At 71.0% G+C, this 90,091-nt stretch carries 85 protein-coding genes, 2 tRNA genes and 1 pseudogene; 49 read left to right on the top strand and 39 right to left on the bottom strand.

Annotated elements, in window-relative coordinates; translation table 11 throughout:
• Positions 1-624 precede the first annotated feature (624 nt).
• From ACFZDK_RS37585 to ACFZDK_RS37560, 6 genes are all read right to left on the bottom strand, one after another.
• Positions 625-2,019: a hypothetical protein gene (locus ACFZDK_RS37585; protein ID WP_390979144.1), complete on the bottom strand. Its 1,395-nt coding sequence runs from the start codon at positions 2,017-2,019 to the stop codon at positions 625-627.
• Positions 2,020-2,454: 435 nt separating this feature from the next.
• The gene (locus ACFZDK_RS37580) at positions 2,455-3,606 is read right to left on the bottom strand and encodes a pentapeptide repeat-containing protein (protein WP_390979142.1); all 1,152 of its coding nucleotides are present in this window, start codon (positions 3,604-3,606) and stop codon (positions 2,455-2,457) included.
• Positions 3,607-3,634: 28 nt separating this feature from the next.
• Positions 3,635-3,985, bottom strand: coding sequence for a hypothetical protein (locus ACFZDK_RS37575; RefSeq protein WP_390979140.1), 351 nt, complete (start codon positions 3,983-3,985; stop codon positions 3,635-3,637).
• 184 nt (positions 3,986-4,169) lie between these two features.
• Positions 4,170-4,553, bottom strand: coding sequence for a hypothetical protein (locus ACFZDK_RS37570; RefSeq protein WP_390979184.1), 384 nt, complete (start codon positions 4,551-4,553; stop codon positions 4,170-4,172).
• On the bottom strand, positions 4,553-4,978 hold the full coding sequence (locus ACFZDK_RS37565; RefSeq protein WP_390979138.1) for an ATP-binding protein: 426 nt from the start codon (positions 4,976-4,978) through the stop codon (positions 4,553-4,555). Before ACFZDK_RS37565 ends, ACFZDK_RS37570 begins: the two co-directional genes overlap by 1 nt.
• A gap of 46 nt (positions 4,979-5,024) precedes the next feature.
• Positions 5,025-5,432 (bottom strand): NUDIX domain-containing protein, encoded by a 408-nt coding sequence (locus tag ACFZDK_RS37560; RefSeq protein WP_390979181.1) that lies wholly within the window; start codon positions 5,430-5,432, stop codon positions 5,025-5,027.
• A 110-nt stretch (positions 5,433-5,542) separates the two neighbouring features.
• Between ACFZDK_RS37560 and ACFZDK_RS37555 the strand changes: the two genes are divergently transcribed.
• Positions 5,543-6,310, top strand: a complete 768-nt coding sequence (locus tag ACFZDK_RS37555) for a UTRA domain-containing protein (protein ID WP_390979136.1) — start codon at positions 5,543-5,545, stop codon at positions 6,308-6,310.
• 25 nt (positions 6,311-6,335) lie between these two features.
• Here the strand turns inward: ACFZDK_RS37555 and ACFZDK_RS37550 are convergent, their stop codons facing one another.
• Positions 6,336-6,701 carry a hypothetical protein gene (locus ACFZDK_RS37550; RefSeq protein ID WP_390979134.1) on the bottom strand — a complete coding sequence of 122 codons (366 nt, stop codon included), beginning with the start codon at positions 6,699-6,701 and terminating at the stop codon, positions 6,336-6,338.
• 219 nt (positions 6,702-6,920) lie between these two features.
• Between ACFZDK_RS37550 and ACFZDK_RS37545 the strand changes: the two genes are divergently transcribed.
• The 9 genes from ACFZDK_RS37545 (at position 6,921) to ACFZDK_RS37505 (ending at position 12,807) form a co-directional block, all read left to right on the top strand.
• The gene (locus ACFZDK_RS37545) at positions 6,921-7,277 is read left to right on the top strand and encodes a hypothetical protein (protein WP_390979132.1); all 357 of its coding nucleotides are present in this window, start codon (positions 6,921-6,923) and stop codon (positions 7,275-7,277) included.
• Positions 7,277-8,656 (top strand): FtsK/SpoIIIE domain-containing protein, encoded by a 1,380-nt coding sequence (locus ACFZDK_RS37540; RefSeq protein ID WP_390979130.1) that lies wholly within the window; start codon positions 7,277-7,279, stop codon positions 8,654-8,656. The genes ACFZDK_RS37545 and ACFZDK_RS37540 overlap by 1 nt, the downstream gene beginning before the upstream one ends.
• A 67-nt stretch (positions 8,657-8,723) precedes the next feature.
• Positions 8,724-9,332: a DUF2637 domain-containing protein gene (locus tag ACFZDK_RS37535; RefSeq protein WP_390979129.1), complete on the top strand. Its 609-nt coding sequence runs from the start codon at positions 8,724-8,726 to the stop codon at positions 9,330-9,332.
• Between the two features lie 17 nt (positions 9,333-9,349).
• Positions 9,350-9,541, top strand: a complete 192-nt coding sequence (locus ACFZDK_RS37530; protein WP_390979127.1) for a mobile element transfer protein — start codon at positions 9,350-9,352, stop codon at positions 9,539-9,541.
• Between the two features lie 16 nt (positions 9,542-9,557).
• Positions 9,558-9,752, top strand: coding sequence for a hypothetical protein (locus ACFZDK_RS37525; protein ID WP_390979125.1), 195 nt, complete (start codon positions 9,558-9,560; stop codon positions 9,750-9,752).
• Between the two features lie 25 nt (positions 9,753-9,777).
• A complete protein-coding gene (locus ACFZDK_RS37520) occupies positions 9,778-10,026 on the top strand; it encodes a SpdD protein (protein WP_390979123.1) in 249 nt (82 codons plus the stop codon).
• A 159-nt stretch (positions 10,027-10,185) separates the two neighbouring features.
• On the top strand, positions 10,186-11,472 hold the full coding sequence (locus ACFZDK_RS37515) for a replication initiator (RefSeq protein WP_390979179.1): 1,287 nt from the start codon (positions 10,186-10,188) through the stop codon (positions 11,470-11,472).
• On the top strand, positions 11,465-11,647 hold the full coding sequence (locus ACFZDK_RS37510) for a helix-turn-helix domain-containing protein (RefSeq protein ID WP_289933434.1): 183 nt from the start codon (positions 11,465-11,467) through the stop codon (positions 11,645-11,647). Before ACFZDK_RS37515 ends, ACFZDK_RS37510 begins: the two co-directional genes overlap by 8 nt.
• Positions 11,647-12,807: a tyrosine-type recombinase/integrase gene (locus tag ACFZDK_RS37505; RefSeq protein WP_390979120.1), complete on the top strand. Its 1,161-nt coding sequence runs from the start codon at positions 11,647-11,649 to the stop codon at positions 12,805-12,807. Before ACFZDK_RS37510 ends, ACFZDK_RS37505 begins: the two co-directional genes overlap by 1 nt.
• Positions 12,808-12,875: 68 nt before the next feature.
• On the opposite strand, the gene ACFZDK_RS37500 is transcribed toward ACFZDK_RS37505, so the two are convergent.
• From ACFZDK_RS37500 to ACFZDK_RS37490, 3 genes are all read right to left on the bottom strand, one after another.
• Positions 12,876-12,951 (bottom strand) — tRNA-Arg (locus ACFZDK_RS37500).
• A 64-nt stretch (positions 12,952-13,015) separates the two neighbouring features.
• A complete protein-coding gene (locus tag ACFZDK_RS37495) occupies positions 13,016-14,596 on the bottom strand; it encodes an IclR family transcriptional regulator C-terminal domain-containing protein (RefSeq protein ID WP_390979118.1) in 1,581 nt (526 codons plus the stop codon).
• Positions 14,597-14,731: 135 nt separating this feature from the next.
• Positions 14,732-16,018 carry a M6 family metalloprotease domain-containing protein gene (locus ACFZDK_RS37490; RefSeq protein ID WP_390979177.1) on the bottom strand — a complete coding sequence of 429 codons (1,287 nt, stop codon included), beginning with the start codon at positions 16,016-16,018 and terminating at the stop codon, positions 14,732-14,734.
• Between the two features lie 594 nt (positions 16,019-16,612).
• Between ACFZDK_RS37490 and ACFZDK_RS37485 the strand changes: the two genes are divergently transcribed.
• Positions 16,613-17,263: a TetR family transcriptional regulator gene (locus ACFZDK_RS37485; protein WP_390979116.1), complete on the top strand. Its 651-nt coding sequence runs from the start codon at positions 16,613-16,615 to the stop codon at positions 17,261-17,263.
• Between the two features lie 230 nt (positions 17,264-17,493).
• Complete coding sequence (locus ACFZDK_RS37480; protein WP_390979114.1) at positions 17,494-19,035, top strand: DHA2 family efflux MFS transporter permease subunit; 1,542 nt, start codon at positions 17,494-17,496, stop codon at positions 19,033-19,035.
• Positions 19,036-19,136: 101 nt separating this feature from the next.
• Here the strand turns inward: ACFZDK_RS37480 and ACFZDK_RS37475 are convergent, their stop codons facing one another.
• A complete protein-coding gene (locus ACFZDK_RS37475; protein ID WP_390979112.1) occupies positions 19,137-19,652 on the bottom strand; it encodes a MarR family transcriptional regulator in 516 nt (171 codons plus the stop codon).
• A gap of 127 nt (positions 19,653-19,779) precedes the next feature.
• On the opposite strand from ACFZDK_RS37475, the gene ACFZDK_RS37470 reads away from it, so the two are divergent.
• Positions 19,780-20,571 carry a dioxygenase gene (locus ACFZDK_RS37470; RefSeq protein WP_390979110.1) on the top strand — a complete coding sequence of 264 codons (792 nt, stop codon included), beginning with the start codon at positions 19,780-19,782 and terminating at the stop codon, positions 20,569-20,571.
• A 27-nt stretch (positions 20,572-20,598) separates the two neighbouring features.
• On the opposite strand, the gene ACFZDK_RS37465 is transcribed toward ACFZDK_RS37470, so the two are convergent.
• Entirely contained in the window at positions 20,599-21,117 is a 519-nt protein-coding gene (locus tag ACFZDK_RS37465) for a GNAT family N-acetyltransferase (protein ID WP_390979108.1), read from the bottom strand.
• Positions 21,118-21,365: 248 nt separating this feature from the next.
• Between ACFZDK_RS37465 and ACFZDK_RS37460 the strand changes: the two genes are divergently transcribed.
• Both ACFZDK_RS37460 and ACFZDK_RS37455 read left to right on the top strand, forming a co-directional pair.
• Positions 21,366-22,379, top strand: a complete 1,014-nt coding sequence (locus tag ACFZDK_RS37460; RefSeq protein ID WP_390979106.1) for a sigma-70 family RNA polymerase sigma factor — start codon at positions 21,366-21,368, stop codon at positions 22,377-22,379.
• Between the two features lie 519 nt (positions 22,380-22,898).
• On the top strand, positions 22,899-23,501 hold the full coding sequence (locus tag ACFZDK_RS37455; protein WP_390979174.1) for a TetR family transcriptional regulator: 603 nt from the start codon (positions 22,899-22,901) through the stop codon (positions 23,499-23,501).
• Positions 23,502-23,514: 13 nt separating this feature from the next.
• On the opposite strand, the gene ACFZDK_RS37450 is transcribed toward ACFZDK_RS37455, so the two are convergent.
• Entirely contained in the window at positions 23,515-24,513 is a 999-nt protein-coding gene (locus ACFZDK_RS37450; protein WP_390979104.1) for a WYL domain-containing protein, read from the bottom strand.
• A 62-nt stretch (positions 24,514-24,575) separates the two neighbouring features.
• Here ACFZDK_RS37450 and ACFZDK_RS37445 point away from each other — a divergent pair, with 62 nt between their 5' ends.
• The 5 genes from ACFZDK_RS37445 to ACFZDK_RS37425 all read left to right on the top strand — a co-directional run bounded on the left by ACFZDK_RS37445 (position 24,576) and on the right by ACFZDK_RS37425 (position 30,805).
• A complete protein-coding gene (locus tag ACFZDK_RS37445) occupies positions 24,576-26,123 on the top strand; it encodes a DHA2 family efflux MFS transporter permease subunit (protein ID WP_390979102.1) in 1,548 nt (515 codons plus the stop codon).
• Between the two features lie 219 nt (positions 26,124-26,342).
• The gene (locus ACFZDK_RS37440; RefSeq protein ID WP_390979100.1) at positions 26,343-27,104 is read left to right on the top strand and encodes a DeoR family transcriptional regulator; all 762 of its coding nucleotides are present in this window, start codon (positions 26,343-26,345) and stop codon (positions 27,102-27,104) included.
• Positions 27,105-27,133: 29 nt separating this feature from the next.
• Positions 27,134-28,081, top strand: coding sequence for a 1-phosphofructokinase (pfkB, locus tag ACFZDK_RS37435; protein ID WP_390979172.1), 948 nt, complete (start codon positions 27,134-27,136; stop codon positions 28,079-28,081).
• A 256-nt stretch (positions 28,082-28,337) separates the two neighbouring features.
• Positions 28,338-30,446, top strand: coding sequence for a fructose-specific PTS transporter subunit EIIC (locus ACFZDK_RS37430; protein ID WP_390979098.1), 2,109 nt, complete (start codon positions 28,338-28,340; stop codon positions 30,444-30,446).
• 107 nt (positions 30,447-30,553) lie between these two features.
• Positions 30,554-30,805, top strand: a complete 252-nt coding sequence (locus tag ACFZDK_RS37425; RefSeq protein WP_390979096.1) for a hypothetical protein — start codon at positions 30,554-30,556, stop codon at positions 30,803-30,805.
• A gap of 33 nt (positions 30,806-30,838) precedes the next feature.
• Here ACFZDK_RS37425 and ACFZDK_RS37420 read toward each other — a convergent pair whose 3' ends face one another.
• The 4 genes from ACFZDK_RS37420 to ACFZDK_RS37405 form a co-directional block, all read right to left on the bottom strand.
• Positions 30,839-31,582, bottom strand: a complete 744-nt coding sequence (locus ACFZDK_RS37420) for a DUF6227 family protein (RefSeq protein ID WP_390979094.1) — start codon at positions 31,580-31,582, stop codon at positions 30,839-30,841.
• A gap of 157 nt (positions 31,583-31,739) precedes the next feature.
• Entirely contained in the window at positions 31,740-32,966 is a 1,227-nt protein-coding gene (locus ACFZDK_RS37415) for an Ig-like domain-containing protein (RefSeq protein WP_390979092.1), read from the bottom strand.
• A 164-nt stretch (positions 32,967-33,130) separates the two neighbouring features.
• Positions 33,131-34,180: a P1 family peptidase gene (locus tag ACFZDK_RS37410; protein WP_390979090.1), complete on the bottom strand. Its 1,050-nt coding sequence runs from the start codon at positions 34,178-34,180 to the stop codon at positions 33,131-33,133.
• 50 nt (positions 34,181-34,230) lie between these two features.
• On the bottom strand, positions 34,231-35,469 hold the full coding sequence (locus tag ACFZDK_RS37405; protein ID WP_390979088.1) for a low temperature requirement protein A: 1,239 nt from the start codon (positions 35,467-35,469) through the stop codon (positions 34,231-34,233).
• A gap of 155 nt (positions 35,470-35,624) precedes the next feature.
• On the opposite strand from ACFZDK_RS37405, the gene ACFZDK_RS37400 reads away from it, so the two are divergent.
• Positions 35,625-35,813, top strand: coding sequence for a hypothetical protein (locus ACFZDK_RS37400; protein ID WP_390979086.1), 189 nt, complete (start codon positions 35,625-35,627; stop codon positions 35,811-35,813).
• Positions 35,814-35,829: 16 nt separating this feature from the next.
• Here the strand turns inward: ACFZDK_RS37400 and mscL are convergent, their stop codons facing one another.
• The 6 genes from mscL to ACFZDK_RS37370 all read right to left on the bottom strand — a co-directional run bounded on the left by mscL (position 35,830) and on the right by ACFZDK_RS37370 (position 41,662).
• Positions 35,830-36,306 carry a large conductance mechanosensitive channel protein MscL gene (gene mscL / locus ACFZDK_RS37395; RefSeq protein ID WP_390979084.1) on the bottom strand — a complete coding sequence of 159 codons (477 nt, stop codon included), beginning with the start codon at positions 36,304-36,306 and terminating at the stop codon, positions 35,830-35,832.
• Positions 36,307-36,444: 138 nt separating this feature from the next.
• Positions 36,445-37,080, bottom strand: a complete 636-nt coding sequence (locus ACFZDK_RS37390) for a hypothetical protein (protein ID WP_390979082.1) — start codon at positions 37,078-37,080, stop codon at positions 36,445-36,447.
• 141 nt (positions 37,081-37,221) lie between these two features.
• On the bottom strand, positions 37,222-38,055 hold the full coding sequence (locus ACFZDK_RS37385; protein WP_390979080.1) for an S-methyl-5'-thioadenosine phosphorylase: 834 nt from the start codon (positions 38,053-38,055) through the stop codon (positions 37,222-37,224).
• A gap of 110 nt (positions 38,056-38,165) precedes the next feature.
• Entirely contained in the window at positions 38,166-38,501 is a 336-nt protein-coding gene (locus ACFZDK_RS37380) for an FmdB family zinc ribbon protein (protein ID WP_390979077.1), read from the bottom strand.
• 67 nt (positions 38,502-38,568) lie between these two features.
• A complete protein-coding gene (locus ACFZDK_RS37375; protein WP_390979075.1) occupies positions 38,569-39,864 on the bottom strand; it encodes an MFS transporter in 1,296 nt (431 codons plus the stop codon).
• Between the two features lie 268 nt (positions 39,865-40,132).
• A complete protein-coding gene (locus tag ACFZDK_RS37370) occupies positions 40,133-41,662 on the bottom strand; it encodes a potassium/proton antiporter (protein ID WP_390979073.1) in 1,530 nt (509 codons plus the stop codon).
• Between the two features lie 245 nt (positions 41,663-41,907).
• On the opposite strand from ACFZDK_RS37370, the gene ACFZDK_RS37365 reads away from it, so the two are divergent.
• Entirely contained in the window at positions 41,908-44,670 is a 2,763-nt protein-coding gene (locus tag ACFZDK_RS37365; protein WP_390979071.1) for a penicillin acylase family protein, read from the top strand.
• A gap of 70 nt (positions 44,671-44,740) precedes the next feature.
• Here ACFZDK_RS37365 and ACFZDK_RS37360 read toward each other — a convergent pair whose 3' ends face one another.
• Positions 44,741-45,376, bottom strand: a complete 636-nt coding sequence (locus tag ACFZDK_RS37360) for a 5-formyltetrahydrofolate cyclo-ligase (protein ID WP_390979069.1) — start codon at positions 45,374-45,376, stop codon at positions 44,741-44,743.
• A 79-nt stretch (positions 45,377-45,455) separates the two neighbouring features.
• Here ACFZDK_RS37360 and galU point away from each other — a divergent pair, with 79 nt between their 5' ends.
• The 11 genes from galU to ACFZDK_RS37305 all read left to right on the top strand — a co-directional run bounded on the left by galU (position 45,456) and on the right by ACFZDK_RS37305 (position 55,914).
• Positions 45,456-46,367 carry a UTP--glucose-1-phosphate uridylyltransferase GalU gene (gene galU, locus ACFZDK_RS37355; RefSeq protein ID WP_390979067.1) on the top strand — a complete coding sequence of 304 codons (912 nt, stop codon included), beginning with the start codon at positions 45,456-45,458 and terminating at the stop codon, positions 46,365-46,367.
• On the top strand, positions 46,364-47,686 hold the full coding sequence (gene glp / locus ACFZDK_RS37350) for a gephyrin-like molybdotransferase Glp (RefSeq protein ID WP_390979065.1): 1,323 nt from the start codon (positions 46,364-46,366) through the stop codon (positions 47,684-47,686). The genes galU and glp overlap by 4 nt, the downstream gene beginning before the upstream one ends.
• Before the next feature lie 128 nt (positions 47,687-47,814).
• Positions 47,815-48,327 (top strand): cyclic pyranopterin monophosphate synthase MoaC, encoded by a 513-nt coding sequence (gene moaC, locus ACFZDK_RS37345; protein WP_390979063.1) that lies wholly within the window; start codon positions 47,815-47,817, stop codon positions 48,325-48,327.
• Positions 48,324-48,860 (top strand): molybdenum cofactor synthesis domain-containing protein, encoded by a 537-nt coding sequence (locus ACFZDK_RS37340; RefSeq protein WP_390979061.1) that lies wholly within the window; start codon positions 48,324-48,326, stop codon positions 48,858-48,860. The genes moaC and ACFZDK_RS37340 overlap by 4 nt, the downstream gene beginning before the upstream one ends.
• A gap of 20 nt (positions 48,861-48,880) precedes the next feature.
• The gene (locus ACFZDK_RS37335) at positions 48,881-49,504 is read left to right on the top strand and encodes a GNAT family N-acetyltransferase (RefSeq protein ID WP_390979059.1); all 624 of its coding nucleotides are present in this window, start codon (positions 48,881-48,883) and stop codon (positions 49,502-49,504) included.
• Between the two features lie 196 nt (positions 49,505-49,700).
• On the top strand, positions 49,701-50,987 hold the full coding sequence (gene glpR / locus ACFZDK_RS37330) for a gephyrin-like molybdotransferase receptor GlpR (RefSeq protein WP_390979057.1): 1,287 nt from the start codon (positions 49,701-49,703) through the stop codon (positions 50,985-50,987).
• Positions 50,988-51,089: 102 nt separating this feature from the next.
• Positions 51,090-51,163, top strand: a tRNA-Ala gene (locus tag ACFZDK_RS37325).
• A 163-nt stretch (positions 51,164-51,326) separates the two neighbouring features.
• Positions 51,327-52,934, top strand: a complete 1,608-nt coding sequence (locus ACFZDK_RS37320; protein WP_390979055.1) for a hypothetical protein — start codon at positions 51,327-51,329, stop codon at positions 52,932-52,934.
• Positions 52,935-52,988: 54 nt separating this feature from the next.
• Positions 52,989-55,022: a WD40 repeat domain-containing protein gene (locus tag ACFZDK_RS37315; RefSeq protein ID WP_390979053.1), complete on the top strand. Its 2,034-nt coding sequence runs from the start codon at positions 52,989-52,991 to the stop codon at positions 55,020-55,022.
• A gap of 164 nt (positions 55,023-55,186) precedes the next feature.
• The gene (locus tag ACFZDK_RS37310; RefSeq protein WP_390979051.1) at positions 55,187-55,531 is read left to right on the top strand and encodes a PQQ-binding-like beta-propeller repeat protein; all 345 of its coding nucleotides are present in this window, start codon (positions 55,187-55,189) and stop codon (positions 55,529-55,531) included.
• Entirely contained in the window at positions 55,489-55,914 is a 426-nt protein-coding gene (locus tag ACFZDK_RS37305; protein ID WP_390979049.1) for a PQQ-binding-like beta-propeller repeat protein, read from the top strand. The genes ACFZDK_RS37310 and ACFZDK_RS37305 overlap by 43 nt, the downstream gene beginning before the upstream one ends.
• On the opposite strand, the gene ACFZDK_RS37300 is transcribed toward ACFZDK_RS37305, so the two are convergent.
• Positions 55,884-56,372, bottom strand: a complete 489-nt coding sequence (locus ACFZDK_RS37300) for a GNAT family N-acetyltransferase (RefSeq protein ID WP_390979047.1) — start codon at positions 56,370-56,372, stop codon at positions 55,884-55,886. The two genes, ACFZDK_RS37305 and ACFZDK_RS37300, sit on opposite strands and share 31 nt — an antisense overlap.
• 79 nt (positions 56,373-56,451) lie before the next feature.
• On the opposite strand from ACFZDK_RS37300, the gene ACFZDK_RS37295 reads away from it, so the two are divergent.
• Entirely contained in the window at positions 56,452-57,255 is an 804-nt protein-coding gene (locus tag ACFZDK_RS37295; protein ID WP_390979044.1) for an exodeoxyribonuclease III, read from the top strand.
• A gap of 37 nt (positions 57,256-57,292) precedes the next feature.
• On the opposite strand, the gene ACFZDK_RS37290 is transcribed toward ACFZDK_RS37295, so the two are convergent.
• Positions 57,293-57,910: a MerR family transcriptional regulator gene (locus ACFZDK_RS37290; RefSeq protein ID WP_390979170.1), complete on the bottom strand. Its 618-nt coding sequence runs from the start codon at positions 57,908-57,910 to the stop codon at positions 57,293-57,295.
• 210 nt (positions 57,911-58,120) lie between these two features.
• On the opposite strand from ACFZDK_RS37290, the gene ACFZDK_RS37285 reads away from it, so the two are divergent.
• The 4 genes from ACFZDK_RS37285 to ACFZDK_RS37270 all read left to right on the top strand — a co-directional run bounded on the left by ACFZDK_RS37285 (position 58,121) and on the right by ACFZDK_RS37270 (position 61,854).
• Positions 58,121-59,641 carry an NAD(P)-binding domain-containing protein gene (locus ACFZDK_RS37285; RefSeq protein ID WP_390979042.1) on the top strand — a complete coding sequence of 507 codons (1,521 nt, stop codon included), beginning with the start codon at positions 58,121-58,123 and terminating at the stop codon, positions 59,639-59,641.
• Positions 59,638-60,615, top strand: a complete 978-nt coding sequence (locus ACFZDK_RS37280; RefSeq protein ID WP_390979040.1) for an alpha/beta fold hydrolase — start codon at positions 59,638-59,640, stop codon at positions 60,613-60,615. Before ACFZDK_RS37285 ends, ACFZDK_RS37280 begins: the two co-directional genes overlap by 4 nt.
• Complete coding sequence (locus tag ACFZDK_RS37275) at positions 60,612-61,496, top strand: short-chain dehydrogenase/reductase (protein ID WP_390979038.1); 885 nt, start codon at positions 60,612-60,614, stop codon at positions 61,494-61,496. The genes ACFZDK_RS37280 and ACFZDK_RS37275 overlap by 4 nt, the downstream gene beginning before the upstream one ends.
• A gap of 88 nt (positions 61,497-61,584) precedes the next feature.
• Complete coding sequence (locus tag ACFZDK_RS37270) at positions 61,585-61,854, top strand: hypothetical protein (protein ID WP_390979037.1); 270 nt, start codon at positions 61,585-61,587, stop codon at positions 61,852-61,854.
• Positions 61,855-61,977: 123 nt separating this feature from the next.
• Here the strand turns inward: ACFZDK_RS37270 and ACFZDK_RS37265 are convergent, their stop codons facing one another.
• Positions 61,978-62,169, bottom strand: coding sequence for a WD40 repeat domain-containing protein (locus tag ACFZDK_RS37265; protein ID WP_390979035.1), 192 nt, complete (start codon positions 62,167-62,169; stop codon positions 61,978-61,980).
• Between the two features lie 62 nt (positions 62,170-62,231).
• On the bottom strand, positions 62,232-65,531 hold the full coding sequence (locus ACFZDK_RS37260; RefSeq protein ID WP_390979032.1) for a S41 family peptidase: 3,300 nt from the start codon (positions 65,529-65,531) through the stop codon (positions 62,232-62,234).
• Positions 65,532-65,698: 167 nt separating this feature from the next.
• On the opposite strand from ACFZDK_RS37260, the gene ACFZDK_RS37255 reads away from it, so the two are divergent.
• The 9 genes from ACFZDK_RS37255 (at position 65,699) to ACFZDK_RS37215 (ending at position 76,766) form a co-directional block, all read left to right on the top strand.
• Positions 65,699-66,298, top strand: a complete 600-nt coding sequence (locus tag ACFZDK_RS37255; protein ID WP_390979030.1) for a TetR/AcrR family transcriptional regulator C-terminal ligand-binding domain-containing protein — start codon at positions 65,699-65,701, stop codon at positions 66,296-66,298.
• A 124-nt stretch (positions 66,299-66,422) separates the two neighbouring features.
• Positions 66,423-68,642, top strand: coding sequence for an MMPL family transporter (locus ACFZDK_RS37250; RefSeq protein ID WP_390979027.1), 2,220 nt, complete (start codon positions 66,423-66,425; stop codon positions 68,640-68,642).
• A 138-nt stretch (positions 68,643-68,780) separates the two neighbouring features.
• The gene (locus tag ACFZDK_RS37245) at positions 68,781-69,302 is read left to right on the top strand and encodes a YbaK/EbsC family protein (protein ID WP_390979025.1); all 522 of its coding nucleotides are present in this window, start codon (positions 68,781-68,783) and stop codon (positions 69,300-69,302) included.
• Positions 69,299-70,144, top strand: a complete 846-nt coding sequence (locus ACFZDK_RS37240; RefSeq protein ID WP_390979023.1) for an EamA family transporter — start codon at positions 69,299-69,301, stop codon at positions 70,142-70,144. Before ACFZDK_RS37245 ends, ACFZDK_RS37240 begins: the two co-directional genes overlap by 4 nt.
• A gap of 197 nt (positions 70,145-70,341) precedes the next feature.
• A complete protein-coding gene (locus tag ACFZDK_RS37235) occupies positions 70,342-71,283 on the top strand; it encodes an ATP-binding cassette domain-containing protein (RefSeq protein WP_390979168.1) in 942 nt (313 codons plus the stop codon).
• Positions 71,280-72,638, top strand: a complete 1,359-nt coding sequence (locus ACFZDK_RS37230) for an ABC transporter permease (RefSeq protein WP_390979021.1) — start codon at positions 71,280-71,282, stop codon at positions 72,636-72,638. Before ACFZDK_RS37235 ends, ACFZDK_RS37230 begins: the two co-directional genes overlap by 4 nt.
• 13 nt (positions 72,639-72,651) lie before the next feature.
• Positions 72,652-75,405 carry an alkaline phosphatase family protein gene (locus ACFZDK_RS37225; protein ID WP_390979019.1) on the top strand — a complete coding sequence of 918 codons (2,754 nt, stop codon included), beginning with the start codon at positions 72,652-72,654 and terminating at the stop codon, positions 75,403-75,405.
• Between the two features lie 131 nt (positions 75,406-75,536).
• Positions 75,537-76,418, top strand: coding sequence for an NAD(P)-binding domain-containing protein (locus ACFZDK_RS37220; RefSeq protein ID WP_390979017.1), 882 nt, complete (start codon positions 75,537-75,539; stop codon positions 76,416-76,418).
• 72 nt (positions 76,419-76,490) lie between these two features.
• The gene (locus tag ACFZDK_RS37215; protein ID WP_089102439.1) at positions 76,491-76,766 is read left to right on the top strand and encodes a DUF1876 domain-containing protein; all 276 of its coding nucleotides are present in this window, start codon (positions 76,491-76,493) and stop codon (positions 76,764-76,766) included.
• 42 nt (positions 76,767-76,808) lie between these two features.
• Here the strand turns inward: ACFZDK_RS37215 and ACFZDK_RS37210 are convergent, their stop codons facing one another.
• The 6 genes from ACFZDK_RS37210 to ACFZDK_RS37185 form a co-directional block, all read right to left on the bottom strand.
• Entirely contained in the window at positions 76,809-77,978 is a 1,170-nt protein-coding gene (locus ACFZDK_RS37210) for a serine hydrolase (protein WP_390979166.1), read from the bottom strand.
• A gap of 103 nt (positions 77,979-78,081) precedes the next feature.
• A complete protein-coding gene (locus ACFZDK_RS37205; RefSeq protein WP_390979165.1) occupies positions 78,082-78,486 on the bottom strand; it encodes an Ohr family peroxiredoxin in 405 nt (134 codons plus the stop codon).
• 174 nt (positions 78,487-78,660) lie between these two features.
• A complete protein-coding gene (locus ACFZDK_RS37200) occupies positions 78,661-79,137 on the bottom strand; it encodes a MarR family transcriptional regulator (protein WP_390979015.1) in 477 nt (158 codons plus the stop codon).
• 53 nt (positions 79,138-79,190) lie between these two features.
• Positions 79,191-79,958, bottom strand: a complete 768-nt coding sequence (locus ACFZDK_RS37195) for an ATP-binding cassette domain-containing protein (RefSeq protein ID WP_390979013.1) — start codon at positions 79,956-79,958, stop codon at positions 79,191-79,193.
• Positions 79,946-80,707 carry a cobalt ECF transporter T component CbiQ gene (gene cbiQ, locus ACFZDK_RS37190; protein WP_390979011.1) on the bottom strand — a complete coding sequence of 254 codons (762 nt, stop codon included), beginning with the start codon at positions 80,705-80,707 and terminating at the stop codon, positions 79,946-79,948. Before cbiQ ends, ACFZDK_RS37195 begins: the two co-directional genes overlap by 13 nt.
• Position 80,708: 1 nt before the next feature.
• A complete protein-coding gene (locus tag ACFZDK_RS37185; RefSeq protein WP_390979008.1) occupies positions 80,709-81,737 on the bottom strand; it encodes an energy-coupling factor ABC transporter permease in 1,029 nt (342 codons plus the stop codon).
• 173 nt (positions 81,738-81,910) lie between these two features.
• Between ACFZDK_RS37185 and ACFZDK_RS37180 the strand changes: the two genes are divergently transcribed.
• Positions 81,911-82,258 (top strand): SsgA family sporulation/cell division regulator, encoded by a 348-nt coding sequence (locus ACFZDK_RS37180; protein WP_355708643.1) that lies wholly within the window; start codon positions 81,911-81,913, stop codon positions 82,256-82,258.
• Between the two features lie 22 nt (positions 82,259-82,280).
• Here ACFZDK_RS37180 and ACFZDK_RS37175 read toward each other — a convergent pair whose 3' ends face one another.
• From ACFZDK_RS37175 to ACFZDK_RS37155, 5 genes and pseudogenes are all read right to left on the bottom strand, one after another.
• Positions 82,281-83,957: a penicillin-binding transpeptidase domain-containing protein gene (locus tag ACFZDK_RS37175; protein ID WP_390979006.1), complete on the bottom strand. Its 1,677-nt coding sequence runs from the start codon at positions 83,955-83,957 to the stop codon at positions 82,281-82,283.
• Between the two features lie 103 nt (positions 83,958-84,060).
• On the bottom strand, positions 84,061-85,674 hold the full coding sequence (locus tag ACFZDK_RS37170) for a penicillin-binding transpeptidase domain-containing protein (RefSeq protein WP_390979004.1): 1,614 nt from the start codon (positions 85,672-85,674) through the stop codon (positions 84,061-84,063).
• A gap of 291 nt (positions 85,675-85,965) precedes the next feature.
• Positions 85,966-86,220: pseudogene (locus ACFZDK_RS37165) on the bottom strand (tyrosine-type recombinase/integrase); the annotation flags it as partial.
• A 345-nt stretch (positions 86,221-86,565) separates the two neighbouring features.
• Entirely contained in the window at positions 86,566-86,859 is a 294-nt protein-coding gene (locus ACFZDK_RS37160) for a hypothetical protein (protein WP_390979002.1), read from the bottom strand.
• Between the two features lie 292 nt (positions 86,860-87,151).
• Entirely contained in the window at positions 87,152-88,942 is a 1,791-nt protein-coding gene (locus tag ACFZDK_RS37155; RefSeq protein WP_390979000.1) for a phospholipid carrier-dependent glycosyltransferase, read from the bottom strand.
• Positions 88,943-89,066: 124 nt separating this feature from the next.
• Between ACFZDK_RS37155 and rsmI the strand changes: the two genes are divergently transcribed.
• A complete protein-coding gene (rsmI, locus tag ACFZDK_RS37150; protein ID WP_390978998.1) occupies positions 89,067-89,915 on the top strand; it encodes a 16S rRNA (cytidine(1402)-2'-O)-methyltransferase in 849 nt (282 codons plus the stop codon).
• Positions 89,916-90,091: the final 176 nt, after the last annotated feature.

Raw genomic sequence — 90,091 nt, 5'->3', positions numbered from 1 at the left:
TCGGGCGGGTTCCGACCGCCAACACCGGGGAATGACCAACATCAACTGACGCAGCGGGGGTCACTTTTCACCCGTCGGAACTGGGTCACGATTCACGCGTCGCCGACACCCTCGTTTGGCGGAGCCGCTTTCCCCGTGATTCCCCGCTGTTCGCCGCTGCATCTGGTGCGCTTGTGGTGCACGGCCGTTGTCAGTGTCTGCCCGTTCGCTGCCCAGTGTTGGGTCGGTCTACTGTCTCGGCAAAGAGAGCGCGCGACCAAGGGGGGCTCAAAAGAGATCCCTGAGCCACGTCGGTCCGGGAGCTCGTGAAGCTTCGACACCAAACGCAGATGAACGCCCCCGAACGACGCCCATCACCCCACCACCACAGATTGCGCGGAGCACGTCTGAATCTGAGCCGACGAAAGTCAGCCAGGACGGCGGGTGCGCCGACAGATCAGGCGCGCGTGTGTCTCGCTGCACCCCCACCAGCCTCAGCCACGCTGCTGGTGCCTTTAAGAGGCAAGGGGAACAGAGGTCGTTACGCAGTCAATCGCAGACCGATTTTCCACGCACTTATTTGCCATCGACCATCAACTAGTTCATTCACGCCGCTCAGTTTGAATTCCCACAAGAACATGGGATCTACGACTTCTTGGCGCCTGAGGACTCTGGTGACGCGCTAGAGGCCGATCCCCCTGACCATGCAGACAAGAGGGAAAAGGGCCTGGGATTTGCGAACGCGAGAGCGCTGCGCAATGAAGGCGCAAGCGCCGACTTGGCTATTTCAGATACGACAGATTCAAGTCCGGCAGTCAAATTATCGAGACCTTCAATGAACATGACGCTCTCGCCGTCTAGCGAATCCCCGTACGGCCTCCGCCTGTTCCTGCTTGAGCCAGCTGAGCGCGCCACAAAGTGATCACGGGCGTCACCGCCAACTTTTTCCGTGGTTACTACCACGGGGATGTCTGGCTGGAAGATTCCAATCTTGGCGCCGAATGAGTACGCGTTCCCCCTGTTGAATTCTTTATCTTTGAGCTCAAAGAGTGCAATCCTGCCATAAATTTCGGCGATGCAGTCGACCTCTTCACCAGAATAGATCTGCTCCATTCTGATGTTTGAAATCGGCACTCCGAGGTTAATGAGCTTCTGAAGCACCAGGACGGACAGCCATCGATTACCATCCAGCATCAGGCGACCAAAATCAGTAACACTGAGGGCCTTCTCCTGCCTTTCGGCTGAGAGGCGTCTGCCGCATGCGCATTTCAGGCCCGCGCCATCCAACTGTTCGAAGAACTCCGCGGAGGGGAGGCGATTGATCTGGGCTGATGTTTCTCGGCAAATTACAACTATCTCGGTATCTACCAAGCCTCTGTCAATTAGCTTCTGTACGAGGTCGTCAATTCTATTGCGTTCTTTGGGTGGAATTTGCTTCGCCGCGTGACCAAGGAGTAGGCCACTTGCAGACTTGATGGCGATTGCAAGCATCCTTGCTGGTTTCTCGGACAGAGCCTCTGCCGCCTTCAAGTCCTCGACGGTAGGGGCTTCGGTGTTGTTGGGTTTCCCGTTTTCAATTTCGCGAAGACGCCGAATTCTGTCTCGCTGCTCAGTCAAATCAATGCCTGGCCAAACCTCGGCGAGGTGCCCTTCGAACTCGGATGTATCCTGATTTTCGGCAGAAGGGATGGCGTATGTGACTGTGACGTAACTATTTTTCTCTTCGGTAGTTACGAGCTCCCCATTTTCGTTGCGGCTGCGTCGAGGGCGAGTTGACTCGTGAATGTTTACGATGATCAAAATGCTTCCGAAAGTGAACACTTCGGAGTCGATGGGTTCATCTTCGAACTGATAACTGGGTGCCGTGCCTGGATCGCGATTCTTGAAGGTCGATTCGGGCACGCCAAAGAGCTCTGATTGACGCTTGATTAGCGGCCTGATCGTTGCTTGATAGGTTGCCGGAAGCCTCTCGGTGAGCAATCCGATGGCATCGGTGGGGTGCTGGTCAACGCTGGCACTCTTGAAGACTCTGCGAAGCATTTGACTGACGATGCCATGGCCTTGCGAGCGCTGCCATAGGGTTGGCAAATTTTGTTGCAGACGTGGTAGTCGGCTTACCGCCTATGGCCCGCGTGATTGACAGCGGAGGTCCAGCCTTAACCGTGTTTGGTGCGCGGCACGGGTGCTGGCCGGGCTGGAGCGGGACGGAGGCAGGAGCGCAGGCCCGGCCAGGGGCCGGGCCGCGCGCGGGGAGCGGAGCGAGCCGCCTTGAACTAGTAGAGAAAGTTGTAACTCAGTCTGAGGCGACGGGCTTGTCTTGTCTCGGGCGATGCTTGACGTTGTGGCCTCACCTGATGCTTGCCACCGCTTGCCTCGGCTTGGCTGTGCGCGCCCATCAGCACGGCCGAGACCCGCAAAAAGGGGCCCGGTCGGCGAATCGCACGACCAAGCCAAGAGCCCTTCAAGCGCGGCGAGTTACCGCCTCAGTGCATCGGTGCGGTCGTGACTCGGGTCCGCCCGCACCTGGAAGAGACCTGGGGCGATTTCTTCGGACACACGGCGTGCGACAGACGCCAGATCCGCCGGCCATTCTGTCTGGTGATCCCAAGTCGCAGAGATCGGCGGCTGGTTGAGGCCACCAGTGGTCCCGAGGCGAGCTCCGGCTAGTTTCGCACTGGTCAGGTTCGCCATGGTCAGATCCGCCTCGGTGAGATCTGCACGGGTGAGGTCGGCATTGGAAAGGTCTGTTTCATGCAGGTTTGCGCCAATCAGGATGGCCTCTGCCAGATTCGCGGCCGTCAGATGCGCGCCGCTCAGATCCGACTCCGTCAGACGCGCGCGCACCAACCGGACCTCTTGCATGTGGGCTCGGGAGAGGCGGGCGCGATAGAGATTTGTGCCGTACATGACCGCGGCGGGAAGTTCCGCGTCGGTGAGGTCGGCTTTGCTTAGATTCGCGTGGCTGAAATTGGCGCGGTGCAGGTCGGCGCCGGTCAGATCCGCGCCGGATGCCCACGCTCCGATCAGACGAGCGCTTACCAAGCGGGCACCGATGAGACGGGTGTTTGACAGAGACGAGTCGCCCAAATTGGCGTTCATCAGGTCGGCGTCGGTCAGGTCGACATCGGCCAGTTCCGCGCCAACCAGGCGGCTGCGTACCAAGCGCGCGCCTGCCAGGTTCGTGCCGGTCAGCTGCGCGCCGGTCAGGTCCGCGCCAGTCAGGTCCGCGCCGTTCAGCATCGCACCGTTCAGGATGGCGCGGGTCAGGTCCGCGCGGTTCAGGATCGCACCGGTCAGGATCGCACCGGTCAGGTCCGCGCCAGTCAGGTCCGCGCCAGTCAGGTCCGCGCCGGCCAAGTTCGTGCCGTTCAGCATCGCGCCAGTCAGGTCCGCGCTGGTCAGACTGACATGGCTCAGGCGGGCGCTGTTCAGGTCCGCACCGGCCAGGTCCGCGTCGGTCAAGTCCGTCCCGGACAGGTCGTAACCCCTTGCGTTCGCGCGCACATCGTCGGCCATGGAATGGCGAAAGGCCAGATTGGAGCGGGTGATAACGGACCAGAGAGACCGATTCTCGCGGTGGCTGATCCGCGTCGATGGCGCGCCGAAGACATCGTGCTTGCGGGTCATGACAGACCAGAGGACAGCGAGCGTGCTATCAACCATCGTCGCCTCCCTCTCCCCCGTCAGGGCTCAACCCGGGCGTGTCCGATGTTCGTGCTGCCACGGCCGTTTGCCGCCGCAGCCCCTCAATGATCTTGGGTGCCGTCATGCCTGCAAGCACGGCACCGAACCCGCCCGACACCTGTCCGAAGACCACCAGGACCGCTGCAACGCCCACCCCCATGCCCGTTCGCAACAGGGAGGCCAGGAGATAGATGTCCCGGGGCGGGCCCCCTCTGACCTTCCAGGGCAGCTTGTTCTTCACCTGGAGGACCTGCGCCAGGTCGGCCGCCTCGACCAGGAGGGCCCCTGCCGCGCCCCAGAGAGACGCCTGCCACCACTGCATCCGTCCCCCTCGCGTCTGCCTAGCAGTGTCCGGTCGCTGGAGGCATGCTCTCAGGACCGCATCGGCTATGGCGGATGTTCGGGCGATCTCGCGATCTCGCGATACTTCCTCGGCGTCCCAAGCATGCCTGTGCTGTCATCGGAAAGGCTTCCGGCTCGCGGCGTACCTTCCTCCCGCAGCACAACTAGGTGCCCCGTGCATGAGGCTTGAAGGCATATGTACAAGCTGGGAGTTCGGTGTCTTGACGGTGGGCCAGCGATAGGAAGATGACCGGCCGAATCGTCCACGTGATGCGGGTGCTGGCCTGGGTGACTGACACGGTGCAGGGTTCTAAGCGCAGCAGTGCTCGTCGTGTTTCGGCGCGGCCGTCGTGGAGCCAGGCCCATACCTCGTCTGAGGCGTCCGGGTCGAGTGCCGGTGAGATCGTGCGGAGCGCGATGGCGACCCACCTGTCCGCCTGAGGTGCGGAGTAGGCGTCGAAGGATGCCCTGAGTGCCGGCCACTGCATCCCGTCGGTGAGGTCCTCGGTCCAGCACTCGCACCAGAAGCCCCGGCGGGGCTTGTCCATCAGCACGGGTGGCCTCCCCTCTGGGCGTTCACGAAGAGTTCCGCGGTGACCGTGTAGCCGCCATCGGCGCCTTGGACGACAACCCTGTGGGCGAGGGCGCTGACCATGCCCAGGCCTCGGCCGTGCTCGGCGTCCTGGTCCTGGTGCTCGGCCTTCGGGGCGCCGCCGCCTCCGTCGTCGGTGACCGACAGCGCGATGACCTGTGGTGCCACCGCCAGGGCCAGGTGGAAGCTCCCGCGTTCCCCGCCGCTGCTCGTGTGGAGGAGCGCGTTCGTGCTCAGCTCGCTCACGATCAGGACCGCGTCGTCCGCCAGGGGCGATCCGCGCAGGATGTCTCTCGTCCAGCGGCGGGCCCGGCTGACCTCTTCCGGAAAACCTGGGCAAGTCAGTCCCCAGACTCGGACTCGGCTCGTATACTCGTGCATACAAGTTCCTTCGTGCTGGTAGGCCGCCATGTGCAGCGGGTTCGGGCTAGACGAGTTTCACGCCGTCGTGGGCGCGGACGGCCGGCGGGGTCATTGCGTCGAGCGCGTCGGTGACGCGGATCGCGTAGGCCTCGTCGGCAAGCTCAGAGACTTCTTCGCGGGTGACCCAGCGAAGGGCGCGGGTCTCGTCGCCGGTCGTGGGCGTGCCGTCGGCGGCCTCGCAGCGGAAGACCAGGGAGACGATCAGGCCCGTCATGTTCTTGTAGACGCCGGTCAGGGTCGCCGGAAGGGCGATCTTGATGCCGGTCTCTTCGAGGACTTCGCGTTGCAGGGCCTCGGGGATGGTCTCCTCGCGTTCGAGGACACCGCCCGGCGGCTCCCACTTGCCGTTGTCACGGCGCTGGATCAGGAGGGCACGGCCCTGGGCGTCGACGACGACCCCGGCGACGCTCACGGAGTGCGGGCGTTCTGTGCTCACGTTCCTCGGCCCTCCCGGATGACTAGGCTCTCCACCGTAGCAACTTCACTCGCCCACTCGTCTAGATACCTAAAGGAGTACACACAGTGAGTCCTCTTTCTTCGGGCCTCCTCGGAGATCTCGACCCCACGAGCGATCGTGCGGTCTTCCGGCAGATCGCCGACCAGCTGCGTGAGGCGATCGACCGTGGGCGATTCAGGGAGGGCGAGAAACTGCCTTCCGAGGCGGAGCTGGTCGAGCATTACGGTGTCTCCCGGATGACCGTCCGCAACTCCTTCTCCGTCCTCACCGGTGAGGGCCTGGTCCACGCCGAGCACGGCAAGGGCGTCTTCGTCCGGCCCCGCCCGCCGGTGCGGCGCCTGGCCTCCGACCGGTTCGCCCGCCGCCACCGCGAGCAGGGGAAGTCCGCGTTCATCGTGGAGGCGGATGCGGCCGGCAGTCACCCGCAGGTCGACAGTCTTGAGGTCAAGGAAGAAAAGGCCAGCCAGGACGTCTCCACCCGCCTCGGCTCCGTCCGCCGCGTGCTCGCCCGGCGTCGCCGGTATCTGCTGGACGGGCGGCCGGTGGAGTTCGCCACCTCCTATCTGCCCCTCGACATCGCCCGCGGCACTCAGATCGCCGAACCCAACCCCGGTCCCGGTGGCATCTACGCCCGCCTCGACCACTTCGAAGAGGAGATCCGCGCGCGGATGCCCTCGCCCTCCGAGGTCAAGACGCTCCACCTCGCGGCCGGCGTGCCCGTGATCCACCTGGTCCGGACCGCCTTCGATACCGAGGGGCGGGCTGTGGAGGTGTGCGACACGGTCATGGCGGCGGACGCCTACGTGCTGTCGTACCAGCTCCCCGCGACCTGATCGCGTGATGGGCGGGAGTGCGGTGCTAGGGGGTGGGCTGATCCGTGGCCTCAGCAGTCGGGGCGCCGAACATGGCGCCGATGTTGTTCCACGTGAAGCCGTCCTGCCAGTCCGGCGTCTCGGCCGCCCAGTCGAGGAGGGCCTGACGGGCCTTGTCCTGGGAGGCGGTCAGGGTTTGGTAGTGCTCTGCGGGGACGCCGTCTCGGTACTCCAGTTGGTAGGTGTTGTTGTCGCGGAACAGCACCTGGATGTACCAGTCGCCCTCGCGGTCCTCGTCCTGCCGCTCAAGGATCAGGTGGTCGCCCTGTCCCAGGTTCGCGAGCATCGTGCCTATCGCCGGCTGGGAGGGGTGCTTCACCGCGTGCCCCTGAACGTTCGTCGCAATCAGCATGGGCAGAGCATGGCGCAAGGGTCTGACAGTGGGGGTCCTCGGGAAGCCTCCGCGGCCGTCCTGCTTGGGCCGTGTGGTCGTTCTTCTGAACTCGTACACCCCAACACGCTTACTCGTATAGACGAGTGGGCAAGTTGTGTGGCAGGGTGATCGTCGTGAGCCCGGGAGACCGGGTTCGCGGATCGCTACATGTATAGACGAGTAGATAGGAAGTGTCCTGTGCGCACCATCCGTGTGGAGACCACCGCCGCCACGATCCTGCTGACCGAGGCCCCCGAGCCGAAGGTCCGCGACCGCCAGACCGGCGAGATCGCCAAGGACGCGGTGAGCGGTGAGGCGCTGATGACCATCGGTGTCGTCTACATCGAGGACGGGGAGTCCGCTCTGATCAAGGTCACCGTTCCCGAGGGAGGTGTGTCCGAGGGGCTCGTGCTCGGCTCGCCCGTCTCGCTGCCGGGGCTCGTCGCCCGGCCGTGGGAGTCCGTGTTCAACGGCCAGCAGCGTCACGGCATCGCCTACCGTGCCGCCGCCGTCACCCCGGCCGCCTTCCCGGCCAGCGCCGGGGCTGCCGCCTGATGTCCGACCTGACGACACTCCTGGAGGTGGGTGGTCCCCTCGCCGCACTCGGCGGCGGGGCCGCCTACACCCGGGCCAAGCACCCGGCGGTCTACTGGTCCGCGGTTGGCGGCCCGATATCCACGGTCCGCCTGCTCAGCTCGTACGGCTCCGTCATGGAAGCCTGCGGCCTGACCGTGGCGCCCTCCCGGCTCCGGGTCCTCGCCGTCAAGGCCACCACCCGTAGGGAGATCCGGCCGGTCCCGCCCCGCCGGGGCATCCTCCGTCCCACCTCGACCGGGTTACGACTCCGGTTGCGGCTCGCTCCCGGGCAGGAACCCGCCGACGTCGCCGCCTCGGCCGAACGCCTGCGGCACGCCTGGGGCGTCCACGCCGTCTACGTCACCACCGTCAAACCGGGCGTCGTCGAACTGCGGCTCGTCGGCTACGACGTCCTGCGCCGCGTCCGCATGCCCCGCAAGACCGGCGGCGGCTTCCTCAAGGTGCCGGTGGCGCTGCGCGAGGACGCCATGCCCTTCGTCCGCGACTACCGCGCCGTTCCCCACCAACTCACCCTCGGCGCCACCCTGTCCGGCAAGTCCATGTACCTGCGCCACCTCATCTCCGGGCTCGCCCGGCAAGAGGGCGTGGCGCTCGTCGGCATCGACTGCAAGCGGGGCGTCGAACTGGCGCCCTTCGCCGCCCGCCTCTCCGCTCTCGCCACCGATCCGGACGAAGCCGCCGAACTGTTGCCAGTGCTGGTCAAGGAAATGGAGGACCGGTACGACCTGATCAAGGCCCGCCAGGGCATCGCCTCGGACGCTCCCGACGAGGAGATCACCTCCGACATCTGGGGCCTGCCCGACAACCAACGCCCCACTCCCATCGTCCTGTTCATCGACGAGGTCGCCGAACTCTTCCTCACCGCCACCCGCAAGGACGAAGACCGCCGCGACGAGATGGTCACCCAGCTCATCCGCCTCGCCCAGCTCGGCCGCGCGGCCGGCATCTACCTCGAAGTCTGCGGCCAGCGCTTCGGCGCCGAACTCGGCAAGGGCGCCACCATGCTCCGCGCCCAGCTCACCGGCCGCGTCTGCCACCGCGTCAACGACGAAGCCTCCGCCAAGATGGCCCTCGGCGACATCGCCCCCGAAGCCGTCTACGCCGCCTGCTCCATCGCGCCCGAGACACCCGGCCTCGCTGCCGCGGGCGACACCTCCGGCGGCTGGTCGCGCATCCGCACCCCGTACCTCTCCCTCGCCGACGCTGCGGCCATCTGCCAGGACTCGGCCGACCTGGTCCCCGACGTCGCCGCCCTCAAGCCCTTCCGGCCCGACGTCCCCGTACGACCACTCACCACACCCGGCCCGGTCGCGCAGCCGCACCCCGTCACCGACTGACCCACCCCTCGCCTCTCCGCGCCATGTCCCTACCCCTCCCATGCCCGAAACCGGAAGGAGCCGCATCATGCGCGCCCAGCTGGCCCGCGTCGACGCGGTGCTCGTCCAGGCGCTCATCGCCGCCGCGCTGTCCTTCGCCCACCTCCACGACGTCGCCTCAGCGGCTGGACAGGACGGATGGAAAGCCTGGGCCTACCCCGTCTCCGTCGACCTGCTGCTCGTCGCCGCCTGGCGCCGACTTCGTACCGGCACCACGAAAGCCGCTGCCTGGTGCTGGTTCGTCATCGCCCTCGTCGCATCCCTCGGCGCGAACGTCGCCACCGCCGGCCTCCTCGACCTCGGCAACGTCCCGGCCTGGCTCCGGATCCTCGTAGCTGGGTGGCCCGCCGTCGCCTTCCTCGGCGGCACACTCCTCGCCCACACGACGCCAAAGGCGCCCGTTGCCATAGAGACCACCGACGACGACCAGGAGCAAGAGCCCGAACCGACTCCCGAGCCACCCGCCGAAGAGCAAGTATCCCCACGTCCACCGGTCCCGGCCGCCCTCGTCGCGCACGCCCGCAAAGTTGCGACCGAGCATCACACCCGCACCGGCAACCCCATCGACACACCGACTCTCCGCGCTCGCCTCGGTGTCCCAGTTCCCATGGCCGAAGCCATCGCCGCCCAGCTCTGAAAGGAGAACCAGGACCCGTGACCGCCAACCGCCGCTTCCGCAACGTCACCCGCATCGGCCCCGTCCAGGTCGGCACCGCCTACGACGACCGGGGCCGCGAGAAGCACACCGCCGCCTGCACTGCCCCGCGCTGCGGCTTCTCCGCCGACTACGACAGCCGCGCCGCCGCCGAACTCGCCGCCCGCACCCACCGCTGCCCCGTCCCCTGAAAGGACCCCGCACCCCATGACCCTCAACCTGCCGCTCGTCGGCGTCCTCGGCTTCTTCGCCTGGGCGGCCGTCAAATACCTCGGCGTCCGCACCTGGATCGTCGTCCTGGTCGCCCTCTTCGGCTTCTGGCTCTCCCACACCTTCCTGGCCCCCGCCATCGAATCCGGCACGCGTACCGGCGTGACCGTCATAAACGGCTCACATACCTAGACGAGTAGATAAGGAGAGCCTGACCGTGTTCCTGCCCAAGTACCCCGACAGCCCCACCCCGCCGCCCGCACACACCCACACCCCGAACGACCCGGCCCCCGCCCGGCGCTCCGCGCTCCCGGCCGTCTCCGTCAGCACCGGCGCCGTCGTCGCCGTGCTCACGGGCGGCGTGGTCCTCACCGCGCTCCTGACCGCCGTCGCCGTATCGGCCATCTCCGTGGCCATCGCCGCCGTGGTCCTGCGCTCCCTGCTGCGCGAACACAACCGGCGCTGAACCGTGCCCGACCCCTGGGGCGGCCACGACACCGCCAAGCATCCGGCCGCCCCGGGGCCCGTCACTCCTGACCGAGCCAGCCAGAAGGAGCCAGCCATCTTCACCCGCACCACCCCGCCCCCGCTCGGCGAACTCACCAACCTCGCCTCGGGCGGCACCCTGCCCGGTATCCTCCGCCAACTCTCCGGCCTCGGCGGCTGCACCAACCCCGTCCGCCTCGACGGCCACCGCACCGAGTACGACGTCGACACCACAACCGGCGAGATCGGCCGCATCCTCCAGAACCTCGACTCGACCGACCTGCCCGCCGGCCAACTCCTCGTCCGCTGCAACAACCGCCGCACCACCCGCTGCGAGGCCTGCGCCGAGGTCTACCGCCGCGACACCTTCCACCTCATCTCCGCAGGCCTACGCGGCGGCAAGGGCACCCCTGAAGACGTCGCCGCTCACCCCCGCGTCTTCGCCACCTTCACCGCCCCCGGCTTCGGCCCCGTCCACAACCGCCGCACCGACAACCGCCCCTGCCGCTGCGGCACCCACCACGACCAGGACGACGACACCCTCGGCACCCCACTCGACCCCGACACCTACGACTACGACGCGGCCGTGCTCTGGAACGCCCACTCCGGTGCCCTGTGGCGCCGCTTCTCGATCTACCTCCGCCGGGAGGTCGCCAAGCGCGCGGGCCTCTCCCAGCGCCGTCTACGCGACCACGCGCGCGTCTCCTTCGCCAAGGTCGCTGAGTACCAAAAGCGCGGTGCCGTCCACTTCCACGCCGTCATCCGCCTCGACGGCCCCAACGGCGGCGACACCCCGCCCCCACCCTGGGCCACCGCGGAACTCCTCACCGACGCCACCGAGGCCGCCGCCACCAAGGTCCGCGTCGACGGCCCGACCCTCGACGACCGCACCCACACCTTCACCTTCGGCCGCCAACTCGACGTCCGCACCATCCGATCCGCCGACTTCAACGACGGCCAGGAGCTGACCGAACGGGCCGTAGCGGCCTACATCGCCAAGTACGCCACCAAGGGCGCCGAGACAGCCACGGGTGCCCTCGACCGGCCGCTGAAGTTCGCCGCCGAACTCGCCCAGCTCGACATCAGCGACCACGCCCGCCGCCTCATCCGAACCGCCTGGACCCTCGGCGCCCGCAAAGACCTCGAACACCTCCGCCTGCGCGCCTGGGCCCACATGCTCGGCTTCCGCGGCCACTTCTCCACCAAATCCCGCCGCTACTCCACCACCCTCGGCGCCCTACGCGACGCCCGCGCCGAATGGCGCCGAGCACAAGCGGCGACAGCAGCCGCCAACCCTCAGCCGGACACGACGTACGTCCTCGCTCACTGGGTCTTCGCCGGCACCGGCCTCAGCGCCGCCGAGACCTGGCTCGCCGCATCCCTCGAACCAGCCCCCGGAACGGAAGGAGAGCCCACGCATGGCTGACGAAGAGCTGCTCACGGTCCCGGACGTCATGGCCCGGCTCAAGCTCGGCCGCTCCACGGTCTATGACCTGATCCGCTCCCGGCGCCTGCCCTCGCTCACCATCGGTCGCTGCCGTCGCATCCCGGCGCGTGCCGTCCGCGACTACATCACCAACGAACTGGAGGCGGCCGCCTGATGGCTCAGCAGCGCAAGCGCAACCCGAACGGCGCCGGCACCATCACCAAGCGCAAGGACGGCCGCTTCCAGTGCGCGGTCTACGTGCTCCAGCCGGACGGCACCACTGCTCGAAAGTTCGCCTACGGCAAGGACTGGGCCGAATGCGACGCCAAGCGCCGGGCACTGCTCGACAAGGTGGATCAGGGCATCCCCGTACCCACCAAGTCCGCCAAGCTCTCCGAGTGGCTGCCGTACTGGCTGGACAACGTCATCAAGCCACGACGGAAGCTCAGCACGTTCGACAAGTACGAGGCACACGTCCGCCTCTACCTGGTGCCCCGCCTCGGTACCAAGCGCCTGGAATCCCTCGGTGTCGCCGACGTCCGCCGCTTCCTCGTCCGCCTTGAAAAGGAAACCACCGCCGCAACCGCCAAGGAATCGCACCGAGTTCTGCGCTCAGCGCTGTCCTCCGCCTGCCGCGAGGAACTCATCACACGCAACGTCGCCAAGCTCGTCGAGCCGCCCCGCACGGACACACCCGAACTGCACCCCTGGACCCTGGACGAGACGCTTGATTTCCTCGCCGCCTCCCGCAAGGACCCGCTCTACGCGGCCTTCGTCCTCGCCATCGCCATGGGCCTGCGCCGGGGAGAGATCGTCGGCCTCCGCTGGTCTGACCTCGACCTCGACAACCGCGTCCTCTACGTTCGCCACCAGGTCCAGCGCCGCCGTGGCGTCCTGTACGACGACGACCCGAAAAGCCGCCGCCGTCGAGCCGTCCCGCTGCCTGCCCTCTGCATCGCGCCCTTGCGCTGGCATCGCATGCGGCAAGCAGCCGCCCGTACCAAGGCGGGGGAGAGGTGGCAGGAGTCCAACTATGTCTTCGCCACCCGCACCGGCCGCCCGGTCGAGCCGCGCAACCTCTACCGCTCCTTCACCCGCGTCGCCGAGTCCGCCGGCCTCCGCGTGATCCGCCTGCACGATGCCCGACACGGCACCGCCACCCTCCTTACGGCGGCAGGGGTCGCGCCCCGCGTCGTGATGGAGATCCTCGGCCACTCACAGATCAGCATCACCATGGACGTCTACACCCACGTCGTCCAGGACACCCAGCGCGAAGCCATGAGCCACATGGACCGGCTGCTGAGTAACAGGAAGAGGCGTCCCGGTCGTGGCTGACCGCCCCCGTTGATGTCAAAAGTAGATGTCAAAGGCCCCGGACCATGATCGGTCCGGGGCCTTTTGCCTGGTGCCCCCGGCAGGATTCGAACCTGCGACACCCGCTTTAGGAGAGCGGTGCTCTATCCCCTGAGCTACGAAGGCGGATCATGGCCCGGTGGGCCACTGGCGTCAGCGTACCGGATTCGGTCGGTGGGGTGTGGGGGTGTCAGGCGAGGGGGACGTGGGTGAAGCGGGAGGCGAGGTGGAGGTCGGACTGGACGCGGTCGGCGGTGGTGCGCAGGTCGGGGAGGACTTCGGTCAGGAAGTTGTCCAGGCTGCGGCGGGCCGCGTGGGTGGCCACGTTCAGGGCGGCTACCGGGCGGCCGGTCCGGTCCCGTACCGGTACGGCGATCGAGCGCAGGCCCGACTCGAGTTCCTCGTCGGCCAGGGCGTAGCCGTGGGGTGAGTCCAGGAGGGCTCGGCCCAGGGCGGTGCGGGTGGCCGGGAGGCGGGTGCCGACGGTGATGTCCACCGTCAGGACGCGGCTGGCGGCGGCCACCGCGACGTACTGGATCTCGGCCGGGTCGGTCCCTGGCACCAGTACCGCCAGTGCCGTCGGTTCGTGCAGGCGGTCGGCGAGGGCGCGGAGGTGGGGGGTCGCGAGGTGGGCCAGGGTGGTGCGGGACAGGGGCGGGTAGCCGAGGGACAGAACGCGGGGGGTGAGGGTGAACCGGCGGTCCTGGGCGGCCACCAGGCCCAGGTGCTCGTAGGTGATCAGGGCCCGGCGGGCTGTCGCGCGCGCGAGGCCCGTCGCCTTTGCCACGTCCGTCAGGGTCAGGGACGAGCGGCCCTCGCCGAAGGCCGTGAGGACGGTCAGGCCCCGGGCCAGGGATTCCACGAAGTCGCGGCCCAGTTCGTGCTTGGAGGCGGTCGTCCAGATGGCGAGGCCCGCGGGGGCCGGGCCGGGCTCGGGAGGTGCGGCTTCCCGTAGTCGTGACTCCATCGCCGCCACCGCCGTACGAAGCCGAGGAAGCAGGGTCTCGCGCAGGTCAGCTGCCGTGTGGCGGCTGGTGTGGCTGACGACGCTCGCCACGCAGGCGATCCGGCCAGGGACGGAGGGGGAGGCGGGGGCTCGGACTGGGGCCGATACCGCTACCAGGCCCGGTTCGATCAGTTGGTCGTCCAGGGACCAGCCGTTGTGGCGGGCCTGGGCCGCCTGGGACTCGAAGTCGGTCGTGGTGGTGGGGGTGCGGGGCGGTACGGCGGGGAAGCCGGCGTCCGTCGGGTCCGCCGCGCGGCGGGTGTGCCAGGCGGACCAGTCCGCCTCCGTCCACTCGGCCGCGAACAGCGGGCCGGGGGCGGTGCGTTCGGCCGGCAGCAGGTCGCCGATGCGGAAGCTGACGGACATGGCGCGGCGGCGGGTCGCCTGGTGGATGAAGCGGATGCCGTCGCGGTCGGCGACCGCGAGGGAGACGGACTCGTCCAGTTCGTCGGCCAGGGCGTCGGCCTCTCCGTCCAGGAGGGAGGGCAGGCGGAGGGCGGCCAGGTAGGCGTTGCCGAGTTCCATCACGCGGGGGGCGAGTACGGCGTCCCGGCCGTCCAGGCGGACGTATCCCATGCGGGCCAGGGTGGCGGTGATCCGGTCCACCGTGGAGCGGGCGAGGCCGGTGCTCCGTTCCAGCGCGCTCGCGCTCAGGGTTCCGCCCGCCTCGGTCAGCGCCGTCAGCACCGCCACACCCCGGACCAGCGGTGTCACCGCCTCGGCGGGCGGTGCGGGGGAAAGAGAGGAGGGGGAAGGGGCGGTCATCGACTCTCCGGTACGGCCATCAGGGCAGACGGTGCCGATCAGGGCACGCCTACCGTAAGCGCCTACGGTAAACCGTCGCCCACCTGGTCAGCGTCGGGTTCGGAAACCCGGAACCCGCTGACACCCTGCCGTCCGCTATCCCCGAATCACCCGCACCCGGTAGTTCCCTGACCCCGTCCCGTCCACCCCTGACACCTGCACCTCGATCCCGTGCTGCGGGTCCTTGAAGGTCTCGCCCGGGCCGAACGGGGCGTCGGAGAGTTCCGCCTGGACGTTGGGGGTGCGGGTGCAGCCGCCGGTGTCGCCGTGGGCGTCGTACACCTTGATCGGTCCGCGGCCGGTGTCGATGTTCGCGTCGACCTTGTAGATGAGGACGCCCGGGCGGCAGACCTCCTCGTCGTTGCCGCCCTTGGTGCGCACCTCCAGGGCGTAGCCGGTGCGGGCGTCGATGGGGACGAAGACCAGTTTGCGGCCGCCGGGGACGGAGAGGGGGGTGAGGGTGTAGTCGGTGCTGCCCCGGGCCGCCGCGCAGCTGACCTGGTCGGCGTCCAGCCAGCCCAGCTTCCACTTGTGCCAGGCGAGCAGGTCGTTGTCGGCCCCCCAGTCCTCGCTCATGATGTCCCAGTGCCCGACCGCGCCCCCGCCCTCCTGGGTGTAGAGGTCGGGCAGGCCGAAGACATGGCCGTTCTCGTGCGGGAGGACCCGGTAGCCGGTGCGGGCGTAGGAGCCGGAGCCGTCGTCCTGGCGGGAGTAGACGAAGGAGGCGTTGGCGACCGGGATGCCGTCGGCGACCGGGGCGTCGGCGTTGCCGGCGAAGGTCACCGACAGGACCGTGTCCAGGGCGGAGGGCCCGGCGTTCGGGGTGACCAGGACGTTCAGGAGGTCGTACGACCGGAAGTCCACGTCCGGGTCGGCGGCGGCCACGATGTCCTGGACCAGCTGCCGGTAGCCGGGGTCGAAGGGGGCGCCGCGCTCTATGCCGTAGGCGGCGAACGGCTTGGGCATCCGCAGCCAGTGGTCGATCGGGGCGGCGGGCTGGTAGTCGAGCTTGCCGTAGGAGGCGGTGCGGAACCAGTCCTGGGTCTGCGGGAAGAACTCGTGGTAGCGGTCGAGCGCGCTGCCCTGGCCGGGGGCGTCGGAGAAGTCGACCATCAGGGTCAGGGCGTGCACGGTGCCGGTGGAACGGGAGTAGCCGCCCGGGGTGGGGATGCCCTCGGTCATCTGGACCTCGTGGCCGCCGCTGATCAGACAGGGGCCGTAGGCGGAGGAGCGGGCCAGCGCGATCGGGCCGGCACCGGCCGGGGCGGGGGCTGTGGTGAGGTGCCCGGTGCCCGCGGACGTACTGACCGCCAGGATCAGCACGGTCACGGCGGCGATCGAGACCGCCCGGCGCGTGCCTGTCCGCCGCCGCCTCGCGCATATCCGCCGGCCGCTCGGGGCGATCCCTCCGCTCGGGGCGATCCCTCCGCTCGGGGCGATCCCTCCGTTCGGGGCGATCTCTCCGTTCGGGGCGATCCCTCGCTTCGGGTCGATACGGCCACTCGGGTCGATCCGGCCACTCACGGGTATCGGGCGGTCCGCAGGTATCGGACGGTCCGTGGATATGGGGCGGTCCGCGGGTATCGGGCGGTCCGTGGATATGGGGCGGTCCGCGGGTATCGGGCGGTCCGCGGGTGTGGCGCGGTGCCCAGGTGTGTGGCGGTGCCCGGGTAGGGGGCGGCGGCTGGGCTGCGGCTGCATGCATGGACCTTTCGCTCCACGGCAGCCGCCGGTCTCCGGCTGCACCCTTTCGATCACCCTGTGTCGACAGGGCCGTGGGCGCGCGTTGGAGGGGCCGATCGTGGGATTCCCCGGGCAGGAGAGTGTGAGTCAGGTCACATGAAGTTTGGGGAAGGTGCGGAAATAACCGGGGAGCCCCTCCCCGTTTAGACCTGTGTCCGCGCGAAACGGGGAGCGGATCCCCGGATCGCGGAAACCAGACAGACCGACGTCCGTCCGACCGACCAGGAGTGCGCCGTGCAGACCGCGACCGCTACCCCCGCCGTGCGCAAGGCACCCCGGCCCCGCGCCGACGCCCTGCGCAACCGGGAGCGGATCGTCACCGCCGCCCGGGAGATGTTCACCGAGTACGGCCATGAGGTGCCGCTCGACGAGATCGCCCGCCGGGCCGGGGTCGGCAACGCCACCCTGTACCGCAACTTCCCCGACCGCGACGCGCTCGTCCGCGAGGTCGTCTGCTCCGTGATGGACCGGACGTCCGAGGCGGCCGAGCTGGCGCTCGCCGAGACCGGGGACGCCTTCGAGGCGCTGGAGAGGTTCGTGCACGCCTCCGCCGACGAGCGGATCAGCGCGCTGTGCCCGATGGTCGCCAGCACCTTCGACAAGAACCACCCCGACCTGGAAGCGGCGCGTGAGCGGTGCGAGCGGCTCATCGGGCAGCTCATGGACCGTGCCAAGGCGTCCGGACGGCTCCGGCCGGATGTGGGCGTCGGCGACGTGATGATCGCCGTGGCCCAGCTCAGCCGGCCCCCGGCCGGCACCGGCTGCCAGATCAACGACCGCTTCGTCCACCGTCATCTGCAGCTGTTCCTGGACGGACTGCAGGCCCCGGCCCGCTCCACCCTGCCGGGCACCGCCGTGACCATGGAGGTCCTTCGCCAGGCCTGACCCAGCCGCGAACCACCGATCAGTTCGGGACCGCCGACCGGTCCCTTACCTCACCACGTTCCGTTCTCCGTCAACGTCACCGAGTCCGACCTTCCGTCACAACGTTCTGACTTCCCGTCACGAAGTCACGAAGTCACGAAGTCACGAAGCCACTCAGTTCTCGCAGTTCTCGCAGTTCTCGCAGCTTTCGCAGTTCTCAAAGTCAACGAAGTCACGAAGTGGGTACCCCCATGTCTGAAACAGCCGCCAAGGCTCCCGGCGCCGCGGACGAGCGTTCCGCGCACGCCAACCGCTGGCGAGCGCTGGTCTTCATCGCGCTCGCCCAACTGATGGTCGTCCTCGACGCCACCATCGTGAACATCGCACTGCCCTCCGCCCAGACCGACCTGGGTATCTCCGACGGCAACCGGCAGTGGGTCGTCACGGCCTACGCCCTCGCCTTCGGCGGTCTGCTGCTCTTCGGCGGCCGTATCGCCGACCTGTGGGGCCGCAAGCGGGCCTTCGTCATAGGCCTGATCGGCTTCGCCGCCGCCTCCGCGCTCGGCGGCGCGGCGACCACCGGCGCCATGATGTTCGGCGCCCGTGCCCTCCAGGGTGTCTTCGGCGCCATGCTCGCCCCGGCCGCGCTCTCCCTGCTCGCCGTGATGTTCACGGACGCCAAGGAGCGTGCCAAGGCGTTCGGCATCTACGGCGCGATCGCCGGTGGCGGCGGCGCCGTCGGCTTCATCCTCGGCGGTGTGCTCACCGAGTACCTGGACTGGCGCTGGACGTTCTTCGTGAACATCCCGTTCGCCATCGTCGCCGCGCTCGGCGCGTACTTCGTCATCCGTGAGCCGGAGGGCGGCCGCAACCGCAACCCGCTCGACATCCCCGGCGTGCTGCTCTCCACCCTCGGCCTGGTCTCGCTGGTCTACGGCTTCACCCGCGCCGAGTCCGACGGCTGGGGCGACACCACCACCGTCGGCCTGTTCGTCGCCTCCGCGGTCCTGCTGATCGCGTTCGTCGTCACCGAGTCCCGGGTCAAGGCCCCGCTGCTGCCGCTGCGCGTGATCCTCGACCGCAACCGCGGTGGCATCTACCTCTCGCTCGGTATCGCGATCATCGCGATGTTCGGCACCTTCCTCTTCCTGACCTACTACCTCCAGGTCATCAAGGGCTTCTCGCCGATCAAGACCGGCTTCGCCTTCCTGCCGATGATCGCGGGCATGATGATCGGCTCCACCCAGATCGGCACCCGGCTGATGACCCGGGTCCCGGCCCGGGCGCTGATGGGCCCCGGCTTCCTGGTCGCCGCGGCCGGCATGCTGGTCATGACCCAGATCGAGATCGGCTCGTCGTACGCCTCGACGATCCTGCCCGCGATGGTGCTGCTCGGCCTCGGCATGGGTACCGCGTTCATGCCGGCCATGTCCCTGGCCACGCTCGGCGTCGAGCCCCGGGACGCCGGTGTCGCCTCCGCGATGGTCAACACCTCGCAGCAGGTCGGTGGCGCCATCGGTACGGCCCTGCTGAACACCATCGCCGCCTCCGCGACGACGTCGTACATCAAGGACCACATCGCGACCGCGGCCTCCAAGCCGCAGCAGCAGCTGGTCCAGATGGAGGGTGCGGTACACGGGTACGCCAACGCGATCTGGGTCGCCGTCGGCATGCTGGTGCTCGCCGCGGTCGTCGTGGTGGGCCTCGTCAACGCCGGCCGGCAGGACACCACGCCGGTCGCCTCCGGTGACGGCGCGGAGGACGAGATGGCGGTTCCGGTGGTCGCCCACTGAGCCGCTGAGCGACCGGTCGATCGGCCAGGCGATCGACCGATCCGAGAACCGATCGACCGGTCGACCCTACGGGTACCCCCTCGCGGACCTGCCCCGGCTCCTCAGCGGAGCCAGGGCAGGTCCGCGCCCGCTTCGCTGGGCTGCAGGCCCTCGGCGACGATCTGCATGATCTCGCCGAGGGCCTGCTGCTGTTCGGGGGTCAGCCGCTCGAACATCGCCTGCCGTACGGCGGCCACGTGGCCCGGCGCGGTGCGCCGCAGCACCTCGGCGCCCTCGTCGGTCAGGACGGCGAACTGGCCGCGCTTGTCGGAGGGGCAGTCCTCCCGGCGTACCCAGCCGTTCTTCTCCAGCCGGGCGACGGCGTGCGAGAGCCGGGACCGGGTGATCTTCGCGTTCATGGCCAGTTCGGTCATCCGCAGCCGCCGGCCGGGCGCCTCGGCGAGCCCGACGAGCAGGCCGTAGTAGATGTGCGGCATCCCCGCGTCCCGCTGGAGCTGACGGTCCAGATGGTCCTCCAGCAGGGTCGTGGCGTGCAGGTACGAGCGCCAGACGCGCTGTTCGTCCTCGGTGAGCCAGCGCTGCTGCTGTGCCGTGGCGGATGCGGATGCCGTATTCATGTATCCCACTCTACGAGGTCTCTCCTTGAAGATTAAACAAGTAGCGCGTAAGGTGTCGGAGAGAAAGCTTGAGAGTTAAAACATTGGGGTCGAAGTGAGGCCCCTGTCTCCGGAGGGAGCCGCCGTCATGTCCGCCGCCGCCCGGGAGCGCATGCCCGCCCTCTATCTGAGCCACGGCGCGCCGCCGCTCGCCGACGACCCCGTCTGGCCGGGCGAACTGGCCGCCTGGAGCGCGGACCTGCCCCGCCCCAAGGCGATCCTGATGGTCTCCGCGCACTGGGAGGAGGCCCCCCTCGCCCTCGGTGCCGTACAGCCCGTCCCCCTGGTCTACGACTTCTGGGGCTTCCCCGAGCACTACTACCGGGTGCGGTACGACGCCCCCGGCGCGCCGGAGCTGGCCGAGAGCGTGCGCAAGCTGCTGCGCGCCCCCGGCACCCCCGTGCAGGACATCCCGGACCGCGGCCTCGACCACGGCGCCTATGTCCCCCTGGTGGAGATGTTCCCGGCCGCGGACATCCCCGTCCTGCAGATCTCCATGCCCACCCTCGACCCGGTCCGCCTGATGGAGATCGGCCGCAGGCTCGCCCCGCTGCGCGACGAGGGCGTGCTGATCGTCGGCTCCGGCTTCTTCACCCACAACCTGGCCGCCCTGCGCCACCTCGGCAGCGGTGTGCCGACCTGGTCCTCCGAGTTCGACGACTGGGGGCACCGGGCGCTGGAGAACCGCGACTGGGACGCCCTGCTCGACTTCCTCGACAAGGCCCCGGCCGGCCGCTACGCCCACCCGCGCACCGAGCACTTCGCCCCGCTCTTCGTCACCATGGGCGCGGCGGAGGCCGGCGGCGAGCTGGACGCGCAGAAGTCGGTGATCGACGGGTTCTGGATGGGGATGGCGAAGCGGTCGGTGCAGTTCGGCTGACGGCCACGGTCGTTACGGTACGGCGATCTACAGGGGCTTCTCGTACCAGGCCACGTCCCAGTAGCGGCCGAACTTGCGGCCCACCTCGCGGTACGTGCCGACGTACCGGAAACCGAAGCGCTCGTGCAGCCGGGTGGACGCCTCGTTCGGCTGCGCGACGCCCGCGTAGGCGCGGTGCAGGTCCTCTCCCGCGAGCGCCTCGAAGAGGGCCTTGTAGAGGAGTGTGCCGATACCGCGCCGGCCGGCGTGCGGAGCGACGTAGACCGTGGTCTCCACGGAGGTCCCGTAGGCCGGTTTCACGCGGTAGGGGCTGGATGTGGCATACCCGAGAATCTCCTGTGAGTCCGCCGACGTGGCAACCATCAGCCGGTACGGGCCGTCTTCCGGGTGGGAGAGCAGCCACGGACGACGCTCTTCCGGCGTGAAGACCACCGTGTCGAATGTGATGGACGTCTCACGTACGTAGTGGTTGTAGATCTCCGTGAGGGCATCGAGGTCTCCCTCGACTCCTGATCTGACCTGCACCTCTGTACGTTCCGACGGCACCTTTCCTCCTCAGGTGGTCGCACAGGGTACTGCATGATCGAAAAATCGGGGGGCGGCATGGGAATTCTGTCCGGATTCCAGTCGTTGTTTCCTTCGGATGCCGGGCACTGGACGAGAGTCCCGGGAGTTCCAGGAGTGGAGTTCCGGGGCATCGCGAGCCGAGCGCCGGGCATGCGCCGTAGGACCGAGTAGGACCGAGAAGAACCGACAGGACCACCCCGCCCGCCCACCATCGCAAGGGAGCACGCATGGCAACCCGTGCCGTCGCCCGTCGTAAGACCGCCACTGGCGAGGCGGCCGAATCGGCAAGCAGTGTCCGCGCCCGTGGCGTTCGCAGCCACGGCGCCGAGATCGCCGACCGCGACCTGGTCGGCATGTACCTCGACGAGATCGCGCGTACACCGCTGCTCGACGCCGCCAAGGAAGTCGAGCTGTCCCAGGCCATCGAGGCGGGTGTGTTCGCGCAGCAGGTCCTCGACGGCGAGGAGGAGTCCACGTCGGACGCCACCCGCGAGGAGTTGGAGGCGCTCGTCGCCGCCGCCGAGCGGGCGAAGGACGTCTTCATCCGCTCCAACCTCCGCCTGGTCGTGGCCGTCGCGCGGCGCTACCCGCGCAGCGGACTGCCCCTCCTCGACCTGATCCAGGAGGGCAACGCCGGCCTGGTGCGCGCCGTCGAGAAGTTCGACTACCGCAAGGGCTTCAAGTTCTCGACGTACGCCACCTGGTGGATCCGTCAGGCCATCACCCGCTCCATCGCCGACCAGTCCCGGACCATCCGGCTCCCCGTCCACCTGGTGGAGGAGCTCGGCCGGATCCGGCGCGTGCAGCGCGAGTTCAACCGTGAGCACGGCCGCGACCCGGAGCCCGCCGAGATCGCCACGGAGCTCGGCTCCACGCCGGAGCGCGTCACCGACGTGCTCGACTGGGCCCGTGACCCGGTCTCCCTGAACATGTCGGTGGACGACGACGGCGACACCCAGTTCGGCGACCTCCTGGAGGACACGTCGGCGGTCAGCCCCGAGCAGTCCGTCCTCACCCTGCTGCGCAGCGAGGAACTGGACGACCTGATCGGCCGCCTGGACCAGCGCACGGCCTCCATCATCAAGATGCGGTACGGCATCGAGGACGGCCGCGAGCGCACGCTGACCGAGGTCGGCAAGGAGCACGGCCTGACCCGCGAGCGCATTCGCCAGATCGAGAAGCACGCGCTGCTGGAGCTGAAGAAGCTGGCCCGCTCCACCGGGTTCGAGCCGGCCGCGTAAGAGGTGAGGTGCGTGGGGTCGGATGCGGGGCTCGCGTGTTTGGGGGCGCGCGAGGCCCCGCTCATCTCCGACGCGTGCGCCGGGTGGCGAAAGACGGCGCAAACATGGCGCGGTACCGCCGCTTCAAGGCTCTGGGTGTAGGGAACAACCATTCAGGGCCGGGGAGTTGAGAAACCCGGCTGCGGCTGCCGACACCTCGGCAAGACCTTCGACCTTCTCCGACGGCCCCTCAGAGAGCCACGTCCCGACGCACCATCCCCCCGGCGCCGGGACTTTCCCCGAGCCGGGCTTCGGCGCCCATCCCCCCGGGTGCCGGGGCCCGGCTCCACTCCGCACAGGCCGCACCTGCGGAAATGGTGGCCCACCCCGTACCTGAACCACGGGGTGAACCACCGGATGGCAGATTCTGCCACAGCGGCATAGCCTGCCGAGGTGAGCACCCCCAGCACCAGCGGCGACACCTCCCGGCAGGATTCCCCCGCCGCCTCCCTGACGGAGCGGCGCAAGGCGGAGACCCGGATGGAGATCGCCAGGGCGGCCGCGGGCCTCTTCGTACGGCGGGGCCTGCGGGCCACCCGCGCCGAGGACATCGCCCAGGCCGCGGGCATCGCCCCCCGCACGTTCTACCGCTACTTCGCCACGAAGGAGGAAGCGGTCGCCCCGCTCTACGCGGCGGGCGCCCGCCGCTGGGCGGAGGCGGTGCGGTCGGCCCCGGCGGCCCTCTCCGTCCCCGAGGCCCTGGAACACGCGGTGCACCACACCCTGACCCCCGGCGAGGGCGTCTCCGCGGCCTCCTGGGAATGGGTCCGCACCCTGATCCACCTGGCCGACACCAGCCCGGCCCTGCGCAAGGTGTGGGCCGAGGTGTGCCGTTCCTCGGAGGACCTCCTGACGTCGATCCTGGCGGAGCGCACGGCCACCCCCGCCGACAACGTTGCCCCGCACCCGCACCTCCGCTTCACCTCGGCGGTGGCCAGCGCGGCGGTCCGGGTGGCGGTGGAGTCCTGGGCGGCGGGCACGTCCCCCGCGTCCGGGGCGCAGGGCCCGGCTGCGCTGGCGCTGCGCAACCTGGGGGCGCTGCGCGGGTTCGCCTGGGGAGCGGGGGAGGGGGCGGGAGCGTAGCCCGTACGGCTGCTCAGCCGCGCCCACCCGCCCGGCTCAACCGGCCGCCCAACTCCCGTACGCACTCCATGAGTTCCGCAGGCTCCCGCACCGCGAACTCACACCCCACCATCACCAGTCGCACCGCCAGCCACTCCATCGGATCCCCGGTGGACCCCCGCACCACACACCACCCGGTGCCTGCCTCGTCCCCCTCGCCTCCCTCTCCTCCCTCGTCCACCGGCGTGCCCAGCCACTTCGGCAGCCGGGCCCCCACCTCCGCCGCCGTCCCGGCGAACGCGACGGCGAACTCGTACGTCTCCTGCTGCCGTTGGATCGACCGCCGCAGGTACTCCGCCGCACTCCCCGTCGGCAACTCCCGCGGCGCGAACCGCGCTCCGGTCGCGAACGGCTCGCTCACCCGGTCGACCCGGAACGTCCGCCAGTCGTCGCGGTCGAGGTCGTACGCCACGAGGTACCACCGCCGCCCGGTCGAGACCAGCCGGTACGGCTCCGCCTGCCGCCGTGTCTCGCTTCCGTCCGCCGCGCGATAGACGAACCGCAACTTCTCCCGCCCCGCCACCGCCGAGGCCATCACGGTCAGCGTCTCGGGCGCGATGCTCGCACCGTCTCCCGATGTCAGCGGAGTGGTCGCGGCCTGGAGCGTGCTCACCCGGTGCCGCAGCCGGGCCGGCAGCACCTGTTCCAGCTTGGCCAGCGCCCGTACGGACGCCTCGTCCACGCCCGCCACGGCGTGCCCGGCGCCGGCCCGCAGCCCGACCGCGATGGCCACCGCCTCCTCGTCGTCGAGCAGCAGCGGCGGCATCGCCTTCCCGGCGACCAGCCGGTACCCCCCGTCGGAGCCCTTGCTGGCCTCCACGGGATACCCCAGCTCCCGCAGCCGGTCGATATCGCGCCGCACAGTACGCCGGGACACCTGGAGCCGGTCGGCGAGTTCACCCCCGGGCCATTCGCGGGGCGTCTGGAGAAGAGACAGAAGCTGAAGCAGCCGAGCCGGAGTGTCTGTCGTCATGCGTCCGAGGATGCCGTACCACTAGGACAATATCTGGCCTAATGCGTCCTTAGGTTGACCCCATGACCTCCAGCGAGATGAGCGCCCTGAAGGGGCGCGGGGAACTGTCCACGCCGCTCCCCGCATCCCCACCCGACCGAACCCGATGGCTGGCCCTGGCCATCGTCATGACCGCGGCCTTCATGGACCTGGTCGACGTCACGATCGTCAACATCGCCATCCCCTCCATCCAGCGGGACGCCGGCGCCACCTTCAGCCAGATCCAGTGGATAACCGCCGGCTACGCCCTCGCCTTCGCGGCCGGCCTGATCACCGGCGGCCGTCTCGGCGACATTCACGGCCGCAAGCGGCTGTTCCTGGTCGGGGTCGCCGGCTTCACCCTCGCCTCGGCGCTGTGCGGCTTCGCCGCGAACCCGGAGATGCTGGTCGCCTCCCGGATCATGCAGGGCGGCATGGCCGCGATGATGGTCCCGCAGGTCCTCTCGATCGTGCACGCGACCTTCCCGGCCCACGAACGCGGCAAGGTCTTCGGCCTGTTCGGCGGGATCGTCGGCCTGGGTGCGGTTTCCGGCCCGCTGCTCGGCGCCCTTCTCACCGAGTGGAACCTCTTCGGCCTCGAATGGCGCCCGATCTTCCTGATCAACCTTCCGGTCGGTATCGCGGCCCTCCTCCTCGGCCGCCGTTACATCAGCGAATCCAAGGCCCCGCGGGCGCTGAAACTGGACCTGGTCGGCGTGGCCCTGGTGACCCTCGGACTGCTGATGCTGCTCTACCCGCTGACCCGTGGCCGCGAGCTGGGCTGGCCGCTGTGGGGGTACGCGTCGATGGCCGGCGCGCTCGTCGTCTTCGGCGTGCTGGTCGCCTACGAGCGCCGGAAGGCCGCCCGCGACGGTTCGCCCCTCATCGAAACGTCCCTCTTCACCGTGAAGAGCTTCGCCGCGGGCATCGCCGTGCAGACCGTCTTCGGTGTCGCGCTCGGTGTGTTCTTCCTGGTCTGGACGCTGTACATGCAGATCGGCCTCGGCTGGACCCCGCTGCACGCGGGCCTGACCGGGGTGCCGTTCTCCATCGCGGTGTCCGTCGCGGCCGGCATGTCCGTGCAGAAGCTGATGCCGCGCTTCGGACGCAAGGTGCTCCAGGCGGGGGCCCTGCTGATGGGCCTCGGTGTGCTGCTCTACATCTGGGAGTCCGACCGCTACGGCCTCGCCATCGCGTCCTGGCAGATGGCCCTGCCGCTGGTCGTGATGGGCGCGGGCATGGGCCTGATCGTCGCCCCGCTGACCGACGTGGTGCTGTCGGAGGTGCCGCGCGAGCACGCCGGTTCCGCGTCCGGGCTGATCAACACCGTCCAGCAGATGGGCAACGCGCTCGGCCTCGGCCTGGTCTCCGTCGTCTTCTTCGGGGTCATCGGCGACCGGCTCACCCCGGCCGAGGTCGGCCCGGCCTTCGCCCACGCCTTCCGGCACGCGCTGGTCTGGGTGGCCGTCGTCATGGCCGTGATCTTCCTGCTGATGTCCGCCCTGCCCAAGCGCCCGGCACAGCATCTGGAAGGCGGCGACACCGATGAGCCGCTCCCGACGGCGGAGTCGGCGGGCGAACTCGTCCACTGACGGTCTGACCAGCGGCGAGGGGCCCGGTACCGGAAGGTGCCGGGCCCCTCGTTATGGGTTCGGAAGTCCGATCATGTCCGATTGAGGCCCGAACCTGTTTACTTTCTGGAAATCCGGGCGTAGCCTCCCTGCGAAACCACAAGTTCGGGCATAAGTCAGACGCAGTCGGACATGGACCGGACAGCAGTCGGACGTATCGTGGAGCGGAGGCGCAGGGGCATGTACGCACCGGAGCGGCAGCAGGAGATTCTCCGGCTCGCCCGTGACGGCGGCCGGGTGGACGTCGTGTCGCTCGCCGAGGAGTTCCAGGTCACGCAGGAGACGATCCGCCGCGACCTGAAGGCCCTCGACCGCGCCGGCCTCGTCCGCCGGGTGCACGGCGGCGCCATCCCGGCCGGACGCCTCGACTTCGAGCCGGACCTCGCCGAGCGCGAGTCCACCTCGGCCGACGAGAAGGACCGCATCGCCAAGGCCGCCGTCCCGGAGCTGCCGACCGAGGGCACCTTGATCCTCGACGCCGGTTCGACGGTCGCCCGGCTCGCCGCGGCCATCCCGCTGGACGCGGAGCTCACCGTCGTCACCCACAGCCTCCCCATCGCGGCCCGCCTCGCCGACCACCCGGGCATCCAGCTCCACCTGGTCGGGGGGCGCGTACGGCACCGTACGCGCGCCGCCGTGGACGCCTGGGCGCTCCGCGCGTACAGCGAGATCCGCGCCGACGTCCTTTTCGTCGCCGCCAACGGCTTCTCCGCCGAGCAGGGCCTCACCACCCCCGACCTCGCCGAGGCCGCGGTCAAGCGGGCGGCCGTCGCCGCGGCCCGCCGGGTGGTCCTGCTCGCCGACTCCGCCAAGCACGGCCAGGAGCACTTCGCCCGCTTCGGCGACATGGGCGACGTGGACCTGCTGATCACCGACAGCGGACTGAGCCCCGAGGACGCCACCGCCATCGAGCGCGGCGGCACGGAAGTAGTACGAGCATGAGCACCACGAGCGCCACGAACGGTACGGGCATGATCCTCACCGTCACCCCCAACCCCTCCCTCGACCGCACCTACGAGGTGCCCGCCCTGGAGCGCGGCGAGGTCATCCGGGCCACCGGCGAACGCATGGACCCCGGTGGCAAGGGCGTGAACGTCTCCCGTGCCGTCGCGGCCGCCGGGCGGCGCACGGTCGCCGTGCTGCCCCTGGGTGGTGCGCCGGGCGCGCTGGTCGCCGACCTGCTGGACGCGCAGGGCATCGAGGTCGCGCCGGTCCCGGTCGCCGGAGCCACCCGCTCCAACATCGCGCTCGCCGAGTCCGACGGGGTGCTCACCAAGATCAATGCGCCCGGTCCCGAACTGTCCGCGGAGGAGCAGGAGCTACTGCTGGACACCGTCCGCGAGCAGTCCCGCGACGCCGACTGGATCGCCTGCTGCGGCAGCCTGCCGCGCGGGCTCGCACCCTCCTGGTACGCCGATGTCGTCGCCCGGGCGCACGCCGGGGGCGCGCGGATCGCGCTGGACACCTCGGGGCGCGCGCTGCTCGAGGCGCTGCGCGAGCAGCCCGACGTGGTGAAGCCGAACGCCGAGGAGCTCGCCGAGGCCGTCGGGCGCCCCCTGGCGACGGTGGGCGATGCGCTGAAGGCGGCCGAGGAGTTGCGGGGCATGGGCGCACGCGCCGTCCTCGCCAGCCTGGGCGCCGACGGCCAGCTCCTGGTGGAGGACGCGGGCGCCTGGTTCGCGAGCGCCCGGGTGGACACCGTCCGCAGCAACGTCGGCGCCGGCGACTCCTCCCTCGCCGGTTTCCTGATCGCCGGCGGCAGCGGCCCCCGGGCCCTCGCCTCGGCCGTCGCCCACGGCGCCGCCGCCGTCCAGCTGCCCGGCAGCGTGATGCCCACCCCCGCCGACCTGGACCCGGCGTCGGTCACCGTCACCGACCGCGTCCCCGTCGACCGCGAACTGACGGAGCCGGTGTCATGAACGTCCAGACCGTGGATACGACGACCCGCGCGGCCGCGCTCCTCCCCGGCGCCGCCCGCCGACAACCGGCCCAGGAGCGGCGAGGTCCCTCGTTACTCGCCGCGCCGACGGGCCGTCGGGGCACCCTGAGCCGCCCCGCCGTCCCCGGGAGGCGGGGCTTCCCCGGCCCCGTCTCCCACCCCGCCCCCCACGGCACCCCCGTCCCCACCCCCGCCCACCCCACACCCCGGGCGATACGCGTGCATAGGAGCCCGCGATGAGCGACATGATCACCGCGGACCTGGTCGATCTCGACCTGTCCGCCGATACGAAGGAAGCGGCGGCGCGCGCCCTCGCCGAGCGCATGGTGAGCCTGGGCCGGGTGACCGACCTGGAGGGCTTCCTCGCCGACGTGGCCGCCCGCGAGGCGCAGATGCCGACCGGCCTCGACGGCGGCATCGGCATCCCGCACTGCCGCAGCGCCCATGTCACCGAGCCGACGCTGGCCTTCGGGCGCAGCGCCGCCGGCATCGACTTCGGCGCCCCGGACGGCCCCGCCGACCTGATCTTCCTGATCGCGGCCCCGGCCGGCGCCGACGACGCCCACCTCACGATCCTCTCCGCCCTGGCCCGTCAGCTGATGAACAGCGAGTTCACGGACGCGCTGCGGTCGGCGGGCGACGCGGAGACGGCGGCGGCGCTGATCCGCGGCGACGAGGCGCCGGCGAAGGGCGCGGAGTCCGCCGCGGGCTCCGCGAGCGCCTCCCAGAACACCGCTGCGGCGCCGGCGGCGGCCTCCGCCGGCACCGCAGCGGCCAGCTCCAGCGCGGGCGCGGCGTCGGGCACGGGTTCGGGCGCGGGCACGGGCTCGGAAGCGGCCGGGCGCCCCTTCCGTATCGTCGCCGTCACCTCCTGCCCGACCGGTATCGCCCACACCTACATGGCGGCCGAGTCCCTGGAGAACGCGGGCCGCGAGGCGGGTGTCGAGCTCGTCGTCGAGACGCAGGGCTCGGCCGGCTTCACCCGGCTCGACCCCGAGGTCATCGCGGCGGCGGACGGCGTGATCTTCGCGCACGACGTCCCCGTTCGCGAGAAGGACCGCTTCGCCGGCAAGCCCACCGTCGACGTCGGCGTGAAGGCGGGCATCAACCGCCCCGCCGAGCTGATCGGCGAGGTGCGGGAGCGGGCGGCCCGTGGCGAGGTGACGTCCGGTTCCGCGCCGTCCACGCCGGTCGAACGCGCCGGTGACCCCGGCGAGGGCTACGGCACCAAGCTGCGCAAGTGGCTGATGTCCGGCGTCAGCTACATGGTCCCGTTCGTCGCGGCCGGCGGTCTGCTGATCGCCCTCGGCTTCGCGATCGGCGGCTACAAGGTCAACAAGGCACCGTCGGTGATGGACCACTTCGTGTGGACCCAGGGCGACAGCTGGGCCGCCCTGCTCTTCCAGATCGGTGTCGTCTCCTTCGGCTTCCTGGTCCCGGTCCTCGCGGGCTACATCGCCTACGGCATGGCGGACCGGCCCGGTCTGGTCCCCGGTTTCGTGGGCGGCATGATCGCCTCCACCATCAACGCGGGCTTCCTCGGCGGCCTGGTCGCCGGTCTGCTGGCCGGTGGCGTGGTGATGGGAATCCAGCGGATCAACATCCCGGCGGCGCTGCGCGGCATCATGCCGGTGGTGGTGATCCCGCTGATCTCCTCGGCGATCGTCGGGTTCCTGATGTTCGTCGTGGTCGGCAAGCCCATCGCCTCCGCCCAGAAGGGCATGACCGACTGGCTGAACGGCCTCTCCGGCTCCAACGCCATCCTGCTCGGCGCCCTGCTCGGCCTGATGATGTGCTTCGACCTCGGCGGCCCGGTCAACAAGGTCGCGTACACCTTCGCCACCGCCGGTATCGCGGTCTCCAACCCCAGTGACTCCGCGATGAAGATCATGGCGGCCGTCATGGCGGCCGGCATGGTCCCGCCGCTGGCGATGGCCCTGGCCACCACCGTGCGCGGCAAGCTCTTCACCCAGACCGAGCGCGAGAACGGCAAGGCCGCCTGGGTCCTGGGCGCCTCCTTCATCTCCGAGGGCGCCATCCCGTTCGCCGCGGCCGACCCGCTGCGCGTCATCCCGTCCTCGATGGTCGGCGGCGCGGTCACCGGCGCCCTGTCGATGGCCTTCGGCGCCACCCTGCGCGCCCCGCACGGCGGCATCTTCGTGGTCCCGCTGATCGGCAACCCGTTCCTCTACCTGATCGCCATCGCCGCCGGTGTCTGCGTCACCACGGCCCTGGTCGTCGTCCTGAAGGGCCTGCGCAAGCCGGTCGGGCAGTCCTCGGCGGGCGGCTCCGCGGCCGGGACGGCCGCCGCCGCGAAGGAGGCCAAGCAGCCGGTCGCGGCCTGACACCGCACCGTCTTGTCCCCTTAGTTCGCTGTGAGTTGTTCACAGCACCTGCGAGATACGTCACGGTCCGGGACAAAAGTCCCGGACCGTGGTGTGTACTGGGGCGTATGCCTGCGCACGACTCAACCCTCCAGCTGATCGGCATGGCCGCGCTCACCCTGGCGACCATCGCCTGGGCGGTCGTCGTGACGCGTCTGCTGCGCCGCAACCGCCGCGCGGCCCTCGCCTGGCACGCGGGCCGGGTACTCCCCGTCCTCCCGCACCAGGAGCAGGCCGGTCCGCCCCGCGAGTCCGTGGAACTGACCCCGGCCGAACAGGACGCCTTCGCCGGCCTGGTACGCCGGCTCGGCGGCCGCTGAGGCCCCCGGACCTCTCCGGACCCTTCCGGTCCGCTAGACCCGCCGCTCCATCGCGTCCCTGGCCGCGTCCTCCGTCGGGTACACCTCGCACCGGTGGCGGCCGTCCGGGGTCGCCGTGTGCTCGACTTCCCACAGGGACAGCTCCCGGCCGTCCCGCAGCAGGAACGCGTGCTCGTAGAGCGAGAAGCTCAGACCCGCACGCCCCGCCCGTCCCGCCCGCCCCGGGCGTCCGAACGCCTGGGTGATCTGGTGCGCGAACGCCGACGTCAGCACCTGGGCCGTCTCCGCGTCCGGCCGGTCGGCGTTCTCCGCGCGGCGCAGCAGCCTGCGCGCGTGGTCCGCGGAGTCGTCCGGCACGTACACATGCCGGGGCTCGGGGACCGGCGCCAGGGTCGTCAGCACCGGCAGCTCGAAGTCCGGGGCGTCCGGCGGCAGCGGCAGCCGGGCGGTCGCCGCCCGCAGCTCCTCCTCGTCGACGTACACCTCGTGCTGCGGGTCGCTGCCCGGCGCGGTGTTGTGCACGAGCTCCCACAGCGTGACCGCCGAGCCGTCGGCCAGCAGCCAGGTGTGCCGGTACGTCTCCCGGTGCAGCCCCGCGCTGTGGTGCGCGGAGTGCAGCGAACTGTCCTGCGCCAGCGCGCAGTCCAGCTGCCTTATGGCCTCGTCCGGCAGCTCGAAGGAGTTCAGGGCACGACCGAGGAGTCGCGCGAGGTGCTCCTCCGGAGACTCGGGCGACTCGGCTGGTTCGTACGCTGCCGTCTCGTACGGAACGCTCAAGGTTTCTCCCGGCGTTGCTGCATGTCACCTTGTGGGTGCATACCGTAGCCCCTCGGTCGGACATCATGTCCGGGAACCGAGAAAACGTACGCCGGGAAAACGCGCGGGCCGCGCGAAAAGTTCCCGCGCGGTCCGACGATCCGTCAAAAGCGGCCGGTCACACGGCGCTTCCGGCGGTCCAGTCGCTCCACGACAGATTCCATCCGTTGAGGCCGTTGTCCGGCTGCACGGTCTTGTCGGGGGAGTTCTTCACGATCACGACGTCCCCGATGAGGGAGTTGTCGTAGAACCACTTGGCCGTGGTGTCGCCCTGGGCGCCCTGCACGTCCGCGAGCCCCACGCAGCCGTGGCTGGTGCCCTCGCGCCCGAACGGCGGGTTGGACTTGTTGTACCAGTAGTTGCCGTGGATGAACGTCCCCGACGTCGTCAGGCGCATCGCGTGCGGCACGTCCGGGATGTCGTACTCCCCGCCGAGGCCCACCGTCTGGCTGTTCATCCGGGTCTGGGTGAACTTCTCGGAGATCACCATCTGCCCGTTGTACGTCGTGTGTTCCGGGCTGCCCGTGGACACCGGCACCGACTTGAGGACCTTGCCGTCCCGCACCACGGTCATGGTCTGCGTGTTCGCGTCCACCGTGGAGACCTGCGAACGGCCGACGGTGAACGACACCGTCTTCTTCTGCACCCCGTAGACGCCGTTCGCGCCCTCGACCCCGTCCAGGTCGATCTTCATCGTGACCTTGGAGCCGGCCTTCCAGTAGTCCTGCGGCCGGAAGTCCAGGCGCTGCGCCCCGAACCAGTGCCCCACGACCTGCTGGCCGCTGCTGGAGGTGACCGTGATGTGCGACTGCACGGCCTTCTTGTCGGTGATGACCTTGTCGAAGTTGAACGACACCGGCATCCCCACGCCGACCGTCGTCCCGTTGTCCGGGGTGTACGTGCCGATGTAGCTGTTCGCCGAATTGACCGTGGTGAAGATGGAGTTGGCCGCCGCCGTGAGCCCCTTGGAGTCCTTGGCGGTCGCCGATATCTCGTACTTCGTGCCGCGCTCCAGCTGCTCCTTCGGCTTCCAGACGCTGCCGTCCGCCGAGATGGTGCCCTCCACGGCCTGCCCCGACCCCGACACGGTCATCTTCACGTCGGTCAGCTTGCCGTCGCTGACCTGCACGCCGGTCGTGTTGATGGACGCGCCGGTCGAGCCGTCCTTCGCCGAGATCACGATCTTCGCCGTGGACGTCTTGGCGGCGCTGTCCTGCCCGCCGCCCTTGCTGTCGTTGGTCTTGGCGTCGGCGTTGCCACCGCAGGCGGTGAGGGTGAGGGCGCCGACCATCAGGGCGGCACAGGCCCCCAGTACGCGCCGCGCTGCAATGTCCGGCGTTGTCACGGGCTGCTCCAGTTCCTTGTGATGTGCGTGATCCGCTACAAGTCGTGGAGATAGAGGGCGCCGGTGCGGGGCGGGGTTCCCCCGAACGGCCGCGAACGCCATCACGTGACAGAACCGGGACAATCGACAGGAACGCGCAAGGTTCCGGGCGCGCCCCGCCGCGGTCATTGCTTCTTGTGCGACTCCCCCCGCGACTCCCCGTACAGCTCCTCGTACGAGGGCCACACTCCGCCCGGTCCGTCCACCGACTCGGCGGCCCGCACGGCGCGCACGATCGCGCGCGTCACCAGGTCCGCGCCGGCCGCGAGGATCTCGTTGAGCGCGAGCGGGTGCTCGCCCAGCGGCTGTGCGCCGGTGGCCAGCGCGAACACCGTGTCCCCGTCGTTGAGCAGGTGCACCGGCCGGATGGCGCGCGCGATGCCGTCGTGCGCCGTACCGGCGAGCTTCTGCGCCTGTGCCTTGGAGAGCTGGGCGTCGGTGGCGACCACCGCGAGCGTGGTGTTGAGCAACGGCGGCGCGTTCTTGGCGGCGGCCTCCGCGAGCCGCCGGCGCGCGCTCTCGTGCACCCGCGGCTCCGGGAAATCCGCTCGCCCCTGGAACAACTCCCCGTACAGCGCGCCGGTCTCGGGCTGCAGCACCGCCCCGGCCGGGTTGGCGACCACCAGCGCGCCCACCGTGATCCCGGAGTCCAGTACGACGCTCGCGCTGCCGATCCCGCCCTTCAGCCCGCCGGCCACCGCACCCGTACCGGCGCCCACGCATCCTTCCCGCACCCGCGCCCCGGGCGCGCTCGCCGCAGCCGCCTCCACCGCCGCCCGCCCCAGCGCCGCGTCCGGCCGGGCCCGGAAGTCCCCGCCCCGGGCCAGGTCGAAGACGCAGGCGGCCGGCACCACGGGCACGACATGCGTCGGGCCGGCCCCGACCCGCACCCCGCGCCCCTGTTCCTCCAGCCAGGCCATCACGCCGGACGCCGCGTCGAGCCCGTAGGCACTCCCGCCGGTGAGCACGATCGCGTGCGCCCGCTGCACCACGTTGCGCGGATCCAGCGCGTCGGTCTCCTTGGTGCCGGGGCCGCCGCCGCGCACGTCCACGGCGGCGACCGCGCCCTCCTCGGGGGGCAGGACCACCGTCGTACCGGTGAGCCAGCCCTCGCCGCTGCGGGTGGCGTGTCCCACGCGCAGCCCGGCCACGTCCGTCAATGCGTCAACCGTCATGGCGGCCAGTCTGGCCCAGCCCGCGGGGTTCGGACGCGGTTCCCGACCGGTCAGGAGGCGGCCGCGGTGGCGTTCGCCGGGCGCTCGCGGGCGGCCGTGCGCGCCGTCAGGGTCGTCCCGGTCGCCACTGCCAGCGCGGAGACGATGCCCGCCGCCGGCACCGCCCAGTCGCCCAGGAAGGTGCAGCAGAGCACCAGCACCGCGGTGACCGGCAGCACCAGCTGCTGGGCGAGGCCGACCTTGAAGTGCCGTGAGTGCAGCGCCCACACGGTCAGCAGGTACAGCGCCGTCGGCAGGGTCACGGCCAACGAGGCGGCCTGCGTCGAGATGTGCGCCTTGCCGACCGTCTCCTCGACGGCCACCTCCAGACCCGCGCCGATCGAGGCCGCCGACGCGAAGATCAGATAGTGGCCGTAACCCCACAGGAACGACTCCCTGTTGGAGCGCAGATGGCCGTGGATCGGCACCACGAAGTAGATCCACCAGGCGGAGAAGACGATCAGCAGGCCGCCCGCCGCGATCGGCAGCAGCTCGCCCAGCGCGTCGTGCTCGGCCGCGGCCGACCTCACGGCGACCGTCGCCGCCGCGATCGTCTCGCCGAGCACGATGATGGTGAAGAGCCCGAAGCGCTCGGCGATGTGGTGCGGGTGCCAGGAGGTGCTGCAGTCCTTCTCCGCGTACAGCGGCACGGACAGCTCGGCGATCGCCATCACCAGGAACACCCAGGGGCGCGCGTGCTCCGGCAGCACCACCAGTCCGACCCAGCCGACCTGGCACAGCAGTACGCCGCCGACGTACCGGAGCGCCATGGTCCGCTCCGCGCCCTCGGCCCCGCGCGCGGCTCTCAGCCACTGCGAGGCGAGCGCCATCCGCATGATCACGTAGCCGATCAGGACCAGGGCGTAGTCGTGGTCGGCGAAGGCTCGCGAGACCCCGGCCGCCAGCACCAGCACGCCGGCGATCTGGACCAGGGTGACGACCCGGTAGAGCACGTCGTCGTTGTCGTACGCCGAGGCGAACCAGGTGAAGTTCATCCAGGCCCACCAGATGGCGAAGAAGATCATCGCGTAGTTCAGGACGCCCTCGCCCGCGTGGCCGGCCGCCACGGCGTGCACCAGCTCCGAGCCCGCCTGTGCGATCGCCACCACGAAACACAGGTCGAAGAAGAGCTCGAGCGGCGAGGAGACGCGGTGGGCCTCCTTCCGGCCACGCGCGGTGAGCCGGCGCAGCGGCCGGTGGGGCTGGGGCGCGCCCTGGGGAGCGGGCGCCGGAGCGGAACTCGACGTCATGCCCCCCAGCACAGCAGAAAACCGCGGCGATATCTTGCCCGGGAGCGCCCGGCAGGCTGCCGGGCGGCGGGGCTGCCTGCGGGGGCGGTGGGGGCGGTGGGGCCTGGGAGGGCGGCTCGGCCGGGCCGGAACCGTACGGACCGTACCCTTGAGGCATGAGTACCGCCCCCGAGCCCGAGCCGCGCGACCCGAAGGCCGCGCTGATCTTCGACGACCCGCTGGACCGGCAGTCGTCGGACGACACGGACCGCGGCTGGGGCGACCGCCCGTCGGGCGACTCCGCGGCCGACCCGGCGGCCGACCTCAGGCGATTCCTCGACGAGAAGCCGCCCCACCACCTCTGAGCCGCCCGCGCCGCCGCTAGCGCTGGTTGTGGCCGTTGCCGCGCTGCGCGACCAGGGCGTCGCGGATCTCCTTCAGCACCTCCAGCTCGGACACCTCGATGACCTCGTGCGTGCCCTCCTTCGCCTTCCTGCGGGCCTCCACCCGGGCCAGGTACTTCGCCATCGGCAGGACCATCAGGAAGTACACGACCGCCGCGGTGATCACGAAGGAGAGCGTGGCCCCCAGGACCGAGCCCCACATGATCTGGACACCGCTCTTCACGGTGCCGTCCGCGTTCAGCGTGCACGGCTCCTTGATGCACGTGCTGTAGCTGTCGAGGTTCTGCGTGCCGATCGCCCCGACCAGCGGGTTGATGAGCCCCTTCACCACCGAGTTGACGATGTTCGTGAAGGCGGCGCCGATGACCACCGCGACCGCCAGATCGACGACGTTGCCGCGCATCAGGAAGGCCTTGAAACCCTCCCAGACGCTCGGTTCCTTCTTCTCGCTCACCTCGGGGACTCTCCTTGTGTGCACAGGGTGTGGAACAAAACGCTCCGCAACCTACGTCACCCTGCGGCCATTGCGCCCAACCCGGTAGCTTGAAAGGGCGACTTGACAGCATTCGGCCGAGAAATCTCCCCAGGTTGTTCAGCACAGCGTCACCGCCAGCCGCGCCGTGGCGCTCGCACCGACCAGCCGCGCGGCCGTGGCCCGCGGGACCGAGAGCACGACCAGCGCCCCGCTCTCGGCGGCTCCGTCCGCCGGCCGGGGCAGCTTCGTGACCCGGACCCCGCGCGCGATCACCCGGGCCTCCCCGCCCCGCGCCGGATCCCCGGCCGCGATGACGTCCACCCGGTCGCCGGGGCGCAGCAGCAGCACGGTGGCCGCGTCCGCGATCCGCACCGGTGCCGTCACCATGTCCACGGGCGGGGCGTGCCGTCGTAGGGGCGGCTGGGTGACCGGATGGCCCCGGGGCCGCTCGGCGGCGTGCGCGGGATCCGTGGCGGCCCGGGGGACCGCCGCGACCAGTGCCGCCGCCGTGACTGCCAGACCGGCCGCGAGGGCCCGCCCGCGGTGCCGCAGCAGCCGCCCCGGCAGATACCGCCCGCCGCGCACCCGCACCGGCTCGAAGTGCGGGACCTCGCAGGTGGCGGGGGCGTCCGTGCCCAGCGGGCGTGGGACACGAAGCGGCGGCGGGACGGCGGGGGAGGGGACGGAGGAGCGCGAGGAGAGGGAGGAGAGGGAGGCGAGAGAGGCGAGGGAGGGGGACGGGGGAACGGACACGTGGACCACCACCTGCGACGAGGAATCGGCTTGCGGAGCCACGATGGGGCCGCGCGCCGGAATCCGCCGGAGCCGGTGGGTTACCCACGGGTTGTGGACAACTCCGCCACCCGGACGAGGGGGCGAGAGGAGGAGGGTGCGCTACGGCAGGGCGAACCCCGGATCCATGCCGCCGAGCGCGCTCGCGCACAGGCAGTCCCGGGCGGTGTTCTCCGGCAGGGCCGCCACCGCGTCGAAGAGCACGCCCCGCAGCCGGTCCACGTTGGCCGCGAACACCCGCAGCACCTCGTCGTGCGAGACGCCCTCGCCGGTCTCGGCGCCCGCGTCCAGGTCCGTGACCAGGGTCAACGACGCGTAGCAGAGCTCCAGTTCCCGGGCGAGCGCCGCCTCGGGGTGGCCGGTCATACCCACCACGGACCAGCCCTGCGCCTGGTGCCACAGGGATTCGGCGCGGGTCGAGAAGCGCGGCCCCTCGATCACGACCAGCGTGCCCCCGTCCACCGGCGCCCAGTCCCGGCCGCGGGCCGCCTTCAGCGCGGCGGCCCGGCCGGTGGGGCAGTAGGGGTCGGCCAGCGACACGTGCACCACGTTCGGCACGGTGCCGTCGGGCAGCGGCAGTCCGTCGAAGTAGGACTGCGCCCGGGACTTCGTACGGTCCACCAGCTGGTCCGGCACGAGCAGCGTGCCCGGCCCGTACTCGGGGCGCAGACCGCCCACCGCGCACGGGCCGAGCACCTGGCGCACGCCGACGGAGCGCAGCGCCCAGAGGTTGGCCCGGTAGTTGATGCGGTGCGGCGGCAGATGGTGGCCGCGTCCGTGGCGGGGGAGGAAGGCGACCCGGCGGCCGGCGATCTCGCCGAAGAAGAGGGAGTCGCTGGGCGGCCCGTAGGGGGTGTCGACCTGGACCTCGGTCACGTCGTCGAGGAACGAGTAGAAGCCGGAGCCGCCGATTACGCCGATCTCTGCGTTCACCATGCCCCGCACACTAGCTGGCCGCCCCGGCGGCCAGGAGCGGTGGCCGGGGAACGCTTCGGACCCCGCCGTCACCTGACGGCGGGGTCCGAGGGGATCCGAGGGGAGGGGCCTCAGGCGGCGGAGCTGCTGGTGGAGCCCGACGAGGACGAAGAAGAGGACGTCGACGAGGACGAGGTCGACGACTTAGTGTCGGACGACTTCGACTCGGACGACGTGCTCGACGAGCCGGAGCCCGACGACTTCGACGCGGGGCTGCTGCTCGACGAGGAGCCGCGGCTGTCGTTGCGGTAGAACCCCGAGCCCTTGAAGACAATGCCTACGGCGGAGAACACCTTCTTCAGGCGGCCACCGCAGTTGGGGCACTCGGTCAGGGCGTCGTCGGTGAACTTCTGCACCGCCTCGAGGCCCTCGCCGCACTCGGTGCACTGGTACTGGTAGGTCGGCACTGTCTTCCTCCTGGCACTCTCACTCGATGAGTGCTAACGACGGTCCATAGTGACGTATTCCTGAGGATCAGTCCACCGTCACCGGCACTCGGTGACCGACGCCACGTGCGACCGTACGGTTCCGGGGCCGGGTGACGAGCCGGGATCGGAGTGCCAGCAGGGTCGCCAGGGCGAGCAGGGTGCCGGCCATCGGCACCAGGAACCCGGCGCCGCCCCACAGGCGGTCCTCCAGCTGTCCGGCGACCGTGACGGCGGCCGCCTGGCCGAGCGCGACGGCGCCGGTCAGCCAGGTGAAGGCCTCCGTGCGGGAACCGGCCGGGACCAGGCCCTCGACCAGCGTGTAGCCGGTGATCAGCGCGGGCGCGATGCACATGCCGACCAGCAGGCCGAGGCCCGCGAGAACGAGCACGGAGTGGGACGTCCACAGCGCCGACGCGGTCAGCGCGAGCGTCGCGTAGCCGGCGACCAGGCGGCGGTGCGGGGCGGCCTTCCAGGCGATCGCGCCGCAGACGATGCCCGAGAGCATGTTCCCCGCGGCGAAGGTGCCGTACAGGACGCCGTTCAGGCCGGGCTCGCCGATCGACTCGGTGAACGCCGCGAGGGAGACCTGCATGCCGCCGAAGACGGACCCGATGCCCAGGAAGACGGCGATCAGGACGCGCACGCCGGGGACGCGGAGCGCGGAGGCGTGCCGCACGCGCGCGTGGCCGGCGTCGGTCACCGTCGGCTGGGTGCCCCGCTGAGCGGCGAACAGCAGGCCGCCGAAGAGGGTCAGCGCGGCCTCGGTGACCAGGCCGGCGGCCGGTGTCACGGCGGTGCACAGGGCGGTCGCGAGCAGCGGGCCGAAGACGAAGGTGAGCTCGTCGGTGACGGACTCGAAGGCGGCCGCGGTGGGCATCAGGGGCGAGTCCTGGAGCTTCACGCCCCAGCGGGCCCGCACCATGGGGCCGACCTGCGGCACCGAGGCGCCGGTCGGCACGGCCGCGACGAACAGCGCCCACAGGGGCGCGTGCGCCAGCGCGAGCGCCGTCAGGCCGAGACCGGACAGGGTGTGGACGAGGGCGCCGGGGATCAGCACCGCGCGCTGCCCGTGGCGGTCGGCCAGGCGGCCGCTGTAGGGCGCGAAGAGCGCCATGGAGACGCCGGTGACGGCCGCGGCGGCACCCGCGGCGCCGTACGAACCGGTCGTGTGCTGGACGAGCAGCACGATGGAGATGGTGAGCATCGCGAACGGCTGGCGCGCCGCGAAGCCGGGGAGCAGGAACGTCCAGGCGCCGCGGGTGCGCAGCAGCTGTCCGTAGCCCGGGCGGGACGGGGCCGCCGGGTCGTCCTTCGACGGCTCGGTGGTGACCGTGGATGCCACGGCCCGTGCCTTTCTGCCGCCTGGTAGCGCGCCCGTGCGGGGGCGCCGAGAGCTGTCCTCTTGCGCGGAACTGCGGTAGATACCGGCGCCCACTACGAGGAGTGATCCGGCCGCCATACGGTCGCGCCAGCTCTGCGTCAGGCAGAGTTGGTTCGATCAGGGTGCTTTCATCGTACAGGGCCGAAGGTCGCGTACACCTGTGAAAACGGGCACCTTCAGGGGTGTTCACCTGGGATTGGCGGGGGTGTGAACCGCCCGAAACATGCCCTTAACGCACGCCCGTCGTCCCGTTCGTGCCCAGCCAGCCGGCGAGCTTGCCGCCGTGGCCGACCGCGCGCAGCCGGCGCTCCGCCGCGTCCCGCACCGGGTCGGTGGCGACGACGAGGAGTTCGTCCCCGCGCCGCAGCGCCGTCGTGGGCAGCGGAACAAACGATTTTCCTTCGCGGACGACCAGGGTGACGGCGGCCCCGGCGGGCAGCCGCAGCTCGTTGACCTCGACGCCGTGCATCAGCGAGCCCTCGGGGATCGAGACGGACAGCAGATGCCCGCGCAGCCGCTCCAGGGGCGCGGACTCGATGCCGAGGTCGGCCGCCTCCGGGCCCTCGCCGAGCCGCAGCTTGCGGGCCAGCCAGGGCAGCGTCGGCCCCTGGACGAGCGTGTAGACGACGACCAGGACGAAGACGATGTTGAAGATCCGGTGGGTGGAGTCGACGCCGTTCACCATGGGGATCGTCGCCAGGATGATGGGCACGGCACCGCGCAGCCCGGCCCAGGACATCAGGGTCTGCTCCGACCAGGGCACCCGGAACGGCGCGAGGCTCAGGATCACGCTCAGCGGACGGGCCACCATGGTGAGCACAAGGCCGATGACCAGGGCGGGCACGATGTCGTCGCCGAGCTCGTGCGGGGTGACCAGCAGGCCGAGCAGGACGAACATGCCGATCTGGGCGATCCAGCCGAGCCCCTCGGCGAAGCCGCGGGTGGCGGGCCAGTGCGGCAGCTTGGCGTTGCCGAGCACCATGGAGGCGAGGTAGACGGCGAGGAAGCCGCTGCCGTGCGCCAGCGCGCCGGCGGCGTACGCGGTGACCGCGATGGCCATCACGGCGATCGGGTAGAGGCCGGAGGCGGGCAGGGCGACGTGCCTGAGGCCCCAGGAGCCGAGCCAGCCGACCGCGAGGCCCATGGTCATGCCGATGCCCAGCTCCAGGGCTATCTCGCCGATCAGGATGTACCAGTGCTGGACCGGGCCCGCGGTGGAGAAGGCGACGACCAGGATGACCACCGGGGCGTCGTTGAAGCCGGACTCCGCCTCCAGGGTGCCCGTCACCCGCGCGGGCAGCGGGATGCGCCGGAGCACCGAGAACACCGCCGCCGCGTCCGTCGAGGACACCACCGCCCCGATGACGAGCGCCTGCCGCCATTCCAGCCCCACCAGGTAGTGCGCGCCCGCGGCGGTGACGCCGACGCTCACCCCGACCCCGACCAGGGCCAGCACGGAGGCGGACGCCAGGACGGGTTCGACCTCCTTCCACTTCGTGCCGAGACCGCCCTCGGCCAGGATCACGACCAGGGCCGCGTACCCGATGAGCTGGGTCAGTTCGGCGTTGTCGAAGTGGATGTCGCCGATGCCGTCCTGGCCCATGAGGACGCCGATCCCCAGGTATACGAGCAGGCTGGGGAGCCCGCTGCGGGAGGAGACCCGGACGGCCGCGACGGCGACGAGCAGGACCACGGAGCAGACGAGCAGGAGCTGGTTGAGGTGGTGGACGGTCAGCGGCGGTTCCCTTCCTTGGCTCACGCGCGGGCGGCGCGGAAGCTCACGTGCACAGACCCGAGGCTGCGGTACACCGCACCCAAGTACTTCGTTACCTTACCTAACTCTTGACGTTTTCTTGACGCTTCGCGCGGCAAGATCGAACGCCCGTGCTTGCGGGTTCCCCACTCCGGGTCAAGTGCCGTGGGGCCCTGCGCCTATGGTTGCTCCAGCGCTCAGTCAAATGCACAAGCCCGCCTGCCGCTCGCGTTAGGACAGCAAGGACAGCGATGCCCCCCAACACCACCGCCACATCGGGTGACAAGCCTGGCAAGTCCGGCAGGAAAAAGGGGCGCAAAGCCCGACTCGTCGTGTTGGTGCTGGTCCTGGCCGTCATCGGCGGTATCGCCTTCGGGGCCTACTGGTCGATCAGCACGGTCCGCGCGTCCTTCCCGCAGACCAAGGGTTCGATCACGCTCAAGGGCCTCTCCGGACCCGTGACCGTGAAGCGGGACGGCTACGGGATCCCGCAGATCTACGCCTCGACCGACGCGGACCTGTTCATGGCGCAGGGCTACGTCCAGGCGCAGGACCGGTTCTACGAGATGGACGTGCGCCGGCACATGACCTCGGGGCGCCTGTCGGAGATGTTCGGCAAGGGCCAGGTGAAGAACGACGAGTTCCTGCGCACGCTGGGCTGGGACCGGGTCGCCAAGGAGGAGTACGACACCAAGCTGTCGGACTCCACGAAGAAGTACCTCCAGGCCTACTCCAAGGGGGTCAACGCCTACCTCGCCGGCAAGGACGGCAAGGAAATCTCCCTGGAATACGCGGCCCTCGGGTTCACCAACGACTACAAGCCCGAGCAGTGGACCCCCGTCGACTCGGTCTCCTGGCTGAAGGCGATGGCCTGGGACCTGCGCGGCAACATGCAGGACGAGATCGACCGCGCCCTGATGACCAGCCGCCTGGGCCCGCAGCAGATCAAGGACCTCTACCCGGACTACCCGTACAGCCGCAACAAGGCGATCGTCCAGGAGGGCCAGTACGACAAGCTCACCAAGACGTTCCAGCAGAGCGGCTCCACAAGCGGCTCCGGGACCTCCACGGGCACGAGCGGCTCGACAACCTCGTCGTCCACCGGTTCGGCGGTCACGAGCCAGCTGGCGGGCCTCTACAACGTCCTGGACGACGTCCCCACGGCCGTCGGCGTGAACGGCCAGGGCATCGGCTCCAACTCCTGGGTCGTCGCGGGCAAGTACACCATCACCGGCAAGCCGCTGCTCGCCAACGACCCGCACCTGTCGGCCTCGCTGCCCTCCGTCTGGTACCAGATGGGCCTGCACTGCACCACGGTCTCCAGCAAGTGCCAGTACGACGTCACCGGTTACACCTTCGCCGGCATGCCCGGCGTGGTCATCGGCCACAACGGCGACATCGCGTGGGGCATGACCAACTCCGGTGTCGACGTCACCGACCTCTACCTGGAGAAGCTCTCCGGCGACGGCTACCTGTACGACGGCAGGACCAAGCCCTTCACGACCCGCGAGGAGACCATCAAGGTCGCCGGCGGGACCTCGAAGAAGATCGTCGTACGGCAGACCGCCGACGGGATGCCCCTGCTGTCCGACCGAGACGACGAACTCGTCCAGGTCGGAAAGAAGGCGAGCGTCGACACCGCGGCACCCGACCGCGGCGACGGCTACGGCATCGCCCTGAAGTGGACCGCCCTGGACGCGGGCACCACCATGGACGCCGTCTTCGCCCTCGACAAGGCGAGCGACTGGAACAGCTTCCGCGCCGCGGCCGCCCAGTTCGACGTGCCCTCGCAGAACCTGATCTACGCCGACACCAAGAACAACATCGGCTACACGCTGCCGGGCAAGATCCCCACCCGCTCCTCGGCCGACGACGGCTCCATCCCGGCACCGGGCTGGGACCCCAAGTACAAGTGGACCGGGTACATCAAGCAGGACGAGCTGCCCTACGAGTACAACCCGGAGCGCGGCTACATCGTCACCGCCAACCAGGCCGTGATCGACAAGGACGAGTACCCCTACACGCTCACCACGGACTGGGGCTACGGCACCCGCAGCCAGCGCATCACCGACCTGATCGAGTCGAAGATCAAGGACGGCGGCAAGATCTCCACGGACGACATGCGCCAGATGCAGACGGACAACAGCAGCGAGATCGCCAAGCTGCTGGTGCCCAAGCTGCTGAAGATCAACCTGGACGACAAGGACGTCCGGGACGCGCAGAAGCTCCTGGAGGGCTGGGACTACACCCAGGACGCCGACTCCGCGGCGGCCGCCTACTTCAACGCGGTCTGGCGCAACATCCTCAAGCTCGCCTTCGGCAACAAGCTGCCCAAGGAGCTGCGGGTCAAGGGCCAGTGCCTGTGGGTCGACAAGATCGACAGCACCGGCCCGGTCGACGACGACACCAAGGTGCGCGAGTGCGGCGAGCGTGACGCCGACCAGGCCCAGCCGGACGGCGGCGACCGCTGGTTCGAGGTGGTCCGCACCCTCATGGACCAGCCGAACAGCGACTGGTGGAAGACGCCGGCCGGAGCGGGTGACCGCAACAAGGCCGACAACATGAACGAGCTGTTCCGGCGCGCCATGGTCGACGCCCGCTGGGAGCTGACCGCCAAGCTCGGCAAGGACATCGACACCTGGAACTGGGGCCGGCTGCACCGCCTGTTCCTGAAGAACCAGACCCTCGGCACCGACGGCCCGAGCATCATCCAGTACGTCCTCAACCGGGGTCCCTGGAAGCTCAGCGGCGGCGAGGCCACGGTCAACGCGACCGGCTGGAACGCGGCCGGCGGCTACGGCGTCGTCTGGGTCCCCTCCATGCGGATGGTCGTCAACCTCGACGACCTCGACAAGTCCAAGTGGATCAACCTCACAGGGGCCTCCGGCCACGCCTTCAGCGCCCACTACACGGACCAGACGGGCAAATGGGCCGACGGTGAGCTGCTCTCCTGGTCGTTCTCGGACAAGGCGGTCGACGACAGCACCAGCGACACCCTCGTCCTCAAGCCCTGAGGCGGACAGGCACACACCGCCGAAACGGCCCTCCACGCACGCGTGGAGGGCCGTTTCGCACGAGGGCGGCTCAGGGGCTCACGAACCGGCGGGCGCCCGACGGCGTCACCACCGCCTGGACCGGCCGGTCGTGCGCCTCGGCGGGCACGCGCCCGACGACCTCCGTGTCGTACAGCAGCACCACGAGCGCGGGGTGCGCGCCCGCGCGTTCCAGACGGGCCAGCACGCGGTCGTACGACCCTCCGCCGCGCCCCAGGCGCATCCCGCGCGTGTCCACCGCGAGCCCCGGCAGCAGGACGACGTCGGCGGCGAGCACGGCGTCCGGCCCCAAGCGTTCGCCGCAGGGTTCGAACAGCGCCATTTTTCCGCCGTGTTGAACGCGGGCGAGGGAACCCTCCCCGGCGTACGCGCCCCAGTCCAGGTCGTGGTCGGGCAGGAGGGCGGGCAGCAGGACGCGCACCCCCCGCGTGAGCAGGGCGTCCAGCAGCGGGAGCGTGCCGGGCTCGCTGCCGACGGAGACGTACGCCGCCACCGTGTGTGCCCGGGCCACCTCGGGCAGTTCCAGCGCGTGCGCGGCCAGCGCGTCGGCCGCCTCCCTGACGACATCCGTCGTCAACCTGTTTCTCACCCCGGCGCATTCTCGCCGCAATGTTCGCTTGTCAGTCTCGCCCCCGGGATCACTGTGCTGCACTGGTCGTCCCCGCATCCTTTCCAATGTGGTCATATGAGTGCCAATTAACCGGTGCCTCAGATTCTTCACAAAGGCACCGGATAAGGTTGCGGACATGACTCAGTCGCACCCCAGGATCAGCAAGGCTGTCATCCCCGCAGCAGGTCTGGGCACCCGGTTCCTGCCGGCCACCAAGGCCACTCCCAAGGAGATGCTGCCGGTCGTCGACAAGCCCGCGATCCAGTACGTGGTCGAGGAGGCCGCGTCGGCGGGGCTCGACGACGTCCTCATGATCACCGGACGCAACAAGCGTCCTCTGGAGGACCACTTCGACCGCAACTACGAGCTGGAGTCGGCGCTTCAGAAGAAGGGCGACGCCGGCCGGCTCGCCAAGGTCCAGGAGTCCAGCGACCTGGCCACCATGCACTACGTCCGCCAGGGCGACCCCAAGGGCCTCGGCCACGCCGTGCTGTGCGCGGCCCCGCACGTGGGCCACGAGCCCTTCGCCGTCCTGCTCGGCGACGACCTGATCGACCCCCGCGACCCGCTGCTGCAGCGCATGATCGAGGTCCAGGAGCAGCACGGCGGCAGCGTGATCGCGCTCATGGAGGTCGCCCCCGAGCAGATCCACCTCTACGGCTGCGCGGCCGTGGAGGCCACCGCCGACGGCGATGTCGTCAAGGTGACCGGCCTGGTCGAGAAGCCGGACCCGGCGGACGCCCCGTCGAACTACGCGGTCATCGGCCGTTACGTCCTCGACCCGCACGTCTTCGACATACTGCGGCGCACCGAGCCGGGCCGCGGCGGTGAGATCCAGCTCACCGACGCCCTCCAGCAGCTCGCCCAGGACGAGAAGGTCGGCGGCCCGGTGCACGGCGTCGTCTTCCGGGGCCGCCGCTATGACACCGGCGATCGTGGCGACTACCTGCGTGCCATTGTCAGACTCGCGTGCGAACGTGAAGACCTGGGCCCGGACTTCCGGACCTGGCTTCGCAGTTACGTAGCCGAGGAGATGCAGCAGAGTTGAGCAGCGCCGCGACCCGCCCCGCCGGCCAGGACCGCCTGTGGTCGGTGGACGAGCACCTGGAGGACATCCTCACCACCGTCCGCCCCCTGGAGCCCATCGAGCTGCAACTCCTCGACGCCCAGGGCTGCGTCCTGGTCGACGACGTCATGGTGCCGCTCTCGCTGCCCCCGTTCGACAACAGCTCCATGGACGGGTACGCGGTACGGGTCGCGGACGTGGCGGGCGCCAGCGAGGAGTTCCCGGCCGCCCTGGAGGTCGTCGGGGACGTCGCGGCGGGCGCGGCGGAACTCACCCCGGTCGGCCCGGGTCAGGCCGCCCGGATCATGACCGGCGCCCCGCTGCCGCCCGGCGCCGAGGCCGTCGTCCCGGTCGAGTGGACCGACGGCGGGCTCGGCGGGGGACCGGTGGACGGGATGCGGGCGCGCAGCCTCGCGCCCGACGGCGCCGAGGGGGAGGTGCGCGTGCACCGGCCCGTGGCGGCACGCGCACATGTGCGCGCGAAGGGCAGCGACGTCCGGGCGGGCGACCGCGCGCTGGAGGCCGGCACCGTCCTCGGCCCGCCGCAGATCGCGCTGCTCGCCGCGATCGGCCGCGGCACGGTACGCGTGCGCCCGCGCCCGCGGGTGGTCGTCCTGTCCACCGGCAGCGAACTCGTCCAGCCCGGCGAGGAACTGGGCAGCGGCCAGATCCACGACTCCAACAGCTTCGCCCTCACCGCCGCCGCCCGGGACGCGGGCGCCATCGCCTACCGGGTGGGCGCCGTCGTCGACGACGCCGACACCCTCCGCTCCACCATCGAGGACCAGCTCGTCCGCGCCGACCTGCTGGTCACCACCGGCGGGGTGAGCGTGGGGGCGTACGACGTCGTCAAGGAGGCGCTGGCGCACGTCGGCGACGAGGACGAGGCGGGCGGCGGCGTCGAGTTCCGCAAGCTCGCCATGCAGCCCGGCAAGCCCCAGGGATTCGGCTCCGTCGGCCCCGACCACACCCCGCTGCTGGCCCTGCCCGGCAACCCCGTGTCGTCGTACGTCTCCTTCGAGCTGTTCGTCCGCCCCGCCGTCCGCACCCTGATGGGCCTCCAGGACGTCCACCGGCCCCGCACCAGGGCGACCCTCCGGTCGGACAAGGCGCTGACCTCGCCGAAGGGGCGCCGGCAGTTCCTGCGCGGGACGTACGCCGACGGCGAGGTGACCGCCGTCGGCGGTGCCGGCTCCCACCTGATCGCGGCCCTGGCCCACGCCGACGCGCTGATCGTCGTACCCGAGGACGTGGAGTCCGTCGAGCCCGGCACCGAGGTCGAGGTCGTCCTGCTCGGCTGACGCGGGCACGCGGACCCGGCCACCGGCGGTCCTGCCCGGTGGCGGGCGCCGGCTTGCGGGTACCGTGTCGCGCACAGCAGGCCCCAGCGCCGCACCGCGACGGGCCCGGACCGGGAGCGCCACACAGCATGACTGAGCCCTTCCGGGGGGAGACCCCCGGACCCTCCGCACCAGACCGACTGACGCACATCGACGAGGCGGGCGCCGCCCGTATGGTCGACGTGTCCGGCAAGGACGTGACCGCGCGCACCGCCCGCGCCAGCGGCCGCGTCCTCGTCTCGCCCCGCGTGGTCGAGCTGCTGCGCGGCGAGGGCGTCCCCAAGGGCGACGCGCTCGCCACCGCGCGCATCGCGGGCATCATGGGCGCCAAACGCACCCCGGATCTGATCCCGCTGTGCCACCCCTTGTCGGTCTCGGGTGTGAAACTGGATCTGTCGGTCGCGGACGACGCCGTGGAGATCGCGGCCACCGTGAGGACGACGGACCGCACGGGCGTCGAGATGGAGGCCCTCACCGCGGTCTCCGTCGCCGCGCTCACCGTGATCGACATGGTCAAGGCGGTCGACAAGGGAGCGGTCATCACGGACGTACGCGTGGAGGAGAAGACGGGCGGCAAGTCGGGCGACTGGAGCCGGGCGTGAACGCCGGGCCGTCCGCCGGTGGTGCGCCGCGCGCGCCGTACCGCGCGCTGGTCGTGACCGCCTCCAACCGCGCCGCCGCCGGGGTCTACGAGGACCGGGGCGGCCCGCTGATCGCGGCCGGCCTGGAAGGCTTCGGGTTCACCGTGGACGGGCCGCGGGTCGTCCCCGACGGGGATCCCGTGGCGGCCGCGCTGCGCGCGGGTGTCGAGGCCGGGTACGACGTCGTCGTCACCACCGGCGGCACCGGCGTCTCGCCCACCGACCGCACCCCCGAGGCCACCCGTGCGGTGCTCGACTACGAGGTGCCGGGCATCGCCGAGGCCGTCCGGGCGTTCGGCCGGGAGAAGGTGCCCACCGCCGCGCTCTCCCGGGGCCTGGCCGGGGTGGCGGGCCGGACACTGATCGTCAACCTTCCGGGGTCCACCGGCGGGGTGCGGGACGGCCTGGCCGTCCTGGAACCGCTGCTGGCGCACGCCGTCGACCAGATCCGCGGCGGCGACCACCCCGGGCCGAGCAGTGGGGGTGCGAGCTGAACAGCCCGTCCTGGCCCGTCGTGCTGGCGGACGGCGATGTCGTCCTCCGGCCCATAAGGCTGCGCGACCAGCGGCCCTGGCGCGAGGTCAACCGGCGCAACCGGGACTGGCTGCGCCCCTGGGAGGCGACCATCCCGCCGCCCACGCCCAGCGGGCCGATCGCGCACCGGCCGACCTACCGGCAGATGGTTCGCCATCTGCGGTCCGAGGCGAACTCGGGCCGGATGCTGCCGTTCGTCATCGAGTACCAGGGGCGGCTGGTGGGGCAGTTGACGGTCGCCGGGATCACCTGGGGGTCGATGTGCTCGGGGCACGTCGGCTACTGGGTGGACCAGGGCGTGGCCGGCCGCGGGGTGATGCCGACCGCCGTGGCGCTCGTGGTGGACCACTGTTTCCGCACCGTTGGTCTGCACCGCATCGAGGTCTGCATTCGCCCCGAGAACCGGCCCAGCCGCCGGGTCGTGGAGAAACTCGGATTCCGCGAGGAGGGGCTGCGGCCGCGTTATCTCCACATCGACGGCGCCTGGCGCGACCACCTCGTCTACGCCCTCACCGCGGAGGAGGTGCCCGAGGGGCTCCTCGCCCGCTGGCAGCGGGCCCGCTCCCCGCGGAATCCGCAGAACACCCCGGGGAATCCCGCCTAGTCGTCGCGGTGCCGGGAAAATTGAATACATGTTCGAAATTGATCGTTCGATGACCGTCTCGGGGCATTGAATTCCCGGGTTCGGCGGCCTGCTGATCGCATCGGTCACAAAAAAAGCTCGAAATATCAGCCGGATCGTGCGACACACCGGCGCAATTGGCAGATGGCCCCACGCAAACCCCTCTACCGTGTGAGGCGTGAGCAGCAGCGGCCTCATCTACGCAGTCATTGTCGGGGCCTGGGCCGCCTACTTGGTGCCGATGTGGCTCCGTAGGCAGGACGAGCTGAACGAGGCCCGTCCGACGGAACGCTTCAGCACCGCCATCCGGCTGCTGTCCGGACGGGCGGGGATGGAGCGCCGGTACGCCAGGGACCTAAGGGCGCGCTCCGCCTCGGAGGGGGAGCAGGACGCCGACGGACCGGACGTCGTCACCGAATCGGTGGACGTCCGGGCCTTCGCCATGCCTCCGACCCGCCGTCAGGTCCGGGCGGACGTCCGGGCGGAGCGGGAACCAGAGGCGCCTGGACGTCAGGAACCGGCGCGCGACCAGACGGTCGCGCCGGCGGCCAAGTCCCCGTCCGCACCGGCACGTCAGACGGGCGGCGCGCCCGCCTCGGCATCCGCCTCCAAACCGGCCTCCGGCCCCGCCCCCAAGTCGGCCTCCGAACCGGCGCGCAAGCAGGTTCCGGCGGCGCGGCGCACGAACTCCGCCTCCGCGCAGGCATCCGCAGCGCGCGCCCGGCGCTCGAAGGTGCTCGCGCGCCGTCGGCGTACCACCGTGATGCTCTTCATCGCCTTCACGATGGGCGCGATCGTCGCCGCCGTCGGGGGACTCGCGTTCCTCTGGGCGCCGGGCGTCCCCGCCGTCATGCTCAGCGGGTACATCGCCTATCTGCGGGTGCAGGAGCGCCGTCGCTTCGCCTACCAGATGGACCGGCGGCAGGCCGAGGTCGCCGCGCAGCGGTTGCGGGAGCGCCAGCCGAGGCGGCGCGCGCCCCTCGACCCGGGCGCCGTGAGCGACGAACCGGACGAGGGACCAGCGACCGACACCGACCCCGGCCTGTCCGCGCTCGCCGCCGACCGGCGCGCCCTCGTCGAGCAGACCGACCACGCCGAGTGGGTCGACCAGCAGCGCGAGCGGCAGCGGCGGCCCGGCCACGGCGACAGCTGGGACCCGGTGCCGGTGCCCCTGCCGACGTACGTGACCGCACCGGTAGCCCCGCGTGCCACCTCCGACGTCGACCTCGGGGCGCCCGACGCGTGGAGTTCGGCGCGGTCCAGTTCCGTCGCCCCGGAGCAGGAGGCGAAGCCGGTGGCGCCGGAGGCCGAGGAAGAGGCGACCGCCGAGGCCGACGACAGGCCGGCGGACGGCCGGACGGACGCCCGCCGCGCAGCCTCCGCCCGCCGGGCGCGCGAGCGCGGCCGCACGCCCCTGTTCGACCAGTACGAGGAAGGCGAGCGCCCGCGCGCGGCCAACGAGTGACCCCACGGCGGCGCGAGGCGCCGCCGGAACCCGGGTCCTGACCAGTCAGGGAACGGATTTCCAAGCACCCCGACGGGGATGCTAGAGTTTCACTCGTTGCAAGGGCCTGTGGCGCAGTCCGGTAGCGCACCTCGTTCGCATCGAGGGGGCCAGGGGTTCAAATCCCCTCAGGTCCACTGCACAACTGTTCTCGAGTTCGCTCGGGGGCGGTTGACGAGATCCCGCCGATCTTCATGATCGGTCGGGATCTTCGTCGTTTCCGGGGCCTGTTCGAGCCCGTCCCCTGTTCGGGGTGGGGCAGCGGCGGCTTTTGGTGGGGTCGGCGAGGAGCGATGCGGTATGCCGGACGGGTTGGCCCAATGGGGACACGAACTGTTCCTCGGCCGGGAACGGGAGCGACGGCGCGGTCCCGCACCGGAGAACCGCGCGGGAAAGGACATCGCGCGAAGGGGGTTCGAGCCGTGCCTGCTCGCCCTTCTCCGGCTGTCGGTGGGCAGCAACCCCGGCCCCGGCCTCACCACGGGGTGGTTCCCGAGGACCCTCGCCCGCACCGGCCATCTCGTGCGCGCGGCCGAGCTGGCGTACACGATCAGCGACGAACGCGAACGGGGCGAGGAACTCCTGGCGCTGGTGAGGACCGCGGCCGGCGAGGGCGACCCGTACGGCGCCCAGGCGCTCGCCGAGTCGATCCCCCTGCGGCAACTGCGGGACGAGGCGCTGGTCGCCCTCGTACCGGCGTGGGCGCGCGCCGGTGAGCGCGACCTGGCGGCCGCGCTGGCAGAAAGGATTCGCTACCCGCACAACCGGGCGCGGGCCTGGGCCGTGCTGGCGCAGGCCGTGGCGGACGGCGGCGACACCCACGAGGCCCTCCGGCTCGCCGCCCGCGCCGACGACGAGGCGCGCGCGTTCGTCTCCGACGGGACGGGAGACGTACTCGTCCTTCTCATGGAGGTGGCCGTCGCCGGCGGCGACCGGATGCGGGCCGCCGCACTCGCCGACCGTGTGGAGGACTTCACCCGGTCCCACGACAGGACCGCATGGTCCCGGTCCCGGCCCCTGACGGCGGTTCTGGCCCACGAGGCCCTGAACGGAGACCTGGACAGGATCGACGCTCTGCTGCGCCCCCCGTCCGGGCCCCCCGTCGACGCCGGCGACACGCTGTGCGGGTGGGCCCTGGAGGCGGCCGCCGGCCACGACGGGGACCCGGAGGGGGACTTCGACGAGGGCGCCCCCCGCCCGCTGCCACCCGCACCCTTCCTTGGAGCCGGGGAACTGGCGGACGTGCTGGACGCCGTCGCGGAAACCGCCGCCCAGGACGTGGCCCTGGCCCTGGCCGACCGGGCCGAGGCGCTGCTCGAGAGCGGCGCCGGCCGTGATCACGACACCCTGCTGAGGGCCGTGACCCTCCTGCTGGCCCGGCGCGGACAGGCGGGGCGGGCCCTGGCCCTCGCCGACCGGATCGACGCCGATCTGCGCGCGGGACGGCAGGCGGAGATCGTCCGGGAGCTGGCCCGTTCCGGCGACCCGGACGCGGCCGAAACCCTCGCCCGCACGATCACCGACCACCGGGCCCGGGCCAGGGCACTGATCGAGGTGGTCCGGGAACTGGCCCGGCGCGGCGCCCCGGACCGGGCCGAGACCCTGGCCCGCGTGATCGACGACCGCTGGGCACAGGACGAGGCACTGGTGGCGGTCGTCCAGGAGCGGGCCCGGCGCGGCGAACCGGACCGGGCCGAGACCCTCGCCCACGCGATCGCCCACCGCGCGGTACGAGCCCGCGCCCTGGCCGCACTCGCCGAACTGTCCGAACCGCCCCGCGCCCGCCGGCTCGCCGCGCAGGTCGTGGTTCTCGACGGCTGGGAGGTCGCCCTGCCGGCCCTGGCACGCATCGTGCCCCGTTCCACGGCAGTTGTCGTCGATCAGATGATGATCCGTAATGGTCTGTGACGTCCCGCCGAACCATCGCCGATTGCGAGCCGCACCATGATCCCCAAACTGCCCTTGCACAGCCCGCGTTGGCGTGACCTCGACGGTGTGACGGCCGAGGAGGTGAAAGCACTCCTGGAGGACATGGCACCGGGGGGTGCCACCGGGAGCGGCGACGCGTGGCCGCAGACCTGGAAGCACCTGGCCGGAGGCCTCGTCGACGACGGAACCGTCTTCGACGGGGCCTACGCTGCCCTGCCGCACCTCGTCGAGGCGGCGGCGGCCCTGCCCCCGGACCGGACCGTGGATTTCTGGGTGGACCTGGGGATCATCGTGACCGCGGAGGACAGACCCCCCGTCCCGGGCGATCTGGCGGCCGGGTTCGGCGCCGCGCTCCTGCTGGCCGAACAGGCCGCCGTACGAAGCCTCCTGGCCGCCGGTGCCGCGGCCGAGGACTGCACCTTCCTCGCGCTGGCCTGCCTCGCGTTCGCCGGCCACCCCATCGCCACGGCGCTGTGGTCCCTCCGGCCCCAGGACGGGTACCTCTCGCTGTGCTGCCCCGAGTGCGGGAGCGACACCGAGATCCCCGACTTCTTCGTGGACCCCGTGCGTCCACCCCTCGATCCTCCGCAGCCGCCCGAGCCCGCCCGGGCCCGTTCGGGGGCGCACCCGTGGAGCGCGGCCGCCACCGCGTTGCGCGAGGCGGAGCTGGGGGAGGGATGGGAGCCCTTCCTGCGGGTGGCGCGTGACACCGCGGCGGCCGGAGTGCACCCCGCGACGCCGGGACAGGCCGTCCTCTGCCTGGTCGCCGGCCTGGTCGCGGCCAAGGGCACCCCGCAGGAGGCCGGGCGGCGACGGGCCCGCGAACTGATGCCGCTCACCGGGTACTTCCGCTGCTGGGACTGCGAACGGACCTGGACGATCGCCGACGGTCTGGCGGAGAACCCGGACGGCGCGCACCCTCGGGACCACGAGACGGGGGAGCGGACGGACGCCGACCGTCCGGCTCCCACGGCGATACCGGCGGCGGCCGGCCCGACGGGTGCGGTGCCGGCCCGGCTCCGGCGGGACGGGAGGGCGCTGGTCACGGCCGACGGCACCCCCTGGGCCCACCTGACGGTGTTCGCCGGCCCTGCACCCGATCCCGTGTCCGGCCCCGCCGCCGTCTCCGCCGGAGGCGTCGGCGCACTGGCGGTCGTGGCTCGTCCCGGTCGGCCCGCACTCGTCGCCGGCGCCGGGGACCGGGGCGCGGTGTGCCTGTGGGATCCGGCCGACGGCCGCCTCGTCCACGATCCGCTGCCGGGGCGTCCCGACCGTGTCCGCTCGATGACGGCCCTGCCGCTGCCCGACGGCCGCGTCCTGCTGGCCACCGGAGACGAGACGGGGACGATCGTCCTGTGGGATCCCGCCACCGGGCGGCCAGTCCGGGATCCGGTCGGCAACACGTCCGGCGAGGTGGTCGGGATGTGTGCCGCGGCCGTCCCCGACGGCCGGACCCTGCTCGTCACCGCCACCTCCCGAGGCGCGGTCCGGTCGTGGGATCCGGCCACCGGGGAGGCCGTCGGACGCCTCAACCCCTACGGCAGCCCGATCCGGTCGATCACCGCCGTCCCGATCTCCGCCGGCCATACGCTGGTCGTCGCCGCGGACACCGGGGGCGGCGTGCACGTGTGGGATCCGGCCGTCGACGACCCCTGGTCGCGGGGCGCGGCCGTGCAGGTGAACGGACGCGCCCTCGCCGGTGCCGCGCACCGGGTGGCGGCCGTGGCGGCCGTGCCCGCCCAGGGCCGTACGCTGCTGGCCACCGGAGACGACCAGGGCGTGGTCAGGCTGTGGGACCCGGCGACCGGAGACCCGGCCGGAGACGCCCTGCCCGCCGGGACAGGCACCGCCGGCCTCCCGGTCATGGCCGCCACCACGCTGCCCGACGGGCGCCGCGTCCTGGCCACCGGCAGCGGACTCGGACGCCTACGGGTATGGGAACCGGAGACCGGCACGGTGCAGCACATCGCCCTGGACCTGGCGCCCACCTGCCTGGCCACCGCGGGCCCGGACCTGATCGTCGGACACGACCGCGGAGCCGTCGCACTCCCGCTCACCGGGCGGTGAACAGGGGGCACCACCTGCCCCTTGGAGCAGTCAACAGGCCGTAAGCCCAGGCCATTTCGCGTTGCGCCGCGCAAACGCGACATGTCACTGTTCGACGGGCGGCCGCCCGTCGAACAGAGCGCCCAGGGTGAACAGGGCGCACAGGGCGTGGGGAGGGGGACGCGATGACCGGTCTCGATGCCGACTACGTGAAGGGCACGCGGCCGGCGGTGGCCGACGGCACGGTGTACACGGCCGGCGGGAACGGAATCCTCTGGGCCGTGGACGCGGCCACCGGCCGCAAGCGCTGGAGGCGCAGACTCAGGCCGCGGTGGCCGCGCACCTACGAGCACTTCACCACCCCCGCCGTGGCCGACGGCCGGGTCTACGTCTGCCACCCCCGCGACTCCCTGTGGGTGGTGGACGCCGCCACGGGAACCACGCTCTGGGACGTCAGGACCTACTCCTCCCCCACACCTCCCCGGTGGTGGCCGACGGCACCGTCTACATCGGTGGTGACCATCGCCTGATCGCGCTGGACGCCGCCGATGGTGGCAAGCGCTGGGAGCTGCGCCTCGGCGACCCGACCTGGTCCACGCCCGCCGTCGCCGACGGGACCGTGTACATCGGCAGCAACGGCTGGTACCTGTGGGCCGTGGATGCCGCCACCGGGAAGAAACGCTGGAAGCGGGAGACCGGAGAGGCTCAGGAGTCGTCGCCGGCGGTGGCGGACGGGACCGTCTACATCGGCAGCGAGGACATGTCGCTCTGGGGACCGTCTACGTGGGCAGCGAGGACGACTTCCTGTGCGCGGTGCACACCTGACGCCCGTGCGTCCCTTCATCCGGGCCGGCGCGCGGGGGCGGCCCGGGGTGACGCGGACTACAGATCCGCGCGCAGGGGCTTCGCGTAGCAGCGGCTCGACTCGTAGTCGCGGTAGTAGCCGAACTTGGTGCACGGCGCGTAGCCGCTGGAGGTGTAGAGGGCGATGGCCTCCGGCTGCTTGGTGCCCGTCTCCAGGACCATCCGCAGCCGGCCGGCCGCGCGGGCGTCGTCCTCCAGGGCCGTGAGCATCCGGCGGGCGAGGCCCCGGCCGCGCATCGCCTCGACGACGAACATGCGCTTGAGTTCGGCGTCGCCGTCCTCGTTGCCCTCGCCGTTCGCGTCCTGGCTGCGCCAGCCGCCGGTGGCCACGGGGCGGTCGGCCGCGTCGTACGCGATCAGGTAGACGCCGTTCGGCGGGTCGAAGTCGGCCGTGTCGAGAACGGTGGCGTCGCCGCCGTCGCCGTAGCGCAGCTGGTACTCGGCCTGGACCTCGTCGTTCAGCTTGACGGCGTCGGGGTGGTCGAAGGCAACGCGACGTATATTCATGTGAGGCATCGTATATTCGTGCGGGCGATGAACGCGGTGGGCATCGGGACTCCGTCCAGTGTGCCGGTATCGTGCCCGGGTGCTGACTGTGACCTCGGTGAATGTGAACGGACTGCGGGCCGCCGCGAAGAAGGGCTTCGTGGAGTGGCTCGCGCAGACCTCGGCGGACGTGATCTGCCTGCAGGAGGTGCGCGCGGAGCCGCAGCAGCTCCCGGAAGAGGTGCGCGCGCCCGGCGGCTGGCATGTCGTGCACGCCCCCGCGGCGGCCAAGGGGCGCGCGGGCGTCTCCCTGTACACCCGGCGTGAGCCGGACCGGGTGCGCATCGGCTTCGGCTCGGACGAGTTCGACACGAGCGGCCGCTGTGTCGAGGCCGACCTGCCCGGTGTGACGGTCGTCTCCCTCTATCTCCCCTCCGGGGAGGTCGGCACCGAGCGGCAGGACGAGAAGGTCCGCTTCATGGGTGAGTTCCTCGCCCACCTCAAGGACCTCCGCGAGCGGGCCGCCGCCGACGGGCGCGAGGTCGTCGTCTGCGGCGACTGGAACATCGCCCACCAGCAGGCCGACCTGAAGAACTGGCGCGGCAACACCAAGAACTCCGGCTTCCTGCCGGAGGAACGCGAGTGGCTCGGCAGCGTCCTGGACCCGGCCGACGGCGGCTACGTGGACGTCGTACGCGCCCTGCACCCGGAGGCGGAGGGGCCGTACACCTGGTGGTCGTACCGGGGGCGGGCCTTCGACAACGACTCGGGATGGCGCATCGACTACCAGATGGCCACGCGCGGGCTCGCGGACAAGGCGGTGAAGGCGTTCGTGGAGCGGGCGGCCACGCATGCTGAGCGGTGGTCCGACCATGCGCCCGTCACCGTCGTGTACGACCTCTGATCCCCACCGGCCTCTGATCCCCACCGCCCTCAGACCGTTACGGCCGCTTGCGCAGCCGTCGGTCAAGCGCCAGGGACACCTCCGCCTCCACCACGCTGCGGGCCAGTGGGCGCAGGCGGGCCATGTCCTCCTCGGGGCCGTGGCGGAGGACGAGTTCGGCGAAGAGTTCGGCGAGGGCGTCGGCGTGCTCGCGGACGCTGCGGCCGGCGGCCAGCACCTCGGCGAGCGGGAAGCCCTCGCGGACCAGGGCCTCGGAGGCGTCCAGCAGGCGCCGGCTGATGTGGACGATGTCGTCGCCGTCGGTGCCGAGGTAGCCGAGGTCCAGTGCGGCGGCGAGGTTCTCCGGGGTGGCCTCGCCCTCGAAGCGGGCGGCGAGTTCCCCGGGGGTCAGCCGGACCGGCTCCTCCTCCGTCGGCTCGACGCCCAGGAGGTCGGCGACGTCCCGGCCGTGGTCGAGGGCCTCGGCCAGTTCCGCGATGCCGTTCAGGGTGTGGCCGCGCTCCAGGAGCGCCGAGATGGTGTGCAGCCGGGCCAGGTGGTGGTCGTCGTACCAGGCGATACGGCCCTCGCGGCGGGGCGGCGCGAGCAGCTTGCGCTCGCGGTAGAAGCGCAGGGTGCGCACGGTGATGCCGGCCAGTCTCGCCAGTTCCTCCATGCGGTACTCGCGGGGTCCGCCCTGCTGGAGGCGGCGGTCGCCGGCCGCGGAGGTCGTTCGTCCACCGTCGTCTGCCACGTGCGCAGCCTATGTTGTACCGCCGGTAACTTTCCCCCGTCCGACCCCTACCCATCGGTACGGAGCTGCTCTACAGTCCCATTGTGCCAGTGTTCACTGGCGTAATCACGGTCGAGGTGTGGAGGCTCCGGGATGGCCGAGCACGAGCATGTACGGGTGGCGGTGATCGGGTCCGGGTTCGGCGGACTGGGCGCGGCCGTGCGGTTGCGCCGGGAGGGGATCACCGACTTCGTCGTCCTGGAACGGGCCGGCAGCGTCGGCGGCGCCTGGCGGGACAACGACTACCCGGGGTGCGCCTGCGACGTGCCGTCGCACCTGTACTCCTTCTCCTTCGCGCCCAACCCCGACTGGCCGCGCACCTTCTCCGGGCAGGAGCACATCCGCGCCTACCTGGAACATGTCGCCGACGTGTTCGGACTGCGGCCCCACCTCCGCTTCGACGCCGAGGTGAAGCGGATGACCTGGGACCCGGAGAAGCTGCGCTGGGACATCGAGACGGCGGCCGGCTCGCTCTGCGCCGACGTGGTCGTCTCCGCCACCGGGCCGCTGTCCGACCCGAAGACCCCCGACATCCCGGGGCTGGACTCCTTCCCCGGCAAGGTCTTCCACTCGGCCCGCTGGGACCACGACTACGACCTGCGCGGCAAGCGGGTCGCCATGATCGGCACCGGCGCCTCCGCGATCCAGATCGTGCCCGCCGTCCAGCCCGAGGTCGCACAGCTCACCCTCTTCCAGCGCACGCCGCCGTGGGTGATGCCCCGCATGGACCGCGCGATCAGCGCCGCCGAGCGCCGGCTGCACCGGGCGCTGCCCTTCACCACCCAGGCCCGGCGCGGGCTGCTGTGGGGCATCCGGGAGCTCCAGGTCCAGGCGTTCACCAAGCGCCCCGACGAACTCGGCCTGGTCGAGAGCATCGCCAAGCGCAACATGGCCCGCGCCGTCAAGGATCCCGCGCTGCGCGCCAAGCTCACCCCGGACTACCGCATCGGCTGCAAGCGGATCCTGCTCTCCAGCACCTACTATCCGGCGCTGGCGCAGCGGAACGTGGACGTGGTGGCGAGCGGGCTGAGCGAGGTGCGCGGGTCGACCGTGGTGGCCGCCGACGGCAGCACCGCCGAGGTCGACGCGATCATCTTCGGCACCGGCTTCCATGTCACCGACATGCCGATCGCCGAGCGGGTGGTGGGCGCCGACGGACGGACCCTGGCGGAGAGCTGGAAGGGCGGGATGGAGGCGCTGCGCGGTGCCTCGGCCGCCGGGTTCCCCAACTGGATGACGATCATCGGGCCCAACACCGGCCTCGGGAACTCCTCCATGATCCTCGTGATCGAGTCCCAGCTGAACTACATGGCCGACTACCTGCGCCAGCTCGACGTCCTCGGCGGGCGGGCGGCCCTCGACGCGCGCCCCGCCGCCGTGGCCGGCTGGAACCACAAGGTCCAGGAACGCATGAAGCGCACCGTCTGGAACACCGGCGGCTGCACCAGCTGGTACCTGGACGCGAACGGCCGCAACACCACCATCTGGCCCGGTACGACCACGGAGTTCCGGCGTGCGACGCAGCGCGTGGACCTCGCGGAGTACGAGGTGATCCGCCCGCCCCTGAGCGAGAGCGTGCACGGCGCCAAGTCCGACGCGGAGGTGGGCGCGTGAGCCGGCTCACCCATGTGACCAGCGGGCCTTACGCCCCGCCCGCCCCCGCCCGCGAACTCACCGCGGTCTCCGCCGACGGCGCCCGGCTGCACGTCGAGGTGCACGGTCCCGAGAACGCGCCCCCCGTCGTCCTCGCCCACGGCTGGACCTGCTCGACCGCCTTCTGGGCGGCGCAGATACGGGAACTGGCCGCCGACCACCGGGTCATCGCCTACGACCAGAGGGGGCACGGGCGCAGTCCCGCGAGCCCCGCGTGCAGTACGCGTGCGCTGGCGGACGACCTGGAGGCGGTGCTGGCGCAGACGCTCGCGCCCGGGGAACGGGCCGTGATCGTCGGGCACTCCATGGGCGGTATGACGGTCATGGCGGCCGCCACCCGGGCCCGCTTCCGTGAGCACGCCGCCGCCGTCCTGCTGTGCAGCACCGGCAGTTCGCGGCTGGTCGCGGAGGCGCGGGTCGTACCGATACGCGCCGGGGCCGGGCGCACCTGGCTCACGACGCGTGTCCTGGCCTCGCGCGCCCCCCTCGGGCCGGTCACGCCCCTCGCGCGGCGCATCCTCAAGTACGCCACCATGGGCGCCGGTTCCGCCCCGCAGATGGTGGAGGCGTGCGCGCGGATCGTGCACGCCTGCCCGCGCGCCGTACGGCGGGCCTGGGGGCTGGTTCTCGCCCAGCTCGATCTCGACGCCGGGGTCCGGGAGTTGCGCGTGCCCACGGCGGTCGTCACCGGCACGGACGACCGGCTCACGCCCCCGCTGCACGCCCGCGCGCTGACCGCCGCGCTGCCGCACTCCCTCGGTCTCACCGAACTGCCGGGCATGGGGCACATGACGCCGGTCGAGGCGCCGGAGCCGGTCAACGGAAGGATCCGGGAACTCGTCACCGCGTATGTGACGGTCACCCCCGACGAAGCCGGCGCCGACGCGCCCGCGACACAGGTCAAGCAGGTCAAGCAGGTCAAGGAGGGCGCATGAGCAGGGTCGGTCTCGAAGGGCAGGTCGCCGTCGTCACGGGAGCGGCGCGCGGTGTCGGCGAGTTGCTGGCCCGCAAGCTCTCCGCGCGCGGGGCGAAGGTCGCGCTGGTCGGTCTGGAGGAGGAGGCGCTCAAGGAGGTCTCCGGCAAGCTGCACAGCGAGAGCGCCCACTGGTACGCCGACGTCACCGACCAGGAGGCGATGAGCCGGGTGGCGGCGGAGGTCAAGGAGCGGTTCGGGAAGATCGACATCGTGGTGGCCAACGCGGGCGTGGCGAACGGCGGTCCGTTCGCCGACTCCGACCCGGTGGCCTGGCGGCGGGTGATCGAGGTCAACCTGATCGGCTCGGCGGTGACCGCCCGCGCGTTTCTGCCGGTGCTGACGGAGAGCCGCGGCTATCTGCTGCAGATCGCCTCGCTGGCCGCGATCACGCCTGCGCCGATGATGACGGCGTACTGCGCGTCCAAGGCGGGCGTGGAGGCGTACGCGCACAGCCTGCGCGCCGAGGTCGGCCACCAGGGTGTGCGCGTCGGGGTCGGATATCTGTCCTGGACGGACACCGACATGGTGCGCGGCGCCGACCAGGACGACGTGATGCGGGAGTTGCGGCAGCGGCTGCCCTGGCCGGCGAACAAGACGTATCCGCTGGGTCCGGCCGTGGACCGGATCGTGGCCGGGATCGAGCGGCGCTCGGCGCATGTGTACGGGCAGGGGTGGCTGCGCGGGATGCAGGGGGTGCGGGGGTATCTGCCGGCCCTCATCGGAACGGTCGGACAGCGTGAGATGAAGCGGTTCGCGCCCCGCTTGCAGGGCATGCGCACGGGGCTCGTCGGCGCAGGTGGGGCGGCTGACGAGGAGACGCGCGCTACGCACCGTAACTGATCGAAATGCGCGCGTAGTCGACCCGTGTGAGTCTGGTCGAGGCCCCACTGAGGGCCGATCCCCTCACCCTCCACGGGAGTGAACCCACATGGGTATGAAGGACAAGGCCGGCAAGACGCAGGGTCAGGCCAAGCAGAAGATGCAGGAGGGCCAGCAGCAGGCGCAGCAGCGCGGCCAGCAGGCCCAGCAGCGTGGCGAGCAGGCCCAGCAGCGTGGCGAGCAGGCGCACCAGCAGGGTCAGCAGACCGGTCGGCAGGCGCAGGAGCGCGGCCGGCAGACCCCTGAGCGCGGTCGCCAGAACCTGGACGACACCGAGCAGGAGATGCAGGACCGGTTCGACCAGGACTACGACGCGTAGCGTCGCACCCGGCTCGGCCTGAACGCGCGTGGGGCGCCCTTCCGTTCGAAGGGCGCCCCACGCTGCCTCCTCATCCGCATACGGGTCGGCGCGCGGAGCCGGGCAGGGCGACGTTCCACAGCTTTACCGTGCCGCCGCTGTCCTGCTGGCCAGCGTGCGGCCGTCGGGGCTGAAGGCCAGGGACCGCACTTCGCCGGTGTGGCCGACGAATTCGACGCGTGAGTACCCGGTGGCGACGTCCAGCAGGGACACCGAGCCGCCGTCGCCGCCCACCCGGCCGACGGCGAGGGTGGCGCCGTCCGGGCTGAAAGCCATGGGTGTCCCCGCGTCGGGGAGGGTCTCCTCGATGCTGCCGGTGGCCGGGTTCCACCGGGGTGTCAGGGAGCCGTCGGCCGCGGCGGCAGCTTCGGGCGGGACCCGTCGGGGACCTCGCCGTAGTCCGGGGGGATCGCCGCCGGGTGGTCGGTCAGCAGGTCCAGGGCCAGCTGGATCGCGTCGTCCATCTCGACGTGGCGGCCCTCCGCCCAGTCCAGGGGGGTGCGCAGGACCTCCAGGTCGGGGGCGACGCCGTGGTTCTCGACGGACCAGCCGTAGTCCTCGAACCAGGCCGCGTTCATCGGCACCGTGATCACCGTGCCGTCGCCCAGGCGGTGGCGGCCGGTCATGCCGACCACTCCGCCCCAGGTGCGCTGCCCGACGACCGGACCGAGCTTCAGCAGCTTGATCGCGGCCGTGATCATGTCGCCGTCGGAGGAGGTGGCCTCGTCGGCGAGTGCCACGATCGGGCCGCGCGGGGCGTTGGAGGCGTACGACACCGGCTGGGCGTTCCTCGTCAGGTCCCAGCCGAGGATGGTCCGGGTGAGCTTCTCCACGACGAGTTCGCTGATGTGGCCGCCCGCGTTGCCGCGCACGTCGACGATGAGCGCCGGCCGGGAGACCTCCCCGCGCAGGTCGCGATTGAACTGGGCCCAGCCCGAGCCGCCCATGTCGGGGATGTGCAGGTAGCCGCACTTGCCGCCGCTCATCTCCCGTACCACCTCACGGCGTTTGGCCACCCAGTCCTGGTAGCGCAGCGGCCGTTCGTCGATCAGGGGGAGGACGGCGACCCGGCGCGGCGGCCCTGACTCGCCCTCGCCCGGGGTGAACGTCAGCTCCACGGTCGTACCGCCCGCCCCCGCGAGCAGCGGGTACGGGCCGGTGACCGGGTCGACCGGCCTGCCGTCGATGTGCGTGAGCACCGCGCCCTCGCGGATGCCGGTGCCCGCGAGCGGGGAGCGTGCCTTGGAGTCGGAGGAGTCGCCCGGCAGGATGCGCTTCACGGTCCAGCCGCCGTCCCGGTGGACGAGGTTGGCGCCGAGCAGGCCCTGGAGGCGCTGGTAGTGCGGCGGGCCCTCGTTGCGGCGGGCGGGGGTGACATAGGCGTGGGAGGTGCCGAGTTCGCCGAGCACCTCGCGCAGCAGGTCGGCGAACTCGTCGGGGGAGGCGACCCGTTCGACCAGCGGGCGGTACTGGTCGAGGACGCCGTCCCAGTCGATGCCGCACATCCCCGGGTCCCAGAAGTAGTCGCGGATGAGGCGGCCGGCCTCGGCGTACGCCTGGCGCCACTCGGCGGGCGGGTCGACCTCGTGCAGGATGCGGCGCAGGTCGATCCAGACGGTCGTGTCGCCGTCGCCGGACTCGGTCGAGGGGACGGCCCGCAGCTCGCCCTCGTCGACCACGACCAGCCGGCTGCCGTCGCCGCTGACCGTGAACCAGTCGAGGTGGTCGACCAGTTCGGACTTCTTCGCCTTGCTGATGTTGAAGTACTCGAGGGTCGGGCGGCCGCTGGTGTCGGCCGGGTTGGCGAAGGTCTCGCCGAGCGCGCCCGAGATCGGCCAGCGCAGCCAGACCAGGCCGCCGCCCGCGACCGGGTACAGCGCCGAGTACTTGGAGGCGGTGACCGGGAACGGGGTCACCCGGTTCTCCAGGCCCTCCACCTCGACCGTCACCGCGCCGCCCTCGCCGGGCTCCTCGTCCTCGACGGGGTCCAGACCGCCGGCGGCCGGCCGCCCGTCCGGGTTGAGGGCGAAGGGGGAGAGGGTGGCGGAGGAGAGCGGGACCAGATAGGGGCGGCAGCCGAGCGGGAAGGAGAGGTCGCCGGTGTGCACGTCGTACACCGGGTCGAAACCGCGCCAGGAGAGGAACGCGAGATAGCGGCCGTCGCGGGTGAAGACCGGGTTCTCGTCCTCGAAGCGGCCGTTGGTGACGTCGATGACGAGCCGGTCGCTGATGCGGGCCATCTTGATCTGCCGCAGCGTGCGGCCGATCCCCGGATGCGACCAGGTCAACCATGACCCGTCCGGTGAGAAGGCCAGATCACGGACCGGACCGTTGATCGACTGGATCAACTCGATGACCACTCCGTCGGCGTCGTCAACGTTGACCGCCTCAACGTCCTCGGCGTCAACGTCCCCAGCCTCAACCTCCTCCTCCGCCACATCGATGAGCAGCAGCCGTCCGTCGTGCGCGGCCACCGCCAGCCGTTCGCCCAGTGGGTCGGAGACCAGTTCCAGCACCCGGCCCAGTCTCCCGGAGGCCAGCCGGCGCGGTGGGCGGTCGCCGCTGGCCCGGGGCAGGTGGGCGATCTCGACCGCGTCCTCGCCGCCGGCGTCCGTGACGTAGGCGATCTGGCCGGTCGAGCCGAGCATCTCCGGGAGCCGTACCCGGACGCCCGGGGTGTCGGCGATGGTGCGGGCGGGGCCGTCGCGGTGGGTGAGCCAGTACAGGCTGCCGCGGACGACGACGGCGCTGGCCCGTCCCGTCTCGTCCACGGAGACGCCGTCGACGTGCTGGGCGGCCGGCACCTGGTAGGGGCGGCGCCCGGCGCGCGGCCCGGACAGCCGTACGTCCAGCCGGCGCGGCGCCGCGTCCGGGCCGAGGTCGTCGACGAGCCACAGGTCGCCCGCGCACTGGTACACCACGCGCGAGCCGTCGCTGGAGGCGTGCCGGGCGTAGAAGGCGTCGTGGTCGGTGTGCCGGCGCAGGTCGGAGCCGTCGTAGGCGCAGGAGTAGAGGTTGCCGACGCCCTCGTGGTCGGAGAGGAAGGCGATCCGGCCGGCGACGAACATCGGGGAGTGCAGATGGCCGCCGATGCCGTCGAGCAGCCGCTGCCCGTGCAGCCACAGCCGGCCCATGGCGCCGCCCCGGTAGCGCTTCCAGGCGGCCGGTTCGTGCGGCGGGGTGCCGGTGAGCAGCAGGGTTCTGCGCTCGCCGTCGATGTCGGCGACCTGGATGTCGGAGACCGGGCCCCAGGGCAGCTTGCGGCCGGGATCGCCGTCGGGGGAGACCTTGTAGGCCCAGGTGAAATAGGAGAACGGCTGCCCGTGCGAGGCGACCGCCAGGATGTCGCCCTCCGGGGTCCAGCCGCAGACCTGGGTGTCGGCGCTGCCCCAGTACGTCAGCTGCCGTCCGGGTCCGCCGTCCACGTCGGCCAGGTGGATCTCGGGCACCAGGCTGCGCCAGCTCGTGTAGGCGATCCGGCGGCCGTCGGGCGAGAAGCGCGGGTGGCCGACCTTGGTGCGGTCGACGGTGAGCCGCCAGGCGCGGCCCGGGGTGTCGATCGAGGTCAGCCAGAGGTCGTCCTCGGCCACGAAGCACAACAGGTCGCCGCTGAGATGCGGCAGGCGCAGATAGCTCACCTCCCCATGCTTTTCCGGTCGCGGGGGGCGAGCAACTCGTGGGAGCGGGTATGTCTTTCACATACGTGAGACAACACACGTACGAAACGGTTTCGTTTCTGTAGATCGCAGGGTATCTTCGAGGTGTACGCATGAAGGTGCCGAGGGAGCAGTGAAGGGTGAGTGGCATGACTGAGGTCGCAACGGCGCGTCGCAGTCGGATCACGCCCGAGCGTGAGGCCGAGCTGTACGAGGCCGTGCTCGACCTGCTCCGCGAGGTCGGCTACGACGCCCTGACCATGGACGCCGTCGCCGCCCGCACCAAGTCCAGCAAGGCCACCCTCTACCGCCAGTGGGGCGGCAAGGCCGAGCTGGTGGCCCGGGCGGTGCGGCACAACAAGCCGGGCGGCTTCGCGAACATCGACACCGGATCGCTCAAGGGCGACCTGCACGCCCTCACCCTGCGCTCGGACGACTGCCAGATGGAGCAGAACTCCGCGCTCATGCGAGGGCTCGCCATGGCGATCCACGGCAGCCCGGAGCTCCTGGCGGCGTTCAAGGAGCATCTGATCGAGCCCGAGATGGCCGATTTCCGCCAGGTGCTGCAGCGTGCGATCGACCGGGGCGAGGTCCGTGCGGACAACCCGGCCATCGACTTCGTGATGCACATGATGATCGGTGGATTCGCCGCTCGTTCGCTGATCGACGAGCAGCCGCCCACGCAGGCCTTCCTGCTGAAGTACATCGACGCCGTGGTGCTCCCCGCCCTTGGCGCGGCCACCCGTTGACCCTTCCCCGCAGCCAGCCCACCTGACGTCTCCGCTCACGTCGTCGGGCCGATCGACCCTGCCACCCACCGGGTCGGTCAACCCTGCCCTGAACACCCCACGACCTGACCGGGAGTACGCCCTCGTGGCCACGTTCCTCTACAAACTGGGCCGGTTCGCCTTTCGGCGACGGCACTTCGTCGCCCTCATATGGGTGGCCCTGCTGACCCTGGCGGGCGTCGGCGCGGCCAGTGCGCCCGCCGCCGGCTCCACGTCCTTCTCGATCCCCGGCACGGAGGCGCAGAAGGCCTTCGACCTGCTGGACCAGCGCTTCCCCGGCTCCAGCTCCGACGGCGCCACCGCGCGGGTCGTCTTCAAGGCGCCGGCCGGCGAGAAGATGACGGACAAGCTCAACAAGGCCACCGTCAAGGCCACGGTGAAGGAACTGGCGGACGGCTCCGAGGTCACCTCCGTCACCGACCCCTACAAGACGCACGCCGTCAGCAAGGACGGCACGGTCGCCTACGCCTCGGTGCGCTACGACGTCTCCGGCATGGAGCTCAAGGACTCCTCCCGCGACGCGCTGGAGGCGGCCGGGCACGACGTGCAGAAGGCCGGGCTGACCGTCGAGATCGGCGGTGACGCCCTGCAGGCCGGGGCCGAACCGGGCGCGGCCGGCGAGGTCGTCGGCCTCGCCATCGCCGCCGTCGTCCTCGTCATCACCCTCGGTTCGCTGGTCGCGGCCGGGCTGCCGCTGCTGACGGCGATCATCGGCGTCGGCATCGGCGTCTCCACCATCACCGCGCTCGCCAAGACGCTCGACCTCGGCGACACCACGTCCACCCTGGCGCTGATGATCGGCCTGGCGGTCGGCATCGACTACGCGCTGTTCATCGTCTCCCGCTACCGCGGCGAACTGGCCGAGGGCCGCGACCGCGAGGAAGCGGTCGGCCGCGCGGCGGGCACCGCCGGCTCGGCGGTGGTCTTCGCGGGCCTCACGGTCGTGATCGCGCTGGCCGGCCTCTCCGTCGTCGGCGTCCCGATGCTCACCAAGATGGGCCTCGCCGCGGCCGGCACCGTCGTGGTCTCCGTCCTGATCGCGCTGACCATGATCCCGGCACTGCTCGGCTACGCGGGCAAGAGGGTCAAGGCGGCCGGCGCGAAGCGCGGCAGGCGCGAGCAGGCCGCGGAGCGCACCAAGCCCGGTCTGGGCGAGCGCTGGGCGAGCTTCGTCGTCCGCCGCCCGGCCGCCGTCCTGCTGCTCGGCGTGGTGGGCCTCGGCGCGGTCGCCCTGCCGGCCTCCCAGCTGGAGCTGGGCCTGCCCGACGACGGCTCGCAGCCCACGTCCACCACCCAGCGCCGCGCCTACGACCTGCTCTCGGACGGGTTCGGTCCCGGCTTCAACGGCCCGCTGATGATCGTCGTCGACGCCAAGGACAGCGCCGACCCGAAGGCCGCGGCCACCACGGTCACCGACGGGATCAAGGACCTCAAGGACGTCGCCTCGGTCAGCCCGGCGATGTTCAACCAGGCCGGCGACACCGCGACGATCACTGTGGTCCCGTCGTCCAAGCCGTCCTCCGTCCGTACCGAGGACCTGGTGCACGCCATCCGCGACGAGGGCACCGCGGTCAAGGCGGACACCGACGCGCGCGTCCTGGTCACCGGCACCACCGCGATGAACATCGACTTCTCGCAGAAGCTCAACGACGCGCTGATCCCGTACCTGGCGCTGGTGGTCGGCCTCGCCTTCCTCCTCCTGATCGCGGTCTTCCGCTCCGTCCTGGTCCCGCTGAAGGCGGCCCTCGGCTTCCTGCTCAGCGTGCTCGCCGCGCTCGGCGCCGTCGTCGCGGTCTTCCAGTGGGGCTGGCTCGGCGGCCTGCTCGGCGTCGAGCAGACCGGCCCGATCATGTCGATGATGCCGATCTTCATGGTGGGCGTGGTCTTCGGCCTCGCCATGGACTACGAGGTGTTCCTCGTGACCCGGATGCGGGAGGCGTACGTCCACGGCGAGAGCCCGGGCCAGGCCGTGGTGACCGGCTTCCGGCACAGCGCGCGGGTGGTGGGCGCCGCCGCGATCATCATGATGTCCGTCTTCGGCGGCTTCATCACCTCCAGCGAGTCCATGATCAAGATGATCGGCTTCGGCCTCGCCATCGCCGTCTTCTTCGACGCGTTCATCGTCCGCATGGCGATCGTCCCGGCGGTGCTCGCCCTGCTCGGCAAGCGCGCCTGGTGGCTGCCGAAGTGGCTGGACCGCGCCCTGCCCAACGTCGACGTCGAGGGCGAGGGCCTGCGCACCCTGTCCGACAGGAAGGCCGGGCAGGACGACGAGGACGAGGACCGGGAGCTGGTACGCGCCTGACGTACCGCTCGTGACAGACCGCCGGTGAGGGTCCGTGGGGACGGGGCGCCCTCACCGGCTTCCTCGTCCCCGAGAGGCGTCCCCGGGGGCGTGTTATCCGCTCGCAGTCGCCGGGGACTCTTGGCTAGCGTGCCCCGTATGACGACGACAGCCGCCACTGACGCCGATGCCGAGGGCTCCGGAGCCCATCCCCGATTCGCCGCCGCGCTGGACGAGCTGGGGCTCGGGGGACTGACCTCCGAGGTCCGGCGCTTCCCGGACGCGACCCGGACCGCCGCCGAGGCCGCCGCCGCGGTCGGCTGCGAGCTGAGCGAGATCTGCAAGTCGCTGATCTTCGCGGCCGACGGGGTGCCGGTGCTGGTGCTGATGGACGGCGCCTCCCGGGTCGACGTGGAACTGGTCCGCAAGGAACTCGGCGCCGAGAAGGTGACGAGGGCCAAGGCCGACGTCGTACGCGAGACGACCGGGTACGCCATCGGCGGCGTGCCGCCCTTCGGGCACCGCACCCGCACGCGCGTGCTCGCCGACCGGGAGCTGCTCCGCCACGACGTGGTGTGGGCCGCCGCAGGCAACCCCCACGCCGTCTTCCCGATCGCCCCCGCCGACCTGGTGAAGCACGCCGGCGCCACCGTCGTGGACGTGCGCGAGCCCTCCGCGTGACCCCTGCCGTCACCGCGGCCGTCCTGCTGGCCGCGGTCACGCACGCCGGCTGGAACGCCATCGCGCACCGGATCACCGACAAACTCGTCGGCTCCTCGCTGATCGCCGCCGGGGGCGTGCTGATCGGGCTGCTGCTGATCCCGTTCTCCGCCGTGCCTGCGGCCGGGGCATGGCCGTACCTGATCGCCTCCGCGGTCGTCCATGTCGCGTACTTCGCGCTGCTGATGCTCTCCTTCCGGCTCGGCGACTTCGGGCAGGCCTATCCGATCGCGCGGGGCACCGCGCCGTTGCTGGTCACCCTGTTCGCCGCGGTGTTCGCGCACGAGGTGCCCGACGCCCCGGCCGCCGCCGGGATCGCCGTGTCCTGCGCCGGGCTCACCGGAGTCGCGCTGTGGGGGCTGCGCGGCCGCCGCCCGGACTGGCCGGCGATCGGGGCCGCCCTCGCCACCGGTGTGACGATCGCCGTGTACACCCTCCTGGACGGCCTCGGGGTCCGCGCCTCGGGCTCCTCCGTCGGCTACATCGCCTGGCTGATGGCCCTGCAGGGCCTGGTCATCCCGGCCTACGCCCTGTACCGCAGACGCGGCGAACTGCTCACCGCCGCCCGCCCCTTCGCCGCCCTCGGCCTGTTCGGCGCCCTTCTGTCCGTCGTCGCCTACGGACTGGTCCTGTGGGCCCAGACCCGCGCCGAACTCGCCCCCATCGCCGCACTGCGCGAGTCGTCGATCATCGTCGGCGCCGCCATCGGCGCGGTGTTCTTCAAGGAGAAGTTCGGCGCACCCAGGATCGCGGCGGCCGGCCTCCTGGTCGTCGGGATCGGGCTGATGCTGCACGCCGGTTGAGCCGCGGACGGGCCGGAGCGTCTCCGACCACTCCGTCGGGGCGGTGCCCGGATTCGGCCGGTATTCGTCTCGCCCTCGGGGGACTTGCCGTTGCCTTGACGAACCGTTCGGCGGGCGTTCAGTTGTTCGTCTGTGGCCGGGTTGTGTGTCGTCCATAAGGTCCCTGCGGATTGCGGAAGAAGGGACGCATGGGACTCATGGACACACTCCACGCAGTCCGGGCCCGCGGGATCACCCAGTGCTTCGGCGATGTCGTCGCGCTGGACGGCGTCGACCTGGACGTGACACAGGGTCAGATCCACGGCCTGGTCGGACCGAACGGCGCAGGCAAGACGACACTGCTCGGCCTGCTGCTGGGGCTGGCCGTCGCGGACGGCGGTCGCCTGGAGATCCTGGGGACGCCGGTCGACCGGGCGCTCGCGGCACCCGACGGTGTCGCCGGGTTCGTGGACGCGCCCGGTCTCTACCCCTCGCTCACCGCCCGGCAGAATCTCGCCGCGCTGGCGGCGCTCCGCGGACTCGACACAGGCACGGCGGGCATCGACGACGTGCTCGGCGAGGTCGGGCTCACCGATGTCGCCGACGACAAGACCCGCGGCTTCTCCCTCGGCATGCGGCAGCGGCTCGGGCTCGCCGCCGCGCTGCTGACCCGGCCCCGGCTGCTCGTGCTCGACGAACCGTCCAACGGCCTCGACCCGGCCGGCAAGAGACATGTGCACGGCGTCCTCACCCGGCTCGCCGCCGAGGGCAGCAGTGTGGTGCTCTCCAGCCACCGGATGGACGACCTGGAGGCCCTGTGCTCCGAGGTCACCATCCTCGCCACCGGCCGGGTCGTCTTCTCCGGCCCGCTGACCAAGCTGGCCGCCGAGAACCGCGAACTCGACTACCGGCTGCGCACCTCCGACCCGGAGACCGCGCGCCGGCTCGCGGCCGGGACCGACGGCATCCGGGTGGTCGACGACAGCGGGGTACGGCAGGACGCCGACGTGCTCGTCGTACGGGCGCTGGTGCCCGCCCTCGACGAACTCGTCGGGAAGGTCGTGCGGGCGGATGTCGCGGTCCGTGAACTCGCCCCCGTCGTATCGCCGCTGGAGGCCGCGTTCCTCGCCCTCACCGAGCAGCAGGAGGCCGGCCGATGACCACGACCACCGCTCCCGCCACCGAGCGTGCCCCCGCCGCCGCGCGCCGGGTCCCGGTCTCGCGCGGCTACCGCTTCGAACTGGTCAAGCTGGTCTCGCAGTGGCGGATCCGGCTGCTGGTGCTCGCCTGCTGGATCGCGCCGGCGCTGTTCGTCGCCGGCGTGAGCCGGCAGAGCACGCTCCCCGCGGACACGCTGTTCGGGCGCTGGATGCACGCGACCGGCTGGGCCGGGCCGCTGGTGCTGCTCGGTTTCGCGGGCACCTGGGCGCTGCCGCTGCTGACGTCGGTGGTCGCCGGTGACGTGTTCGCCTCCGAGGACCGGCTCGGCACCTGGCGCCATCTGCTGGTGGCGGTCCGCTCACCCGCGCGGATCTTCGTGGCGAAGTCGCTGGCCAGCCTGACCGTCATCCTGCTGCTGGTGGCCGGGCTGGCCGTGTCCAGCGCGGTCGGCGGGCTCGTCGCGGTCGGCAACCAGCCCCTGGTCGGCCTCGACGGCCATCTGCTGTCCCCCGGGGACGCGGCCGTCCGGGTCCTGCTCTCCTGGCTCGCCGCCCTCGCCCCGACCCTCGCCCTGGCCGCGATCGGCCTGCTCGGCTCGGTCGCGCTGGGCCGCTCCCCGATGGGCCTGCTGCTGCCCCCGGTCGTCGCGCTCACGATGTCGGTCGCCCAGATGCTGCCGCTGCCCGTCGCCGTGCGCCTCGCCCTGCCCGGCTCGGCCTTCGTCTCCTGGAACGGCCTGTTCACCGACCCGGCCCAGCTCGCCCCGCTCCTCATCGGTGTCGCGGTCGGCCTGGCCTGGGCGGTGCTCGCGACCGTCCTGGCCTATCTGCTGTTCGTACGGCGGGACTTCACCAACCCGGCCTACGACGGTTCCGGGCGCCGCGCGCTCACCCTGGGCGTGCTGCCGCTGGCCGCGCTCACCGCCGTCACCGTCGGGGCGGTCGCCGTGGCCACCCCCTCGACGGGCTCCGGCATCGAACAGGACAAGGTGCAGAAGTCCCTCGCCACGGTCTTCGCGCACCTCTACCGCCTGCAGACGCAGGAACTCCATCGACCCGCCGTCACCGAAACACAGCTGGGGGCCACGGCGGCGTGCACCAAGAGCGACGGCCAGGCCGCCCAGGAGGGCGCGGGGAACGACTGGCGTTGCGTAGTGAGCTGGCACCTCCCCAGCGTCTCGGTGACGGGGACGGCGGTCTACCAGCTCGACATCACCTCGGACGGGCGGTTCGTGGCCGACGGCGACGGTCCCAAGGAAGTCAACGGCTACTTCCTCGTGCGGACTTCCACCGGCGACGCCCCGAATCCGCTGTGGCAGTTCGACGGCAACGTCGACCTGCTCGACACCCACTGAAGGGAACAGTTCCGTGCAGGTAACACGCCAGCGCCGGATCAGCGAGAAAAGACACGTCAACCTCTTCGGTCACCGCGTCGGCCGCCGGGCCATGATGGTGACGGCCGGTATCGCCGTCGCCCTCGGTGTCACGGGCACCGCGGTCGCCTCGACGTACCAGTTCGGCACCCAGCAGGTCGGCCAGACCACCGCCAACGGCCAGGTGGTCTCCGCCGACCAGTACATCAACCCGTACGGCACCCGCTCCGTCATCAACGACGGCAAGATCATGTCGTCGACGGTCAGCCCCGACGGCGGCCACCTCGCGGCCTCGGTCGCCGACGGCGACGCCTCGCTGGTCGTCGTGGACCTGAGCACCGGTCAGGTCAAGCAGAAGGTCGGCACCAACGCGGCGGACGACCTCCGCATCAGCAGCGGCGCGGTCGGCCAGGAAGGCCCGACCTACTCGCCCGACGGCAAGCAGCTGTGGCTGGGACAGGCCAACGGTTACACCAAGTTCACCGTCAACGCGGACGGCACCCTCGCGAACCCCACGGCCGTACCGATCGCGGCCGACGGTTCGAAGCAGGCGCTGGTGGGCGCGGCCGTGTTCTCCGCCGACGGCTCCACCGTGTACTCCGCGGTCAACGGCCAGAACAAGGTGGTCGCGATAGACGCGGCGACCGGCACGGTCAAGCAGACCTGGGCGGTCGGCAACGCCCCGCGCGGGATCGCCCTGGTCGGCGGCAAGCTCTACGTCAGCAACGAGGGCGGGCGCCCGGCCAAGGCCGGCGACACCACCATCAACTCCTACGGCACCGATGTGGTCGCCGACCCGCGGACCGGCGCCAGCACCACCGGCACGGTCAGCGTCATCGACACCGCCGACCCGTCCGCCGCCGTCGGCACCATCGCCGTGGGCCTGCACCCGACCGCGGTGTACGCGAGCAGGGGCGCGGTGTTCGTCACCAACACCGCCGACAACAGCGTGTCGGTCATCGACTCCCGCAAGGACAAGGTCGTCCAGACCATCTCCACCCAGCCGTGGCCGGAGGCGTCCGTCGGCTACGAGCCCAACGCGGTCACCCTCACCGACGACGGCCGGCTCCTGGTCACCCTCGGCCGTGCCAACGCCGTAGCCGTCTACCGCTACACGTCCGCGCAGATGCCGGCCCGCTATGTCGGCCTGCTCCCCACGGACTACTTCCCGTCGGAGATCACCACCGTCGGCAAGAAGGTCGTCGTCACCAACACCCGTGGCGTCGACGCCCTGCGCCCCGACGCCGCCGGCCACAACACCCACGACACCACGTCGAGCCTCACCCAGTTCACGCTGCCGAGCGACCAGGTCGTCAGGTCCCAGACGGCCAAGGTGTTCCAGCAGAACGGCTGGACGCCGGGCTCGGTCAGGACGGCCAAGGGCGGGAACCACACGAAGGCCGTCCCGGTCCCGACCCGGATCGGCGACCCCTCGACGATCAAGCACGTCTTCCTGCTCGTCAAGGAGAACCGGACCTACGACCAGGTCTTCGGCGACCTCCCGCAGGGCAACGGCGACTCCTCGCTCACCCAGTTCGGCGAGAACGTGACGCCCAACCAGCACGCGCTGGCCGAGCAGTTCGGGCTGTACGACAACTTCTACGACATCGGCACCAACTCCGCCGAGGGCCACAACTGGCTGATGCAGTCCGACAACCCGGAGTACACCGAGTCGTCGGCCGGCGAGTACACGCGCAGCTACGACACCGAGAACGACGTCCTCGGCCACCAGAAGTCCGGTTTCATCTGGACCGGCGCGGAGGCGGCCGGCAAGTCGGTGAAGGACTTCGGCGAGTTCCAGTCGCTGGAGACCAAGCCGTCCGGCGCGACCTGGCAGAACCTGTACTGCGACAGCAAGACCATGGCCGCGACCGGCGCCCAGACCCAGTACCCGATCAAGACGGGTTCGGCGATCCCCTCGCTCAACGACGTCTCGGTGCAGGGCTTCCCGCTGTTCGACCTGAACGTCCCGGACATCTACAAAGAGCAGATCTGGCAGCAGGACTTCGAGAAGAACGGTCCGGCGAACCTGAACATGTTCTGGTTCTCCAACGACCACACCGGCGGTCCGGCGAACGCGGCCGCCGAGGTCGCCGACAACGACCTGGCGGTCGGCCGCATGGTCGACAAGATCACCCACAGCAAGTACTGGAAGGACTCGGCGATCTTCGTCGTCGAGGACGACTCCCAGGCGGGCCTCGACCACGTCGACGGCCACCGGGCCCCGGTGCAGGTCATCAGCCCGTACGCCAAGCACGGCACGGTCGACAACCACTACTACTCGCAGATCACCATGGTCCGCACCGTCGAGCAGATCCTCGGGATCCACCCGATGAACCAGCTCGACAGCGCGGCCACCCCGATGTACGGGGCGTTCACGTCGAAGGCCGACACCACCCCGTTCACGGCGGTGCCCAACCGGACCTCGCTGACCCTCGGCGTGAGCCCGCAGCCGTCCTGCGGCTCGGACACCCCGGCGGCCCAGGACGCCCAGGCGGCGCCCGCGCCGACCAGCGTCTCCGTGCCCGCGGCCGAGAAGACCGTGGCCGCGCAGTGGAAGACCTGGGCCTCGCACCAGCGGCTGACCGGCGCGAACGCGGTGCCGGACTACGCCAACCCCACCCAGATGAACCGCTACACCTGGTACCAGACCCACAACTGGACCAAGCCGTACCCCGGTGACAAGAAGATCTACGCGCCGAACGACGTTCCCGGCGCGTACCTCCCGTCCTCGGAGAACGACGGCTGACCGGTCCGCGCACACCGCGGGACCCCGGCCTTCGGGCCGGGGTCCCTTGTGTCTTCCCGCGCGATGCCGCGCGCCGGGTGCCGCGCGGTACGCCAAGCTGTCTGCGGAACGTACGAGGACAGGGAGACGTCATGACCGACAAGCCGACCGTGGCCGTGCTGGGCACCGGCATCATGGGCGCCGCGATGGCCCGCAACCTCCTGCGGGCCGGGCACACCGTACGCGCCTGGAACCGCACCCGGGCCAAGGCCGAACCGCTCGCAGCCGACGGCGCCCGGGTCACCGACACCCCGGCCGAGGCCGTCGAGGGCGCCGACGCCGTCCTGACCATGCTCTACGACGGCGCCACCGCCCTGGAGACCCTGCGCGAGGCGGCCGGCGCCCTGCGGCCGGGGACCGTCTGGATCCAGTCGACCACCGCGGGCCTCGACCAGCTCCCCGAACTGGCCGCGTTCGCCCGCGAGCACGGCCTGGTCTTCTACGACGCCCCGGTCCTCGGCACCCGCCAGCCCGCCGAGGCCGGACAGCTCACCGTGCTCGCCGCCGGGCCCGAGCAGGGCCGCCAGACGGCCACGCCCGTCTTCGACGCGATCGGCGCCCGCACCCTGTGGACCGGCGACGACGGCTCCTCGGCCGCCGCGACCCGGCTCAAGCTGGTCGCCAACAGCTGGGTCCTCGCGGCCACCGCGGCGACCGGCGAGGTGGTGGCCCTGGCCCAGGGGCTCGGCGTCGACCCGCACAGCTTCTTCGACCTGATCGCCGGCGGCCCCCTCGACATGGGCTACCTGCGTGCCAAGGCCGGTCTGATCCTCGACGGCGGGCTGACCCCGCCGTCCTTCGCGGTCGACACCGCCGGGAAGGACGCCCGGCTGATCGTCGCCGCCGGGAAGAGCCACGGGGTGCGCCTCGACGTCGCCGAGGCCGCCGCCGAACGCTTCGCGCGGGCCGCCGCCCAGGGACACGCCGACGAGGACATGGCCGCCGCGTACTTCGCCAGCTTCGAGGACAGGTAGCCGGTCCGCCGACGTGACGGTCCGGGCTCCGGAGGAGCACCCTGGAAACAGCGATTCCGGAGGTGGTCCGCCATGATGAAAACCGCTGTGGGATGGCATGTGGAGATGGAGTTCCTGGAGGACGACACGCACACCCGCGCGGTCGCCCTGGTCCGCCTGCCCGACGGCACCGAGGTACGGGCACACGGCCACGCGAGCCGGCACGAGTCCGACAGCAACCAGCCCAGAGTCGGCGAGGAGATCGCCGGCGCCCGCGCCCTGAACGAACTGGCCATGCAGTTGCTGAGCAAGGCGCACGGCGAGATCGACGCGCTGTCGGGGCGGCACTCGCACCCGATCAACGTGTGAGGAACGCGCGGGTGCGGGCGTACGCGGGGGCGCGCGGGGCGGTTACGACAGCGCCGTGCGCACCGCCCGCACCAGCGCCTGCGCCCGCGGGTCCGCCGTCACGCTCTTGCGGAAGCCGTTGGTGACATAGCCGAAGGCGATCCCCGACTCGGGGTCGGCGAAGCCGAGCGCGCCGCCGCGGCCGGGGTGGCCGAAGGAGGTGGGGGAGAGCAGCGGGGACGCGCTGCCGTGCAGCATGTAGCCGAGCCCGAAGCGGGTGGAGACCACCAGGACGCGGTCGGGGCCCGCGGACTGCTCGGCGCGGGCCAGCTCCACGGTCTCCGGGGTGAACAGCCGCCTGCCGCCGTCGACCTCGCCGATGAGGGAGGCGTAGCAGCGGGCCAGGCCGTCGGCGGTGGCGATGCCGTTGGAGGCGGGCAGGACGGCCGCGCGGTAGCCGGGGTCGTTCTCGTCCGGGAGCGGGCTGATCGCGCCGAACGCCCGCCGGGTCAGCGACCCGGGGTCGGCGTACGCCTCGGAGACGGCACGCTTGGGCCGGGTGCGGAGCGCGCTGGCGGTCTGCGGTGCCTCGACGGGGCCGACGCGCCCCACGCGCGCCTGCTCCGCCGCCGGCAGCCCGAGCCACAGCCCGGCGCCGGCCGGCCCGGCGATCTCGTCCGCGATCCACTCGCCGATGCTCCGCCCGGTCACCCGCCGCACCAGCTCACCGGTCAGCCAGCTGTACGTCTGCGCGTGGTAGCCGTGGTCGGTGCCCGGCTCCCACACCGGCGCCTGCGCGGCCACGGCGGCGGCGCCGAGATCGGGGTCGGCGGCCTCCGCGGGCGTGAGCGGCCGGTCCAGCACCGGCACGCCCGCGCGGTGCGCGAGCAGCTGCCGCACCAGCGTCCGCTCCTTGCCCGCCGCCTTGAACTCCGGCCAGTACTCGCCCACCGGAGCGTCCAGGTCCAGTTCGCCGCGCTGGCGCAGAAGCAGCAGGACCGCGGCGGCGACGCCCTTGGTCGCCGAGCGCACGATCTGGGCGGTGTCCGGCTCCCAGGGCGAGGTGCCGGCGTCCCCGTCGAAGTCCCGGGCACCGGCCCACAGGTCGACGACCCGGTGCCCGTCCCGGTACACGGCCACCGCCGCGCCCCGGTCCCCGAGCAGCGCGAAGTTCGCGGCGAACGCGTCCCTGACCGGCTCGAAGCCCTCGGCCACAGTGCCGTTCACGTGCACGTCCACGTCCGGATCCCTCCACTCGCCCGCGACAGTGAGTGAAACATGGCCGCCGGGCCCCGGATTCCGCGGTACGGCGTGGTCTACGGCACGTTGCCCGGGCTCAGCCGAGCACGATCGTCACCTCGATGTTGCCGCGGGTCGCGTTCGAGTACGGGCACACCTCGTGGGCGGCGTCCACCAGCTTGGCCGCGATGTCCGCGTCCAGCACGGGCAGCGAGACGCTGAGGGCGACCGCGAGGCCGTAGCCGCGCTGCTTGTTGGGGCCGATGCCGACCTTCGCGGCGACCGTGGAGCCGGTCAGGTCGTAGCCCGAGCGGTTGCCGACGAGGATCAGCGCGTTGTGGAAGCACGAGCTGTAGCCGGCCGCGAACAGCTGCTCCGGGTTGGTGCCGTTGCCGTCGCCGCCCAGCTGGGGCGGCATCGCGACCTTGAGGTCGATCTGGCCGTCCTGACTGGTGACATACCCGTCCCGGCCGCCGTGCGCGGTCGCCTCGGCGACATACATGATCTTCGTGGGACGGGTGTCGACGGTGGCGCCTTCGGACACGGCGGGACCTCCCCCAGGACGGAAACGGTGGTGGGCAACACAGAAGTGTGCAAGCACATCGTGCACAAGGTACCGACCGGTAGGAAGCCCTGGGACGGTCAGGGGGTGGAAACCGTGGGTAACAGGAGACGGCTACACCGGCCGTGCGGCCGCCGCCCTGCCCGCCCGCTCCGCGAGCTCGCGCAGTTCCTCGCGGAGCCGCGCCACCTCGGCGCCGCCGAGTCCCGTCGTGGTGAGCAGGGCGCCGGGTACGCGCGCCGCGCGCTCCCGCAGTTCCTCCGCGCGCCCGGTGCAGGCGACGAGCACCGAGCGCTCGTCCCGCTCCGAGCGCTCCCGGCGCACCAGACCCGCCCCCTCCAGCCGCTTCAGCAGCGGCGACACCGTGCCGTAGTCGAGGCGCAGCGCCCCGGCCAGGTCCTTGACCGTGATCTCGCCGCGCTCCCACAGGACGAGCAGCACCAGGTACTGCGGGTAGGTGAGGCCGAGGTCGTCGAGGAGCGGGCGGTAGGCGGCGGTCACGGCGCGTTGCGCCGCGTACAGCGCGAAGCAGAGCTGGTCGTCCAGCCGTGGCGGCCCCGCGGGGGTCCCGGTGTCCTCGTGATGCGTCACGTGCCCATTGTCACGGACCGGGCGAGGTGCGGGACGGCCGTCACGGAAACGCGTCACCCGCTTCCGCGCGCCGCCGTGGCCGCGCGTGGGTCGAAACCGAACGGAAGTTCCAGCCGGTGCGCGCGCATCAGGGCCTCGTCGGAGAGGAGTTCGCCGGTGGGGCCGTCGGCGGCGATGGTGCCCTCGCTCAGGACGAGGGAGCGCGGGCACAGCTCCAGGGCGTAGGGCAGGTCGTGCGTGACCATCAGGACCGTGACGTCCAAAGAGCGCAGAATGTCGGCGAGTTCGCGACGGGAGGCCGGGTCGAGGTTGGAGGAGGGCTCGTCCAGGACGAGGATCTCCGGCTCCATGGCGAGGACGGTCGCCACCGCCACCCGGCGGCGCTGCCCGAAGGACAGGTGGTGCGGCGGGCGTTCGGCGAAGCCGGCCATGCCGACCCGGTCCAGGGCGGTACGCACGCGTGCCTCCAGTTCCGCGCCCTTCAGGCCGGCCGCCGCCGGTCCGAAGGCCACGTCCTCGCGCACCGTCGGCATGAACAGCTGGTCGTCCGGGTCCTGGAAGACGATCCCGACCCGGCGCCGGATCTCGGCCATGTGCCGCTTGGCGACCGGCAGTCCGGCCACCGTCACCGTGCCCGTGCCGCCGCTCAGGATGCCGTTGAGGTGCAGTACGAGGGTGGTCTTGCCGGCGCCGTTCGGTCCGAGCAGCGCGACCCGTTCACCGTGCGCGATGCGGAAGTCGACGCCGAACAGGGCCTGGTGCCCGTCCGGGTAGGCGAAGGCGAGGCCGGAGACCTCCAGGGAAGCAGTCACAGGGCCCATCCCAGTAGACAGACGACGAAGGCGGACAGCGGCAGCGCGAGGGCGCGGGACCACTCGGCCCGGGACGCGGTCACCTCGTCGATGACCGGCATGGAACCGGCGTACCCCCGGCTCACCATGGCGAGATGGACGCGCTCCCCGCGTTCGTAGGAGCGGATGAACAGCGCGCCCGCGGACTTCGCGAGCACGCCCCAGTGGCGCACGCCCCGCGCCTCGAACCCGCGCGACTCCCGGGCGATCCGCATCCGGCGCATCTCGTCGGTGATGACATCGCCGTAGCGGATCATGAAGGAGGCGATCTGGACGAGCAGCGGCGGGAGCTTCAGCCGCTGCAGGCCCAGGAGGAGCTCACGGAGCTCCGTGGTGGCCGCCAGGAGGACGGAGGCGGCGACGCCCAGGGTGCCCTTGGCGAGCACGTTCCAGGCGCCCCAGAGGCCGTTCACGCTGAGCGGGAGGCCCAGCACGTCGACCCGCTCGCCCTCCGCCACGAACGGCATCAGCACCGCGAAGGCGACGAACGGCACCTCGATCAGCAGCCGCCGCAGCAGGAAGCCGGCGGGCACGCGCGCGCGGTGCGCGACGAACGCGAGCAGGACGCCGTACAGGGCGAACGCCCACATCGCCTCGCGCGGGGTGGAGACCACGACGACCACGAAGGCGAGGACCGCGGCGAGCTTGGTGTGCGGCGGGAGCGCGTGCACGGGGGAGTGCGCGTGCCGGTAGAGCCGGTGGGCGTGCCCGGCACCCATGTCAGTGCGCCTCGGACGGGGTGCCGGTACGGCGCCTGCGCACCGCCCAGAACACCGCGCTGCCCGCGACGACGGTCGTGCCGACGCCGATCACCCCCGCGAGACCGCCGGAGAGCCGGGCGTCGGAGACGTCCTGGACGCCGTAGTCGGCGAGCGGGGAGTCGGCGGCGGCGTGTTCGGCCGTCTTCGCGTCGATGCCCTTGTCGTGGGCGACCTTCTCCAGGCCGTCCGGGTCGGCGGAGGCGTAGAAGCTGACGAAACCGGCGAGCACCAGGGACGTCACCAGGCCCGCGATCCACAGCGTGCGCCGAGAGGTGCGCGCCGCCACGGGCGCCGTGGGCGTGTCCACCAGTACGCCGTTCACCCGCAGCTTGAGCGCCTGCCGCAGCCCCCGCGCCCCGTGCACGAGGTCCGGGCGCACGGCGACCACGGCGCCGACCGTGAGCGCGGTGATCACGGCCTCGCCGACACCGATGAGCACATGCACGCCGACCATCGCCGTGGCGACCTTGCCCAGGGACACGTCGGTGGTGCCGCCGACCGCGTAGAGCAGCGTGAAGGCGACGGCGGCGGCCGGGACGGAGAGCAGGGCGGCGACGAAGGAGGCGGCGGTCACCGAGCGCCGGGAGCGGGGCAGGACCTTCAGCAGGCCCCGGAAGACGGCGTACGCGACGACGGTCGTCACGATCGCCATGTCGGTGATGTTCACGCCGAGCGCGGTCAGCCCGCCGTCCGCGAACAGGATGCCCTGCATCAGCAGGACCACGGACACGCACAGGACCCCCGTGTAGGGGCCGACGAGTATCGCGGCCAGCGCTCCGCCCAGAAGATGGCCGCTTGTTCCGGCCGCGACGGGGAAGTTGAGCATCTGTACGGCGAAGATGAACGCCGCCACCAGCCCGGCCAGCGGAGCGGTCCGCTCGTCGAGTTCACGGCGGGCGCCCCGCAGGCTCACGGCGAGGGCGCCGGCCGCGACGACCGCCGTGACCGCGGAGGTGGGGGCGTCGATGAATCCGTCAGGTACATGCACCGTTCGATTTTAGAGTCTTGTTGCAAAGCTTTTGCAAGAGCGAGAGAGTTGTTTGTCGCACGCGAAGGGCGGGGGTTTGCGGCCGCCGCAGGCACAATCGGGAAAATGTGCGACATTGGGTAGGAAGCGGATGCATAGCTTCGCACAGGTCACGGAGTGTAAAGGGCAGTCCGATGTCTGTAGTCGAGCAGTACGCGCGTGCCCACATCGTCACGGACGAGGATGCGCCGGTGGATCCCGGAGCGGTCCCGGTCGTCCTGCGCTACGACCCCGACGCCGACCCGCGGTCGGTGCGGGTCGGGCTGCCCGGGACCGACGAGTGGACGTTCTCGCGCTCGCTGCTGGAGCAGGGACTGAGGGCGCCGGCGGAGAGCGGCGACGTACGGGTGTGGCCGCTGGGGCGGGTGCAGGCCGTGGTGGAGTTCCACTCCGACCACGGCACGTCGGTGGTGCAGTTCGAGTCGAAGGCGCTGCTGCGGTTCCTGAGGCGGACGTACATGGCCACGCCGGTGGCAGGCTGACGTCCTCGTTCCGCGGCGACTCCTACAGCGACGACCCCAGCTTCAGCAGTGCCGCCACGATCGGTCCGGCGGTGTCGCCGCCGTGGCCGCCGGCCTGGACCACGCCCGCGGAGGCGAGGTCGCCGCAGTACGCGGTGAACCAGCCGTTGGGCTTCTTCTGGCCGTCGACCTCGGCCGAGCCCGTCTTGGCGCCGCAGCTCGAACTCAGACCGGACATCGCCTTGGCCGCCGTACCGTACCCGGCCGTGTAGGTCATGACCTCCTTCAGCTCGGACTGCGTCTTCGACGCCATCGTCCGCGAGGCCTTGGCGATCGTCCGGTTGTCGACGCTCGGGTCGACCAGGTACGGCTGGTGGAAGGAGCCGCTCTCCACGGTCGCCGACACCGACGCCATGTTCAGCGGGTTCATGCGCACCCCGCCCTGCCCGATGAGCGAGGCGCCCATCTGCGCGCCGCTCTGCACCGGGACCGACCCGTCGAAGGTCGGGACGCCGATCGCCCAGTTGTTCATGCCGAGGCCGTAGACCTGCTGGGCCTCGGTGGTCAGGTCGCTGTTGGACAGCTTCGGGGCGAAGTTGATGAAGGCGTTGTTGCAGGAGGCGCCGAAGCTCAGCTTGAACGTGCCCTGCTTGATCTCGGAGTCGTCGTCGTTGTGGAACGTCCACCCGGCGAGCTTGTACGTCTTGGGGCAGGGGTGCGAGGCGTCCGGGGTGACGAGGTTCTTCTCGAACAGCATCGTGGACGTGACGATCTTCATCGTGGAGCCCGGGGCCAGCGAGCCCTGGAAGGCGACGTTGAAGCCGTGGCTGGAGTTGGCGACGGCGTAGATCTCGCCGGTCGACGGGCGCATCACGACGACCGAGGCGTTCTTCTGCGTGGTGACCTGCTTCTCGGCGGCCGCCTGCAGGGTCGGGCTGAGCGTGGTCTTCACCGTGCCCGGCGTGCCCTTGCTGAGCTCGACGAGCGTCTTGTCGGAGAGCTTCGCCTTCTCGGACGCCGTGCCGCGCACCACGCGCAGTTCGACGCCCGCCTTGCCGCCGGCCTTCTTGCCGAACTTCTCGCGCAGCCCGTCGAGGACCGAACCCAGCGAGGGGTACTTGGCGGTGGTGATCTCCCCGCCGTCGCGGTCCAGGGCCTTGATGGGCGGGGTCCCGGACTCCCCGGTGACCAGGGTGTCGCCGTCCCTCATGTCCGGCTGGACGACCGAGGCGTGCCAGTCGACCAGCGGCTTGCCGTCGCTCTTGCGGCGGACGACGGTGAACGAGGAGTCGTACGCCAGCGGCTTGCTGACGCCCTTGTACGACACCGTCGCCTTCACGGAGAACGGGACCTCGGCGCCGGTGCGCTTGCCCTCGGTGAGGGTGACGTCCTTGATGTGGGCGTCCTTGGAGTAGCCGGTCAGCAGCCGGATGCAGGCCGCGGCGTCGTCCGTGACGGCGGCGGCCCGGGTGGTCTTGCCCTGCTGCCAGGAGGTCAGGAAGGTCCGGGCGGTGGTCCGCACCTCGGTAGCCGACACCGGGCCGGTCTTGACGGGCTTGTGGTCCGACGACTTCGACGACGCCGCGTCGGCGGCCGCACCGCCGCCGTACAGCGCGTAGACGGCGAAGCCCGCGCCGCCGACGACAGCGACGGCGATCATCCCGCCGATGACGGCGGGTCTCTTCTTCTGTCGCTCGGCGACGCGCCTTCTCTTGCCCACAGCTCAGTTCCTCCGCGCACTTCCCCAGGGTCCCCGCCGCCCCGTAGCCCTCACGCTCCCCAACGACGGCACCAGCCTAGAGTCCCGGCCTGTGGGAGTGACATCAGCCACCGTTCCGTAGCACGGTTGCGACAATAGGCCCGGCCGCGTCGATGCCGTGACCGCCGTCCTGGGCCATGGCCGCGGCCGCGATGTCGTTGCGGTAACCGGCGAACCAGCTGTTCGACTTCGACTGTCCGTCGACCTCCGCCGAACCCGTCTTGGCGCCGATCCTGCCGTTCAGCCCGCGCATCACACCGGCCGCGGTGCCGCTGGTGGCGGTGCGGTTCATCATGGCCTGCAGCTGGGCGGCCGTACCGGCCGACAGGCCCTTCGCGGTGGCCAGTTCACGGCCGTCCAGCTTCCGCGAGACGAGCACCGGCTGCCGGAAGGCTCCCGTCGACGCGGTCGCCGCCACGGAGGCCATGTTCAGCGGGCTCATCTGCACCTGGCCCTGGCCGATCAGGTTGGCCGCGGTGTCCGGGCCGCCGGAGGCGGGGACGCGCCCGTCGAAACTCGGGATGCCGACCTTCCAGTTGTTCTTGCCCAGGCCGAAGCGGTCCTCGGCCTCCTTGGTGAGCGAGTCCACCTGGACCGAGTCCGCGTACTTCACGAACGCCGTGTTGCAGGACTTCGCGAAGCTGTCCGACAGGGTGGCGTTCAGGTCGGGCTTGAGTCCCTCGAGGTTGCTGAAGGTCTGGCTCTGCCAGGTCGCGGTCGGCGGACAGGGCGCCGGTCCGGTCGCTGTCGTCAGACCGGTGTCGATGAGGGTCGCGGCGCTGATGATCTTCATGGTGGAGCCGGGTGCCAGCTCGCCGAGGAAGGCCGCGTTGAAGCCGTCCACCCGGTTGTTGGCGACCGCGAGCACCTCGCCGGTGCTGGGCTTGACGGCCACCACCGACGACTCGGCGTACTTCGTCACCGCGGTCTCGGCGGCGGCCTGCACGCGCGCGTCAAGCGTCGTGGGGAGCTTGCCCGCCCGGCCCTGGGCGAGGGTCAGCAGCGTGGTGTCGGCGGACTCCTCGGACGCGTGCCGGATGACCAGCTCCACCCCCGGGGTGCCGCCCGCCTTGTCGCCGTAGCGGCTGCGCAGTTCGTCCAGGATCGGGCCCAGGGACGGGTACTTCTCCTTGGTGAGCACCTTGCCGTTGCGGTCCAGGGCCTCGATCGGCGGGCTCGCCGCCTCCCCGGTGGACAGGGTGTCGCCGCGCCTGAGCTCCGGATGGACCACGGACGGCTGCCAGTCCACGAGCGCGCGGTGCGTGGACTCGCCGCGCACGATCTTCAGCGAGCTCCTGTAGGCGAGCGGCTTCGACTTCCCGTCGTAGGACACCGTCGCCTTCACGCTGAACGGCACGGTGGCGCCGGTCGCCGTGCCGGGCGTGATGCGCACGTCCTTGATGTGGGCGACGTCGCTGAAGGAGGTGAGGACGGGTTCGGCGTCGGCGGAGTCGTTCGTGTAGGAGGCCGCGGTCACCGACTCGCCCTTCTCCCAGGCCGCGAAGAACTTCCCCGTGGTGTCCTTGATCTCGTCCTTCGTGGGCGGCCCGGTCCGTACGGCCGGTGTGCCGCCGTCGCCCCGCACCGCCGCCAGCACGTTGTAGGCGCCGTATCCCGCCCCGCCCACCAGCACGGTGCAGACGCTGCCGATGATGGCCGCCTTGGCCCCCTTGCGCATGGCGCGAATCCCCTCCCCGTGAGCCTTCGCCGCATTTTGTGAACGCGTTCAAAAGCCTGTTGTGTTTCGCACTGTAGGCGGTTGTGGGGTCCCTGTGGCAGGTGTTGACCGATTGTTGTCCGAACGGAGATCGGGGATGTGGCTCAGACCCAGGTGTCCAGCCACATACGTGAACGCCAGGAGTCGATAGGGATCGCGGTGCCCGTGTACAGGGGCCAGAAGTAGATGAAGTCTGCGCGATCCGGCCCCGCAGGGCCCCGACCAGGATGTTAGCCCCTGGCCGGGGCCGTCTCAGGCGGCTTGGGCCGTCTCTGGGCCGGGATCTTGAGGTGTCGACGCCAGATAGAGGCTGTCCACCGCCTTCCGGGTGCGTCCCTCGCTGCTCGGCATGAGGTGCGTGTAGGTCCGGAGGGTGAACCCCGGGTCGGCATGACCGAGGTAGGAACTCAGGGCCCGGATGCTCTCTCCCGCGTCCAGCAGAACTGACGCGTAGAAGTGCCTGAGTGTGTGCATGCCGTCCTCGGGGGCCGACGCGTATCGTTCGGCCCCATGCCTGGGTACATCGCGGCACGGCGCCAAGAGTGCCTGCCGAGGAGCACGCTCTCGCTCGGTGCGGACGAGACGTGGACGATAGAGGGGGTGGGCTGGGTGGGTGACTACGTCTGAGCAGGTCAACCCTCATGTCGATGTGTGATCTTGGGAGGACTGTAAATCTGCCGGCTCAGCCTTCCCAGGTTCGAATCCTGGCGCCGCCACGCTGATGGGATCGGCCCCTGACCAGCCATTTTGGTCAGGGGCCGTTCTCGTTCCTGGCTCCCGCGACTACCCGCGGTTCCCCGGTGTTCCCCGCCCCTTCTGGCACGGTCGTGGCACGTGCGGCAGTGACCTTGATCACGACTCAGTCCGCCGCGCAGCGACCTCACGAAACAACTCCGCGAGGACACGTAGCTGCTGTTGTCTTGCCTGCACGGCCTTGCGCCTCGCTTGTCGTGCGTCATCCACGACTCCCCATGTCGCGTAGAGAGTGGGGGCGAACCACAGTGCGGCACGGATGTAGGCATGCTGATGCAGATCATCGATGACCAGGACGTAGCCACCGAGGGTAAAAACGATGCCCTGCCATCGCTCTAGCGCATCAGCGTTCCGCTTCAGCCATGACTCCTGCGTGGCCTTCTCTTCGCTCACGTTCTCGCCTTGCTCGCCAGCCCTGCCGATGCCGGGTGGCACCGGGCCGGACGATACCTCGCGGTCGGTGGAGCGACTTTGTGCGGGACCCTCCCCGGTCCGACGATCAAGGCGTCTGACCTGTGTGAATGGCGTGGCGCTCATGATCGATCACCGGAGTCTGTAAATCTGCCGCTGCCTGGAGCCGGGCCGTCCTCGGGCCGTCCGAGGGCGACCCACGACAACCGCTAACGACCAACAACGACCACGAGGGCGCGGCTGTCAGCCGCGCCCTCGTGACGTTTCTGCCCAGCTAGACCCAGGTGTCCAGCCACATCCGAGAGCGCCAGGAGTCGATGGGGATCGCCGTGCCCGTGTACAGGGGCCAGAAGTAGATGAAGTTCCAGGCGATCAGCAGCACCAGCACGCCCGCGCCGGACGCGCCGATCAGCCGGCGGGTGTCGCTGGAGCCCGGCGGGCCGATGATCGCGCCGATCATCATCGCCACCGCGAGACACAGGAACGGGACGAAGACGACCGCGTAGAAGAGGAAGATCGTGCGCTCCTGGTACATGAACCAGGGCAGGTAACCGGCCGCGATGCCACAGGCGATGGCCCCCGCCCGCCAGTCCCGGCGGAACGCCCACCGCCACAGGATGTAGAGGATCGCGAAGCAGGCCGCCCACCACAGCAGCGGGGTGCCGATCGCGAGCACCTCCCGCGCGCACTTCTCACCGGCGTCCGACGGGCAGCCGTCCGTACCGGGGGAGGGCGACTCGTAGAAGTACGACACCGGGCGGCCCAGCACCAGCCAGGACCACGGGTTGGACATGTACGTGTGCGGCGAGGACAGGCCGACGTGGAAGAGGTAGACCTCGTGCTCGTAGTGCCACAGGCTGCGCAGCCAGTCCGGCAGGAACGTCCAGTTGCCGCCCCTGCCGTCGGTGGCCGCCCAGTTGCGGAAGTAGCCGCCGGTGCCGTCGGTGGGGGAGAGGATCCAGGCGATCCAGGAGGTCAGGTAGACGGCGATGGCCACCGGGACGGTCGCCAGGAACGTGATCCCCGTGTCGTGTGCCAGCACCGCCTTGTACGGGTGCGCCGCACCGGCCACCTTGCGGGCGCCCACGTCCCACAGCAGCGCCATCAGGCAGAAAGCGGCCAGGATGTAGAGGCCGTTCCACTTGGTGCCGATCGCGAGCCCGAGCAGCAGGCCGGCGGCCCAGCGCCAGGGGCGCCAGCCGAAGCGGAACGAGTCCGCCACGCGCGCGTCGGGGCGCACCCGGCCGTCCGCGTCCGGCGGGAGCGCGGCGGCGAGTTTCTCCCGTGACCGGTCCCGGTCGATGACCAGGCAGCCGAACGCGGCCAGCACGAAGAACATCAGCACGCCGTCCAGCAGCGAGGTGCGGCTCATCACGAACGCCAGCCCGTCCACCGCCATCAGCCCGCCCGCCAGGCAGCCCAGGAACGTGGACCGGAAGATCCGGCGCCCGATCCGGCACAGGAGCAGCACGCTCAGCGTGCCGAGGAGCGCCGTCATGAACCGCCAGCCGAACGGGTTGAAGCCGAAGATCAGCTCCCCCAGCCCGATGACGTACTTGCCGACCGGCGGATGCACCACGTACGCCGCGTCCGTCGGCACCGCGACATGGCCGTTGGCCTGCAGGATCAGATCGTTGGCGTTCTTGTCCCAGTTGACCTCGAAACCGCGGTGGACGAGCGCCCACGCGTCCTTCGCGTAGTACGTCTCGTCGAATATCACCGCCTTCGGGCTGCCCAGGTTCCAGAACCGCAGCACGCCCGCCATCAGCGTCACCAGCAGCGGGCCGCCCCAACCCGACCACCGCGTGATCCGCTCGGCGAGCACCGGGGGCACGCCGAGGGCGAGCCACAGCCGGGGGCCGGGCTCGGCGTACGGCGGCACCAGACGGTCGACGACGTCGGCCTGCGCGCCAGGGCCCGCGGTGCCTCTGCCGCCCGCGGCGGGCGCCGGGTGCGCCGTGCTCACCGGGTAGCCGAACCGGCGCAGCCGCTGCTGCCACGTCGGCCGCTCGTCGAGCGCTGCCTGGCCCTGCCGGGTGTCCGTGGAGGACGCGGTACTGGTCACCGCGCCATCGTAGGGAACCGTTCTGTGTGAGTCCCGTGCAATGGGTCTTAGAGGTGGGTTCCTTTGCGATGGGGGCCCCGGTTCCGGGGACGGCGCTGTCGGTGGCGGCTGCGAGGATGGAGGGGTGACTGGAACCCTTGTCCTGGCAGGCACCCCCATCGGCGACGTCGCGGACGCGCCGCCCCGGCTCGCGGCCGAGCTGACCGGCGCCGACGTGATCGCGGCGGAGGACACCCGGCGGCTGCGGTGGCTCACCCACGCGCTGGGGGTGACGCCCAAGGGGCGGGTCGTCTCGTACTTCGAGGGCAACGAGGCCGCCCGCACCCCCGAGCTGGTCGAGGAGCTCGTCGGCGGCGCGCGCGTGCTGCTCGTGACCGACGCCGGGATGCCGTCCGTCTCCGACCCCGGCTACCGGTTGGTCGCGGCCGCCGTGGAGAAGGAGATCCGGGTCACCGCCGTGCCGGGACCGTCCGCGGTGCTCACCGCGCTCGCGCTGTCCGGGCTGCCCGTCGACCGGTTCTGCTTCGAGGGCTTCCTGCCGCGCAAGGCCGGCGAGCGCCGCGGGCGGCTCCGCGAGGTCGCGGAGGAGCGCCGCACCCTCGTCTACTTCGAGGCGCCGCACCGTCTCGACGACACCCTTGCCGACATGGCCGAGGTGTTCGGCGGGGAGCGGCGGGCCGCCGTCTGCCGCGAGCTGACCAAGACGTACGAGGAGGTGCGGCGGGGGGCGCTGGCCGAGCTCGCGGTGTGGGCGGCCGAGGGGGTGCGCGGCGAGATCACCGTCGTCGTCGAGGGTGCGCCCGAGAAGGGGCCCGAGGAACTCGACGGGGAGGAGCTGGTGCGGCGGGTGCGGGTGCGGGAGGAGGCCGGGGAGCGGCGCAAGGAGGCGATCGCGGCGGTGGCGGTGGAGGCGGGGATTCCCAAGCGGGTGGTTTTTGACGCCGTGGTTGCAGCGAAGCGTGTTGATGGGTGAGGGCGATTTGGTCGAGCGCCGTTGGGGATGCTCGTGTGTGGTGGTCTGCGGGCCGGCGGAGGGCTGGTTGCGCCCACGCGGCGGAGCCGCACATCGACACAGCCCCGCGCCCCTGAAGGGGTGCTCCGGTCCCCCGCGTTGACCTGCGGAGATGCTTCCACTGAGCAGGTAGTGCC

This window comes from Streptomyces sp. NPDC007901 (genome assembly GCF_042959465.1).
In the GTDB taxonomy this organism is placed as follows: domain Bacteria; phylum Actinomycetota; class Actinomycetes; order Streptomycetales; family Streptomycetaceae; genus Streptomyces.
Note: the sequence above shows the minus strand (reverse complement) of the source record. Positions and strands in the feature narration are given on the sequence as shown.

What these genes read in the sequence shown, in the direction of transcription:
- ACFZDK_RS37170 (WP_390979004.1), bottom strand. Translation starts at nt 85,674, where the DNA reads ATGCGCAAGGGGGCCAAGGCGGCCATCATCGGCAGCGTCTGCACCGTG.
- ACFZDK_RS37410 (WP_390979090.1), bottom strand. Translation starts at nt 34,180, where the DNA reads ATGACGGTTGACGCATTGACGGACGTGGCCGGGCTGCGCGTGGGACAC.
- ACFZDK_RS37475 (WP_390979112.1), bottom strand. Translation starts at nt 19,652, where the DNA reads ATGAATACGGCATCCGCATCCGCCACGGCACAGCAGCAGCGCTGGCTC.
- ACFZDK_RS37320 (WP_390979055.1), top strand. Translation starts at nt 51,327, where the DNA reads ATGCCGGACGGGTTGGCCCAATGGGGACACGAACTGTTCCTCGGCCGG.
- ACFZDK_RS37360 (WP_390979069.1), bottom strand. Translation starts at nt 45,376, where the DNA reads ATGCGGGGACGACCAGTGCAGCACAGTGATCCCGGGGGCGAGACTGAC.
- ACFZDK_RS37230 (WP_390979021.1), top strand. Translation starts at nt 71,280, where the DNA reads ATGACCACGACCACCGCTCCCGCCACCGAGCGTGCCCCCGCCGCCGCG.
- ACFZDK_RS37495 (WP_390979118.1), bottom strand. Translation starts at nt 14,596, where the DNA reads ATGACCGCCCCTTCCCCCTCCTCTCTTTCCCCCGCACCGCCCGCCGAG.
- ACFZDK_RS37480 (WP_390979114.1), top strand. Translation starts at nt 17,494, where the DNA reads ATGTCTGAAACAGCCGCCAAGGCTCCCGGCGCCGCGGACGAGCGTTCC.
- ACFZDK_RS37385 (WP_390979080.1), bottom strand. Translation starts at nt 38,055, where the DNA reads ATGGTGAACGCAGAGATCGGCGTAATCGGCGGCTCCGGCTTCTACTCG.
- ACFZDK_RS37235 (WP_390979168.1), top strand. Translation starts at nt 70,342, where the DNA reads ATGGACACACTCCACGCAGTCCGGGCCCGCGGGATCACCCAGTGCTTC.
- ACFZDK_RS37430 (WP_390979098.1), top strand. Translation starts at nt 28,338, where the DNA reads ATGAGCGACATGATCACCGCGGACCTGGTCGATCTCGACCTGTCCGCC.
- ACFZDK_RS37565 (WP_390979138.1), bottom strand. Translation starts at nt 4,978, where the DNA reads ATGCACGAGTATACGAGCCGAGTCCGAGTCTGGGGACTGACTTGCCCA.
- ACFZDK_RS37570 (WP_390979184.1), bottom strand. Translation starts at nt 4,553, where the DNA reads ATGGACAAGCCCCGCCGGGGCTTCTGGTGCGAGTGCTGGACCGAGGAC.
- ACFZDK_RS37255 (WP_390979030.1), top strand. Translation starts at nt 65,699, where the DNA reads ATGACTGAGGTCGCAACGGCGCGTCGCAGTCGGATCACGCCCGAGCGT.
- moaC (WP_390979063.1), top strand. Translation starts at nt 47,815, where the DNA reads ATGACTGAGCCCTTCCGGGGGGAGACCCCCGGACCCTCCGCACCAGAC.
- ACFZDK_RS37215 (WP_089102439.1), top strand. Translation starts at nt 76,491, where the DNA reads ATGATGAAAACCGCTGTGGGATGGCATGTGGAGATGGAGTTCCTGGAG.
- ACFZDK_RS37195 (WP_390979013.1), bottom strand. Translation starts at nt 79,958, where the DNA reads ATGGGCCCTGTGACTGCTTCCCTGGAGGTCTCCGGCCTCGCCTTCGCC.
- ACFZDK_RS37405 (WP_390979088.1), bottom strand. Translation starts at nt 35,469, where the DNA reads ATGACGTCGAGTTCCGCTCCGGCGCCCGCTCCCCAGGGCGCGCCCCAG.
- ACFZDK_RS37285 (WP_390979042.1), top strand. Translation starts at nt 58,121, where the DNA reads ATGGCCGAGCACGAGCATGTACGGGTGGCGGTGATCGGGTCCGGGTTC.
- ACFZDK_RS37540 (WP_390979130.1), top strand. Translation starts at nt 7,277, where the DNA reads ATGTCCGACCTGACGACACTCCTGGAGGTGGGTGGTCCCCTCGCCGCA.
- ACFZDK_RS37445 (WP_390979102.1), top strand. Translation starts at nt 24,576, where the DNA reads ATGACCTCCAGCGAGATGAGCGCCCTGAAGGGGCGCGGGGAACTGTCC.
- ACFZDK_RS37510 (WP_289933434.1), top strand. Translation starts at nt 11,465, where the DNA reads ATGGCTGACGAAGAGCTGCTCACGGTCCCGGACGTCATGGCCCGGCTC.
- ACFZDK_RS37575 (WP_390979140.1), bottom strand. Translation starts at nt 3,985, where the DNA reads ATGCAGTGGTGGCAGGCGTCTCTCTGGGGCGCGGCAGGGGCCCTCCTG.
- ACFZDK_RS37550 (WP_390979134.1), bottom strand. Translation starts at nt 6,701, where the DNA reads ATGCTGATTGCGACGAACGTTCAGGGGCACGCGGTGAAGCACCCCTCC.
- ACFZDK_RS37310 (WP_390979051.1), top strand. Translation starts at nt 55,187, where the DNA reads ATGACCGGTCTCGATGCCGACTACGTGAAGGGCACGCGGCCGGCGGTG.
- ACFZDK_RS37425 (WP_390979096.1), top strand. Translation starts at nt 30,554, where the DNA reads ATGCCTGCGCACGACTCAACCCTCCAGCTGATCGGCATGGCCGCGCTC.
- ACFZDK_RS37245 (WP_390979025.1), top strand. Translation starts at nt 68,781, where the DNA reads ATGACGACGACAGCCGCCACTGACGCCGATGCCGAGGGCTCCGGAGCC.
- ACFZDK_RS37300 (WP_390979047.1), bottom strand. Translation starts at nt 56,372, where the DNA reads ATGAATATACGTCGCGTTGCCTTCGACCACCCCGACGCCGTCAAGCTG.
- ACFZDK_RS37270 (WP_390979037.1), top strand. Translation starts at nt 61,585, where the DNA reads ATGGGTATGAAGGACAAGGCCGGCAAGACGCAGGGTCAGGCCAAGCAG.
- ACFZDK_RS37440 (WP_390979100.1), top strand. Translation starts at nt 26,343, where the DNA reads ATGTACGCACCGGAGCGGCAGCAGGAGATTCTCCGGCTCGCCCGTGAC.
- galU (WP_390979067.1), top strand. Translation starts at nt 45,456, where the DNA reads ATGACTCAGTCGCACCCCAGGATCAGCAAGGCTGTCATCCCCGCAGCA.
- ACFZDK_RS37455 (WP_390979174.1), top strand. Translation starts at nt 22,899, where the DNA reads ATGGAGATCGCCAGGGCGGCCGCGGGCCTCTTCGTACGGCGGGGCCTG.
- pfkB (WP_390979172.1), top strand. Translation starts at nt 27,134, where the DNA reads ATGATCCTCACCGTCACCCCCAACCCCTCCCTCGACCGCACCTACGAG.
- ACFZDK_RS37400 (WP_390979086.1), top strand. Translation starts at nt 35,625, where the DNA reads ATGAGTACCGCCCCCGAGCCCGAGCCGCGCGACCCGAAGGCCGCGCTG.
- ACFZDK_RS37470 (WP_390979110.1), top strand. Translation starts at nt 19,780, where the DNA reads ATGTCCGCCGCCGCCCGGGAGCGCATGCCCGCCCTCTATCTGAGCCAC.
- ACFZDK_RS37525 (WP_390979125.1), top strand. Translation starts at nt 9,558, where the DNA reads ATGACCCTCAACCTGCCGCTCGTCGGCGTCCTCGGCTTCTTCGCCTGG.
- ACFZDK_RS37365 (WP_390979071.1), top strand. Translation starts at nt 41,908, where the DNA reads ATGCCCCCCAACACCACCGCCACATCGGGTGACAAGCCTGGCAAGTCC.
- ACFZDK_RS37460 (WP_390979106.1), top strand. Translation starts at nt 21,366, where the DNA reads ATGGCAACCCGTGCCGTCGCCCGTCGTAAGACCGCCACTGGCGAGGCG.
- ACFZDK_RS37585 (WP_390979144.1), bottom strand. Translation starts at nt 2,019, where the DNA reads ATGCTTCGCAGAGTCTTCAAGAGTGCCAGCGTTGACCAGCACCCCACC.
- ACFZDK_RS37265 (WP_390979035.1), bottom strand. Translation starts at nt 62,169, where the DNA reads ATGGCTTTCAGCCCGGACGGCGCCACCCTCGCCGTCGGCCGGGTGGGC.
- ACFZDK_RS37290 (WP_390979170.1), bottom strand. Translation starts at nt 57,910, where the DNA reads ATGGAGGAACTGGCGAGACTGGCCGGCATCACCGTGCGCACCCTGCGC.
- cbiQ (WP_390979011.1), bottom strand. Translation starts at nt 80,707, where the DNA reads ATGGGTGCCGGGCACGCCCACCGGCTCTACCGGCACGCGCACTCCCCC.
- ACFZDK_RS37535 (WP_390979129.1), top strand. Translation starts at nt 8,724, where the DNA reads ATGCGCGCCCAGCTGGCCCGCGTCGACGCGGTGCTCGTCCAGGCGCTC.
- ACFZDK_RS37220 (WP_390979017.1), top strand. Translation starts at nt 75,537, where the DNA reads ATGACCGACAAGCCGACCGTGGCCGTGCTGGGCACCGGCATCATGGGC.
- ACFZDK_RS37205 (WP_390979165.1), bottom strand. Translation starts at nt 78,486, where the DNA reads ATGTATGTCGCCGAGGCGACCGCGCACGGCGGCCGGGACGGGTATGTC.
- ACFZDK_RS37180 (WP_355708643.1), top strand. Translation starts at nt 81,911, where the DNA reads ATGTCTGTAGTCGAGCAGTACGCGCGTGCCCACATCGTCACGGACGAG.
- ACFZDK_RS37505 (WP_390979120.1), top strand. Translation starts at nt 11,647, where the DNA reads ATGGCTCAGCAGCGCAAGCGCAACCCGAACGGCGCCGGCACCATCACC.
- ACFZDK_RS37450 (WP_390979104.1), bottom strand. Translation starts at nt 24,513, where the DNA reads ATGACGACAGACACTCCGGCTCGGCTGCTTCAGCTTCTGTCTCTTCTC.
- ACFZDK_RS37275 (WP_390979038.1), top strand. Translation starts at nt 60,612, where the DNA reads ATGAGCAGGGTCGGTCTCGAAGGGCAGGTCGCCGTCGTCACGGGAGCG.
- ACFZDK_RS37580 (WP_390979142.1), bottom strand. Translation starts at nt 3,606, where the DNA reads ATGACCCGCAAGCACGATGTCTTCGGCGCGCCATCGACGCGGATCAGC.